This window comes from Rossellomorea vietnamensis, from assembly GCF_008180615.1.
Lineage (GTDB): Bacteria > Bacillota > Bacilli > Bacillales > Bacillaceae_B > Rossellomorea > Rossellomorea vietnamensis_D.
On sequence record NZ_VTEH01000004.1, the window covers coordinates 1 to 115,343 of the forward strand.

Annotated in this window: 88 protein-coding genes, 2 pseudogenes and 2 riboswitches (1 of these 92 running past the window's edge); of the genes and pseudogenes, 55 read left to right on the top strand and 35 right to left on the bottom strand. The window is 43.1% G+C overall.

Annotated features, from left to right (window positions below):
* From FZC79_RS23985 to FZC79_RS07290, 3 genes are all read left to right on the top strand, one after another.
* A partial coding sequence (locus tag FZC79_RS23985; protein WP_148946159.1) for an IS3 family transposase occupies positions 1-146 on the top strand: 146 nt, incomplete at its 5' end.
* A 590-nt stretch (positions 147-736) separates the two neighbouring features.
* Complete coding sequence (locus FZC79_RS07285; protein WP_148946160.1) at positions 737-6,310, top strand: pullulanase; 5,574 nt, start codon at positions 737-739, stop codon at positions 6,308-6,310.
* A gap of 286 nt (positions 6,311-6,596) precedes the next feature.
* Positions 6,597-7,697 carry an acyltransferase family protein gene (locus FZC79_RS07290; RefSeq protein WP_148946161.1) on the top strand — a complete coding sequence of 367 codons (1,101 nt, stop codon included), beginning with the start codon at positions 6,597-6,599 and terminating at the stop codon, positions 7,695-7,697.
* 232 nt (positions 7,698-7,929) lie between these two features.
* On the opposite strand, the gene FZC79_RS07300 is transcribed toward FZC79_RS07290, so the two are convergent.
* Positions 7,930-8,637 (bottom strand): hypothetical protein, encoded by a 708-nt coding sequence (locus FZC79_RS07300; RefSeq protein ID WP_148946162.1) that lies wholly within the window; start codon positions 8,635-8,637, stop codon positions 7,930-7,932.
* 275 nt (positions 8,638-8,912) lie between these two features.
* Between FZC79_RS07300 and FZC79_RS07305 the strand changes: the two genes are divergently transcribed.
* Positions 8,913-9,341 carry a hypothetical protein gene (locus FZC79_RS07305; protein ID WP_148946163.1) on the top strand — a complete coding sequence of 143 codons (429 nt, stop codon included), beginning with the start codon at positions 8,913-8,915 and terminating at the stop codon, positions 9,339-9,341.
* 601 nt (positions 9,342-9,942) lie between these two features.
* Here FZC79_RS07305 and FZC79_RS07310 read toward each other — a convergent pair.
* Positions 9,943-10,929, bottom strand: a complete 987-nt coding sequence (locus FZC79_RS07310) for an S-layer homology domain-containing protein (protein ID WP_187442679.1) — start codon at positions 10,927-10,929, stop codon at positions 9,943-9,945.
* A 304-nt stretch (positions 10,930-11,233) separates the two neighbouring features.
* Here FZC79_RS07310 and FZC79_RS07315 point away from each other — a divergent pair, with 304 nt between their 5' ends.
* Positions 11,234-11,452 carry an aspartyl-phosphate phosphatase Spo0E family protein gene (locus tag FZC79_RS07315; protein ID WP_148946165.1) on the top strand — a complete coding sequence of 73 codons (219 nt, stop codon included), beginning with the start codon at positions 11,234-11,236 and terminating at the stop codon, positions 11,450-11,452.
* A gap of 152 nt (positions 11,453-11,604) precedes the next feature.
* Here the strand turns inward: FZC79_RS07315 and FZC79_RS07320 are convergent, their stop codons facing one another.
* Positions 11,605-13,260, bottom strand: coding sequence for a M4 family metallopeptidase (locus FZC79_RS07320; RefSeq protein ID WP_148946166.1), 1,656 nt, complete (start codon positions 13,258-13,260; stop codon positions 11,605-11,607).
* A gap of 264 nt (positions 13,261-13,524) precedes the next feature.
* On the bottom strand, positions 13,525-15,678 hold the full coding sequence (locus FZC79_RS07325) for a choice-of-anchor J domain-containing protein (protein ID WP_148946167.1): 2,154 nt from the start codon (positions 15,676-15,678) through the stop codon (positions 13,525-13,527).
* A 425-nt stretch (positions 15,679-16,103) separates the two neighbouring features.
* On the opposite strand from FZC79_RS07325, the gene FZC79_RS07330 reads away from it, so the two are divergent.
* The 8 genes from FZC79_RS07330 (at position 16,104) to FZC79_RS07365 (ending at position 23,529) form a co-directional block, all read left to right on the top strand.
* Complete coding sequence (locus FZC79_RS07330; protein ID WP_148946168.1) at positions 16,104-16,862, top strand: transporter substrate-binding domain-containing protein; 759 nt, start codon at positions 16,104-16,106, stop codon at positions 16,860-16,862.
* A 28-nt stretch (positions 16,863-16,890) separates the two neighbouring features.
* Positions 16,891-17,550 carry an amino acid ABC transporter permease gene (locus tag FZC79_RS07335; RefSeq protein ID WP_148946169.1) on the top strand — a complete coding sequence of 220 codons (660 nt, stop codon included), beginning with the start codon at positions 16,891-16,893 and terminating at the stop codon, positions 17,548-17,550.
* On the top strand, positions 17,543-18,277 hold the full coding sequence (locus FZC79_RS07340; protein ID WP_286365358.1) for an amino acid ABC transporter ATP-binding protein: 735 nt from the start codon (positions 17,543-17,545) through the stop codon (positions 18,275-18,277). Before FZC79_RS07335 ends, FZC79_RS07340 begins: the two co-directional genes overlap by 8 nt.
* Before the next feature lie 83 nt (positions 18,278-18,360).
* Complete coding sequence (locus FZC79_RS07345; protein WP_148946170.1) at positions 18,361-19,563, top strand: M20 family metallopeptidase; 1,203 nt, start codon at positions 18,361-18,363, stop codon at positions 19,561-19,563.
* Between the two features lie 101 nt (positions 19,564-19,664).
* Positions 19,665-19,862 (top strand): hypothetical protein, encoded by a 198-nt coding sequence (locus FZC79_RS07350; RefSeq protein ID WP_148946171.1) that lies wholly within the window; start codon positions 19,665-19,667, stop codon positions 19,860-19,862.
* A gap of 889 nt (positions 19,863-20,751) precedes the next feature.
* Positions 20,752-22,362 carry a gamma-glutamyltransferase family protein gene (locus FZC79_RS07355; RefSeq protein ID WP_187442680.1) on the top strand — a complete coding sequence of 537 codons (1,611 nt, stop codon included), beginning with the start codon at positions 20,752-20,754 and terminating at the stop codon, positions 22,360-22,362.
* A gap of 88 nt (positions 22,363-22,450) precedes the next feature.
* Positions 22,451-23,002 (top strand): chromate transporter, encoded by a 552-nt coding sequence (locus FZC79_RS07360; protein WP_148946172.1) that lies wholly within the window; start codon positions 22,451-22,453, stop codon positions 23,000-23,002.
* Positions 22,999-23,529, top strand: a complete 531-nt coding sequence (locus FZC79_RS07365) for a chromate transporter (protein ID WP_148946173.1) — start codon at positions 22,999-23,001, stop codon at positions 23,527-23,529. The genes FZC79_RS07360 and FZC79_RS07365 overlap by 4 nt, the downstream gene beginning before the upstream one ends.
* Before the next feature lie 411 nt (positions 23,530-23,940).
* Positions 23,941-24,025, top strand: a riboswitch (cyclic di-GMP riboswitch).
* 81 nt (positions 24,026-24,106) lie between these two features.
* Here FZC79_RS07365 and FZC79_RS23820 read toward each other — a convergent pair.
* The 4 genes from FZC79_RS23820 to FZC79_RS07385 form a co-directional block, all read right to left on the bottom strand.
* The gene (locus tag FZC79_RS23820) at positions 24,107-25,291 is read right to left on the bottom strand and encodes an SEC-C metal-binding domain-containing protein (protein ID WP_286365359.1); all 1,185 of its coding nucleotides are present in this window, start codon (positions 25,289-25,291) and stop codon (positions 24,107-24,109) included.
* 7 nt (positions 25,292-25,298) lie between these two features.
* Complete coding sequence (hepT, locus tag FZC79_RS07375; protein WP_148946174.1) at positions 25,299-25,706, bottom strand: type VII toxin-antitoxin system HepT family RNase toxin; 408 nt, start codon at positions 25,704-25,706, stop codon at positions 25,299-25,301.
* Positions 25,696-26,094, bottom strand: coding sequence for a type VII toxin-antitoxin system MntA family adenylyltransferase antitoxin (gene mntA / locus FZC79_RS07380; protein WP_148946175.1), 399 nt, complete (start codon positions 26,092-26,094; stop codon positions 25,696-25,698). Before mntA ends, hepT begins: the two co-directional genes overlap by 11 nt.
* Before the next feature lie 105 nt (positions 26,095-26,199).
* Positions 26,200-26,436, bottom strand: coding sequence for a hypothetical protein (locus FZC79_RS07385; protein WP_252183278.1), 237 nt, complete (start codon positions 26,434-26,436; stop codon positions 26,200-26,202).
* A 241-nt stretch (positions 26,437-26,677) separates the two neighbouring features.
* On the opposite strand from FZC79_RS07385, the gene FZC79_RS07390 reads away from it, so the two are divergent.
* The 16 genes and pseudogenes from FZC79_RS07390 (at position 26,678) to pcp (ending at position 46,966) form a co-directional block, all read left to right on the top strand.
* Positions 26,678-28,171 (top strand): TIGR02677 family protein, encoded by a 1,494-nt coding sequence (locus tag FZC79_RS07390; RefSeq protein ID WP_148946176.1) that lies wholly within the window; start codon positions 26,678-26,680, stop codon positions 28,169-28,171.
* Positions 28,172-29,335: a TIGR02678 family protein gene (locus FZC79_RS07395; RefSeq protein WP_148946177.1), complete on the top strand. Its 1,164-nt coding sequence runs from the start codon at positions 28,172-28,174 to the stop codon at positions 29,333-29,335.
* Positions 29,332-33,433: pseudogene (locus FZC79_RS07400) on the top strand (TIGR02680 family protein). The gene FZC79_RS07395 and the pseudogene FZC79_RS07400 overlap by 4 nt, the downstream one beginning before the upstream one ends.
* Positions 33,430-34,704, top strand: a complete 1,275-nt coding sequence (locus FZC79_RS07405) for a TIGR02679 family protein (protein WP_148946178.1) — start codon at positions 33,430-33,432, stop codon at positions 34,702-34,704. Before FZC79_RS07400 ends, FZC79_RS07405 begins: the two are co-directional and overlap by 4 nt.
* Before the next feature lie 1,286 nt (positions 34,705-35,990).
* A complete protein-coding gene (locus tag FZC79_RS07410) occupies positions 35,991-36,398 on the top strand; it encodes a hypothetical protein (RefSeq protein ID WP_148946179.1) in 408 nt (135 codons plus the stop codon).
* Between the two features lie 72 nt (positions 36,399-36,470).
* Entirely contained in the window at positions 36,471-36,992 is a 522-nt protein-coding gene (locus tag FZC79_RS07415; protein WP_148946180.1) for a type 1 glutamine amidotransferase domain-containing protein, read from the top strand.
* Positions 36,993-37,548: 556 nt separating this feature from the next.
* Positions 37,549-38,010 (top strand): Lrp/AsnC family transcriptional regulator, encoded by a 462-nt coding sequence (locus FZC79_RS07420; protein WP_148946181.1) that lies wholly within the window; start codon positions 37,549-37,551, stop codon positions 38,008-38,010.
* Positions 38,011-38,245: 235 nt separating this feature from the next.
* Entirely contained in the window at positions 38,246-39,307 is a 1,062-nt protein-coding gene (locus tag FZC79_RS07425) for a M42 family metallopeptidase (protein ID WP_148946182.1), read from the top strand.
* 15 nt (positions 39,308-39,322) lie between these two features.
* Positions 39,323-40,171: a M55 family metallopeptidase gene (locus FZC79_RS07430; protein WP_148946183.1), complete on the top strand. Its 849-nt coding sequence runs from the start codon at positions 39,323-39,325 to the stop codon at positions 40,169-40,171.
* A gap of 26 nt (positions 40,172-40,197) precedes the next feature.
* Positions 40,198-41,124: an ABC transporter permease gene (locus FZC79_RS07435; RefSeq protein ID WP_148946184.1), complete on the top strand. Its 927-nt coding sequence runs from the start codon at positions 40,198-40,200 to the stop codon at positions 41,122-41,124.
* Between the two features lie 26 nt (positions 41,125-41,150).
* A complete protein-coding gene (locus FZC79_RS07440) occupies positions 41,151-42,071 on the top strand; it encodes an ABC transporter permease (protein WP_148946418.1) in 921 nt (306 codons plus the stop codon).
* A gap of 12 nt (positions 42,072-42,083) precedes the next feature.
* Positions 42,084-43,100, top strand: a complete 1,017-nt coding sequence (locus tag FZC79_RS07445; RefSeq protein ID WP_148946185.1) for an ABC transporter ATP-binding protein — start codon at positions 42,084-42,086, stop codon at positions 43,098-43,100.
* On the top strand, positions 43,100-44,059 hold the full coding sequence (locus tag FZC79_RS07450) for an ABC transporter ATP-binding protein (RefSeq protein WP_148946186.1): 960 nt from the start codon (positions 43,100-43,102) through the stop codon (positions 44,057-44,059). The genes FZC79_RS07445 and FZC79_RS07450 overlap by 1 nt, the downstream gene beginning before the upstream one ends.
* A gap of 17 nt (positions 44,060-44,076) precedes the next feature.
* Positions 44,077-45,687, top strand: coding sequence for a peptide ABC transporter substrate-binding protein (locus FZC79_RS07455; protein ID WP_148946187.1), 1,611 nt, complete (start codon positions 44,077-44,079; stop codon positions 45,685-45,687).
* An 85-nt stretch (positions 45,688-45,772) separates the two neighbouring features.
* Positions 45,773-46,141 carry a DUF3899 domain-containing protein gene (locus FZC79_RS07460; RefSeq protein WP_148946188.1) on the top strand — a complete coding sequence of 123 codons (369 nt, stop codon included), beginning with the start codon at positions 45,773-45,775 and terminating at the stop codon, positions 46,139-46,141.
* Between the two features lie 222 nt (positions 46,142-46,363).
* Complete coding sequence (gene pcp, locus FZC79_RS07465) at positions 46,364-46,966, top strand: pyroglutamyl-peptidase I (protein ID WP_148946189.1); 603 nt, start codon at positions 46,364-46,366, stop codon at positions 46,964-46,966.
* A gap of 360 nt (positions 46,967-47,326) precedes the next feature.
* Here pcp and FZC79_RS07470 read toward each other — a convergent pair whose 3' ends face one another.
* The gene (locus FZC79_RS07470) at positions 47,327-47,989 is read right to left on the bottom strand and encodes a hypothetical protein (protein ID WP_148946190.1); all 663 of its coding nucleotides are present in this window, start codon (positions 47,987-47,989) and stop codon (positions 47,327-47,329) included.
* A 154-nt stretch (positions 47,990-48,143) separates the two neighbouring features.
* Positions 48,144-48,578 (bottom strand): hypothetical protein, encoded by a 435-nt coding sequence (locus FZC79_RS07475; protein WP_148946191.1) that lies wholly within the window; start codon positions 48,576-48,578, stop codon positions 48,144-48,146.
* A 202-nt stretch (positions 48,579-48,780) separates the two neighbouring features.
* On the opposite strand from FZC79_RS07475, the gene FZC79_RS07480 reads away from it, so the two are divergent.
* Complete coding sequence (locus FZC79_RS07480) at positions 48,781-49,917, top strand: sensor histidine kinase (RefSeq protein ID WP_252183281.1); 1,137 nt, start codon at positions 48,781-48,783, stop codon at positions 49,915-49,917.
* Positions 49,918-50,026: 109 nt separating this feature from the next.
* Positions 50,027-50,449 (top strand): VanZ family protein, encoded by a 423-nt coding sequence (locus tag FZC79_RS07485; protein WP_187442682.1) that lies wholly within the window; start codon positions 50,027-50,029, stop codon positions 50,447-50,449.
* A gap of 100 nt (positions 50,450-50,549) precedes the next feature.
* On the opposite strand, the gene FZC79_RS07490 is transcribed toward FZC79_RS07485, so the two are convergent.
* The gene (locus FZC79_RS07490; protein WP_187442701.1) at positions 50,550-51,887 is read right to left on the bottom strand and encodes an FAD-linked oxidase C-terminal domain-containing protein; all 1,338 of its coding nucleotides are present in this window, start codon (positions 51,885-51,887) and stop codon (positions 50,550-50,552) included.
* Between the two features lie 994 nt (positions 51,888-52,881).
* Here FZC79_RS07490 and FZC79_RS07495 point away from each other — a divergent pair.
* The 5 genes from FZC79_RS07495 to FZC79_RS07515 all read left to right on the top strand — a co-directional run bounded on the left by FZC79_RS07495 (position 52,882) and on the right by FZC79_RS07515 (position 57,924).
* A complete protein-coding gene (locus tag FZC79_RS07495; protein WP_148946193.1) occupies positions 52,882-53,835 on the top strand; it encodes a glycerophosphoryl diester phosphodiesterase membrane domain-containing protein in 954 nt (317 codons plus the stop codon).
* A gap of 78 nt (positions 53,836-53,913) precedes the next feature.
* Entirely contained in the window at positions 53,914-54,555 is a 642-nt protein-coding gene (locus FZC79_RS07500; RefSeq protein ID WP_148946194.1) for a DUF4129 domain-containing protein, read from the top strand.
* A gap of 12 nt (positions 54,556-54,567) precedes the next feature.
* Entirely contained in the window at positions 54,568-55,692 is a 1,125-nt protein-coding gene (locus FZC79_RS07505; RefSeq protein WP_148946195.1) for a DUF4350 domain-containing protein, read from the top strand.
* The gene (locus FZC79_RS07510) at positions 55,689-56,618 is read left to right on the top strand and encodes an AAA family ATPase (RefSeq protein WP_148946196.1); all 930 of its coding nucleotides are present in this window, start codon (positions 55,689-55,691) and stop codon (positions 56,616-56,618) included. The genes FZC79_RS07505 and FZC79_RS07510 overlap by 4 nt, the downstream gene beginning before the upstream one ends.
* The gene (locus FZC79_RS07515) at positions 56,569-57,924 is read left to right on the top strand and encodes a DUF58 domain-containing protein (RefSeq protein WP_252183282.1); all 1,356 of its coding nucleotides are present in this window, start codon (positions 56,569-56,571) and stop codon (positions 57,922-57,924) included. The genes FZC79_RS07510 and FZC79_RS07515 overlap by 50 nt, the downstream gene beginning before the upstream one ends.
* Here FZC79_RS07515 and FZC79_RS07520 read toward each other — a convergent pair.
* Positions 57,902-58,879, bottom strand: a complete 978-nt coding sequence (locus tag FZC79_RS07520; RefSeq protein ID WP_148946197.1) for a stage II sporulation protein M — start codon at positions 58,877-58,879, stop codon at positions 57,902-57,904. The genes FZC79_RS07515 and FZC79_RS07520 overlap by 23 nt on opposite strands.
* Before the next feature lie 278 nt (positions 58,880-59,157).
* Between FZC79_RS07520 and FZC79_RS07525 the strand changes: the two genes are divergently transcribed.
* Positions 59,158-59,967 (top strand): RDD family protein, encoded by an 810-nt coding sequence (locus tag FZC79_RS07525; RefSeq protein ID WP_148946198.1) that lies wholly within the window; start codon positions 59,158-59,160, stop codon positions 59,965-59,967.
* 596 nt (positions 59,968-60,563) lie between these two features.
* Here FZC79_RS07525 and FZC79_RS07530 read toward each other — a convergent pair.
* From FZC79_RS07530 to FZC79_RS07545, 4 genes are all read right to left on the bottom strand, one after another.
* A complete protein-coding gene (locus FZC79_RS07530) occupies positions 60,564-61,526 on the bottom strand; it encodes a polysaccharide deacetylase family protein (protein WP_148946199.1) in 963 nt (320 codons plus the stop codon).
* The gene (locus FZC79_RS07535) at positions 61,523-62,872 is read right to left on the bottom strand and encodes a glycosyltransferase family 2 protein (RefSeq protein ID WP_148946200.1); all 1,350 of its coding nucleotides are present in this window, start codon (positions 62,870-62,872) and stop codon (positions 61,523-61,525) included. The genes FZC79_RS07530 and FZC79_RS07535 overlap by 4 nt, the downstream gene beginning before the upstream one ends.
* A 12-nt stretch (positions 62,873-62,884) precedes the next feature.
* The gene (locus tag FZC79_RS07540; protein ID WP_252183283.1) at positions 62,885-63,748 is read right to left on the bottom strand and encodes a glycoside hydrolase family 16 protein; all 864 of its coding nucleotides are present in this window, start codon (positions 63,746-63,748) and stop codon (positions 62,885-62,887) included.
* 452 nt (positions 63,749-64,200) lie between these two features.
* Positions 64,201-65,175, bottom strand: coding sequence for a rhodanese-related sulfurtransferase (locus tag FZC79_RS07545; protein ID WP_148946201.1), 975 nt, complete (start codon positions 65,173-65,175; stop codon positions 64,201-64,203).
* Positions 65,176-65,746: 571 nt separating this feature from the next.
* A riboswitch (cyclic di-GMP riboswitch) is annotated at positions 65,747-65,832 on the top strand.
* A 72-nt stretch (positions 65,833-65,904) separates the two neighbouring features.
* Between FZC79_RS07545 and FZC79_RS07550 the strand changes: the two genes are divergently transcribed.
* Positions 65,905-66,945 (top strand): GGDEF domain-containing protein, encoded by a 1,041-nt coding sequence (locus tag FZC79_RS07550; RefSeq protein ID WP_148946202.1) that lies wholly within the window; start codon positions 65,905-65,907, stop codon positions 66,943-66,945.
* Between the two features lie 213 nt (positions 66,946-67,158).
* On the opposite strand, the gene FZC79_RS07555 is transcribed toward FZC79_RS07550, so the two are convergent.
* Together FZC79_RS07555 and FZC79_RS07560 are read right to left on the bottom strand one after the other, a co-directional pair.
* Positions 67,159-67,359, bottom strand: coding sequence for a hypothetical protein (locus FZC79_RS07555; protein ID WP_148946203.1), 201 nt, complete (start codon positions 67,357-67,359; stop codon positions 67,159-67,161).
* Between the two features lie 91 nt (positions 67,360-67,450).
* A complete protein-coding gene (locus FZC79_RS07560) occupies positions 67,451-68,203 on the bottom strand; it encodes a plasmid pRiA4b ORF-3 family protein (protein WP_148946204.1) in 753 nt (250 codons plus the stop codon).
* Positions 68,204-68,299: 96 nt separating this feature from the next.
* On the opposite strand from FZC79_RS07560, the gene FZC79_RS07565 reads away from it, so the two are divergent.
* The gene (locus FZC79_RS07565; RefSeq protein ID WP_148946205.1) at positions 68,300-69,211 is read left to right on the top strand and encodes an acetamidase/formamidase family protein; all 912 of its coding nucleotides are present in this window, start codon (positions 68,300-68,302) and stop codon (positions 69,209-69,211) included.
* Positions 69,212-69,764: 553 nt separating this feature from the next.
* Here FZC79_RS07565 and FZC79_RS07570 read toward each other — a convergent pair.
* The 3 genes from FZC79_RS07570 to FZC79_RS23015 all read right to left on the bottom strand — a co-directional run bounded on the left by FZC79_RS07570 (position 69,765) and on the right by FZC79_RS23015 (position 73,077).
* Positions 69,765-71,441 (bottom strand): dihydroorotate dehydrogenase, encoded by a 1,677-nt coding sequence (locus FZC79_RS07570; RefSeq protein ID WP_435873931.1) that lies wholly within the window; start codon positions 71,439-71,441, stop codon positions 69,765-69,767.
* A 310-nt stretch (positions 71,442-71,751) separates the two neighbouring features.
* Positions 71,752-72,672, bottom strand: coding sequence for a UDP-N-acetylmuramate dehydrogenase (gene murB / locus FZC79_RS07575; protein ID WP_148946424.1), 921 nt, complete (start codon positions 72,670-72,672; stop codon positions 71,752-71,754).
* Between the two features lie 255 nt (positions 72,673-72,927).
* Positions 72,928-73,077, bottom strand: a complete 150-nt coding sequence (locus FZC79_RS23015) for a hypothetical protein (RefSeq protein ID WP_187442683.1) — start codon at positions 73,075-73,077, stop codon at positions 72,928-72,930.
* 525 nt (positions 73,078-73,602) lie between these two features.
* Between FZC79_RS23015 and FZC79_RS07580 the strand changes: the two genes are divergently transcribed.
* The 7 genes from FZC79_RS07580 to FZC79_RS07605 all read left to right on the top strand — a co-directional run bounded on the left by FZC79_RS07580 (position 73,603) and on the right by FZC79_RS07605 (position 81,488).
* Positions 73,603-75,990, top strand: coding sequence for an LPXTG cell wall anchor domain-containing protein (locus FZC79_RS07580; RefSeq protein ID WP_148946206.1), 2,388 nt, complete (start codon positions 73,603-73,605; stop codon positions 75,988-75,990).
* A 53-nt stretch (positions 75,991-76,043) separates the two neighbouring features.
* Positions 76,044-76,763: a class D sortase gene (locus tag FZC79_RS07585; protein WP_148946207.1), complete on the top strand. Its 720-nt coding sequence runs from the start codon at positions 76,044-76,046 to the stop codon at positions 76,761-76,763.
* Positions 76,764-76,973: 210 nt separating this feature from the next.
* On the top strand, positions 76,974-77,444 hold the full coding sequence (locus FZC79_RS07590) for a hypothetical protein (protein ID WP_148946208.1): 471 nt from the start codon (positions 76,974-76,976) through the stop codon (positions 77,442-77,444).
* Between the two features lie 98 nt (positions 77,445-77,542).
* Complete coding sequence (locus tag FZC79_RS23825) at positions 77,543-77,677, top strand: hypothetical protein (protein ID WP_262372182.1); 135 nt, start codon at positions 77,543-77,545, stop codon at positions 77,675-77,677.
* Between the two features lie 559 nt (positions 77,678-78,236).
* Complete coding sequence (locus tag FZC79_RS07595; RefSeq protein WP_252183284.1) at positions 78,237-79,478, top strand: ABC transporter substrate-binding protein; 1,242 nt, start codon at positions 78,237-78,239, stop codon at positions 79,476-79,478.
* 285 nt (positions 79,479-79,763) lie between these two features.
* The gene (locus FZC79_RS07600; RefSeq protein WP_187442684.1) at positions 79,764-80,645 is read left to right on the top strand and encodes a carbohydrate ABC transporter permease; all 882 of its coding nucleotides are present in this window, start codon (positions 79,764-79,766) and stop codon (positions 80,643-80,645) included.
* A 33-nt stretch (positions 80,646-80,678) separates the two neighbouring features.
* Positions 80,679-81,488 carry a carbohydrate ABC transporter permease gene (locus FZC79_RS07605; RefSeq protein WP_148946209.1) on the top strand — a complete coding sequence of 270 codons (810 nt, stop codon included), beginning with the start codon at positions 80,679-80,681 and terminating at the stop codon, positions 81,486-81,488.
* Positions 81,489-82,220: 732 nt separating this feature from the next.
* On the opposite strand, the gene FZC79_RS07615 is transcribed toward FZC79_RS07605, so the two are convergent.
* From FZC79_RS07615 to FZC79_RS07625, 3 genes are all read right to left on the bottom strand, one after another.
* Positions 82,221-82,481, bottom strand: coding sequence for a hypothetical protein (locus FZC79_RS07615; protein WP_148946211.1), 261 nt, complete (start codon positions 82,479-82,481; stop codon positions 82,221-82,223).
* Positions 82,482-82,674: 193 nt separating this feature from the next.
* Positions 82,675-83,841, bottom strand: coding sequence for an MFS transporter (locus tag FZC79_RS07620; protein WP_148946212.1), 1,167 nt, complete (start codon positions 83,839-83,841; stop codon positions 82,675-82,677).
* A 156-nt stretch (positions 83,842-83,997) separates the two neighbouring features.
* Positions 83,998-84,483, bottom strand: a complete 486-nt coding sequence (locus FZC79_RS07625; protein WP_148946213.1) for a sigma-70 family RNA polymerase sigma factor — start codon at positions 84,481-84,483, stop codon at positions 83,998-84,000.
* A 318-nt stretch (positions 84,484-84,801) separates the two neighbouring features.
* Here FZC79_RS07625 and rbsK point away from each other — a divergent pair, with 318 nt between their 5' ends.
* The gene (gene rbsK / locus FZC79_RS07630) at positions 84,802-85,665 is read left to right on the top strand and encodes a ribokinase (protein WP_148946214.1); all 864 of its coding nucleotides are present in this window, start codon (positions 84,802-84,804) and stop codon (positions 85,663-85,665) included.
* Between the two features lie 1,043 nt (positions 85,666-86,708).
* Here rbsK and FZC79_RS07635 read toward each other — a convergent pair.
* Positions 86,709-88,394, bottom strand: a complete 1,686-nt coding sequence (locus tag FZC79_RS07635) for a DUF2339 domain-containing protein (RefSeq protein ID WP_148946215.1) — start codon at positions 88,392-88,394, stop codon at positions 86,709-86,711.
* A 197-nt stretch (positions 88,395-88,591) separates the two neighbouring features.
* On the opposite strand from FZC79_RS07635, the gene FZC79_RS23020 reads away from it, so the two are divergent.
* Positions 88,592-88,747, top strand: coding sequence for a hypothetical protein (locus tag FZC79_RS23020; protein ID WP_187442685.1), 156 nt, complete (start codon positions 88,592-88,594; stop codon positions 88,745-88,747).
* 263 nt (positions 88,748-89,010) lie between these two features.
* On the opposite strand, the gene FZC79_RS07640 is transcribed toward FZC79_RS23020, so the two are convergent.
* Together FZC79_RS07640 and FZC79_RS07645 are read right to left on the bottom strand one after the other, a co-directional pair.
* Positions 89,011-90,060, bottom strand: a complete 1,050-nt coding sequence (locus tag FZC79_RS07640; protein ID WP_148946216.1) for a hypothetical protein — start codon at positions 90,058-90,060, stop codon at positions 89,011-89,013.
* Positions 90,061-90,071: 11 nt separating this feature from the next.
* Positions 90,072-91,517, bottom strand: coding sequence for an MBOAT family O-acyltransferase (locus tag FZC79_RS07645; protein ID WP_148946217.1), 1,446 nt, complete (start codon positions 91,515-91,517; stop codon positions 90,072-90,074).
* 166 nt (positions 91,518-91,683) lie between these two features.
* Here FZC79_RS07645 and FZC79_RS07650 point away from each other — a divergent pair, with 166 nt between their 5' ends.
* Positions 91,684-92,871 carry an acyltransferase gene (locus tag FZC79_RS07650; protein WP_148946218.1) on the top strand — a complete coding sequence of 396 codons (1,188 nt, stop codon included), beginning with the start codon at positions 91,684-91,686 and terminating at the stop codon, positions 92,869-92,871.
* A 972-nt stretch (positions 92,872-93,843) separates the two neighbouring features.
* On the opposite strand, the gene FZC79_RS07655 is transcribed toward FZC79_RS07650, so the two are convergent.
* The 7 genes from FZC79_RS07655 to FZC79_RS07685 all read right to left on the bottom strand — a co-directional run bounded on the left by FZC79_RS07655 (position 93,844) and on the right by FZC79_RS07685 (position 105,281).
* On the bottom strand, positions 93,844-94,884 hold the full coding sequence (locus FZC79_RS07655) for a glycosyltransferase family 4 protein (RefSeq protein WP_148946219.1): 1,041 nt from the start codon (positions 94,882-94,884) through the stop codon (positions 93,844-93,846).
* Positions 94,885-95,123: 239 nt separating this feature from the next.
* Positions 95,124-96,200: a polysaccharide pyruvyl transferase CsaB gene (csaB, locus tag FZC79_RS07660; RefSeq protein WP_148946220.1), complete on the bottom strand. Its 1,077-nt coding sequence runs from the start codon at positions 96,198-96,200 to the stop codon at positions 95,124-95,126.
* Complete coding sequence (locus FZC79_RS07665) at positions 96,200-98,221, bottom strand: DUF5693 family protein (protein WP_148946221.1); 2,022 nt, start codon at positions 98,219-98,221, stop codon at positions 96,200-96,202. Before FZC79_RS07665 ends, csaB begins: the two co-directional genes overlap by 1 nt.
* 30 nt (positions 98,222-98,251) lie before the next feature.
* On the bottom strand, positions 98,252-99,820 hold the full coding sequence (locus tag FZC79_RS07670; protein WP_148946222.1) for a putative polysaccharide biosynthesis protein: 1,569 nt from the start codon (positions 99,818-99,820) through the stop codon (positions 98,252-98,254).
* Positions 99,817-100,545, bottom strand: coding sequence for a WecB/TagA/CpsF family glycosyltransferase (locus tag FZC79_RS07675; RefSeq protein WP_148946223.1), 729 nt, complete (start codon positions 100,543-100,545; stop codon positions 99,817-99,819). The genes FZC79_RS07670 and FZC79_RS07675 overlap by 4 nt, the downstream gene beginning before the upstream one ends.
* 171 nt (positions 100,546-100,716) lie before the next feature.
* A complete protein-coding gene (locus tag FZC79_RS07680; RefSeq protein WP_148946224.1) occupies positions 100,717-102,660 on the bottom strand; it encodes an S-layer homology domain-containing protein in 1,944 nt (647 codons plus the stop codon).
* Positions 102,661-102,806: 146 nt separating this feature from the next.
* Entirely contained in the window at positions 102,807-105,281 is a 2,475-nt protein-coding gene (locus FZC79_RS07685; protein ID WP_148946225.1) for a stalk domain-containing protein, read from the bottom strand.
* A gap of 387 nt (positions 105,282-105,668) precedes the next feature.
* Between FZC79_RS07685 and FZC79_RS07690 the strand changes: the two genes are divergently transcribed.
* The 3 genes from FZC79_RS07690 (at position 105,669) to FZC79_RS07700 (ending at position 109,629) form a co-directional block, all read left to right on the top strand.
* A complete protein-coding gene (locus FZC79_RS07690; RefSeq protein ID WP_187442687.1) occupies positions 105,669-107,045 on the top strand; it encodes an N-acetylmuramoyl-L-alanine amidase in 1,377 nt (458 codons plus the stop codon).
* A gap of 83 nt (positions 107,046-107,128) precedes the next feature.
* Positions 107,129-108,787, top strand: coding sequence for a S8 family peptidase (locus tag FZC79_RS07695; protein WP_148946227.1), 1,659 nt, complete (start codon positions 107,129-107,131; stop codon positions 108,785-108,787).
* Between the two features lie 368 nt (positions 108,788-109,155).
* Entirely contained in the window at positions 109,156-109,629 is a 474-nt protein-coding gene (locus FZC79_RS07700) for a DUF4830 domain-containing protein (protein WP_187442688.1), read from the top strand.
* A gap of 210 nt (positions 109,630-109,839) precedes the next feature.
* On the opposite strand, the gene FZC79_RS07705 is transcribed toward FZC79_RS07700, so the two are convergent.
* Positions 109,840-110,859 (bottom strand): C40 family peptidase, encoded by a 1,020-nt coding sequence (locus FZC79_RS07705; RefSeq protein WP_148946229.1) that lies wholly within the window; start codon positions 110,857-110,859, stop codon positions 109,840-109,842.
* A 455-nt stretch (positions 110,860-111,314) separates the two neighbouring features.
* Here FZC79_RS07705 and FZC79_RS07710 point away from each other — a divergent pair, with 455 nt between their 5' ends.
* From FZC79_RS07710 to FZC79_RS07715, 3 genes and pseudogenes are all read left to right on the top strand, one after another.
* The gene (locus FZC79_RS07710) at positions 111,315-114,473 is read left to right on the top strand and encodes an S-layer homology domain-containing protein (RefSeq protein WP_148946230.1); all 3,159 of its coding nucleotides are present in this window, start codon (positions 111,315-111,317) and stop codon (positions 114,471-114,473) included.
* Positions 114,474-115,020: 547 nt separating this feature from the next.
* A pseudogene (locus tag FZC79_RS23590) lies at positions 115,021-115,187 on the top strand (IS5/IS1182 family transposase); the annotation flags it as partial.
* A 131-nt stretch (positions 115,188-115,318) separates the two neighbouring features.
* On the top strand, positions 115,319-115,343 hold the 5' portion of the coding sequence (locus FZC79_RS07715) for a hypothetical protein (protein ID WP_148946231.1). It continues 2,180 nt past the right edge of the window; the window shows 25 of its 2,205 coding nt (coding positions 1-25); the start codon lies at positions 115,319-115,321; the stop codon falls past the right edge of the window.

The window sequence follows — 115,343 nt, forward strand, 5'->3', positions numbered from 1 at the left end:
AGACAAGAGAACAGGCTGCCAAGGCCATTAATTTCTATATATCAGCTCGTTATAATGAGAAGCGAAAACATTCGACATTAGGCTATCTTTCGCCTAACAACTTTGAAAGAAAATACCAACTGGACTCTTTGAAAAATATCTCATAAATGTACCATTTGCCTGAGGAATGAATGATTCGATTTTGAATCACTCATTCCTCAGGCCCAGCAAACGAAGTGCGGTAGCAAAGTCAGTTACAAAATACCTTTTTAAATTGTCCATTTTCTTGACAGAAGTCCAAGATTGAGAGAATTAGGCCGAGATGTGTATGAAGTAAGCCGTACTTCGGTCAAGTGAGAGAGATTTCGGCGGAGATATGTATGAGATGAGCTCTACCTCGGTCAAGAATGAGAGATTTCGCCAAAGATATGTACAAAGCAGCCTCTTTATCCCTAGAAATCCTAGCAACCCTAGAAACAGGCAACTGCACCAAACCCCGACTTAAGTCCTGCCACAGCCCTATCTAATAAAAGACCCAAAGACCCATCTTTCCAAAAAAGATTGATTAGTGAAAAACTTCATAGTAACTTAATATATAAGTAGGATGATAGCGTTTGCATAGAGGGAGAAGTTTGTGTAGTTGCCATGGAATGAGGATGTTTGCGCCAATTTGTGCAAACGATTTCACAACTGCATTTGTTTTTATGCTTTTGTGAAAACGGTTTCACCGATAATAAAAGGTACAGGAGGAAAAGGGATGCGGAGAAATAAGTTTCAAAGAATGACAGCTATCTTTTTATCATTCATTCTTGTGATCTCGATGTTCGCAGGATACATACCGGGGGCCCATGCAGAGACGGGAGACCGTTCTGTCAGCTTGTCTTATGAGCGGGCCGATGGGGAGTATGAAGGCTGGAATCTGTGGGTTTGGGACACGGGTGTTCAGGATGACCAGATTGATTACACAGAAGTGAAGGATGGCAAGGCGATTTTCAATATCGCTGTCAGTCCTGATGTGGATGAAATTGGTTTTGTTTTAAGAAAGGGAACGGACTGGTCGGAAAAGGATGTCGACGGTGACCGTTTTATTACATTGAATAAAAAAGATTCAGTTACAAAGGTACATGTGAAGAGCGGAGAGATGGAGTTCCATAAGGTGCCGGATGGTTCCGGTCCAATAGTGGAAGATGGCCAGGCGACTTTCTTCTTCCGTGACAAGGAATTATACACGCAGGGCACAATGGATACTATTGAAAAAGTAGAGCTTGAGATTCTGGGAGAGCGCTATGAAATGGAGGCTCAGCCGGAGAACGAGCGGTGGAGTTATACCCTGCAGGACCTTCCTCAGGGAGAGCATCTCTACACGTACTTCGTAACGGTGAACGGTGAAACAACTCAGGTAACAGATCCTTATAATACGGTTGACGGACAGTCTATCGTCACTTATCAAGTGGCTGACTTCCAAGTTTCAGCGTCGGTTCAGCCGGAAGCGGTGAGCTACAACGAAAACGCGGTGGTTTCTGTTGATCTTGGAACAGACAATGAGGCTGAGATTCGAGAGATGTTCATTGATTTAACAACCATCGGCGGAGAAGAAAAAGTCAGCATCGATCCGCAGCTGAAGGAGCTGGCGGTTGCTGTTGACCAGAAGGTGACAGCAGGCGTGAAAACCCTGCCGATCACAGTGGTGGACGAATTTGGCAACACACACAAAGCAGAGGCTTCCCTTGAAGTGAAGGCACGGACCTTCACTGGTGAAGAAGCGGACTTTGATTGGGATGAGTCAGTCATTTACTTTATGCTGACGGACCGTTTTTTTGACGGAGACAGTTCTAACAATGATCCTTATGGAATCGGCTATGATACTTCCAAGAGTGGAACCTATCAAGGCGGTGATTTTAAAGGAGTAACGGAAAAATTAGATTATCTTGATGAACTGGGCATCAACACGATCTGGCTGAGCCCAATTGTCGATAATATTGACTATGATGTCAGAAGTGAGAATCCAGATACGCCTTATTATGCCTACCATGGATATTGGGCGGATAACTTCGGAGAGCTGAACCCTCATTTTGGTTCTATGGCAGATTTCCATCAATTGATTGATGAAGCACATAACCGCGGAATCAAAATCATGGTGGATGTGGTGCTGAACCACTCGGGTTACGGATTGAAGGAAAGTGATGCCGGAACGACAGGCATTCCTAACTTCCCGACAGACGAAGATCGTGCGCGCTTTGACGGCATGCTTCGTGACGGCGGCGATGACACGATCCGCGGTGAATTGTCAGGTCTGCCTGACTTCCTGACAGAGAACGCTGAGGTTCGTGACCAGATTGTTCAATGGCAGACAGACTGGATTGAAAAATCAACAACACCGAACGGCAATACGATTGATTATTTCCGTGTGGATACAGTCAAGCACGTAGAAGATACGACATGGATGAAATTTAAAAATGAGTTAACGAAAGTAAAGCCTGACCACAAGATGATCGGTGAGGTCTGGGGAGCGAACGTGGACGAAGATTCCGGTTACCTGAATTCCGGCATGATGGATTCACTGCTCGACTTTGATTTTAAAAACCTGGCGAGGGACTTTGCGAATGGCAGTCTGACTGCGGTTGAGTCTAAGCTGGAAAGCCGGAATGGTGAGCTTTCAAATGACGCAACACTTGGACAGTTCCTCGGCAGCCATGACGAAGATCGTTTCCTTGAAGCAGTGGAAGGCGACCTTGGCAAATATCAAGTGGGTGCGTCACTGCAGCTGACGGCTAAAGGACAGCCGGTCATCTATTATGGAGAAGAACTCGGCCTTCCTGGTAAAAATAATTATCCGGTCTATGACAATCGTCCGAATATGCCATGGGATGAAACGGACGGAAATAAGGTGCTGACGCATTATCAAAAGGTACTGGATTTCCGCAATGCGCATACCGATATTTTTGCAAAAGGCGAGCGCAGCCAAATCGCGGGCTCGGACAGTGAAAAATATCTTGTGTTCCAACGAAGCTATAATGAAGAAGAAGTGTTTGTCGGATTGAACACGGCATCCTCGGCCAAAGAAGCATCAGTGGACTTCAGGTTGGGAGATGCGGTCGTAACCGATCATTATTCTGACAAAACGTATACCACTTCCTCTGATGGAAAAGCGACGGTAACATTGCCGGCCATGGAAGACGGCGGTACGGCATTGTTCACAATTGAAGGCGGAGTTCCTGAGGAAGAGCCGGGAGATGCCGGTGAAATAGCAGAAGACACGCTTCGCATCCACTATCAAAGAACAGACAACAGCTACGAAAATCTCGGTCTATGGTTATGGGGAGACGTTGAAACTCCTACAGAGAACTGGCCATCAGGCGGAAAAGCGTTTGACGGAGTGACAGAGTACGGTGCGTACGTTGATGTGAAGATCAACAGCGACGCACAGGAAGTCGGGTTCCTCGTATTAAACAGAACCAACGGAGATAAAGATGGCGGAGATAAAATAGTTGAACTTTCTTCTCCTGAACTGAATGAAGTTTGGATAAAGCAAGGTTCTGACGAAGTCTTTCTATATGAACCGGCCCAACTTCCCGAAAACACGGTGAGGATCTACTATGACCGTGAAAAGAAAGACTACGAAGGCTGGGGCCTGTGGAACTGGGGCGATGTTGCCGCACCGTCTGAAGGCTGGCCGACTGGAGCAGCGGATGCAGCGGGAATTGGCAAGTTCGGTGCCTATTATGACATCGAATTGGCAGAGAATGCTTCACAAATCAATTTCCTGTTTGTGAACAAAACCACTGGTGCTCAGACAGGAGACATGTCGTTTGAAATGCTCGATCAGTACAGAACGCTGTTTGTAAAAGAAGGCGAAGACAAGGTGTATACGGATCCTTATGGAGCAGGCAAGGCTTCCCTTTTATCAGGAGAAGTGCTTTCCGAGGAATTGATTTCCCTTCGTTTTTCCAAGACAGAAGGATTGACGGCCGAAGAGTTGAAAGCGAACATTTCGGTTTCGGATAAAGATGGAAATGAAGTAACCATCTCTGAAGTGACAGTGGAAGGCGAAGAGAAGGTCCACCTTCACGGTACGTTTGATATCGAGAAGCTTTCATACACCGTTACCTACGGAGAACGTTCGGTAGAGGTGAAGTCAGGATGGAAGCTGATCGATGAGATGTACGGCTATGATGGACAATTGGGAGCCGAGCTTCATAAGAAAGGTACAGCCACATTGAAGGTCTGGTCTCCGAAGGCCGATAACGTTTCCGTTGTTCTTTACGATAAAAAAGACCAGAACAAAGTGGTGAAAACCGTTGAGATGGAAAAAGGCGAACGTGGTGTCTGGTCTGTGACTCTTACGAAAAAGAACACCGGCGTCTCGAATCACAAGGGCTATTACTACCACTACAAAGTCACTCATGGTGAGGAAACAAAACTGGCGCTTGATCCTTACGCGCAGTCCATGGCAGCCTGGAGCAGCGACTCGGGCGACCCTGTAGGGAAAGCAGCAATCGTCGATGTTTCAAAGGTTGGTCCGAAGCTTGATTTTGCTGATATACCAGGCTATGAAAAGCGTGAAGATACCATCATTTACGAAGCTCATGTACGTGACTTCACATCTGACCCGAATATCGCAGATGAACTGAAATCCGAATTTGGCACATTCTCCGCTTTCGTGGAAAAATTGGATTACATTGAAGACCTGGGAGTAACTCATATCCAGTTGCTGCCGGTGATGAGCTACTACTTCAGCAATGAGTTCGAAAAAGAGGAAAGAATGCTGGAATACGAATCAACCGACACGAACTACAACTGGGGATATGACCCGCAAAGCTACTTCTCTTTAACCGGCATGTATTCGGAAAAACCGGAAGATCCGGAAAAGAGAATCAAAGAGTTCAAGAAGCTGATTAAAGAGATTCATAAGCGCGACATGGGTGTGGTCCTTGATGTGGTCTACAACCATACGGCGCAGGTGTCAATCTTTGAAGATCTTGTACCGAATTACTATCACTTCATGGACGGTGATGGCACGCCAAGAACGAGCTTCGGCGGCGGACGCCTCGGCACAACGCATAAAATGTCCAGAAGAATTTTAGAAGACTCCATCATGCACTGGGTCAACGAGTACAAAGTCGATGGCTTCCGCTTTGATATGATGGGCGACCACGACGCGGAAAGTATCCAGAGAGCATTTGATCAAGCGAAAAAGGTGAACCCGAATCTTGTGATGATTGGGGAAGGCTGGAGAACGTTTGCAGGGGATGAAGGCGAGCCGGTTCAAGCTGCTGACCAGGATTGGATGCAGCACACAGAAGCGGTCGGAAGCTTCTCCGATGAGTTCCGAAATGAGTTGAAGTCCGGTTTCGGAAGCGAAGGCCAGCCAAGATTCCTGACGGGCGGCGCACGAAATATAGACCAGATTTTTGACAACATTAAAGCGCAGCCTCATAATTTTACAGCCGATCAGCCGGGAGATGTGGTGCAATATATCGCAGCTCACGATAACTTGACGCTGTATGACGTGATTGCGCAATCAATCAAAAAAGATCCGGATGTCCCGGAAAATAACGTGGAGATTCATAAGCGTGTTCGAATCGGAAATGCGATGGTCCTGACCTCTCAAGGAACAGCATTCATCCATGCCGGCCAGGAATTCGGCCGCACAAAACAATGGAGAGCGGAAGCAGAAACGGCTCCTTATAAGTCCACTTACATGACGGACGAAAACGGAACGCCGTTCAAGTATCCGTATTTCATCCATGATTCCTACGATTCATCTGACATCATCAACCGAATCGACTGGGAAAAAGCAACGAACGAAGAGCTGTACCCGGTGAATAACGTGACAAGAGAGTACACATCCGGATTGATCAAGCTGCGCCGCTCAACGGATGCCTTCCGTCTCGGTTCAAAAGAGCTGATCGATTCGAACGTCACATTGCTGGACGCCCCTGAAATCGGAGATCAGGATCTGCTGATCGCCTACCAGGCCAAAGCAACGAATGGCGATGTGTATCACGTATTCATTAACGCAGATTCTAAAGCCAGAACATTGACTTTAGAAGAAGACTTGACCGGTGCATCCGTACTTGTCGATGGTGACGAGGCTGGTGTTGAGGAAGTTTCCGAGAGAACCGGTTTTGACTTGAAGGAGGACAGCATTGCGCTGGATCCTTTGACGACGGTTGTTGTGAAAGTTGGAGATGGTGAGGAAGAGGAAGAGGAAGAGGAAGAAGTGGAGAAGCCGGGCAAAGGTGATGATAAGCACCGCTTCCCATTCAAGAATTTCCTTATATATTTATGGAACAAATACTTCTCGAATTACTTTCCTTTTCAGCCTTAAGTGTTAATTTGCAGCACCTTTGAAAGATAAGATTAAGCTGAAAGAGCATCTCTTTATGAGGTGCTCTTTTTTGTATTGGTGACAGTCACCACCCGAAATATGTCGAACCCGCTACGAGAAGTGAACAAAATTGAATGAACATTACCGATTATTCGACTTAAAACGGGTGGTGACTGTCACCAGCTAAATACACAAGACAAAATTCTTTATAAAGAACAAAATGTGTACTATAATGGAATTAACATAAACTAAAGGAAGTTTTGATTCTTTAAAGGAGTGAACAAAATTGAGAAAACGATTGGTTTTGATTCAACTGTCTAGGGCATTGGTGCCTATTATGGTAATGCTGTTTCACGTTTCGGTGAATATGGAGGGGTATTGGGATTATAATCTACTCGGGTTGTCTTCTCTTCCGATTTCCGGCGGGGTGAATTACTTCTTTGCTTTATCCGGTTTTATGCTTTTTTATATTTATCAGAAGAAATTAGGGCAGCCTAAACAGTTAAAAGGATTTCTGCAAAGCAGGTTTGTCCGGATTTATCCTGTTTATTTTGTTCTTACGCTGATTGCGATTCCGGTTCTGATTTTCTTTCCGTACTTAGGTGTCGGCCATGAGATCAATTATAATACGATTGTTCATTCCTTGCTGCTTATCCCTGAGGTGGATGGTGTGAAGCCGGTGCTGGATGTGGCTTGGTCCCTGGTTTATACAGTCTATTTTTATATGATTTTTTCAGTATTGTTTCTTTCCAAAAAGGTTTTCTCTACGATCTTTCTGACAACATGGACCATTATTTCCATTGGTTTTGCGACAAATATTTTGTGGGCTGAGCAATTTATCCCTTACTTCTTTTTCTATCAATATAACTTAATTTTCCTGGCAGGGATGCTTTGTGCCTATGCTGTGACAAGATTTCAGCCTTCGATGCTTGTTTCGGTTGGCTTGGTTATAATCGGACTGGCCGGTTTTCCGTTGACTTGGTTAAACTATCTTAACCCAATATTGGATAACAGTTATTATGACTTGTATACAGGGCTCTCCTCTGTCTTTATCATTTACGGGCTGGCTTCTATCGACATGAAGAAGGAAATTAGAATCCCAAGTGCGCTGAATTACTTGGGAAGTGCCTCGCTTTCCATCTACCTGGCACATAACCTGGTGCTGAATACCTTCTCTGAGATATTCAGCAGGACAGGAGTGTTTTATGCAGCAGGACCGATTGTAACGGGCATCAGCCTGCTGGTTATCATCACGTTCTTTGGCTGCCTGGTGCATTCGTTTATTGAGAAGCCGTTGACTGGCAAGCTTAAATCCCGCCTGGCAGGGGAAGCTGCTCCGATTGTAAAAGATAATTCTGGTAAAATACCGGCTGGACAAATAGTTTAGATAGGTAAAGCCCCTTCGCTGGAAGGGGCTTAATTATTGTTTAGGAAACTTTTTCTCTTTGGAACATTTACCTGTGGGGCTGATCAAGACGCTTGCGCTTTTGTTCCGTCCAGCTTCAGCGCCTAGCCCCTCGGGATCAAATAACCCCAAGAGAATAAAAGGGAAGACCGCCTTTTTTTCTCTTGGGAACATTTGCCTGTCAGGGCTGATCAAGACGCTTGCGCTTTTGTTCTTACCCCCAAGCTACATGAATGATCGAGTTCTTTTGAGAGATGGAATATCCCTTAGTATCGCTAAAGGAAACCGTCACCTCTGCGCCCGTTTCGTGTACGAGCTTAATATTTTCAATGATTCCCTGATATTCACTGTCCGCAAAGAAATCTAAGAGTATTCCTACCTGCTCTTTAGGAACACCGGCAGTGCCAGTTGACATAGAAAACAAAAGAGTGTCATCTTTCATTATTACGAATAAATCGGTGTTTTCGAGGGCGTACAGGATACCGCCGTGTTTTTTTGCAATCGCAGCAAGCTCCTGAAACTTTTCTATATCCATTATATTTGTGTATTCACTGCCATTTAGGATGATTGACTCATTTTGTTTAGCTGAATCGGTGGAGGTAATATTATTTTTGCTCGTGTTAGTTGGTGTATCCGTATTTTCTTCGTCTTCATTAGTGCTTCCAGAATCGCTCGCCTTATCTTCGGTTTCATCTGTTCCTGTAGGAGATGGTTTTTCTTCTGTAGAATTATTATCAGTATCTTTCTGATGAGGGGCGTTGTCTTTCTTGCTTTCTTCAATACTTTCAATCTTGGTTTCCGGGCTCTTCCCAGACTGATCTAGATTTGCGTTAGCTGTGCTTTGGGTACCCTGATAGTGAAATGCACCAGCGGCTATGAAGAATAGGACCATAAAGACGATTGCAGAAAATTTCTTTTTCATTTGAAACCTCCATGGTATTTGATTTAATTTGCTATATAACCTTTAGACGAGACGAATTATCTTTTTGTTTCAATTTTATTACATTTTTTAAAATAATTTTACAAACTCCTTTAAGAATGCCGGCATCTCATCGTAAGGAGAAAAGCAAATAAGGTTTTCACCACAAGAAGGTGATTTCTGTTTTTATAAGGAGGTTATTTACCCATAGAGTTTATTTTAAGCTGGGTAACGTGTAAGATTATTTTTAAGATAAAAAGTAAAGGGGGATACCCGGTATGAAACTTCTAAAAATATCTGCCGTAGTTTTGATAGTATTTGGAATTGCGGGCTTTGCGATTTACCACTTCGGCACCAATATGGCTACGGATAAGATAGGGGACTATGTTGAACAGGAATCAGCCAACCCAGGTCAAGTCGAGGAAGTGAAGAGGCAGGTCGCGGCAAATCCTGAGCTTCAACAGTTTTTAAAAGACGGTACTGAAAATGTGGATCCAAGCTCATTGGTTTACCAGACAAAAGAAGAAGCAATCAACGGTGTAATTAAGAAAGTGGGCATAAGCGAGTTGATGGATCTTCAGTCGATGGTATCGGATGGCGTCACTCCTGAAGAACAGTCGGAAATCCTGGCTTTGCTGGAAGAAAAAATGAGTGAAGAGGAAATCCTTGCTCTTAAAGTTTTGGTTAACGAAGAGCTGGGTTTATAAGAGGGAAACCGGCCTTTTTCGGTCGGCAGGTATGTGGATTTTTATATCCGGAATTCAGTGCATGGTATTTTGTATATTTCCTCACCACCAGTGTATAGGTAAGTGCTCTGGCAAATGTCAAAACAGCTCGGATAATGATTTTTCCTGATACCTGGAGGAATTCCCTATAAATTGAATTTTTTCGGTACTTCCTTCCTGCACCTATTTGCTATCGACATAAATCGACAAAATGTGATATAAATATATCAGGCGAGCTTTTGGTTGGTAATCCAACCTGGGCGAAAAAGACACCGACTCTGGAAAAGTCGGTGTCTTTTTTTATTTATAAATTTGCTGCACTATATAAACAACGGTACATTCGATGGCTGTCCAGTGACAGTCACGCCCCGCAATTTGTCGAATGACAGGGGGCTAACAGCCTTAAAGGATACAGGAAAATTTTTAACAGGATGATTTTATGTGAAATTTCCCCACTTACTCACGAAAAGGTGTAGCTTTTGTACATTTCCTTCTTGCGAATTTAAGCTGAATAACAAGCTAACCGGAAAGAGCGCATAAAAAAGGAAGGGCGTTCGATACGCCTTTCCTAAGAACTCACTGTTTATTTTGTTATGAAAATCTGAACCCAATAATGCCGATAGGGCCCTCCTTGTGCATAACCTGCTCCCATGTGAGTAAAGTTGGGATTCAGCATGTTGTCACGGTGACCGGGACTATTCATCCATGAAGATATAGCAGCAGAAGGTTCTGCTGAACCCGCAAACAGATTTTCTCCAGCAAGACTGTATGAAACTCCAAAGTCTCTTAGCATATCGAAAGGACTGCCGTAAGTAGGTGAAGTGTGTGAAAAATAAGCATTCTCGGCAAGATCTTTCGCTTTAAGCATGGCAACCGGCTCGGCTTCCCCAGACATTTTTAGCAAAGGAACTCCTATTTTCGAGCGCTCGACGTTAGTTAATCTCAAGATTTCATTTAATAAGTCATTCTCTTTGTTTAGCATCAATGTTCTTTCTATAAAAACAACCATCTGAGCCCTTGAAACAGAATCTCCCGGAGCATAATAGCCTTCACTTACTCCAGCAGTAATTCCTCTGCCCACAAGTGTGGAAACATAGGGATAGGCCCAATGAGCTGAAGGCATATCCTTGAATTGGTTAGGGCTCTTACCTTCCAGATTAAAGGCATTCACTAGAATTTTAGCCATTTCCGCTCTGGTCAAATACTTGGAAGGATTAAAAAATGAGACATTTTCGAAAACGCCTTCATCTGTTAAGGCCGCGATATATGGGTAGGCTTGATCATTTTTCTTAATATCCAGAAACTTTGGCTGGGGTCTGTTGGAAATATCAATTTGTAAAGCACGGCCGATAATAATGGCAGCATGCTCCCGAGTTACATTAGTGTTTGGCCTGAAAGTTCCATCTCCGAATCCATTAATGATCCCCAGGCTGCTAATATAGGCTATTTCCTTATTGGCCCAATGATTCTTGGTAACATCGCTGAACCCTTCAGCCGCTTTAGTTCCAGGTGAAAAGAGTGATAATGATAGACTCACAGTAGTTAAAATAACGAACAAAAGCTTTTTCAAACTGTATTTTCCCCTTTCGCTCACATAATCTTCTTAATCCTACTTAATAGAGAGTGCATTTAAAAGGGACAAATAACCCGGGTAATTTGATGTGTTTGTGATGGAAGGTAACATTGATAGCAGTGAATTTGAAATATATATTGATTGATAGATTAAAAGAGTGGTTGAATTCCCAGCTCTTAATGAGAAAATAATTGGTTTGCAGCTTTAGTTACCTAAGAAGATAAAAAGGTTAACATTTCCAGGAAAAATATATTCCATTTAAAGGGATTTTATACTAAAATAGTAAAAAAGGAGGAGTTCCATGGTAGGTGTTTCGCACGAAGAACAAGTTGAGTACAGCAGAAATAAAATGATCTTTGCCATCCGCAGCTATGGAATGACTTCTGCAGAGGCCATTAAAGCTAGTCAAGAATTAGACGAAGTTCTTAATAGTATTCAAGTGGTCCCTGCAAACGCGGATATAAGAGAAAAGGAAGAAAAAATAGTGACAGTCACCTCCCGAAATTTGTCGAACTTATAGGTGGAAAATATTCCTTCACTATACATATATAAAAATATTCCTAATTCAACAAGCAAACGGCTAACCAAATTAAGGTTAGCCGTTTTATTTATTGTTAAATGCTCCCGTATTGTATTAAGCTCCTCAATTCGACAAAACTCGGGGCGTGACTGTCACCAGATGCCCACAGAATCAAATCCGCCGGCAGCAGCTGCCACTTCAGGACTGCCTTCCCCATAAAGGTCGATGGCCGATTGAATGATCGATTCCCGGGCATGGCTGAAATCAGAGTCAGGTGTCAGGTAGACGGTAAGTGCGCGATAATAGATTTTTCCGAGCTTTTCTCGTCCGATGTCTTGGGCTGTCAGATAGGCGGCATGGTTGATGATGGAGGAGTTGATGTGCACTCCGCCGTTGTCCAAGTCACGCGGCAGGTCGTAATATTCATCCATATGGGACGGATACATGCCGTCGCCATTTCCGTATGGCACATAGGCAGCGCCGACCGGGAATCTGCTCGGGTCACTCAAACTTCTCAGTGCGTCCCTGCCGCCTTCTCTTGCTGCAGGAGCCATGATGTCTTCTCCCATTTCCCAGTCAGAGTCATCAATTAATGCTCCAAAAATATCAGAAAATGCTTCGTTCAACGCACCCGACTGGAAGCGGTAAACCAGGCCGGCCGAATTGGAGGTTACCCCGTGGGCCATCTCGTGGGCGGCTACATCAAGACCTGCTGATAGCGGCACCATGAATTCACCATCACCATCTCCATAGACCATAAAAGTTCCGTTCCAGAACGCATTATTATAGTCTTCGCCGTAATGGACGACAGACTGAATCGGCATGCCATTATCATCAAGTGAATTACGGTCATGTTCGTGCTTGTAGTATTCATACACTTGTTCTGAATTATAATGGGCATCCACTGCAGCTCTGTCAAAGTCATCCTTGAAAGATGCGTCTTTTCCATGGAACACTTCTAGATAGCCTTTCGAGTAATCATATGTAATGATCCCCTCTAATCCCTCATGGCTGTAGTCAGCAAGGTTAAATACAGTTCCTCCACGCTCGGGCTTGCTTCTGGAGATGTGTAATTGGCGGTGTTCTCCCCACACACCGATGCCGACTCCTTTTTGGGTTTTGATTTCATCGGCATGCATGATGGCGTTGTACTGATCGATGACTTTCCCTGTTTTGGCGTCGACAAACACATACCAGTTTCCGGGTTCCTCACCGAGGAAGCTGAGGTTCACTTTATGAGCAAGATGATTTTTTCCTTGAAACGGATAGATCACAAGGTCAGAAGATGGAAGCTGATCTAAGGTGGAAGGTGCGTCAACGGAAGCTTTTGCAGTCTCTAGAGCCGTTTTGACTGAGACATTCGGAGTAGTATCCAGATTGCTTTTTTCGAGTTGTTTATTTAGGGTACCGTTCACTGCGGTGATTTCATTTTTATCATTGTAGTGGACGAGCACCTCTGCTCCTTCAACAGGAACACCATTTTTTGTTTGGTTGTAGCGGAAGTGAGTCATGCCGAGTTCGTCTGTTTCTTTCTTCTTCAGCTTTAGGTTTCCTTGAGGGTTTTTCATGCTGAGTTTTGCTTTATTTTCATTGAGGAAGCTGAGGGCGTCTGCAGATGTTGCACCCGAACGTTTGGCTGCGTGTTTTTCCTTCACGAAAAGCGGGACATTGGCATTTTCGTTCCATTTCTTTGCAACAGCATTTTCTGCCTGTGTTTCAGGCTGCGCGGCCAGGACGTTACTGTAAGGAAGGGAAGCGGAAATCAAAGCGGTCGTAATCAGAATGGGGGCAAGAACTTTTTTCTTCAATAAAATTCCTCCTATAATCAAGTTAGTACAAGTATAGAAGAGTTAACAGGATATTACATGATTAGTTAGAATTATCTTACAATTATACAAAATAGTGACAATGGTACAAGCTTCGAGATCATTTCGAGGGTCGAAATAGATAGAAAGTCCTTTAGTCTATTAACGCGCTAAGAGGGACAGTCCCTCTTAATGCGTTAAAGTAATAAATTATCTAAGTAAAAAAAGCAGCCGGCTGATCCATTAGGACAACCGGCTGCATTTCTATTATTCTTTTTTTCCTTTACCTTTGCCCTTATTTTTCTTGTCTTTCTCTTTCTTATCCTTCGTAATAACCTCATATGAAAAGTCTACTGGATTTTTATCAGAAGGAGGAGCTGCATAAGTCGTGATCATGTAGTTGTTTCCGTCTTTGAACAACTGGCGAAGCTGCAAAGCATCCTCTTCGGTTACGTTGAACGGCTCAACATGATGGACTTTATATTTCGTTTTAGCACCTTTGCCTTTGCCGACAGTACGCTCATTGATGAACGTAACAGTGTATTCCACAAATTTTCCAAGAAGTTCATTCTGAGATAAGAACTCTTCTGCAGAGCTGCCGTCGTTAGCATAGCCGATTTCAGGGATTTCAATATTATCAATGAACCAGCCGCTGTTAGTAGTGCCCCAGTCTGTCAAATAACGGAATGAAATGTGCACCTTCTGGCCTGTGTATTCAGAAAGGTCGAAGCTTTCTTTCTGCCAGTCTTCGGATTGACCTGTGAATCCAGGAACATTCTCTTTTATTTTAGGGTAGCCTTCCTCTACAACATCCGAGCGGGTATTTTCATTTGCAAGACTTGTCCAGCTTTGTCCGCCGTCAGTAGAAACTTGAACAACCCCGAAATCCCACTGCTCTTCGATATCGATGAAGTTATCAAAATTAAGGGTAGCCTTGTCAACGCTTGAAAGATCTGCTTCAAAAATCAGTGCGTTATCAGCTTCGTCTCCTTTATTGCCCCATAGCACTTGGTTGTCGCTTCCGAGTGGATCTGCAACACTTTCCCAAGGGATAGGAAGGAAGTCCACGCCATCAAAGGTGATTTTGTCTACTTTTTCTTGGAAATCAAGTTCTTTAAAGTCACCGCCCCATGCAGGCACGCCTTCTTTTTCAAATGTTAATGCTTTATCATAATCCACAGTGAAGCCGCGTTTTGTTCCTTCGTTATCAACCTCTAAATCTCTTAAATCAATGCTGTCAAAATCATATTTGCCGCCGGTGCCGTCATCAAGGGCAAGAGCTGTAATAAATTGATTGTACAACTCTGTGAAATCCATATCAATTCCATTGTTAACAAGGGCAGCGTTTACGCCGTCCATTCCTGTTTCTTCACTCAGGGCAAGTTCACGAACGAATTCTTGTCCGAATTTGTCGTATAGGTACAACGTGAAGAGATACACCTGTCCATAATCTGCAATCGTTTCAGGACCTGTTTCCGTTACTCTGTGCTCGTCCCAGTTAACAAGAGAATTCTCCGGATGATCCAGGTAGAAGTTGATGGATCCTTCTCCATGTCCGTATCCGCCGAGGAATTCAGAGAACGTTGACATCCCTTCATTGATCCACGTTTCCTCAGCAGCATCATTATCAGCATGAATCAAGTGCTGAAGTTCGTGGATTGTCGTTGCATAAAAAGTGTCTTCCAAGCGGGTCTCCCAGCTGTTGGTATCAATGGTGATAATGTTTCTATCCATGTAGTTTTCAAGTGTCTGCCAGAAGAAACCGGCCACGAAGAATGGATAAGAAGGATCATAGTAGCCATCATCTTTAATATTGTCTACAAGCATGATGACCTTGTCGCTGCCTTCGTAATAGCCTTCAGGAAGGCCGACCATTCCTGGAAGCGGCGAGTTTGAGCCATCAAGTTCATCAGGGGTGCCGAAGAAATCTGTTGCAACAGGATACATATTACTGTCGAATTCGTCTTTTAGCTTATCAACCTGCTCTTGAGTCACCACGTGCGCAGGGCGGGTATCTCCTTCAGGGAAGGATAGGTCATTCGCCACCCAGATTTCCACGTTATCGCCAGCACTTCGCAGAGTAAACTCCTTAAAGGCTAAATCGCGATCGAGAAACAGCTTAGTGCCACCGTCATATGTAAAAGTAGAGTCTGCACTCTCTTCTTGAGCAGCTTCGGTTTTATCCTGGTTGATCTGGTCAGCCTGTTCTTTGATCTTTTGCTCAGCTTTTTTGATAAAGGAGTCACTTTCTGAAAGCTTATTCAATTGGCTGTCAATATCGATTCTGTCACCATAACGCTCTGTATTCCAATTCGGCGAAGCTGCAGCTTCAGCAGTGCTTGTCACCCCGACAGTTGGAATAGCAAGGGAAAGTGCAAGGGTGCTGGTAGTTAAGATGGATAATAGCTTTTTCTTTTTCAATGAACATTTCTCCTCTCAAACTAGTTTAATAAGATTTTCCCATTCTATTTAAGAAAAGAATGACTTATTCAGAATGTTGTATAATCCCGTATTAATATAATTCTGAATATAAGGAAAACTTTTCTTTATTACAACATAAAATAAAACAAATTTTATCGGAATTTGTAAAAAGGGGTAATTGGCTCTAGGGATTTATTAGTTTAAAGGAAGAAAGACCCATAATTCGGGTGGTGACAGTCACCACCCGAATTATCTTGTTTCACAGAAAAGAAGTTTAGAAGAATACCATCAGAACCACTACATAAATATACAAAGGGAGGTCCTTTAGACAAATAATTATAAAAATTATTGTATAATTATGAGAATGTGTTAAAATACATTTTATTGAATAAATATTAATTATAATTTTAGGGGGATCAAGCAATATGAAAAAACTTATGACAGGTTTAATGGCGGTAGTAATGGCCGGTTCGCTCGCGGCTTGCGGTACATCAGAGGAAACGAGCGGGGAGGGGAAAGAGAAAATTGTTATGGGGACATCGGCAGACTTCCCTCCATTTGAAACCCATGATACTGACGGAGAAATTGTCGGCTTCGACATTGACCTTGCCAAGCATATTACAGAAGAGCTTGGATATGAGCTGGAGATCAAGGATATGAACTTTGACGGATTGATCGGTGCGCTTCAGGCGGACACGGTGGATTTTGTGGCTTCCGGGATGTCCGCCACAGATAAACGAAAAGAGAATGTTGATTTTTCGGTTGAATACCATCGTTCAGGAGAAATGTTCATCACTTTGCCAGAGTCAGAGATTGAGAGCATGGATGATTTAGACGGCACGAAGATCGGCGTCCAGCTTGGAACGATCCAGGATGAAGCCGCGAAAAAATTAGCAGATACCATTGAGATTGAGGTAAAGGCCTTGGATAAGGTGCCGGCTTTGATTCAGGAGCTGAAATCGAAACGTATTGATGCGATTTACTTAGATAAAACGGTGGCTGAGGGGTACATTGAAGAGCTGGACCTCAAAGGCTTTGATGATGAAAGTTCCTTGTCTCCTGGAATGGCTATTGCTTTTCCGAAAGGAAGCGAACTGGCAGAAGATTTTTCTGAAGTGATTGAAGAAATGAAAGAGAACGGCGAGCTGGAGAAGCTCCAAGAGAAATGGCTGAAAGATGAATAAATATTAATAAGAAATGAGGTGGGCAGGCATGGATTTGGATTTTCTCCAGATCGTGCCTTCTATTCCTTTTATACTGAACGGAGTCTGGGTGACGTTACTTTTCGTTTTGGTGTCAGGAATCGTAGGCTTTATCATCGGAACAATACTATCATTATTCAAGATTGGCAGAATCAGAGTGTTAAGGTGGTTAGCGGATGCCTATACATCCGTTTTCAGGGGTACTCCGCTGATTTTACAGCTGATGCTGATTTATTTTGCCACTCCCCAGCTGACAGGCTATGACATTCCGCCATTCCTGGCAGGGATGCTTGCATTCGGGCTGAATTCAGGAGCGTATATCTCGGAAATCATACGTGCGGGGATACAGGCAGTGGATAAAGGGCAGAGGGAAGCTGCAGAAGCGTTGGCCATTCCATACCGGCCAATGATGAAGGATATCATTTTGCCGCAGGCGCTGAAAAATATTCTTCCGGCCCTGATGAATGAATATATTACTTTGACAAAAGAATCCGCGATTGTTTCGACAATCGGGTTTTTAGATATTATGAGAAGATCGCAAATCGTCAGTGCCAATACATACACAGCCTTTGAACCGCTGATTTTTGCCGGGTTCATTTACTATGTGCTTGTAATGGGCTTGACGCTGCTCGGAAGAAGATTGGAAAGGAGGCTGCGCCAGAGTGAGTAAGGAGTATATTAAAATAAAGAATCTTCATAAAACATATGGCAAGCTGGAGGTTTTAAAAGGAATTTCGACAACGATTGGCAAAGGAGAAGTCGTGGCGATCATTGGCCCGTCGGGTTCGGGGAAATCAACGATGCTGCGCTGTTTAAATCTTTTGGAAACTCCCAGTAGCGGTGAGGTCTGGATCGGTTCGGAAGAGATTACGAATCCGAAAACCGATATAATGAAAGTGCGGCAGAACGTTGGGATGGTATTTCAGCATTTCAACCTTTTTCCTCATAAAACGGTTCTTCAGAATGTCATGTATGGCCCGATGGTTGTGAAAGGTGAACCAGAGGCCGAAGCAGAGGAGAATGCAAGACGGCTTTTGAAGTCAGTAGGCTTGTCGGAAAAAGCAGATGACTATCCGAACCGGCTGTCCGGCGGGCAAAAGCAGCGTGTCGCCATAGCGCGGGCGCTTGCGATGTCACCGGATGTCATGCTGTTTGATGAGCCGACATCCGCATTGGATCCCGAGATGATCAAGGAAGTGCTGGATGTCGTCAAATCCCTGGCACATACAGGAATGACGATGGCCATTGTCACGCATGAAATGGGCTTTGCCAAAGAAGTCGCAGACAGGATTTTGTTCCTGGACGGCGGGGTACTTATGGAAGACGTCCATCCTGAGGAGTTTTTCCATAATCCAAAGAGCGAGCGGGCTAAAGAATTCTTGGAAAAGGTGCTTTAATGCTTTAAACCACTAAGAGGGACTGTCCCTGGTCGTGCTTTAAAGTGTTAAAGCGTCATACTTTTGTAAGGAGGTTGGTTGATATGAATCCATTAAAACAGCGAGTTGCGGAAGAGATTGATGGTCTGAAGACAACTTTCGAAAAAATCAGTATTTATATAGGAGAGAACCCGGAGCTGGGCCATGAGGAATTCAAGGCGAGCAAGGTTCTTTCCGAAACGCTGGAGAAGTTTGGTTTCGAGGTCGAGATGGGGACCTGCGATTTGCCGACTGCTTTTCGAGCTGTTTTTGACAGCGGGAAGGAAGGTCCGGTGATTGGCTTCATGGCTGAATACGATGCGCTGCCTGAAGTCGGACATGCATGCGGCCATAACCTCATTGGCACAATGGGCATCGCTGCCGGAATAGGCCTTAGCAAGGTCATCTCCGAAACAGGGGGAAAGGTGATTGTCTACGGAACCCCAGCAGAAGAAACCCGCGGAGGCAAAGTGACGATGGCTGAGGAAGGAGTATTTGATGAACTGGACGCGGCGATGATGGTTCACCCGCTCAATAGTTATGTGAAGAGTGGTTCTTCCCTGGCAATGGACGCCATTCAGTTTGAGTTTTTCGGCAAGCCGACTCATGCAGCCGCCAGCCCGCAGGATGGAATCAATGCACTGGATGCCGTCATTGGAACTTTCAACAGCATCAATGCCCTGCGTCAGCATATCCTGCCGTCCGCCCGTATCCACGGGATCATCACAGAGGGCGGCAAGGCTGCGAATGTCACACCGGATTATGCTGTGGTGCAATTTTATGTTCGCGGAAAAACACGTGATTATGTAAATGAATTGACAGAAAAAGTGAAGAAGTGCGCGGAGGGGGCAGCTCTGCAGACCGGGGCAGAAATGAAGCATTCCTTTTACGAATTCTCTTATGATGACATGATTACCAACTCTGGATTGTCCGACGCTTTTACAGAAGAGTTGGTTGCGTTGGGAGTTTCTCCTTCTGAAATCCAGGAACAGCGCGACGGCAGCGGTTCGCTCGATATGGGCAATGTCAGCCAGATCGTGCCGTCGATCCATCCTTATATCAAAATCACGGAAGGAGCCTTTGCCTGCCATACCCATGAATTCCGGGAAGCGGCCATGACGGACCAGGCGAGGGAAGCGATGATTCTTGGAGCGAAGGCGATGGCGTTGACTGGGGTGGAAGTATTGACGAACAAAGAGCTTTTGGAGCGGATAAAAAAAGAATTTCCTGGGCGTGACAGTCACGACCCGGAATTTGTCGAATATTGATTTTTTATTAAATCTAAGACTTTTCATCTTAATAAGAATAATGCCATAGTTAAAGAGAGACCCTATAAACTATCCTACTAGTAAAGAGGAGGGGAAGGGTCATGCAGGAAAAACGCCGCGGCAGAAGTCCTCAAGAACAACAGGAGCAAGTAGTACAGGCTCAGAACCAAGCAGGACAGTTTGGAAAAGGTGACACAGAGTTCTCCTTGGATGAAGATGTACAAAAAGCTGTTGCGAAAAGCCAGCAATACCAGGCAGAGCACCAGCAGCCTACTTATGAACCCAACAAGCCTTTCTAAAGGTGTACTAGAAAAGCCGGAAGCCTGAATAACCAGGCAGCCGGCTTTTTTTGTGCGTGAAAAATGCTGTTATTAATTAATGGCCCTGAAAACCCCTGGCTTTGCCGGAGGGTCCCTGAGAACTTATAACCTGATATAAAAAAATCTACCTCCATGTTAGGATAAGCGGGTTTCCCTATCAGTTCATTCCATTCTAGCAGGAGGTATGCCATATGAAGGACATGAATAATTCTCTAAAATAAGCGGAAATTTTCTGGTTACGCCCTCGAATAGAATTCAATTTGGAGTATATAAGCAGAATTTTTCCGCTTATTCACAGCAAAAAGAAATGTTTTCTGGTCTTTTAAAAAGGCTGTTTTCGCAAATATTGTTGCTTTCGGAAAAATCCTAAGAGCCGGATTTTTCCCCGAATACTAAGAGTTATTATCTAAGCGGGAAAGAGTAGCTCTTTTCTTTTCGTTAATACTAAATTATTCTTTCTTACGATGATTATTTTTTCGGAATTAGTATTAAATAGCAACAAAGTTTACGAAAACAGCCTTTAAAAAATAAGGGGGGGGAACTTCTCCGCTTATTTTAGCTATTTTTCGTGCTATTACTTATGTAAGAGAATTCTTCCTTTATTTCTCAATTTTTTTAGATAATAAATTGCTAGAGAAAATTATTCATTGGGCCTTATAGATCGAGCCCGGTAAGAGAGGCTTCCAGCCGCAGAGAAAACCACCAGATCACACTGGTGGTTTTGATTATTCGACAAAAAACGGGTGGTGACTGTCACCAATTAAAGAAATGTTATAATAGATAAATACCATACAACTCGGAGAGTTGCCAGAGTGTTAGACTTACGGTTACGTACATACATAATTAATTAGAGCTGGAGGTTGAAGAGATGAACATGGACTTTTTGTATCACCCATACCATTCTAAGAGGAATACGGTATTTTCAAAAAAAGGAATGGTGGCGACATCCCAGCCCTTGGCGGCACAAGCTGGTCTTGAAATTTTGCAGAAAGGCGGAAATGCCATTGATGCAGCTATTGCAACCGCCGCGGCTTTAACAGTTGTCGAGCCTACCTCTAATGGAATCGGCGGCGACGCTTTCGCACTAGTATGGGTGAAGGATGAGCTTCACGGTTTGAACGCCAGTGGACCTTCACCGAATTCGATTTCCATAGAAAAAGTAAAAGAACGCGGTTATGAAAAAATGCCGGTTCATGGTGTTATTCCCGTAACAGTTCCCGGAGTTCCTTCCGCGTGGGCGGAGCTGTCTGAGAGGTTTGGAAAGCTTTCATTAAAAGAGTCACTGACACCGGCTATCCGACTGGCGGAAGAAGGCTACCCGTTAACACCGATTCTCGGTAAGTATTGGTCACTTGCTTACAAAAAATTTAAAGAAATTTTAACCGATGAGGAATTCAAGCCTTGGTTTGAAACCTTCGCTCCTGATGGAAGGGCACCGAAGATCGGGGAAAGCTGGTCTTCGAAGGGCCATGCTTCGACACTGAAATCAATTGCCGAAACGAACGGAGAAAGTTTTTACCGAGGTGAACTTGCCGAAAAGATTGGAAGCTTTATGGAAGAGCATGGAGGATTTCTCTCGACTGCCGACCTGAAGGATTACCGAGCTGAATGGGTGAATCCAATCAAGACGGATTATCGTGGGTACGATGTATGGGAAATCCCGCCGAATGGCCAGGGACTAGTCGCGTTAATGGCGTTGAATATTGCAAAAGGATATAAATTCCATGAAAAAGATGCAGTCGATACATACCACAAACACATCGAATCTATGAAACTGGCATTTACAGATGGAAAAGCATTCATCACAGAGCAAAGCCATATGCCTCTTTCAGTCGATGAATTGTTATCCGAAAGCTATGCATCAGCGCGCCGTGATTTGATTGGCGACGAAGCCATCATGCCGGAAGCGTACGATATTCCAAAAGGGGGCACCGTATATTTAGCTGCAGCAGACGATGAGGGCAACATGATTTCATACATTCAGAGTAATTACATGGGCTTTGGCTCGGGCATTGTCATTCCGGAAACAGGAATCGCGCTGCAAAACCGCGGTCATGATTTTTCACTGAATCCAGATCACCCGAATGCCCTGAAGCCTGGCAAGAAAACTTATCATACGATTATCCCTGGATTTTTGACCAAGAACAATAAAGCCGTCGGTCCATTCGGAGTCATGGGTGGGTATATGCAGCCGCAAGGACACTTCCAGGTGATCAGCAATACGATCGATTTCCAATTGAATCCACAGTCAGCACTTGATGCACCGAGATGGCAGTGGCTTGAAGGGAAAAAGGTAGTGGTTGAGCCTCATTTTCCTAATCACATAGCGCAGGCACTCGCTAGAAAAGGGCATGAAATTCAGATTGCTGCGGATGAAGGAATGTTTGGCAGAGGCCAGATCATTTGGAAAGATGAAAATACAGGTGTGTTGATGGGGGGGACAGAGTCGAGAACAGATGGAAGCATTGCGGCTTGGTAAGCTGATATCCGGACATTAGACTTTGAAATGAGTCTGGTGCCGTCCATTCTGAACAGAGGAAAGATCCATTTAAAAGAGGGTGATAAACTTGAAGCAGCTACAATTATTTTCAGCCTTTTTCCGGGTGGGTATTTTAGGGTACGGAGGAGGTCCAGCCTCGATACCCCTAGTACATAAGGAAGTTGTGGAAAAATATAAATGGATGGATGACGATGATTTTGCTGACATCCTGGCTCTTGGTAATGCACTTCCAGGACCCATTGCTACCAAGATGGCTGGATATATCGGATGGAGAGTCGGCGGTTTCCTTGGTATGATCAATGCTGTCTTCGCGGTAGTCATCCCGACTGTTTTTTTGATGATTCTTTTGTTAACTGTGCTTAACGCCTATAAAGACCAGCCATGGGTGCAGGGCATGGCGAGTGCGGTGGTACCGGTCGTTGGTGTAATGCTGGGTGTCCTTACATGGGATTTCATTAAAAAATCTAAGGGACCACTGGGCTGGTCGGTCACCATAGGTCTGCTCATTGGAAGCTTGGTCATTATTGAATTCCTGAGCATTCATCCGGCAATTGTCATTGGGGCACTTCTTGCTTATGCTTTGCTTGGAAAACCAAAATCCGAGGTGAAGGCATCATGATCTACTGGGAGATTTTCTTGGCGTTTTTTATACCAGGCATTCTCGGTTATGGAGGAGGGCCGGCATCCATTCCTTTGGTAGAAAATGAAGTTGTTGACCGTTACGGCTGGCTGACAGTTAATGAATTCAGTGAAGTACTGGCACTGGCTAATGGACTGCCGGGACCGATTGCCACCAAAATGGCCGGATACATCGGTTACAGCCAAGGGGGAATCCTGGGAAGCATCGTCGGTGTGTTCGCGACAGTTGCTCCCTCGTTGATTCTGATGATTGTGCTGCTATCGATCCTGATGAAGTATAAAAGCTCACCCAAAGTAAAAAAAATGACCAATCTCGTTAAACCAACCATCGCCGTCCTGCTGGGTGTCATGACATGGGGGTTTCTCTCCAACTCATATGAAGGAATTGGAGCGTGGCAAACCATATTACTCGCAGCGGCAGCTTACCTGCTGCTCGAAAAAATGAAGGTGCATCCGGTTTATGTAATTGGCGGGGCATTGGTTTATGGAGCTGTGTTTTTGGCTTGATTCGTCGTTCGTGACAGTCACGCCCCGGTATTTGTCGAATATTCTTGAAAAAGAAGCACGCGGTTATCGCTGTGCTTCTTTTAGTTTGTTCTGACTAAGAGAGAAAATCTTGCTGCCAAATTTGAGGTTATTTTATTCTTTTCTTTTCCGCTTTGTCAGATTGTGTTGTCGATTCTTTTGTTTTAATAGTAATAGACTATTCAGTCATTAAGACATAAAATTATTATAGTAAGTATTTGTAAAACTTGTAAAAGGGAGGAATCTTCTTGCCGGGTTATTACATGAGAGAGATTAAGACTCCGCTGAAGCTTTTAGGCATTAAATTGTTTAAATGTGAGGAAAACAGGCTTTATATTAAAATTTTACAGAACCCTCGCAGGCGTCTTTTTAGATAATCTTTAATCATAATCCGTTCGAGAAAGGCAAACCCATCGAAAGGTGGTGACGCAAAACTATAGGGGCTTCAGTCAAACGACCATGCTCGCCAGCTGCCGAATATTTTTTTTTTTTGAGTGACAGTCACCCCCCGGTATTTGTCGAAAAAAAACCAAGCCCGTTTTGGCCTGGTTTCATCCTTCTATAAACAACACTTCTTATATTTCTTCCCGCTTCCGCAAGGACAAGGATCATTCCGTCCGACTTTCTCTTCTTTTACTATGGGAGCAACCGCCCCTTCAATACTTTTTTCTTTTGCAATCAGATTCATTTTCGTTTCCTGAAGCGCAGGATGAGCGATTTCATTCATTACCAGATTCGCGTAAAAGGAATGTTCCAAATCGGTCATGATCATGTCATAGCCCGCTGCGAGCTGTTTTTCCACAAGAGGAATGGCTTCAACCGATAATTGCTGACAAAGAGAGTCCAGGATGACTGTCCGAATCGTCATATCTTTTGTTCTATTCAACAGCCTTAGCAGAGCTTGTTCGGCTTGGGGTGACTTAATTTTTGCCAGCACGTCCACGCTATAGATGAAGGTATCCTCATTAAGCGCAATCTTTTCCACTTCTTCAACAACCTCAGTCGTGCCGATCTTGATGAGGGCAGAAGAGATTTCCTCCAGTGCTTCATCTCCGTCGTCCCTGACGAGTAAGCTTATCAAGTCTGGTATAGTGGACTCAGTCCGCAGCTCTCCCGCCATATATACTTGAAACAAACCGATAGAAGGCATAAATGAATACTCCAGAAGTTCCTTCATTGCGTTTTCCGGTTCCCAATCTTCTATCACTTCTCTATCAATTAACTCATTTACTATACGTTTGCCTAATTGTAGGTGAGAGTGGCCATCATCGCCATTATCCAGGTCTCCCGCAATGCCGGCGAGCTTTAAGAAGAGTCCCTCTTCATCCAGTTCCGGCAGCAGTTTCAATTCTTTCAGGAATGATGGATCCAGGTGTTTCTTTAATTCACTTTCATGCCGAAGAAGGACAGCTGTTTCCGCATTTTTCAGCAGGTTGACATACCACTCCTTATTGGATTCCTCTTTTTCCAGTCGGGAGATCAGCTCCACGACCCCTTCTTCATCCACAGGCAAAAAGCCTATATGAGGAAGGAGGGCGGATGGGAAAATGGTAGGAAGATTTCGGTCATAGGCTTCCAGAGCTGTAAAAAGTGTGCTTGGTACAGCAAGGTGGCTGTCTTGTAAAATGGTCACAGCATAGTGCTGGATAAATGGGTCTTCGCTTATTAAAGCGGATTCGATTTTATGTAAAAATGAAGACATTGAAACAGTCCTTTCGATAGAGAATTTATAAATGGCAGGCAATCCAACCTTACTCCTTCATTAGAATAAGCTTAGTAAACTGCTTGAAATCTTCCAAATGATCCTCCACTATTTTCTGGAGGATTTCAAGGTTGAGTTCCTGATAATCATGGACAGCGATATTTCGGAAACCTACCATAGCTTGCATTCTAGCTGAAATGGCAGTAGTGATGACTCCTTCTTTTTCCAAAAGAGTAAAGGCATCCCGGCTTGTCTGCGGAAGCCCAAGCTTTTTCTCTGCCACCACATGCATAGCTAAATCAATGCTCGCTTCACAGGTACGCTGTATATTCAGGATGATGGAATCTTGTTTAGTAAAATTATGGAGAGTTTGCGGGTTATGGTCATATTCTTCGTTGACTCTCTTGATGCAGCGTTCGATGATACTGATTTTATTAAGAATCACGTCACTTTTCATAAACGGCCCCGCTTTCCTTGATTTTTCTAAGTATGGGTTCACGTTCTTCATTAAGTTTGGCATACTTTTTAAAAGCCTTCATTTCGAACTCCATTTTTCTTCTAACATCCGTACAATAAATCACTTTTCCAGTGTGAACGACTTGGGCTTGAAAAACAGTGTTAGCATCATTGAGATCAATCAGGTCAACTTCCTTATTCAATTCTGAGGCGAGTCCTTGAGCTGTCATAAAAATTGTATACTTATCAAGAGCCTTGTCGCTTAAGTAGGCTATATCAATATCACTCTCAGCCATGGAATTCCCATTAACGGTTGAGCCGAAAATAATGATGAGATAGGGGGAGGCTGCTTCTTTCAAGTAACTTATAATCGTTTTTTCAAAGTCCATGCATATTGCCTCCCTTTTAAATAAGAATGTCCTTGTTCATTATTCTATTCTCATCCAGGGGGAATCGCAACTGCTGGTGGAGGGTGTGAAGTATGCCTCGACAAATTAGAACTCCTCTTCTTCCACTATCTCATCACATTCCGGACACGAAATAAAGGTATCATTAATATGGAATCCGACATATCCGTGGGTGAGTTCCTGAATCATAAAAATGTCTTCCCACTTCACTTCAAATTGATGATTACAGTGATTGCAATGAAATTCCCGAGCACCAAAATCCTCTGATTCTTCCTCTTTTTGTCTGCGTTTCTTTTTCCTGCCCAATCCTCTCTCTCTCTTCAATTATATAGTTACTTCTACTCTAGCAATACGTTCGGCGGTTCGACAAATTCCGGGTGGTGACTGTCACGCCCCGTTTTTTCTCGCCATGGGTATTCGACAAATTCCGGGGGGTGACTGTCACCAAGAAACACAAGAAACCCAAGAAATCCAAGAGACCCAATGAATACCGTCTCCAAATACAAGTACATTTCTAGTACAATAGGAGTAATAGAGCAGCTTGATAGAAGGTGGGGTGTCTGGGATGGATGTTACGTTGAAGAAGATTGTGGAGGCGAGTTATCTTACGGCTGATTCGGCTCCGCATTATCGGACGATTTTACGTTATTTTTACGGGCAGCATGAGCAGATGAGAGATTATATTGCGCCTGAAGAGATCTTGGAGTATATGAAGTCGGTTCCTTTTTTTCCGGATTACAGCGAGGAGCAGCTTCATCAGCAGCTTGCACAGCTGGTAAAGTGGAATAACTTGATTGCGCGTCAGGATATGACGAACGCCAAGACGGTTGAGGAGTATAAGAAGAAGCGGTTTCGTTATCAGTGTACCCCGTATACGGTGGAAATCGAGAGGATGCTGTCAGGCCTCGAGAAGATTGGTGATTCTTTTCAAGGTTCGCTTGAACGTTCGCAGTTTGACCGTCTGCTGCAATCACTCTCTATCCTGGAGAAGGAAGTGGATCAAAGCCTGTCCAAAACACCAGAAGAATACATGCGGATTTGGGAGGATGTTTTCCGCTACTTCCAAAGCATCCGTACGAGCACGGCCGACTACATAGCTTATATTAATAGTGAGCAGACAGATCAGCGGATGCAGACCGAGGCTTTTCTTGTTTATAAAAATCAGTTCACTACATATTTAAGAGACTTCATAGTTTCTCTTCAAAAAACGTCCTTGCAAATTCAGGAGCGATTGAACAGCTTGAGTGAGGACAAGCTGCAAGCATTTTTCCAAAAGCTGATTCTACACCGCCAATCGATTCCGCGCCTTGAGGATTTGTCTTCGTCAAAAGAGGACTGGCTGTCAGAATATGAAGGTTATTGGGACTCACTGTGCCGCTGGTTCCTGGGATCAGGCTCTCAGCGAAGCGAGTTGGAAGTATTGCAGTGGCAGACGAATGAAATGATCCGCAGGATGACGAGGTATGTCCAGAGAATCGGAGAGAGACAGCAGCATTTCAGGAGCAGGAAGCGTGATTATCTCCATTTGGCGAACTGGTTTAAGGAAAGCAGTGGGATCGATGAATCTCACCGGCTTTCCTCTGTTGTGTTCGGCTCCATGACCATCCAGCATCTGTCTCTTCAGGAAGGCACAACCGACAACCTTCATTCAGATACGTGGGATGAAGAGCCTGTACTTCGGACGGTCAAGCCCAGGACGATCCGTTACAGGGAAAAAACCAAGCCCGGCGGCTTCGATTCTAATGAAGAAAAGAAACAGAAACAGCGGCAGCAGTATTTAGAAGAACGAAAACATGAAAAACAGCTGATTGAAAAGTACATGAATAAAGGTGTCATAGAGTTGTCGTCGATTGGAACGGTTGAGCCTTTCATCCGCAAGATATTACTGAGCTGGATTGGAAAATCGATGGCTTCGAAAAACAGGAAAGTGAAGACGGATTACGGCTTGACAGTGGAGGTTAAGCTGGATAAGAACAAGATGATTACGTTACAAGCTGAGGACGGAAAGCTATCCATGCCGAACGCGGTTTTTTACTTGGAAAAAGAAGGGGTGAAATAAGTGGAGCAGACACAGGTTTTTGACGAAAAGGCCATCCAGGGCATGGATCTTCTTTTTCATCACTACTGGATCCTGAGGTCTGAGCAGCCGGAATGGTATCAGCTCATTAGGGAGCGGGAAAAAGTGCTGCGCCGGTATATCGGTGATAAATTCGGACTGCGGCTGATTGTGCACCAGCATTTTATCAAACTGGAGAAAATACCGGCGGAACCGGAGAGATGGATGGGCATCCAGGAATTTCAGGAACCGATGGACTATGCGATTTTTTGCTGTGCTCTATCCTTTTTAGAAGGAAAGGCAGTTGATGAGCAGTTTCTGCTGTCGGAGATCTGCCAGGAAATCCAAAGTGATTACCCCGGGGATTTCCCACTGGATTGGACGCTCTTTACCCACCGGAAATCCCTGATCAGAGCGGTGAAGGTGCTGATGGATTTTCAGCTCATCCGCACGATTGACGGTGATATCTCCCGCTTTGATCATAACGAAGAGCAGGAGGTTCTATATGAAGCAACCACCTACAGCCGGTACTTCATGAGGACCTATCCGGACGATTTTGCAGCCTATACGCATTGGGAAGAACTGCTGAAGGAAGATTGGAAGCTGAATCAGGAAGATGAACGGCGTAAGCGAGTGTATCGAAAGCTCTTTTTTTCCCCTGGCATCCACCGCCAGGACCAGCAGGATCCCGACTTTCTGTACATCCGCAATTTCCGGAACCGCCTCAGTGAAGACATTGACAAACACAGCGATTACCAGCTGCATGTTTATAAAAATACTGCGTTCCTATCCTCTGCCGTAAGCAGGCAGTACCATAATCTGTACCCTGATACGAAAGCGTCCTCTGACCTGCTTCTTCAGCTGTCAAAAGAGATCCACGGGCAGCGGGAGCGATACACTCCTGCTGAAAACGGGGAGATTATTTTTACAAAAAGTGAGTTTGAACAGGCCGTCGATGAGCTGAGGGAGGTCTATGGGCAAGGATGGTCGAAATTTTTTAGAGAAAAAAGCACCAGCGGCATTGCGGCGGAGTTAATGATATCCATGAAGGACTGGATGATGGCCGAAGAAGACGAGGAAACAGGCTTGATAAAAATAAAGCCGCTGCTTGGTGTCATAGCTGGAGAATATCCTGCAGATTTTGAAAAAGGAGGAGAGAGCGAATGACGGAAACGCAATGGATGATGAACAGAGCAGGGCTGCTGAACTTCTGGTATTACGATGAAGAGATCTTTCAATTCTCGGAAGGCAAACTTCTGCTTAGAGGCACGAACGGCTCCGGGAAATCGGTGACGATGCAAAGTTTTCTTCCGGTCCTGCTGGATGGAAAGAAATCGCCTGACAGACTGGATCCGTTTGGTTCTAAAGCGAGAAAGATGGAAGACTACCTGCTCGGCGAAAAGGAAGTCGTGAACCGTGATGAGCGGACAGGGTATTTATTCATAGAATACAAGAAGCGTGGAACAGATCAGTATATAACAACAGGGATCGGCATGCAGGCGAAGCGGAATAAAGGCATTAAGTCGTGGTACTTCCTCCTGACGGATAACCGCCGTATCGGGAAGGACTTTCATCTTTCGCAGATCCATCTAGGTGACAGGGTGCCTTTTTCAGCAAAAGAGTTGGAAAACCGCATAGGAGACGGGGGTTATGTTGTTCATACGCAGCGGGAATACATGGACTTGGTCAATAAGCATGTGTTCGGATTTCAATCAGTGGAAGCTTATGAGGATTTAATTAAGCTTCTGATTCAATTGCGGAGCCCGAAGCTCTCCAAGGACTTCAAGCCGACCGTCATTTACGAGATTCTCGAATCCGCTCTTCCTCCTTTGACAGACGATGAACTCCGGCACCTGTCCGATACGATCGAAAATATGGATCAGACACAGCAGCAATTGGAACAGTTAGAGCGGGAGTATGATTCGAGCCAAAAGCTGACCGCTCAATACCATCTGTACAATCAATATATCCTGGCAGAAAGAGCGAAGCAGTGGCAAGTGTCTCAAGAGCGCCATGCCAAGGGAGAGGAAAAGGCACAGGCGCTGGAAAAAGAAGAGGCTGATCTCAGAGTTGAAATCCTTCGTTTGGAAGAGAACCAAAAGCAAGCACTGCAGAAGCGGGACCTCGCCGAGTCTGAGAAAGGACGCCTGCAAAAGCATGAAGTATGGAAGCTCGAAGAAGATAAAGCGAGGATGAAGGACGAGGCTGTCAAGTGGAACAAGAATCTTCATGATCTGCAAGAGAAGTGGGACAGAAAGAAAGAGAAGCTCCATGCCGACTGGAAGCAGCGAGAAAGCGATGAAGCGGCATTAAGCAGGGAAGAGCGAATGGTCGGCGAATTGCTGGGAGAACTGGAGGTCGACGGAGAAGAGGCAGCCTTCAGCCAGCATACTGTCAATGCCGCTGATTTCCAAAGAAGAATTCGATTTTACCGTCTGGTCGAAAGAGGCCGGGCAGCATGAAAGTCTATTGTCATTCCTTGGAAAGCTGGCGGAAAAACTGGAGAGCTTGAATGTGGACCATGACCGTCTGCAAAAAGAATCTTCCGAAAAAAAGCAGGAAATCGATGGATTGCAAAAAGAACAGGATCATCTTAGGCAGTGGTTCACTGAACAGAAAGCCAGCCTCCAGCACGACGTGTTTTCATGGATTGGGCGCCATTCGGAAGTAAGCTATTCAGAAGAACAGCAGCAGGAAATCGCCCGTTCCTTGCAGGGGCTTTATGAAACGAACCGCTACGACGATATCAGGGAAATGCTCCTGTCAGGCATTAGTGATTATACAGCTGAAGTGAAAGCAGAGATGAGCCTGGCCCGTCAAAGGCAGACGGAAAAGAAGCAGGAGATAGAAGAGGCGGAGAACCAGCTTCACTCCTGGAAAAACTTAAAAATGCCAAACCCTGACCGCCATCCTGATACAGAGAAAGCCCGCAATGAATTGAGGGAAAAGGGCGTACCATTCCTCCCGTTTTACGCAGCAGTTGAGTTTGAAGACCATGTTACTGAAGAACAAAAAGAGCGGCTGGAGTCTGCCCTCATGCATGCTGGGCTGTTGGACAGCTTGATCACGGAAGAAAAAGCAAATCCTGTTCACGACCGTTTCATCCGAGCGGAACCGCTTGTTCTCGGCCACACGCTCGCCGATTATTTGTATCCAGATGTGGATGAAAGTGACGAGATATCAAAATCCCTTGTGGACGAGGTGTTAAGAAGCATTTCCCTCGACGAACAGGAAAACGGATTCCGTATCGATCTCGATGGATTCTACACGATTGGCTGCCTGGAAGGCCATGCACCAGAGGAAGGGCCCTCCAAATATATCGGCAGAACCTCACAGAAGAGATACAAGCAGCAGAAGATTTCAGAGTGGGAAGAGAACCTGGCCCTGCTGAAGGGAGAACTGCAGCAATGGGAACGAACGGTGATGGACTGTGAAGAAGCTCTACGAGAAGCAGAGGGTTGGAAAACAACCATTCCATCTGATAAGGAACTTAGTGAACTTCATCAAAGCATTGAAACCAATCAGCGAGCCATCTCCCAGGAAAAGCAGCACCTGCTGAAACTCGAGGGGCGCTGGAAAGAAGTTCTTCAAGAAATTAAGAGAACCAGGCTTGAATTGCATGGGCAAGGCAGCTCTCTGAACCTGAAGCTGGATGTGGAAGCACTTGCCGGAGCATTGGATGCATCAAGGAGTTACCGGACATATCTTCATAGATTGGAAAATGTATCGCAAAGATGCCTGTTTTTCTCCAACAAGATTCAGGACCTTTCCCTGCGGATGGAAGAAGCGGAGGAAGAGCTGGATGAGATTCGCGGCGAGCAAAATAGTGCAGAATCCAAGCTTTCTGCTTTAAAAGCCGAAATACAGTCGATTGAAGAGCAGATGAAACTGAAGGGAATCGACGATATCCGGAAGCGCATCAGCGAAGTTCTTGAAGAGCTGAGAACGGCAGGGAGCCAAATCAGTGATTTGTATGAAGTGCTTCCGCAGAAGAGAGCAGCACGAGATACGCTCTTAAAGGAATTGGAGTCGGCCAGGATAAATACGGCTTTTTGGCTGAACATGTCCATGGAGTGGAGCTCCATCGTGAAAAAAGAACTTAGCCGGGGCTTCATCGAAGGAGAAGAATCCGAGCCATCCACGATTCTCTCTAAGCTGGGCGCTGTTTTAGAAAAGCATGACAGAGCCAAGTTAAATGAGCAGCTTACCAAAACCTTTTTAAATGAGCAGCAGAATCTGATGGAGTACAGAATGTTTGAGTATTCTGAAGAGGAGGAACGTCCCGATTGGTTCAGCGAAGATTTCGGGGAGTATTATGAACCTTTTAAAAATGAATGGGAACAGCTCCGAAGCCGCCGCCTAGTGCAAATGGAATATCAGGGACAGCGGGTCAGCCCCTATTTTGTCCACTCTTCTTTGGAAAAAGAATTAGAATCCCAGCGCGGCTGGCTGGATGAGCAGGACCGCCAGCTTTACCAGGATATCATGGTCAACACAGTCGGTGTGATTCTCCGCAACCGGATTCAGCGGGCTCAGAAGTGGGTGAAAGAAATGAACGCGATCATGGAAAGCCGTGACAACTCATCAGGACTGATTTTCTCCGTGGCCTGGAAGCCTCTGACGGCAGAATCCGAGCAGGAACTCGACACAAGCGACCTGGTAAAACTTCTTCAGCGCAACAGCAAATTTTTAAACGAGGAAGACCTGAACCGCATCACCAAGCATTTTCAATCCAGAATCGAAAAGGCGAAAGAGCTGATTCAGCTTCGCAATGAAGGGTCGACGCTGCATCAGGTTCTCAAAGAGGTACTCGATTACCGCAAGTGGTTCACTTTCGTACTGTCCTTCAGGCGCGTCAACGAGCCGAAGAGAGAATTGACGAACAACGCATTCTTTAAGTTCAGTGGCGGGGAAAAAGCAATGGCAATGTATATCCCATTATTTACGGCCGCTTACTCACGCTACAAAGAGGCTGGTGAAATGGCACCATTTATCATCTCGCTGGATGAAGCGTTCGCCGGTGTTGATGAACAAAATATCCGCGACATGTTCGAAGTGGTGGAACAGCTCGGGTTCAACTACATTATGAACTCGCAAGCCTTATGGGGTGATTATGATACGATTTCCTCGCTCTCGATCAGCGAGCTCGTCCGCCCGAAAAATGCTGACTTTGTAACCGTCATACGTTATGAATGGGACGGAAACCAAAGGAATCTCATAATCGAGGAAGAGACAGAAGAGGATGAGGAAGTGCTGATCAATTGACGCCTTCATTAAAAATTTTTAAAGAGGAACCAGGCTTCCTGAAACTCTTCACTCTTTTCAAACAAAAATATCGTTCCCTTGGAAGAGTGTCCGGAACGGTGAAGCTGGATGAATTTTCTGATGAGGAACTATTATCGGTAGCAGGATTTATGGGGGTTTCCCCAGAGAACTTGAAAGATAAAAGGAAAGTAGCGCTTGCCGACTTTGAACGGGAGCTCGCCCGCACCCCGTTCAGGGAGTACAGCTTCGTTGAACTTCTGCAGGAAGTACTCGGGGAGATCATTTTAACAAAGAGAGAGGAAGAAGAGTTAACTCTAACAGAGGAAAAAAAATTTCTTTCCTCGCTGAGGGCTGAAGCTCCCGCAGCTGATTGGTGGTGGGATTGGCTGGCGGAGAAGCCCGCTGACTCCAGGTGGATTTGGGGTCTGTACAAGCAGGATCCGATTCGGTTGCAGGAAGTGTTGTTAATAGTTTCTTCTGCGGTGGGAAGCCTGCCTGAAAAAGGGGAGTTTACCCGTCTGCCTGTCTTCGCTCAAAAAATAACCGGCAATCCTCACTCTTTTGATCCCAAAGGGGTAACCGGAAAACTTCTTCTTTATGCTTTGTACGTGTTAAGTGTGAGCAGGGGGGAATGGGATGGAAGAACGCCTCAGAGTTCAGAGGAAATGAATGACCTATTAGGGTTTCATGGTCTTTTAAAGGATGATTTATGGAGCTTCGTGACTTGCCGGGGATTCCTGGCGGAGGATGAGAAGGGGCTTCACCCTGCCTGGGAAGGTTCGGTATCCCGCGGCTCTGTTATGAATGTCCCTGTCAGAGAGCTGCTTGGACTGGAGAGGGTATGGCCTGCTGCGGGAAATGAAGTATGGATCGTCGAGAACTCCAGTGTCGCATCAGCCTTAATGGATGAAGTGAAGGATGCTCCTGTCATTTGTACTCATGGGCAGCTCCGGACTGCCGGGTGGCTTCTTCTGGATTATCTCGTCGCAGAAGGGTGCAGGCTGAACTATTCAGGAGATCTCGATCCAGAAGGCCTGCTGATTGCGGACCGAATAGGGATGCGGTATCAAGACAGTGTTTCCTTTTGGCGGATGGGTGCCGATTCTTATCGTAAAAGCCTCTCCCAGGAAGATATCACCTCGCGGATCGGAAAACTGGATTCGCTGAAGTGCCCGGAGCTGGTTTCGGTTGCTTCTGCGCTGAAAGATGAGGGGAAGGCTGGATACCAGGAGGGCCTGATTGAAGATTTGATTCGGGATATGCGCGGGTAGACTTTGGAGGAATTTGAGCACCCAACTTGCAGGCTGCCGATTTTACTTTAGGTTGCAAACACTCAAAACATCTATGAAAACGCACTGTGAACTTTTTTTGAATTCGCAGTGCGTTTTTTTACTTATCAACCCTTGAGAGGATAGAATCTTTAATTTTAGTAACTTTAGCTGAGCCGAGCTGAGTAACATGCGTTGAGGAATTTGGTCGGAGATATGTATCCAGGCGTGAGGTGGATACATAAGTAGAGGGATTGAGAGGGAGATATGTATCCAGAAGTGTGAGGTGGATACATGAGTTGAGGGTTTGGGAGGGAGATATGTATCCAGAAGTGTGAGGTGGATACATGAGTTGAGGGTTTGAGAGGGAGATGTGTATCCAGAAGTGTGAGGTGGATACATGAGTTGAGGGTTTGGGAGGGAGATGTGTATCCAGAAGTGTGAGGTGGATACTTGAGTTGAGCATTTGTGTAGGAGATATGCATCCAGAAGTGTGAGGTGGATACATGAGTTGGGGGAATGAGAGGGAGATGTGTATCCAGAAGTGTGAGGTGGATACATGAGTTGGGGGAATGAGAGGGAGATGTGTACCCAGAAGCGTGAGGTAGGTACATGAGTTGAGCGAATGAGCCGGAGATATGTATCCAGAGGCGGGAGGTGGATACATGAGTTGGGGAATTGGGAGGGAGATATGTATCCAGAAGCGTGAGGTGGGTACATGAGTTGGGGGATAGGGGCTAAGATATGTATCCAGAGGCGTGAGGTGGGTACATAGTTGAGAGATTGTGCCGGAGATATGTATCCAGAGGCGTGAGGTGGGTACATGAGTTGAGGGTTTGGGAGGGAGATATGTATCCAGAGGCGGGAGGTGGATACATGAGTTGAGAGATTGTGCCGGAGATATGCATCCAGAGGCGTGAGGTGGATACATGAGTTGGGGAATTGGGAGGGAGATATGTATCCAGAAGCGAGAGGTGGGTACAAGAGTTGGGGATGGAGAGGGAGATATGTATCCAGAGGCGTGAGGTGGATACAACAGTTGAGGGATTGTGCAGAAGACATGTATCCAGAAGCAATGTCGACACCTAACTTGCAATTTTCTTAGAAACCGCTTTGTCGAATTTTCGCTAATGGTTTCTCCTTTTAGCTCCTGCTGGAAACAGATTATAATAGAATGATAAGGAGGTGTGCCTATCGATAGGAATCTTTGTTAACTCACTTCGCTTGCCACGCAATAAGCACCCACTCAGTGCCAACACAAAGTCTACTAAGGAAAGGAAGGAATCAATTTGCCAAAAGCTTACCTCGTCAATACGAACAAATCCCAAAATCCCCACAATGAAGCAGAGATGCTGGAAGAACAGAAGGTCGCTGCTTATTACTCTCCATGGAAATACCTCATCAATCACATCGAAGCCAATGACATGGTGTTTCTCTACAGCAATGGAAATGGAATCATCGCACGCGGAATCGGATCGGGAATCATTGAAAAAGCCGGGGAAGATGACTTGGAACACTACATGCCTCTTGTTCAATTTGAAAATCTGGAGGAGCCGCTGCCGCCTTCAGCGATTGTGCAGCTTGCCCAAGGGATGACGGATGAAAATTACAAAATCAAATGGAACCAGACGATGATCCATATTCAAGGATTCATTGGTGAAGAAATCTGGCGCTATATTACAAAGAATAATATGTAGCTGTCCGGGAAATTTGCAATTCTATTTCTCCTGTCAGAAAATAAGGAGAGAAATGTAAAGGAGGACTGTCCATTGAAACTGAAAGATAAGAAAGTACTGCAGCTGGTCAGTGACGATTTCGAGGATCTGGAACTGTGGTATCCTGTCCTGCGTTTGAGAGAAGAAGGAGCAGAGGTTCATCTGGCGGGTGAAGAAAAGGGCCATTCCTATAAAGGGAAGTACGGTGTGCCTGCTGTTTCGGATGTTTCTTTTAAAGATGTGAATCCTGACGATTACGATGCGCTGCTTGTACCAGGCGGATGGTCGCCGGATAAGCTGAGAAGATATGAAGAAATCCTTTCGATTGTGAGAAAAATGAACGAGCAGAACAAGCCGATCGGCCAAATTTGCCATGCAGGCTGGGTGCTGATTTCAGCCAAAATCCTTGAGGGTAAAAAAGTGACAAGCACACCTGGTATCAAAGATGATATGGAAAATGCGGGTGCCACTTGGGTGGACGAGCCTTCCATCATAGATGGTAACCTCGTGTCCAGCAGAAGGCCGCCTGACTTGCCGGATTATTTAAGAGATTTCATCTCAGTAATGGAGAAATAAAATAGCTGTAAGAAAAGACAAATCCAGTAACCAGGATTTGTCTTTTCTTTTAGGGTTTTATCAAATTTCACAGGAAATGAGAATTAGAGCATTCAATGAAATACCCGGGATTTCAAATCGTGATGAACAACTCGTTTTAAAGCTGGGGGATAGTTTATGTAATTTCCAGCGGGAGCTCAGTCCTGTGCTAATCTACCCATGATAAGCTGACATTCTACTTATAGTACAGCAGTTTTTATCTTTTCGCTCCTTTTAGTCGTGTTTATCAAGCCAGAAAGCGACAATTTTTTTGCTATTTATTTTTAGCATGACAACTCCTGCTCCTGTAAGGATGGTTGCGGTTTCAATGAGTTTGAAAATTCTAACTTCTGTAGAAGATTTTACAAAAACTCCCGGAAAACTGTTGCAAAAAAATGACTGAATATTTATACTGTTTGTTAATTACCTTTTACAATAGTAATTGGGTAAATTAATGGTGTAAACAGGACATAAAAAAGTTGTTATTACCGAAATATAATACTATTTTCTTATTATTCTTCCGAAAGGGGTAATGTTGATGAACGTTTCTTTTCCGAAAGATATTATTGATGATCTTGATAAAGGAATTATCAAATTTCTATCTAAAAACGGCCGAATGTCATTTGCAGAGATAGCTGCAAGTTTAGAAGTTACCGAGAAAACGGTTCGAAACCGTTATAATAATTTGATCGATAACAACATCATTGAAGTAGTGGGGGTTGTGAATCCAATTACTCTTGGAATCAAGGTTGGGGCGATTATTCAGTTGAAAGTCGTGCCCCAACAGATAGAGCAGGTGGTTGAACAGCTGCAGCAGGTGCCGGTTGTCCGTTACATTACCACTACTTCCGGAGACTACCAGTTACTGGCCCAGGTAAACGTAAGAGACTACGATGAATTAAATGAAACGGTAAGGACGATCCACCGGATTCCGGATATTTCCTCGACGAACGTCCTTATCCAGATGGATGTCTACAAAAACACTTTTGAATATCTTTAAAAGTTTGTTTCAAATTCTAATGATTTCCGGAGAAAATCTGCAAAAATTTTCCGGAAATCTTCTGTAAACAACAATGAAAGCAGCTTTCGTGTTTTACAAAAAAGCACTTAGCAGCCAGGGGAAATCCGGATCCCAGGTTAGCCGCAGCTTATAATACCAAATCAGCCTTTTAAAAAAGGAGTAACACTTTTTTAAAAATAGATGTCTGAATATTCTAATAAATAGGAGTGGTACGATGCTGAAAGTTATTAGGGATTTAACCGATTTATCCGGTCCTAGTGGTTTTGAACAGCCCATAACCTCATACATAAAAGAAAAAGTACAGTCCTTAAGTGATCAGGTGAAGGTGGATGGGATAGGCAATGTCATAGCTAGTTTGAAGGGAAATAAACCCGGGCCAAAGATTCTAGTAACCGCCCATATGGATGAAGTGGGTTTTATCGTAAAAAAGATCGAAAAGAATGGTTTGCTGCGATTTGAAAAAATCGGCGGCCATGATGACCGGATCCTTCTTGCCCAAAAAGTGACAATAAGGAGTAAAAGCGGTCCGAGGCTCGGTATAATCGGAACCATTTCTGCTCATTATCAGAAATTTGATACTCCCGGAAAAATCAGGGATTACCGCCAGCTTTATATTGATGTAGGGGCGTCATCGCCTGAAGAAGTGGCTGAGCTCGGTATCGGGGTCTCTGACCCGGTCACTTGGACAAGCTCTGTGGAGCATCTTGGTTCAGAACAAACTGGAAAAATTGTCGGAAAAGCATTTGATGATCGGGCAGGGTGTGCCGTGGTAATTAAAACGCTCGAAGATTTACAGAACCGGGAGTTTAGAGGTGAAGTAGTAGCCCTCTTCGCCGTGCAGGAAGAGGTCGGCCTGAGGGGCGCAAAAGTAGCGATTGCCAATATTGATTTCGACACAGCGATAGCCATCGATGCCGCAGTTGTCAGCGATACACCGGAAGATGTAATGGACGACAGTCTTCGTCTCGGGGATGGCGCAGGAATTAAGGTGATGGACGGAAGCTTGATTACACATCCAGCTATAAGGGATAAACTCATCGGGCTGTCAAGGGAGAAAGAAATACCATACCAGCTTGAGATTTTCACAGGAATTGGCACGGATGCAGGAGCTGTTACATTGGCGAATAAAGATGTGCCTTCAGGTGTACTATCCATTCCGTCTAGAAATGCCCATTCACCGGTGGAAGTCATTGATCTTAAAGATCTGGCAGCAGTTCAGGAACTGCTTGTGGAATTCGTGAAAAATTGTGATGTCAAAATAACTTTTACTGAGTAAAGGAGAGGAATTACAATGAAGATTTTTGTATCCGCAGATATAGAGGGAATTTCAGGTGTAGCCACCAATGTTCAGTTGAAAAAAAATGATGAATATCAGCGCTTTCGTAAATTGATGACAAAAGAAGTAAATGCAGTGATCGAAGGTGCCTTTAGAGGAGGAGCTACAGAAGTTGTAGTAGCGGATGGACATGGAAATATGTCAAATATCTTTATAGAGGATCTGGATGAGAGAGCTCGGCTGGTATCGGGAAACAACCGGGTGATGTGCCAGTTAGAGGGGCTTGACGAATCCTTTGACGCCATTATGTTTGTCGGCCACCACGGAAGAGAAGCTGGCTCTGAGAGAACAACCATCAGCCATACGCTCGCAGGAATCTGTGTCGGGGAAATGAAAATCAACGGTAAAATTGTTGGGGAAACGGAGATGAACGCTGGTGCAGCGGGTCATTTTGGCATACCAGCCATCTTTATTTCCGGTGATGATGCCTATGTGGAGGAAGTGAAAGAAACACTTCCTGATGTCGAAGCTGCTGTTGTGAAGTATGGCATCGACCGTTTCGCTGCAGAGTTGATTCCACCGGCTCGTGCCCGTAAGTTAATTGAACAAAAAGCGGAAGCGGCGGTTAGGCGTATCAATGATATCAAACCTTATAAAGTAGACGGGCCGATCACATTTGAAATTGAATTCAAAGGTTCCCAGCAGGCACTGATGACAACAACGATTCCATCTGTGGAAATGATCGGGCCAAAAACGATCCGTTTTACCTGTGAGGATTACATTACGGCTTATAAGCATATGTGGGGTGTCGTCATTATCGGTATGGCTGCCACGAATGGTGTGCTTGGGCATGCAAATGCTTAACCTGCTTAACAAGGAGGGAGAATGAATTGTATATTATCAAACGCATTTTCACAATGCTGGTCACACTGTGGGTCATCACTACGTTAACCTTCCTCATAATGAACTCGATTCCGGGTGACCCATTTGCTTCGGATGCGGATGTTCTGCCGGAGGAAGTAGTACAGAATATGAGAGCAAAGTTTAATTTAGACGAACCTTTGCCAGTACAGTATGCCCTCTATATGAAAAATATAATGATGCTTGATTTAGGACCCTCTATTCAATCAAAGACCAGGGATGTAAATACGCTAATAGCGGATGGCTTCCCTGCGTCAGCGTTACTAGGCTTGCAATCCCTGGTGATAGCGCTTGTTTTCGGACTGTTCTTGGGCACTGTTGCAGCCCTGAATCGTAATGGTTTCATTGATTATGCTGCCATGGGGTTCGCCATAATCGGGATTTCAATTCCAAGCTTCATTCTTGCTCCATTACTGATTAAATACTTTGCAGTAGAGTGGGGACTGCTGCCTGTCGCCTCTTGGGGAACCTGGATGCATACCGTATTGCCATCCATCGCACTAGCTACTGCCCCTCTTGCTATCATTGCCCGGTTTATGAGATCCAGCATGCTGGAGGTTATGAATCAAAATTACATTAAGACGGCAGATGCAAAAGGGCTCTCGACAACAGGTATTGTAGTCAGGCATGGACTGCGCAATGCGCTTATCCCGGTTATTTCCTTTATCGGTCCGCTGATTGCCTTCCTTTTGACAGGCACCTTTGTAATTGAAAAGATTTTTTCCATCCCTGGTATAGGGAAGTATTTTGTGGATAGTATTTTCAATCGTGATTACCCCGTTATTTTAGGAACGACCATCTTTTTTAGTACCATCTTGATCATTACATTGTTTCTTGTCGATATCTCTTACCGTATCGTCGACCCAAGAATCAAACTATCGAGCAGGGGGGATTAAGCGTGATACAACAACGAAATGATGATATGCTATTCCGCCCCATTGATCGGACCCAGTTTACTCAAAATGAGATAGTGCGGCCCAGCTTAAGCCAATGGAAGGAAACCGTAATTAAAATACTTAAAAATAAATTAGCGATAGTAGGGCTCATCCTTTTAATTGTGATAACTTTGCTGGCTGTTTTTGGCCCCTACATGGTTCCATACAGTTACTCAGATCAGAATCTGGAAGCCAAGAATCTGGCTCCCAGCAGTGAACACTGGTTTGGAACGGATTCCCTTGGAAGGGACATGTGGGCAAGAACATGGTATGGAGCAAGAATATCGCTGACAATCGGAGTGGCTGCTGCCGTAATCGATTTAATCATGGGCCTGATAGTCGGGGGGATTTCCGGTTACATGGCAGGAAGAGGAAAGCTGGGAGATCGGGTCGACAGTTTTTTAATGAGAATTGTTGAAATTCTGTACGGCATTCCTTATCTCTTGGTCGTGATTCTGCTGCTGGTTGTAATGGAACCAGGGCTATGGACGATCATACTCGCGCTTTCGATCACCGGCTGGGTAGGAATGGCGCGGATCGTCAGGGGGCAGATTCTGCAGCTGAAAGAACAAGAATATGTAGCTGCTGCGCAAAAACTGGGCACACCGCACGGAAAGATCATATGGCGCCATCTGTTTCCTAACATGATCGGAATAATTATTGTCAATCTTACCTTTACTATTCCGCAGGCCATTTTCGCTGAATCGTTCTTGAGTTTTATCGGTCTTGGGGTCCAGGCTCCTATCGCAAGCTGGGGGACGATGGCAAATGACGCACTTGGTGTCATTTTGTCCGGACAGTGGTGGAGACTATTTTTCCCAGGATTCCTAATCTCACTTACGATGTTTGCCTTTAACGTTTTTGGTGACGGATTACAAGATGCGCTTGATCCGCAGTCAAGGGATTAAGGAGGAATAAACATGACACGTCTATTAGATGTAAAAGACTTACGAGTCTCATTTAAAACATACGGTGGAGAAGTAAAAGCAGTACGCGGTGTTGATTTTCATATAAAGCAGGGGGAAGTTCTTGCGATTGTCGGAGAAAGCGGCTGCGGGAAAAGTGTAACTGCACAAACGATCATGGGTCTCCTTCCTAAAAGAGTCAGCATGATAAAAGGAGGAAATGTCTCATTCGAGGGAAAGGAAATCCTCGGTTTGTCTAAAAAAGAGATGCAAAAGATAAAGGGTTCAAAAATCGGCCTGATTTCCCAGGACCCCATGACATCTCTGAATCCAACAATGAAAATCGGGAAACAAATCGCAGAAACCATCAAGAAGCATACAGATCTGCCTAAGCACAAAGTTAACAACCGGGTCACCGAGCTGCTCAGTCTTGTAGGAATTCCTAATCCGGAAAAGCGTTTCAGCCAATATCCTCATGAATTAAGCGGAGGAATGAGACAACGGGTTTTGATTGCAATGGCCCTCTCTTGTGAACCCAGGCTGATTATTGCCGATGAACCGACAACAGCATTGGATGTAACAATCCAAGCACAGATACTGGATCTTTTAAAAGACTTACAGCAAAGACTGGGCACATCCATACTGATCATTACTCATGACCTTGGCGTAGTTGCAGAGATTGCTCAAAGGGTTTCTGTTATGTATGCAGGAGTGGTAATCGAGAATGGAACGGTTGAAGAAATCTTTGAAAATCCCAAACACCCTTACACATGGGGATTGCTTAATTCGATACCGAAGTATAGCAGTGGTGAGAAGGAACGGCTTATACCAATTGAAGGATCTCCCCCCGATTTATTCGCCCCTCCTAAAGGATGTCCATTTGCTCCGCGATGCGAATATGCAATGGAGATATGTGTTCAGGAGATGCCAGATGCACTGGAAGTGTCCAGCAGCCACCATGCCCGATGCTGGCTAAATGATCCGAGGGCACCAGAGGTTGAAGGCTTAGTTGCAGCAGGGAGGAATGATTAGTGTCAAATTCACTTTTAGAAGTCTTGGAAATTAAAAAGTATTTTAATGTTGGTGCCAATCAATCTCTTAAAGCTGTCGATAACATTTCTTTTTCGATTAAGAAAGGAGAGACACTTGGACTCGTCGGAGAAAGCGGAAGCGGGAAGTCGACACTTGGACGAACGGTAGTCGGCCTCCACGGGGCAACAGAGGGGAAAATCATTTTTAATGGAAAAGATACATCCAAGTTAAAAGGAAAAGAAGCAAAGGAATTCAACCGGACCATGCAGATGATCTTTCAGGATCCCCATGCCTCCCTGAATCCCAGGATGCGCATTATGGATATTATCGCAGAGGGAATTGATGCACACGGCCTCTTGAAAGGAAGTGAGAGGAAGGAAAGGGTGTTTCAATTGCTGGAGAAGGTGGGCCTCCGCCCTGAACATGCGAAGCGTTATCCACATGAATTCAGCGGAGGGCAGCGGCAAAGAATCGGAATCGCCAGAGCACTTGCTGTTGAACCAGAATTCATTGTAGCCGATGAGCCAATCTCAGCTTTGGATGTGTCAGTCCAAGCACAAATCGTTAATTTGATGGAAGATCTGAAAAAGGATGAGGGGCTTACTTATCTCTTTATTGCTCACGATCTTGGGATGGTAAAACATATTAGTGACAGGATAGGGGTCATGTATCTAGGAAACATGATGGAAATGGCCGAAAGTGATGAATTGTTTCAGGAGCCGTTACACCCATACACACAAGCATTGCTATCAGCGATTCCGATTCCTGATCCCAAAGAGGTTGGAAAGCGGGAAAGAATTGTGTTGCAGGGGGATCCCCCAAGCCCGATCACCCCGCCATCGGGCTGCAGATTCCGTACCCGATGCCCCCATGCCATGGAGGTGTGTGCAGAGGTTGTTCCAGAATGGCGGGAGGCAAGAGATAACCATTGGGTGGCATGTCATTTATATAATACTTAAAATCTAGGAGGATGATTATGAAAAAAAGTCTGTTAAAAGGCATATTGATGTTGTTAGTAACTGCACCATTCATCTCAGCATGCAGCGGAGGCGAAGATGCAGCAGGAAGCGGAGAAGTTTCTCAAGAAATCACTGTAAATGCAAGTAGTGAACCCCCATCCCTTGATCCGGCACTGGCCACGGATACCACATCAGGATGGATAATAGAGCACACATTTGAAGGGCTGTACACTAATGATGAAAATGGAGAAGTTGTGCCTGCTCTTGCGGAGGATGTGGAGATTTCCGAGGACAAAAAGACGTACACTTTTACATTGCGTGATGCTAAATGGTCAAATGGTGATCCTATTACAGCCAATGACTTTGAATATTCCTGGAAACGTACATTAAATCCCGAAACCGGAAGTTCTTTTGCCTTTTACCTTTATTACTTAAAAGGAGCAGAGGAATATAATAAAGATGATGGGTCCGCAGAGGATGTAGGTGTCAAAGCGCTGGACGAAAAAACATTGCAGGTTGAACTGAAGTCACCAACTGGTTTCTTTGAAAAACTATTGGCTTTCTGGTCCTATTATCCTGTAAATCAATCAGTGGTTGAGGAAAATGAAAATTGGGCTGCTGAAGCGGATACTCTTGTAAGTAACGGACCTTACACGCTGACAACTTGGCAGCATGACAGCGAATTGGTGGCTGAGAAGAACCAAGAATACTGGAACAAAGATGATATTTCAATGGAAAAGATCACATGGGAAATGATTAGTGATGCCACAACCTATTATCAAATGTATAAATCAGGAGAATTAGATCTTATCAATACTCTTCCAACTGATGTTATTGCTCAGGAAGAAGGAAACGAAGATTTTAAAATCACACCTTATTTCGGAACGTATATGTTCATGTTCAACGTGGAAAAAGAGCCATTTACAAATCAGAAAGTGCGCAAAGCATTCAACATGGCAATCGATCGAGAATCTATAACAGAGAACATTTCCCAATCGGGTGAAACACCAGCGCATGCGTTTGTTCCTTATGGAGTAGAGACACCTGATGGAGATTTCCGTGAACAGAAAGAGAAATATTTTGAAGAAAATGTTGAAGAAGCAAAAAGACTTATTGAAGAAGCGAAACAGGAAGAAGGTTGGGACGAACTTCCTGAAGTGGAGTTAATCTATAATACATCTGAAAATCATAAGAAAATTGCAGAAGGCGTACAGGAAATGTTAAAACAAAATCTGGGTATCGAAGTGACACTGAACAACCAGGAGTGGAAGACGTATCTTGACACAACAGACCAAGGGAACTTCCAGATGGCCCGTATGGGATGGATCGGAATCTATGTTGATCCCACTCCAATTCTGGACTATTACCTCGGGGACAGCCCTAACAACCGTACCAACTGGGTGAATGAAAAATATGATTCTCTTATTTCGGAATCAAAAGGGATTCAGGATGAAGCAGAGCGTATGAAGGTGCTTCATGAGGCAGAAAGTGTACTAATGGAAGATCTTCCATTCATGCCGGTTTACTTTTATTCCCAAAACTATCTGACATCTACTGATTATGAAGGAGTAGTTTATCCAGTAAACCGCTACCCTAATCTGCGCTGGGCAGAGAAGGTATCAAACTAGTTTAAAAGTTATAGAGGATAGGGTGACTTACTGGGGGTTACTCTGGGGAGTCACCCTTTTCTTCTGCTAAGAAAGGAAGGGTTCAATGCGGAATTATATCCTGACGACTTTTATTGCCTTCATTACATTGGCTGCAAGCCAACTTCTAATGAATATAGAGCCGGTTACCATGGTAAATAAGCTGTTTTACTGGGGGCTTATTAGTTTGCTGTTCGGAGCAGGTTTCTACATCTTCCAGACGGGCTTCCTGAATCTCTTTTTCGGAGGTTTTAAAAGACTGACAACAGTGGTTGTCCCGAGATCCCGTTCATTGGAAAGAACTGACCGTCAATTGAAAGAAGATGTGAAATTAAATGAATGGAAGGAAGCTGTTTGTACTAAAAGCAAACAACTTTTTCTTGGCATAGGTTCAGGTATGGCACTCTTTTCAGTATTTGGACTGTTATTTATATAAGTCTTTTTTCGTAAACTTTGTCGCTATTAGATAACAATTCCGAAAAAAATCACCCTGATTCACCGGGATATCCTGATCATAATGAGAAGTACAGAGCTGCTCTCCCAAATAGAGAGGAAAACCCTTTGTATCAGGGGATATCTGAAAGCAGCAATAATGTAAAACAGCCTTATATTAAGATGAGAATTGAACTGGACTATATTCGTGAAGGGAGAGAATCTATTGAAAACATTACTACTGACAGGTTTTGAACCATTTTTAGAACACTCCCATAATCCGACAGAAGCTATTGTAAAAGAACTTGACGGGAAGATAATAGGCAAGTATTTGATTAAAGGGAGGATTCTCCCTGTTGTATTCGGCCAATCCGCTGATAAGTTATTACGGTATGTAGAAGAGTTGAGTCCGGAAGCAGTGATTTCACTTGGTCTTGCTGCCGGAAGAAATAAAGTTACCCCTGAAAGGATAGCTATAAATGTTAACGATGGGGTTCGGGATAACTCCAATCATGTCCCTGTTGATGAACTCATTAAAGAGGATGGAAGTGATGCTTACTTTACAACGCTTCCCATTCGGGATATAGTTAACAACCTCGTGGAAAATGGGATACCTGCAGAGATCTCAAATACAGCAGGCACTTATTTATGTAACAATGTCATGTATTCTTTACTGCATGATTCGAAACAAAAGGGTGTTGACCTGCCTTCAGGATTCATACACATTCCAGCTTCTTTTGAATTAGGCTTAACAAACGGGAAATTGCCGGCATGGCCTTTATCCAGTTTAAAGGCCGCAGTGGAAGTAGCCATCAAAACACTGAACTAAATAAATGGTTTATTGGATGTCGATGAAAGCACCCTGCACTTAAACTTAGGAAACCGTATTGAATGAAGTGGATGGCCACTGGAGAATGCCTGACTTTGCTGGATTAGTAGAGGTTTATCTCAGTAACAGAAATATAACTAGAAAAAAGACGAATCCATAACCAGTGGGATTCGTCTTTTTTAAAAGATAAGAAAGTATATAATTTTTAGATCGAAATTAGGCAGCGTTTCTGAATCCAGCTCCAGCGCCCAGCCCCTCGGGATCAAATGTTCCCCGGAGAATAAAAGGAAAGAACGCCTTTTTTTCTCCGGGGAACATTTGCCTGACGGGGCTAAAAGGGGCGCTTGCGCTTTTTTTACGTTATTTTTTGAGTTTCTGAATGTCCGTCTCTGCGTTGAATAACCTTCTATTCAACACCTCTGTCTTGGAATCTATTTTCGTATGAAAGGTTCTCAGCGAAGCGATGACATCCTTGTTCTGACGGGTCTCAATGCGTTTGGCGATTTCCTTGATTTCATCCTGGCCGGTTTCCAGATTGGACAATCGTTTGTAGATGGCCTCTGACTTATTTTCCTGTCTTGCGAACGCCTTGTCATGCTTATGAAGGCTGGCACTGAATTTCTGATCCTGCTGATCCAGGCGGGTATTGAGCTTACCTTCTAGTTTATCAAGGCGTGCACCTGATTTTTGGTCTTGCTGGTCCAGCCGTGTATTGACCTTACCTTCTAGTTCATCAAGGCGGACACTGAATTTCTGGTCTTGCTGATCCAGGCGGGTATTGACCTTACCTTCTAGTCCATCAAGGCGTGCATCAAATTTTTCGTCTTGCTGATCCAGGCGGGTATTGAATTTACCTTCGAGTTCATCAAAGCGGTCTCCGAATTTTTTGTCTTGTTGGTCCAAGCGGGCGTTGAATTTCTGATCTTGTTCATCGAACCGGGCATTGATACTTTTCTCCTGCTCTTCAAATCTGTCATCTATTTTTTCGAGCTTACCTAATATCTCTTTTAATGTTTCTTCCATTTTCTTCACCTCTTTTAAAGATTTTTTCGATATGTGGTTGTCTTGGACAAGGGCCATGTTTTGCCTGGATACCAGGGAGAACTCTTTGAACAGAGAGCGCTCCTTAGTTACCAAGATGGTTGGTTTTTTGGGAATTTTCACTGAGCAGAACTCTTTAAAAAGAGTAATCTTTTCCTGCATTGGTTCCGAATTCGAAAATTTTGTAGGCGGTAAGAGTGAAGCATTCAACTTCTGCTTCATTAAATAGTCTGCCGGCATCATCGGTCATAGCATCAAGCCTGGCCTTGACTCCTTCTGAAATTTCTTCCCGCAGGTATTCGTCGAGAAGATTGGCCTTGGAATAAAGGGAGAAGAGAAAGCCATCGAAGAAGAGATTCATTCCGTGAAATTCAATGAATCGGTAATGGAAAGGAGACTCGAATAGGGGTTCCAGCCGGCGGATTTCTTTTTCAAAATAGGCAGTGTCGTAGAGTACTTCCAGTATATCGGGAATAGATTCACTGTAAAAGAGCAGAACATCTTCTTTTATCTTTTCCCGATTTTTGGATAAATGATCAGATAGCAGTTGATTTTTAGTAGAAGATTTCAATGAGGACCTCCAGAGTGTAGTTTTAGGGGAATACAGGGGTTGTAATCAGAGCGGCAGGTTCAGTTGTGAAATGTTTCCATTTGTCACCTCCTTATCGTTATTTTAACACTAATTTAATCTTAATAGAGGAAAATTTTCCGAAAAGTCACTCTATAATTTGGTATGATTAGATATAAGAATGATTGGTAAGGGTGTGGCTCATGTGACAAGAACAGCTGAGATGCTTGCGTTATTTCTTGAAGAAAACTTTCAAGAATTCTTACAGACATGGCGGGAAAAAGTTGTGATTTCGGATAGTGATAAGTTCAAGGAAGAAGTCGTCAATAATGGAGTGAGGATGTACGGGCTTGTGAAGCGTGCTATCAGCAGTCCATTGAGTGAAGAAGAGATTAAGCTGCTTGCACGTAAGGTTGCCAGCGAGCGTGTGCAATCCGGTGTGAACATCAGTGAATTTGTTTACAATGTCAATGTGGGCAGAAGTGAAATCATTAAATGGGTAAGCACCTCGGGAATAAAGATAGAGGAGCTTCACCCCTATTTCGAGGAGATCAACAGGGTCTTTGATCGTTTCTCATATCTTGCCGTGAAGTTTTATTCAGAAATCAAGGACGAGCAGTTGAAGGAAAAAGAGGTATATATCGACCAGACGCATAAAGAAAGATTGACGATCCTCGGGCAGATGAGTTCGAGCTTCGTCCATGAATTCAGAAACCCTTTAACCTCTATAATCGGGTTTACTAAATTACTGAAAAGTGACTATCCGGAGCTTCCGTATTTGGACGTGATGAGTCATGAGTTGGATCAATTGAACTACAGAATCTCTCAATTTCTTCATGTTTCAAGGAAAGAAATCATTGAGAGCAAGAAAGAAAAGTTTCTTGTATTCACGATGTTAAGCGAGCTGATTGAATTTCTGTATCCGAGCCTGGTGGATGGTGATGTACAGGTAAAATCACATCTTGATTCCCAGGTCTATATTCAAGGAAATAAAGAGGAACTGAGGCAGGTGTTCCTGAACCTGATCATGAACTCGATTGATGCCCTTCAGCAGGTGAAAAGTGACAGAAGAATTACCATCAGCTGTACGTTTGAGAACGAGGAAATTAAAATTACGGTCGCCAACAATGGGCCTGAAATCAGTGAAGCAGCGCTGGAAGCCATTTTTGAACCTTTTTATACAACAAAAGATCTGGGGACGGGGATCGGCCTATATATCTGCCGAAAGCTCGTGGAAAAACATGAAGGCCGTATCAGCTGTACCTCTGACCCATACGAGACAGCCTTCACTGTTAACATCCCTGCAGCTAAAGAGGAGCTGGGAGTGAACTTGCTGCTTTAGGGCTTTAAAGCGCGAAGAGGGACAGTCCCTTTTCTCGCTTTAAAGGGGTGAAGCGGAAAGCATAGAGCCGCCGATGATTGGCAAGAATGATGACCGGGAGGGATTCATTTTGCGGTTATTGGTGGTTTTTTTGTATTTAGGTTTGCTGTTTGTTTTGACTTGTTCATATAGCTTCCGTGAGGTGATGGTATCTCAAAGAGTGAGTTTCATTTTCAACAGCCAGCCCGATTTGCTGAGTTTTTTTGAATATAAATTCAACTACAATAATCCTTCTTATGCCTTTCAGAAAGCTGGACATGTCATAAGCTTTTTCGTTTTGGCAGCTCTTTTGATGATATGGCGCAATAAGGTTGCAGTTGTGTTACTAGTTTCAATTCTTTTTGCTGTATTCACTGAGGTGGCTCAATTATTTTTCCATAGAACAGGATGTCTGGTGGACGTGTTATTTGATTTAACTGGAACTGCAGCCTTCTTGCTAATCTATAGTTGGAGTAGAGTTGGACAAAAAGAAGTTGAAAGTAGTATTGACTGACTGGTAGAGTTTTTCTTTATTGGAATATACCTTTTATCGCATTAAAGCACGAAAAGGGACAGTCCCTTTTCGTGCTTTAGTGTGTTAATGTAACTACTCTTCAAAAAATCTTCCCAGGATTCAACCGGTTATCAGGGTCAAGCAGTTTTTTGATAGATTTCATAACTGATAGTGCAGCACCGTGTTCAAGTTCCTGGTATTTCATCTTTCCAAGGCCGACTCCGTGCTCTCCGGTGCAGGTGCCTCCGACATCGATCGCTTTCCGGGCAACAAGGTCGTTGATCCGTTCGGCCGCGGCTGTTTGCCGGGAATCACTGGAGTCATAGACGACCAGAGTATGAAAGTTTCCGTCGCCGATATGGCCGAATACTCCGCCAAGCAGTCCGCTTTCATCTATAAGTGCGCGGGCAAAGACCACCATTTCGGCAACCTGGGAGATGGGAACGCAGACATCTCCGCCTGACTGCGACATCCCGGGGATATGGCGGAAAGAGTAGGACAATTCATGGCGTGCCCTCCAAAGCTCATTGCTTTCAGACGTGGTATTTGCTCTTTCCCAATTTTCCGCACCATGCTCCAGGACGATTTCCCTCGTCAACGCAGCATCCTCTTCTGCAGAAGCTTTGGTACCCGCAAATTCAAAAAAGAGAGAGTGTGCTTCCGGAAAAGAGTGCCCGCCTGCTAAGTTCACCTGTCTAATGCTATCCTCATCCACAAGCTCCATCCGCAGAACTTGTATCCCGCTCATTAAAACTGTCTGGGCAGCCTCGGCGCATTCTTTGGGAGTTCCGAAAGTACACCGAGCAGTTACGGTATGTTCTGGAATGCCGTGCAGCTTCAAAGTGACTTCAGTAACGATTCCAAGCGTGCCTTCCGAGCCAACAAGAAGTCCATTGAGGTTATAGCCGCTCGATGATTTTTTAGCACGGCTTCCTGTGGTGACCACCGTTCCATCTGCCATAACAACTTCCAAGCTCAACACCTGATCCCGCATTGAACCATAACGGACCGCCGTCGTTCCGCTGGCATTCGTAGCGACCATGCCGCCAATGCTGGCATCAGCACCTGGATCGACAGGAAACTGCAGCCCATGGAGGTTGATGGCTTTATTCAATTGTTTTCGCTTGATTCCCGGCTGCACGGTGACAGTCAAATCTTCCGAGTTAAAAGAAACGATTCTATTCATTCTTTCAAAATTAACGGAAATTCCTTTATGGATAGGAATCGCATGTCCGTCCAAGCCGGAACCTGTTCCAAACGGAATCACAGGAAGGTTGTTTCTTTTCGCAATATCCAATACAGAAATGATATCATCCTTATTTTTAGGAAAAACAACGACATCAGGCTCGACAGGAAGGTGGGAAGATTCATCCCGGCTGTGCCGGTACACTTGTACTGCATTTTCCTCACCCAGCAAAACCCTCAACTTTTGGATCATATCCTGCTTCACCTTCACGGGATCACCTCCTTTTTTCTTAATATTCATACAACTATATTAAAATATACTATCATAAAATTTACTGAATTTGTTTAGTGGTGCTTTAGCAGGATCCCGCGTTAAACCACTGAAAATTAGCGTGGTGATTCAATAAAGCCACAAAGTGAGAATCTACCCATTACTTTTAAAACAGCAGCAATTCTTGAGGAAAACTTCATTGATGTCATCACCGCCCTCATCTAACATAAAAAAGGCTATTACAATAATCCTCATACTATAAGTACGATTCAAAGTGGATAAGCTAATTGTTTTCCCAAGCCTAAATATGCCTTTTTCATACAAACAACCATTTAATTAGAGGGAAAAATTCCCCTTATTTAGTAAACAGCCTAGAAAACAGCCTGAAATAGAGGGAGAAATTCCCCTTATTTGACCAAAGATACTAAAAAATAGGTTTTTTTCTTTATATAAGGGGAAAAATTCCCGCTATTCACCTGCAAAATGGGTTCAAATCTGCAAATAAGGGGAAAATCTCCCCTTATTTTTCCCTTTAGATACTCAATTTCAAGGAAGTATCATGAAGGAGTGCTCATTTTTGAGGTTAGAACCCCATTTAAATTCACCGCAGGGAACCGGTTTTAGTCAAATGACTCTCCTTAAGTTGGGGAAGCTCGCTTGATTTCTTAAGTCTCTTATCTAAGTCAACATCAACTCACTACGTTCGTTGTATTTCCTATCTCTCAAACGAGAGCCCTCAAAACTTTACGCCGCTGAACGTCCGCTTCCGCTATTTAATTCACCGACTGCCCCGCGGAGTCGTCCGTTTGGAGTGGAAATCACCTTACGAAGACACCCTTCAGACTTCTGAATGAAATAAATAAAGTCATAGAAAAGAGCCGTTAATTACAGTTATTGGTCGTATTATTCTATAAAAATGATAAAATAGTCATTATATTGAAACTTTTTGCATTTTAACTTTTGGGAGGTCTACAGAATGAATTCACAGCTTAATAGGCCAAAGGGATTTGGCGAGATCTTGGATCAGACGTTCCGTTTGAGCAAGAACAAATTTCTTGATTTTTTCTTGATTTTACTTATTTTATTAGGACCAATTTACCTCCTGCAGGCTTTATTTGAGCTATTAGCAGGAACAAGCTTTTTCAGGCAGGTTGGCGCAGGGGATGATTGGTTCAGCCAGATGACGGCGGCGTTTGAGGGAACCGAACCGGATTTTGCTGCTCAGAATACAAATGTATTTCTCGAACTTGGCATCTTCCTTCTGGGTCTTATCAGTACAGCGTTATCACTGGTGGCTTCAGCCGCCATTATCCATGTCGTCAACCATATTCGCAAGGATGAAGAATATACAGTGGGAGGCGTCATAAAAAAAGGATTCTCCCGCTTCTGGCCATTAGTGGGGAGCAGTATCGTCTTTGGGCTTATCGTGTTCGGCTTGATTGTGCTGCCTTTGATGATTATCGGATTAAGTGGATTATTTATGTTTGGGTTTTCGGAAACTTTTACAGCAGATTCACTTGCCGGTTCCATTATGACGGTAATCTTCATGCTGCTGATTTTCCTGGCAGTGGCGGTCGGTATCGGCTATCTTCTGACTCGCTGGTACTTTTACCTGGGGATTGTTGCCACTGAGAGAGGCACGGCGCCGGGGATCGGCACGAGCTGGAACCTTACAAAGGGGCAGGGATGGAAGCTCCTTGGGGTGTTCATTGTTCTGTTCTTGATTACAGGAGTTGTTTCGGCGGCGCTTGAATTCACACTGGGTGCATTTTTAGGAAACAGCGTTCTGTTCAACCTCCTGTATAATGTGATCACACTTATTACCACTATTTTTATTTCCGTCGGTTTTGCCGTGATGTTCTTTGACCTGAAAATCAGGAACGGTGCAGAAGACCTGCAGGATATGATTCAGGATTATAAACAAGTATAGTAGCAATATTTTTCGAAACTAATAAAGTTAGCAGCAAAGTTCAAGAAAAGAGCTTCTATGAAAGTCAGGTGAGTCAGTTTGCTCAACGAAAATAATGCCAGAGATGAGTTGCAGGACATCCTTGATGACCGGGAGTATACCCAGTACCAAAGTGAAAACCAGGGGTTTCTTCAAAACTTATGGGAATCGATCAAGGAAACCTTCATGGAATGGCTCAATAATCTGTTCCCCGCCTATCAAGCCTCGCAAGGCGGAGGGACAATGATCACGCTTGTTCTGGTCATCGCGGGACTGGCCGCCCTTCTCATCGTGCTTTTCCTCGTTTCGCGGAGAGTGTACAACAACCGGAAGATGGCCGGGCAGAAACCTTTGCAGAACCTTGCTCAAAAAGACTGGTCCTACAGTGAGCACCTGGCAGAATCGGAACACCAGGAAGAGGCAGAAAATTATTCCCTTGCCGTCCGCCATCTGTTCCTTGCCCTGCTGCTGTTCTTTCATGAAAAAGAATGGCTTGTGGCTAGGAAGTGGAAGACGAATTGGGAGTATTACGAAGAGCTGAAAAAGGTAAATAAAGAATGGGCGGAACAGTTTTATTCCCTGGCGCTGAAATTCGATGAAGCCGCCTATGGCGAGAGGGAAATTACTCGCGGGGAATACATTCCGTACAAAGAAACAGCAATGAAATGGCTGCAGGACAACCAGCAGGAAAAGGAAGCGTAAGGAGGAGAAATCATGGCCAAAAATAAATCCAAACTCATCGTATTAGCCGTCATTCTCCTCGTATTCGCTGTTCTGAGTTATTTCATCGGATCGCGGGAGCCGAAAGTGTATCCCAATTATCTTTCAGAATCACCTGCACCGATGGGGACTAAAGCTGTTTTTACATACCTGCAGAACGAAATCGGCGAGACCGAAAGATGGAACTCTTCTCCGAATCTATTGGAAAAAGAAGAAGGTCAGCTGCTGATCATGATAGAGCCATTTTTTATTCCGGAGAGCGAAGAAACCAGGCAGTACCGGGAGTTCATGGAAGCAGGGAACACAATTCTTCTTTTTAAAACCAATCCACAGGGCATGTTTGATTTAAAAACAGTTCAGGGTGGGATGGATGCTGAAGAAATAATCACCTTAAATGACAATCAGGATGAGAAAAAGAATGCACTTCTCCCGGCACCGATCCGGCTGGATGCTGCCGATGAAGATGAGGTGCTCATTTCAGATGAAGCTGGTCCGGTTGCATTGGAGCGTCCGGTCGGAGAAGGAAGCCTGATTGTGGCGACGGCTCCACAGTGGATGACGAACGATCTTATTTTAGAAGAAGATCATCTTCCGCTGGTTCTGTCACTCATTAACGAAAGCAGTCCGAGAACCATTCTGTTCGACGAATACATACACGGAGGAGAAAATGACGCTTCCGTGGTCACGCTGTACCCTAAATGGTTCCTCTTGCTGATGGTCCAGGGCATGCTCCTCGCCATCCTATGGCTATGGTATCAAGGGAAACGTTTCGGTCCAGTGATGCAGGTCCGTGAAGAACACGTCCGCTTCAGTGATGAACGGATCAAAGCCCTGGCCGCCTGGCATTTAAGAGGAAAGAGATTCACAGATTCATTGAACATCCAGGCTGATTACGTGAAACTGCTGCTTCAGGAAAAATGGGGCATCCCGTATTCCAGGGAGTGGACGGACAGCACCGGAGGACTTTCGCGAAAATGGACGTCGGCCGATGAACAGGAAATCAACCGGTTTGCAGAGGGATTGTCAGCTGCTTTGGAAAAAGAAACATTGAGCAAGCAGGAATACTTATTATGGTCCAAAAAATTGGATCGACTCAGGAAAGAGGTGGAGGAAGGATGAAGCCAGAATTAGCATCCTTACTAGAAAAATATGAAAGCCGGATCTTAGGGCAGGGAACCAACCTGCGCCTGCTTCTATCAGCGATATTGGCAGGAGGACACGTCTTAATTGAAGGGGTGCCGGGGACCGGGAAAACACAAATGGTCCGAACGCTGGCAAGCCTTCTTGGCGGAAAATTCAGCCGCATCCAGTTCACACCGGATCTGCTGCCGAGTGATATCACAGGAAGCACGATTTACAACATGAAAGACAGTTCATTCCAAACACTGAAAGGACCAATTTTCACTAACATCCTTTTAGCGGACGAAATCAACCGGACGCCGGCCAAAACACAGGCCGCTCTTTTAGAAGCTATGGAAGAAAAACAAGTGACAATCCAGGGCGAAACGTACGCCCTTCCCGAAGTCTTCTTCGTGGTCGCGACCCAGAATCCAATTGAATTCGAAGGAACCTATCCTCTGCCAGAGGCTCAGCAGGACCGCTTTCTGTTCAAGTTGAACATTGAATTCCCTGAGCTTGAAGAAGAAAAACGAGTACTGAGATCCGTGATTGAAGGAGTTTTCGGCGGAGGTTCAGTAGAGCCGGCATTGAGCACGGAAGACTTTGCAAGCATCCGAAGAGAAGTTCAAGAAGTCACGATCAGCGAAAGTGTGCTGGATTATATCATGAAAATTGTCCGAAAGACGAGGGACACGGAATCCATCCGTTTCGGTGCTTCCACAAGGGCGGCGATTTCCATTGGAAAAGCAGCGCAGGCCTGGGCGTACATGGCGGGCCGGGATTATGTCACTCCTGACGATATCAAAATCACCGCACGTCCGGCTTTAAGACACAGAATCCAAATCTCGCCGCACATGGAATTGGAGGGAGCAACGGTTGATACAATCATTGAAGAACTTGTGGGGGCGGTTCCTGTTCCGCGATAAAGGAATCCTGCCCACGGGAAGATTAATCGCTTCATGGGCCTTGTTTTCCGCCCTCTTGCTTCTGGGAGCCTTTTTCGGCATCACATGGACGCTGATTTTCACGCTAAATGGGCTGTTTCTTCTGCTAAGCTTGAGTGATCTGCTGTTTTCTCCCCGGAAAAATGAGATCTCGGTCACAAGGGAAACTCCTGGAGAAATGGAGCGTGGACTGAAGTATGATGTCTCGGTTCGAATAACAAGCGGTTCGGAAAATCGTTTTTCTTTTAAAATGACAGACGGCTTGCCTCAGTCATTCCAAACCAGCTTTCCTTTAAGAGGAACTGCCGGGGAAGGGACTTCTCCGTTTCTCTATAAAACAAGCGCGCCGGTCAGAGGGAGGTACGATATAGAAAAGCTTTACCTGCGCTACCGTAGCAAGCTGGGTTTATGGGAAAAACAAAAAACGTTCACAATAGAAGAAAGCGTGAAAGTCATTCCAGATTTGACCGATACGAAACGGTTTTTGGAAAATGCGCAGCAATTCCTCCTTTATGAGGGCTTGAAAATCCGCAAAATGAAAAGCGGAGCCGGGGAATTTTCAAAGATCAGAAATTATGCGGTCGGAGATGATCCGCGGAAAATCAACTGGCGCCAAACGGCCAAGCTACAGGAAGTCATGACGAATGAGTATGAGCCGGAGCATGGAAAATATATTACCGTATTGATCGACTGCGGCCGGATGATGGGAGCAGAACTTACGAAAGGAAACCGCCTGGAAAGAGCATTGGAAGCGGCCATGACAGTGAGTGCGGCCGCTTTGCAAAAAGGCGATTACGTTTCGGTCCTCGCGTTTTCGAAGGATGTCAAAGTCTTCGTTCCGCCGGCAAAAGGAATGGCTCACCTGCAGACGATTCTTCAAAGCATTTATAACCTGGAAGTGGATTCAGCAGAATCAAATTACGCCGCTGTGCTCAGCTACCTGCAAACTGTCCAGAAAAAACGCAGTCTGCTGCTTTTGTTCAGTGATGTCGGATCCTTCCTTCACGAAGGAGGCGCCTTGACTTATCTGCAGCGCCTGCGTCAGCGCCATCTATTTTTGATGCTCGGTATCGAAGACCGGACACTTTTAGATCGAGCGGGAGAGGACCCTCAGTCTGTTAAAAATACAATGGTCAAAAGCATGGCACAGCAGCAGCTTCTGATTAAGAAGCGGGAAAAGGTGAAATGGGAAAAAAGAGGCCTCCAAATGGCGGAGGCCCGGGAAGAGAAACTCGCGGCAAGCGCGGTTTCCCACTATATCGATATCATGAACCGGGGACTGCTGTAGGTTTTCTCTTCAGCAGCATCGTCCCGATCAGGACATAAAGAATCAAACCAATGACAGTCAAACCGGCAATCAGATACTTTGCCTCCAGGGACAGAGTCGAAGGTGTGATGAAGCCCTCGATGATCCCGGCTATCACAAACAGCGGTATGGTTCCCAGAAGCAGCAGGACAGATCGTTTTGCCTGCTGCTTTAATACATATCCGCGTGAATAAGCACCGGGAACAAAAAGCTTATAGCCCATGAGAAGCCCGGCACCTCCGGCAATGAAAATCGCGGTCAGCTCGATCATGCCGTGGGGAACGATGTAGGCCCAGAATTCATAGCTTTTTCCGTAGTGCCAGAATAGTGCGGCAATCGCACCGACAATGATTCCGTTATATATCAGCACATAGACGGTCAACAGGCCGAATGTGATTCCGCCGGCAAACGCGAGGAAAGCCACTTGAATATTGTTCGTCATAATGGTGGCCGACATCATCGGCGAATCGACCTCGCCTTCATTTTCGCCGAGCCTGTCAGGATCAAAGCTTTGCGCAATATTTTCCGGAAGGACAGAATAAACATGCAGCGGGTCATCGGCTACTGCAAAAAAGCTCCCCAATCCGCCGATGGTAAACAGGATCATAGCAACGGCAATCATCTTCCACTGCTGAAGGAACAGCCCGATGAACGTGACACCGAAGAAATGCCGGATCTGCTTCAGACTGGAAACTTGGTCACGGTAAAGAAGATTATGAGATTTAGAGACGAGTTCGTTCAAGTAAGGTGTGACTTCTTCCTGGGGATAATAGGTCTGGCTGTATGAGAGATTCTGTGCGGCTTTCTGATAAAGCCGGCTGAAGCGGTTGATGTCGGCTCCTTTTATCTTGCTCTTTCGCTTATGCATTGTGGCTATCAGATCCTCCAGCTCTTTCCAATCCTGGCGGTGATGCTGGATGAATTGCCTTGAGTTCATTAAAACACCTGCTTTTAGTAGTTTTCTAGTATAAAGGGATTTAAGATAATCCATCATTATCCAAACAATTCAACTAAGTTATCCACGGCCAGCGTCCAGCCCCTAGGGGTCAAATAACCCTCATAGAATAAAAGGAATAGCGCCTTTTTTTCTATGAGGAACATTTGCCTGTCGGAGCTAACCAGGGCGCTTGCGCTTTTGTTCTAGGAATTAGACAATTATTGGATGGTTCCGTCATCCCTATTATAGTACAAATTTAAGGAAATGAGGAATCAGAAATGCAAGAAGAACAGGTTGATATAAAAACCCCCGAATATGTATCCCTTCAATTCCAAGCGGCAGGGCTCGGAAGCAGGGCCGCTGCCTTCCTAATCGATCAGCTGCTCCTTGCCATCATCAATTTTGCCGTGATCATCGGCCTTGTATTGTTTATGGATTTGCAGAGCAGTTATATCTATTTCTTCGAAGAATCGCCGATCAGCTCAGGAGCGATTGCCATCACAGTAATCGTGTTGTTTGTGATCAACTGGGGGTACTTTTTCGCTTATGAATTTTTTTCAGGAGGAAAGACACTGGGGAAATCGATTATCGGAATCCGGGTGATCCAGGATAACGGCCAAAGCATCACCCTTTTATCGAGCTTCATCCGAAATCTTTTGCGAATCATTGATATGCTGCCGTTCTATTATATTGTCGGCATGCTGATGATTTTCTTTCATGGAAAGCACAAGCGCCTGGGAGATTTGACTGCCGGGACCGTTGTGGTTCATGAAAGAAAGAAAAAATCGAAGAGAAAGACCGGTATCGAAAAAGTAATAGCTTCAAGAGGGTTGAGCCGAAACAGCGTCACATTCGAGGAAGGATCATTAAAGCCGCTGCAGGCAAAAGAGTGGAAACTCCTCAAAACCTATACCCAGCGCTTTACCGGAGTCGAACAGAATCAAAGGCTGGTCCTCACGAAGCAAGTCGCAGAAATCATCCTGCCGAAAATCGGGATGGAAATCGAAAGACAAACAGAAGAAGAGCTCGAAAATATCCTCCTCGTCATCTACCTTAACATGAAAGATGAGTGGGAATTTGAACTTTGATCGTTTATCGCATTAAGCCCAAAGAGGGAGTGATCCTCGTTGGGCTTTGACTTTTTATAATAGTAACAGGGACAGACGGAAAGCCCTCTCTGGTGACCGACGCAGCTCCAACTTCGTACATATCTCAGCAAAAATCTATCGCTCCCGACCGAAACAGGCCCAACATCTTACATATCTCAGTGAAAATCCATCGCTCCCGACCGATGTGACCCCAACCTCATACATATCTCAATAATAAAGGACCCCTCCCGACCGAAGCAGTCCCAACATCGTACATATCTCAACAAAAATCTATCGCTCCCGACCGAAGCAGGCCCAACATCGTACATATCTCAGTGAAAATCCGCCGCTCCCGGCCGAAGCAGGCCAAACATCGTACATATCTCAGTGAAAATTCGCCGCTCCCGACCGAAGCAGGCCCAACATCGTACATATCTCAGCACAAATCCACCGCTCCCGACCGAAGCGGCACCAAAATTATATACATCCACAACAAAACTCCCCACGCCTGCCCGAAGTAACAGTAATTAAAAGAGCAGAAAAGGGAAAGACCTTCCCTTTTCTGCTCTTTAAACCATTTGCCAGTCAGCTTTATGCTATTGCTCCACATAGTATTTAAACGTTTCAAGGTCGACATCATGATAAATCTGGTACCTTGGAATCTCGTAAAGATGGTGGTCTCTTGTCGCAGCTTCATCTACAACGGTAAACGCCATCTTGAAACCGAGCTCTTTCAGAACGCTGATGGTGTCTGGGGAATATTCGCCGTAGGGATAAGCGAAAGCAAGGTTTTCTCCGTTGAGGTTATGGATACTGGTTTTAAGGTCGTTATAGATATCATCTTGAGATTTTGCCACCAGGTAGGAAGGATGATTTCCCCACTCATCCACCGGTTTGTTTTCGTCCCTTTTATGGTAGTTGTAAGTGTGGCTTTGATAATCGAACACATCGCAGCTCTTCTCCATTTCTTTCTTGCTGAGGTATTGCGAAAGTTTAGGAGAGAAGGAGTATCTCTTATTCGTGATTGCTCCCGTTACGATGAAATTCGCGGCCTTGAACCCATACTTTTTCATAATCGGGTAGGCTTCCTCGTAGTTGTCTTTGAAACCATCGTCAAAAGTGAGGACCACACTCTTATCAGGAACATCAATCTCTCCATTTAAAAAAGCGTAAAGCTCTTTAAGAGTGAGCGTCTCATAGCCATTATCATGCAGGTACTTCATATGTTTCGCAAATTCCTCCGTAAACACAATCATCGAGTTCACTTCTCCATCGATATAGTGGGCTTTTTCCATGTCCTCCTGGCTCAGGATGCGGTGATAGGTAAGGATGGGGATGGAGTCCGCTTCATCTCCATCGAATGCAAATTCCCGCACCTCCATCTCAGAGCCTCTCACGCACGCTTCCATTTCCGCCTTCTCTACAGCAGGAAAGACACCGTCGTGTTCTTCCGCCAGCAGGGAATATTCTTCGATCGTTAGGCTGAATCCGACCGCAATGATGCTCAATAAGGTGAAAAAACCGACGGCAAATGCTGTTTTTCCAAAGGTGTTTTTCATGCTCTTTCGACTCCTTTCCAAGCGACTTTTCCGGATCTTTCAAGCTTATCCCAGGCGTGTGGGCTGTGAAAGTAGGCCAAGGTTCCATACACAACGAACGATAAGTTGATCAGCATTCGAAACACGATGATATCAACCGGCAGGAAGAGTATAAATCTCAGCAGATCCTTCTTTGAAAATCGCAATCCATGCAGGTAGCTGACAAACATGGTCGTCAAGCTTTGATAGATGAACAGAAGGAAGGCGCCTGACATCAGCATTAGCAGCAACGTGAGCTGGCCGCCGTTCATATAAAGCATCAGGGGAGTTAGCAATACCGGAAACGCGCTGAGTGTACCGATCATAAACTGATCAACCAAGAAGAACACCGAAAACGTTTTAGGCAGCTTCCGGAAAAAATCCTTCCGATAATAAATCAGGCAGTCAATGAAAGCTTTCTGCCAGCGGACTCTCTGTTTGAACATGTTTTTCAGTGTGCTCGGGCATTCCGTGTAGCAGAGAGCAGTGGGAACAAAAATGATGCTCTCCTTGCTGCCGCGTTCTTTGATCCATTTATGAAGCTTGAGAGTGATATCCATGTCTTCTCCGACCGTCTTCCGGAATCCTTTTATACCAAAAAGAGTTTCTCGCCTGAACGCCCCGAAGGCTCCGGCAATGACGGTGATTGAATTCATTGCTGCCTGTGCTCTTTTATGTAAGTAAAAAGAAGACAAGTACTGCAGGAACTGAAATTTAATGACATTGTTGACTTTAAGGGTGGGTTTCAGATTTTCCAGAGAGCCGTTGAACGCTTGTGAAATCAACACATTTCCTCCGCAGGCCACGACGCCCTTTCTCTGGAAGGCGGAATTCATTTCGTTCAGCGAGTTTTTTTCTAAAATACTGTCGGCATCAAGAGTAATGACAACTTCTTTTTCGCTGAAATTAATGCCCGCATTCAGGGAGTCCGCTTTTCCTCCATTTTTCTTGTTGATGACAAAGATGGAGGGATACTTCTGCGATTGATAAAAAGCGGTGACTCTTTCATGCTTCAGCCGGGTGTCGACCATACGGGTCGCGGGTTTCAGCAGGAGAGCCTCATTTAAAACTTCCAGCGTCCGGTCCTTCGAGCCGTCATTAACGATAAGAAGCTCAGCGTCCTCATAGGCAACCCGGTTGAATCCCCCGATGCAGTTCTCAATGACCTTTTCCTCATTATAAGCAGGGACAATGACAGAAAAACTGTGCATCTTCGTGATCTTGTTCTTATGTTTATTTTCATCCTTGAACAGGGGGATCAGGACATATAGAGTTTGAAATAGGACAAAAGATAAAAACACGGCAAACGTGATATAAAGCAAAGTCATTGTTTTTCCTCCTTACTGCTTCTGAAAAACCTGCTGCTGGTAAACACGGACATGGTCTATGAGCATTTCTTTAGGAAACTCTTCATTCGGATCGGGATCTCCAGGCCAGTCCCCGCCGATCGCTGTATTCAAATAGAGATACATCGGTACGTCTGGAGAGTGCTCTTCAGATTGAAACACGACATTCCCGTCCAGGGTCCAGGTTAATTTTCCCGGTTCCCAAATCAGTCCGTAATCATGAAATTCCTTAGTGAAATCAAGCTGTTCACTGATATAGTGGGAATAATCTCTCTGCCGTTCTCCCTTATCATCTTCCCAATGAACGACTTGGAAGTATTCGTTCGGCTTCTGCCCTAAAAAGTCCATGATATTGATTTCCGGCAGCCAATCTTCTTCGCTTGGGACCATCCAGAAAGCGGGGAACAATCCTTGGCCTTCTGGGAGCTTGGCTCTGATTTCAACCATTCCATACCGGAATTGAAATTTATTTTCTGTTGTGACGGCACCGGATGTGTAATCGCGGCCTCTGTAGGTTTCTTTCTTGCTTTCAATTTTCAGATGGCCATCCATCACTTCCACATTGGAAGGGGAATAGTATTGTAACTCTTCATTTTTCTCTGACGGCCAATCCTGCGCATTCCAGTTGGCAAGAGAGTCAGCGTCAGAAAACTCATCATGCCAGACAAGCGTCCAGCCATCGATTTTCGTCTCTTTTTCCTCCCACTCTTCCTTGAGGTTCTTCGGTTGAGGCTTTTCCACACCCTCCGCTTTAGCAGTAGGCTGTGAGTTTTTGGTAAGATCCTTGAAAAACTCCTTTTGAGTACTGCAGCCGGAGAGCAGAATGGCTATGGCTAGTATCACACTTAGGCTTCGCATCTTCGTATTACCTCCCAGAGTATATTCTTTATTAAGAACGGTGATTTCAAAAAAATAGGTTAGTAAATAAGTGGGTGTTTTGGTTCTATATTAAGAACGAGAGAGCCGAAAAAATATCCCTTCCAGTTAAAAAGGGGAGTTTGTTCTTTAATGAGAACACTATATGACGAGTTTAGCAGACAGTATACTCTCTGTCTACAAATATACTCATGAAGTCTCAAAAAAATTCTATGTATCCTGAAGTATTTGTTTCATTATGTCGGAGGAATAACACGAGTTGGAAAAAAGAGTGTTCGTTATAATGGAATTACCCGGCTGGAGAGCTCCTAAACCTAAAGGGTAAAAAAAGCTCTTTATCGCTTTAAAGCACGAAGAGGGACAGTCCCTTTTAGTGCGTTAATGCATTAAAAAAGCTTGAGAGCCGGGGCCCTCAAGCTTTGTCGTATAGGAGATTATGCATTCACCGCATGATCTTCTTCTTCAATTCGTTTCAATCTTTCTGCTACTTCTTCTTGAGAGAGGTTGTGCTCCATCACGTAGCGGTTCTCTTCATGAGTACGGCATTCGTGAGAACAGCTTCTCATATATTTATGCTCGTTTTCTTCAGAGCAAAGAATTTTCTTGTTACATGGAGGGTATGCACAGTTCACATAGCGCTCACAAGGCTCACCTGTATAGTAATCTTTACCGACAACCACGTGCTCTTTGCGGTTTACCGGCACAGCAATCCGCTCATCAAATACATACAACTGTCCGTCCCACAGGTCACCTTGAACCTCAGGGTCATAGCCGTATGTCACGATTCCGCCGTGCAGCTGGGCAACATCCTCGAAGCCTTCACGCTTCAGCCAGCCTGAGAATTTTTCGCAGCGGATACCGCCTGTGCAGTAAGTGATGACTTTTTTGCCTTCGAGCATTTCTTTATTATCACGGACCCAGTCAGGAAGATCACGGAAGTTCTCGATATCCGGTCTGATCGCACCTCTGAAGTGCCCCAAGTCATATTCATAATCATTTCTTGCATCTAGCAAGATAGTATCTTCACGCTGAATCTGCTCATAGAAATCTTTCGGGCTCAAGTATTCACCAGTGATTTCATGAGGGTTGACATCGTCTTCAAGACGAAGCGTCACCAATTCTTGGCGATATTTCACTTTTAATTTCTTAAAAGCATGTTCTTCCACTTCATCAATCTTAAAAACTGTATCATGGAAGCGGTGATCATTCTTCATCATTTCCATATATTGATCTGTAGCTTCCACCGTACCGGAAACCGTTCCGTTGATTCCTTCAGAAGCAATCAGGATGCGGCCTTTAAGCCCCATTTCTTCACAACGTTTCTTGTGGTACTTCGTGTAAGCCTCAGGATCCTCAATTGTTACATAGTTGTAGTACAGAAGGACTCTGTAAGGTTTTGTTTCGCTCATATTCAATTCCACCTATCGATTTATATTTGCAAGATATAAATGCAATATGCCATTTCTCTTACGATTGTCTATTATAGCAAAAAAACGCAAAAAATATTAGTGTAATTTTTAACATTGTATGTACAAGTAAAAAAACGATGGTTCTGAAACATCATTGCGAGTGGATTACGGCCCGGACCTGGGACTCATCGGGGCTGGCAGCAATCCAGTTCCAGAGGCCGGTGATTTTGTTTCCTCAATTTCCCCAGCAAAATGAGTTTGCCCTGCAATTAACGGAAAAAACTTCCCTTATTTTTCTGCTCCAAGTTCCTCAATTCAAGACGTGACTTAAAATTACACTCTTTTAGAACGTGCCTAGCGCAGAACACCTATTTTGTACCAATTAACGCTCCGAGGGCTCCAAGATAAATCGACAAAATTCGGGGTGTGACTGTCACCAAAGGAAAAATGCGAACTTCCTTCATTAAAGCACCAAAAGAAACTGCATTTCTAAAATGTGCTGAAAACCAAGTCTGCGGCTTGTGTTCCCAAAACGACAAGTGTAAAATATAGGTAATAAGAACTAGCAGAGATGAATAATGGGCAAATCAGTCGAAAGGCTGGGACGCAAAACTACAGGGGCTATAATCCGCAGGGATATGCCAGCCAGTTGCACAAACATGTACAGCGCGCCCTTTTGAGTGCGTTTTTAATTTGCCTTAGACCAGATGAGTTAGGGAGAGAAGAGTTATGACAAACGCAATGCCGTTGTCACTTCAGAAATTGAAATATCGATTCTATGCCGTTTTGCTGCCGGTTTTTCTTTTGGTGGCTTCCATGGGCTGGTATGAGGAGTTTAAGAAGGCAGACAAGGATCCTGCTAACATGATCATCATGCCAACCCTGATTGTGCTTTATTTAATTTCCATCTTCGTTCTTTTTTTCAAAAAGGATTGGAGCGAAGCCGTCGAAAAGTTTATGATAATAGCTGTCTGTCTGGTAAGCGCCGTTAAATTCACATACGTGGTCACCCATGAACTGGAACAAACAATGTCCCTCGGCCCCTTTACTTTCTGGATGCCGATGTTTTATATGTTCCTGTTCTTTCTCCTGAACATCAGGTGGGCCCTCATCGTGACAGCAGCCACCTATGTCTGGTTCCTAGGTGTAGGAATTTACAAACTTCCCGACCTGATGGGAACGCCAGCCTCATTCCTGCTCATTCACTATTTTTTCGCTAATCTTGTTTTTCTTGTCACTCTGTTTTTCCTTCACACTGTGAAGCAAAGCTACATCAAAGCTGAGGTGCTCGAGGAAATGGCCAACACAGACTACTTAACCGGCCTTCCTAATAGAAGGAAGATCGATATGGAACTTATGAAAGGGTTGGAAACCCAACAGAAGCTCTCAATTATCTACTTGGATATCGATCACTTTAAACAAATTAATGACTCATACGGACATACCGCAGGGGATATGGTTTTGAAGGAATTCACCAACAAGACCCTGGAAATACTGGATAAGGAAGATCTGCTTGGCCGCTGGGGCGGAGAAGAATTCATGCTGCTGTTGAAAAATAGAGATATCGGGAAAGCCAAGCTTCTGGCTGAAAAAATCAGAAAGCATATCTCACAGCACGATTATGAAACCATCAATAGTCTGACCGCCAGCTTCGGAGTGGCTGAGCTGCAGGGGGGAGACACATTGGACAGCCTCTTAAACAGGGCAGACAAAGCCTTATATGAAGCAAAAAATAACGGCAGGAATCAGGTGGCCGTGAACGAACAATAATAAAAAAGCAGCCCGGTTTCGTTAGCCGGACTGCTTTTCTTATAGATAAGAAAGTATAAAATTTTTAGATTGAAAATTTGGCAGCGTTTTTGAATCCAGCTCCAGCGCCCAGCCCCTCGGGATCAAATAACCCCAAGAGAATAAAAGGAAAGGTCGTCTTTTTTTCTCAGGGGAACATTTGCCTGTGGGGGCTAAAAGGGACGCTTGCGCTTTTTATTCCTGATGCTCTTTAACAGCTACGTGCGTTACCTTATCCAATACGATTCGATACAGCACATTATCTTCCTTAAAATCAAAAAAATTCGAGTTGTTGCCGAAAACCTTATGAAGCACCGTTGCTTCCGTTCTTTCTTCTATAAAAAAGGTAACCGTGTTCTCATTATCAAAATGGAAGTCCACGCGGAAATTTTTCAAAGTCGTTATCTCCTTTCAAAATCGGATAGTCAATCATTACATTCCCGCTGAAAAAAGGATTAAACGTTAAGAGAGGAGATCACCGCTGGAATTACAAGGAAAACCGCTTAGAGTCCAGACTCTTCCTCAGCTCTTCGTTGGTTTCCTCAAGGTCAAAGTGCCCGGGGTCCTGTCCTTGGAGCAAGTCTCTGTAAAATTCAACCTTCTCCCCTTGGGCAGCCGGGTCATCCAAAAGCTTCAAGACATGCATATAGTTATGCACACCACCAACTGCTTCTGGAGGAGTTGCTCGCCGCCCTTTTAGACAGATGGGCTCAGCAGCTTCTTTGTCCTCAATTTTTTCCAAAAGAATTGTGTGTTCCCAATTGTTCGAGAAGTCATAGGTGTATTCCAGCTTTTGGCCCTCTTTCACTAGTACGTTTCCTATTAATGCTTCCTTGGATTCGTGAATTTTCCTGAAATTTGACGAGCTCTGCTCAACTTCTTCCTCCATCTCCTCAAAGTAGACATCACCATATTGAAAATCATAAAGATGAAAATTCGTCCACCCCATAGCAGCTTGAATGACTTCATGCAGCTGGTGAAGAGTAAGGATATCGGATACTAGCAGCCTTCTCCAAATAGGAGGTTTTGCTCCCTTTAGGGAAACTTTTAATTGAAGAGCTTTTCCATTTGTCTGTGCCGAATAATCGACAGCAGGAACATCTCCCCCTGATATTAAACTGAGAAGATCTGGATTCACCATTTGTTCAAAACGCTGCTGCTCCTCTTTATCCAGCTGTTTATATTCTTCTGATTTCTTAATGCGCTCTGCCACTTCATTAAGAATGTGTTTAAGATCCATTCGGGAAACCTCCTTTTCTACCTATTAAAACTTATTATAGGCAATTTTAAAAGAATTATAGTAAAGTAAAAGAAAATTCAGAAAGAAGGGATTTCATTGACCACTATCCAAAAAGAAAATTTCTTTTATTCTTTCAGCAAGGAAAATAAGATTAGCAAAAAAGTATCATCAGGCACAACTCTTATAATCGAAACCTATGACTGCTTTAAAGATCAAATCACTTCGGAAGAAACAGAACTGAAGAAACTGGACTGGAATCAGGTGAATCCGGCAACGGGCGCTGTCTATGTAGAAGGAGCAGAGCCTGGTGATATTTTAAAAGTGACAATCGATAATATTGAGCTCGCTGACAATGGGGTAATGATGGTCGAGCCCGGACTTGGCGTCATGGGCCACAGGATAGAAGAGTCTGAAGTGAAGATGATACCTATTGAAGGGAAAGAGGCGGTTTTTAACGATGAAATAAGAATTCCTCTTAATCCGATGATCGGTGTAATAGGAGTAGCGCCTGAAGAAGGGGAAATTTCCAATGGTACACCGGGAGCGCATGGAGGAAACATGGATACGAAATTGATAGCAGAAGGAAGCACGCTCTATCTGCCTGTTTTTCAAGAAGGGGCTTTGTTTGGTCTGGGTGATCTTCACGCCGCAATGGGAGATGGAGAAATTAGTGTATCCGGAATTGAAATAGCCGGGAAAGTGACCGTGTCTCTGGAGTTGGTGAAAGGCAGTTCCATACCTTATCCATTTGTTCAGAATGATGAAGGATTAGCTGTGATTGTCTCCAAGGAAACGGTGGATGAAGCAGCCAAGAGTGGAGTCGAAATCATGATCGATACTCTTTTACCGCAAACAGACCTCACTCTTAGTGAGTTGACAATGCTGTTCAGCGCAGCCGGACAATCGCAGATCTCTCAAATTGTAGATCCCCTTATGACAGCAAGGTATTTTGTTCCCAATTATTTATTGGAGAAAATAGGAAAGCCTGGTTTTCTGGTAGAAAGATAAATTGGAAAGCATAACTAGGCCGGCCGTTGACTATAGAAATAGAAGGTGTTCCCTCAGGCACTTTGCTTTAACATTGAGCGCTGGCTTATCGCTTTCAAAATGAACATTTTATCCTGTGCCGTAAGCATTCTCCAGCTTTTCACTTTAATCTTCATAAGAACCGCTCCTTTACTTTTAATGGTATTTATGGATTTCTTGATGAAGAACTGTATTTCATTTGGCCTAGTTTTTGGTTTATACGTTAATTACCCGTGATGAAAGACTGTATAAACAACAAAAATTCCTACAATTTCCGGGGAAATATGTCGAGAGAGGGGGGCTGCGGCGGGAATTAGAAGACTTGGTCGTATTATGAGTATCAGCGGCGGTTTTTTAAGGCGAAATATGCATTCTATTGTGGGATGATAGCAAACCACTCAATCTAAAGATAAACCATATTTATTTTCATAACAAAAAAGGGATGAAATCATGTAGGTTCATCCCCTCATAATTAGTGCTTCAGGTTTTCTACAGATTCGCCAGACTCATATGGCGTGAGCTCAAAGCATGACCATTACATATCCTCCACCTTATGAAAAAAACGATAAGTCGTCACAAGCCCGCCAAGATACAACCCTATTGCAAAATATGCAGGCAGTAAGTGGATGAAGCTCGTATAGCCAATCGCAAAGTGAACATAAAGTCCTGCAATGAACGCAGGCAGTCCGCCAAAAAGGAAGGTGTGCCAAATCCATTTCTTACCCTGTTGAAAGCCCCATAAAGCGAGCAGAAGAACGAGCAGACCGACACTTAACAAGGCACTTCCGAACCCGGCCCGGTCATGAGCGATAACCGGAATCAGCTTGCTGTTGAAATCCTCCAGCTGATTTGGTGTCATACATAAATAGAGAAGGTCAGTCGGAACGAAAACAGATGTTACTCCAAAAGAAGAAATAACAATTCCTCCTAGAACAAATGAAAACCCCAGCACCACAAATAAAAACTGTCCTATGAGTGATGCCTTCCAAATTGAATGATTCCGTCGGTTGCTGGAAGAAGGCGTCCCGGATATTCCTTTGGTTTTAATATAGCCATACATATAAAAGGGCAGCAGGACCAGCCAAAAAATTAAATGAAGCCAATCGAAGTAACCAAAACCGATAAACAGAAAGATCCCCAGAAAACCAAGGATAGCAGGGGCATCAATGGCCTGTTTTGCCCACTTTAACTGTTGTTTCACTCCATGCTTTGCCAGATTCATATAAACAATCCCGCCGGAAATCATCGTCCCTGCAAGCGTCATCCTGTCGTGGGCCATGAATAACATGATCCGCTCATTGTACGCCCAAATGTCTTCCCGGTTCATACCCAGAAACAGCTCGTCATAAGGCAATAAAATCGAGGTAAGACTGAATAACAGAGCTAGTAATCCTCCTAGAAAAATAAATAAACCGAAAAGCCAATAGGCAAACCAGCCTTGTGGCGGCGGGAGAGGCTGTTCTCTAGAAACGAGTGCTTCCTTAATCCGCTTTGTAAGCCCGGGACCTGAAAAGACATACCCCCCACTTAACATCACCAAGTCAGCGCCGGCATCCAACAGCTCCAAAGCATCTTGAGGTTCCAGTACCGAGCCTGAGGTGATAATTGTGTTGGAGAATCCTCTTTCCCGCAAATGTCTCACCTTCAGACTGCTTTCCTTGCTGTACTTTTCATGGAGCTCCAAGACGATGCCAGAATAGTGCTCCAAACTCTTAAAGTCTGCACTGCCAAAATCAGAGATAGAGAGATAAATTGGTTTCTCGGTGTTCAGATCAAAATGGGAATCCTCCACAACAAATCCATCAGCACTGTCCGCCAGCTGATCAATCATGTTTTGGACTTCTGGGGAGCTTCCAGCCAGCCTGATAAATAGGGGCTGCTTTCTCCTGACATTTCTTATTTTCTGTTTCACAAAATCCAGCCCAGCTGATCCTTCTACAGGAAAACGGATATAGTGGTTATCGCTGTCCACAACAGGAGAGCTGAGCGGATCCGAACGTAGTAGCGACACGGGCCCAACCTCGAGAAAGCCAAAACCTAAATTGGTAAAAGCTTTGGTTCCGGAAAGCTCTGGGTCCACCTTCCCGGAGAGTCCAACCGGGTTTGAAAAGGAGAGGCCGTCTATATTTCGGGACAGCGACGGAGCACTTTCTTCCCTGCCTAAAAAGTTAATGATATGAGAGCCAAACGGGAGAGTCGCAATGCGGTTCATCCCCCTATGTATAAATTTCCGTGAAGACACGGGTGAGACTTTATTTAAAATAGGTTTGAAAATAACATGGTAAGACCAATCGGGCATCATAAATACCTCGCAATCTAAGAAGCTTCCTCAATAGTTTACCATTTTTAGGGTTGGTATACGGAAGGGATTTTAAGGGCTAGGTAGTGAAAAAAACATACTCCCAGGCAGGTAACCAAGGGTTCAAGACAGCTTGAAAAAAGGGAGGCGGTGCGTTTCCCTAATTTTTTTTATAAGTTCCACAAAAAAACTGCGCATCTCTTGGATGCGCAGTTTCTCTATTTTAATCCAAATCCTCACCAATAATCCTTACTTCACGCTCAAGCTCCACATCGAACTTTTCTTTCACAGTCTTCTGGACATGCTCAATCAATGAGATATAATCCCTTGCAGTAGCATTGTCTTTATTGACGATAAAACCTGCATGCTTGGTGGAAACCTCTGCACCGCCAATGTTCGTGCCCTGCAGCTGGCTGTCCTGAATCAGCTTTCCGGCAAAGTAGCCGGGAGGACGCTTGAACACAGATCCACAGGAAGGAAACTCAAGCGGCTGTTTGGACTCGCGCTTATAAGTAAGGTCATCCATCACGGCCTTGATTTCCTGATACTCGGCAGGCTTCAGTTTAAAAGTAGCTTCCAATACAATATCGCCGTTATCCGGGATATTGCTTGTTCTGTAATCGAGGTCAAGCTCGGACGCTAAACGCTTCACAAGGTTTCCCTCTTTATCCACGACATAGGCATAATCAAGGACATCCTTGATCTCACCGCCATAGGCACCCGCGTTCATGTAAAGGGCGCCGCCGACTGTACCCGGAATTCCGCAGGCAAACTCCAAACCGGACAAGCTTTCAGCCAATGCCCTGCGGGAAGCATCAATTATACGCGCGCCGCTTTGCGCAACAAGTGTTTCCCCGTCAGTTGAGATGTCATCAAGGTGCTTCAGGTTAATGACGATTCCGCGGATTCCGCCGTCCTTGATGATCAGGTTGGATCCATTTCCAAGCAGGGTAAAAGGAATATTTTCTTCATTCGACAGCTTCACGACATTTTGAATCTCTTCATAAGTTGTCGGAGTGATGAAGAAATCCGCTTTTCCGCCAAGCTTGGTATAAAGGTGGTCTCTCAGCATTTCATCCACTTTTATATTTTCGGTCTTCACAACTTCCAATAATTTATCATGTATTTTCTTGTTATCGATCATAGATATCATTCCCATTTCAAGTTTTATTTCCCCTGTAGGTATATGACTTGCTACTCTCATTATATGCCTAATACCGCCTAAAGTTAAACGTTTTGAGGCAGGAAATTTTCCACAAGGTGCAGCTTGTTCCATCTTAATACATCCAGGGAAGATTTCAAATGGATATTTGTTCTTATGTATGTTTACATGCACATCACCGCTTTAAAGCACGAAGAGGGACTGTCCCTCTTCGTGCTTTAAAGCGGTAAAGGATTTCTAATCTCCTATGACTTTCAGCCGGTGATATTCAATCTTATTTTTTATTTTTGCTTTTAGTTCCTCGTCCATGCAGCCTTCCAAAATTGTCTTATTGTAGCCCAGCAGGAAGTTATGCCAGAAAGAGCGGAATTTGGTCAGGGTTTTCACTTTGAAAAACCTCCCTGTGCTGTTTTTTCTTTATTTTCACTCTTAGACAGCAGGTTAAACCAACTGTGTCATAAAGGTATTAAATTTTCGATCTTAGGAGAGGTCCATACTAAAGTAGGAGAGTTTTATTTGTTGTAGTAGGAAAAGACCGTTAAATTGGAGGTTCGTGCTTAATAAAGAAGAATTTTCACCTTTTTTAAGGACTTTTGGTTTATCCCCCTTTATGCCGGGTAATTCCTCTAGTGTAAGTTGCTTACTTCACTGGATAAATTAGTTAATTGCATACTCGTACATAACTATCTGAGATTGACGGAACATGAGTGTTATAACTATAAGACTAGTTTGCAGCTTGCGGAAATTACCAGAAAGGGAGGTTAATAGACTTAAAGAATTTCGATTTTATAATTGGATTATGAAATGCTCAAGAAAATGTTCTATGTGCAAAATCACCTTCATTTAAGCAAGCAAATCGACTTATGAAATTGAATATTATTATTACTTTTTTAGAGAAAAGAGGATGACTAGATGAAGAATAAATCAAAGATTGTACCGATTACACTCAGCACCTCCTTGGTGATGTTTAGTTTTGGAGCCATGCCAGCGGGCGCTGCTTATAATGGAGATGCAGCAAAAGAGAAAATTGAAGAAGCAGTGGATCAGGTGCTTGAAAACGAACAAGCTGAAGAAACAGCTTCAGATTCTGCAAGCCAGGAGGAATCTCAAGGAGGAGAGACTGAAGAAGCGCCAGTTGAATCTTCTCCAGAAGAGGAAGAAGCAGCAGTGGAAGAAACTGCACCTGAATCCTCTGAAAGTGAAGAGGCATCCTCTGAAACGGAAGAGAATGGAACAGAAGAAGAACAGGCTGAATCTGAAAATGAAGCTGAATTAGATGAAGAAACATCAGTTGAGGAAAATCCTGCGGATGAAACTGGCACCAATGAAGAAACGGAAAGCACAAAGCCGGAAACCGTTGACCTTGACACAAATTTTTCTTTTATAAAAGCTCTATTCAAAGGTCAGATCGAAGCAATGGCCCTTGTGAAGTCCGATGGAACAACTATAAATTTAGAATATAAAGCTGGGTATTGGTGTAACTTTGACTATACCGAATTACCTGCTATTAATGGGATTGAAATCACGGTAGAAGGTGTTACACACACTCTTTTATTTTCAGACTATCTAGAAGAAGTAAAAGCGTATATTTACAGCTGGATGGATAGTAATGTATCGTTTGAGGACAACACTTCAAACCTTCTGACGGATATCAACGTCGATCTTCAAGCTGATTTTGAAGTTGATGCGGCGAAATTGAAGCTTAGTGACGGTTCTTTTGTCGAATTAGATCCCCATTCCAACTTTGAAATTTTAGGTGAAACGGCAGTAGAAGCAGAGAGCGTAGTTGCTTTATGGCTGGTAATTGGCGGTAAAGAGTACCTTATCGATCTAAATGGCGAACAAGCCGTGAATGGCGTTCTGGAGATAGTGGTAGATGAAGAGGCTCTTGGAATTATGTCCAATGTAGTTACTAAGATTGACCTGAGCATTCCAGATGGTCTCGACCTGCAAGGATTGAAGTTGATTCTTGTTGATGGTTCAGAAGTAGAGCTTGAATCTCACGAAGAATTATATGTTTTGTTGAGTGAAGGCAACATTGAAGTCGAGCATCTTAAATCACTTTGGTTGTTGATCAATGGAAAAGAATGCACGATTGATCTGGAAGATACTACTCTTCTAAATGGTGTACTTACTATAAACATTGATGAAGATGACTTAGAGTTTCATAAAGTAACAGATCTTACTTTAACATTGCCTGAGGAGATAGAGATTGAAGAGGCAAAATTGGTTTTGGAAGATGAAACTACCATTGACTTAGACATCTCTGAAGGATTAAGTTTTGTATTGGAAGATATTTACCTTTCTGATATTTCAGCTTTATGGCTCAAGGTAGATGGTGAAGTGTTTACAGTGGATATCACTGAAGGTGATGAAGTGGAAGGTGTGCTGGAGTTCAACCTTGGAATGGATATCTTCTTTGACACTGTAACAGAGCTGGATTTAAACCTTCCTGAAGGGCTTGATGTTGAAGAAGCGAAACTCGTACTGGCAGACGGTACTCATGTTGACCTTGATTTAACTAAAGGATGGGCATTCTTATTTGAAGATAAAGAGTTTTATCTGCAAAATGTTTCTGCCCTATGGCTGATGATAGATGGCAAAAAGTGTCTTATCAATCTGGAAGACTGGAACTATGAACTTACAGATGAAGGTTATCTTTCTGTAACAATTACGGAAGAACTAATTGATTTGAATGAAACTCCTGAAGAAGAAACTGATATTGAGTTTCTTACTTGGATTAACATCAATCTTCTGGGCTTTACTGGAACAATCGACAGCGCCTTCCTGGTTTGTGGAGATCACGAACGCCTGGAGCTGGAAATCGTTGATGGCATGCTGATACTGGACCTGGAAGATTTAGAGCTTACCATGGAAGAACTTCTTCATCTAGAAATAGTCATTGATGGAGAAACCTATACAATCGAGTTCGATGAAGAAGAACTCAGCATTGTGGATGGAGAAGTAACAATCGACACAGACATCGAAGTTGTTACAGATAAAGATGTGGACACGGATACAGATACAGACAAAGACACCGACACAGACGTCGACACTGATGTGGATGTAGATACAGATACAGATACAGATACAGATACAGATGTAGACGCCGACACCGACACAGATACAGATACAGATGAAACACTGACAGGAAATACTGATTCCGATGACACGACCAAGAAGAGCGGTGTGCTTCCTTACACCGGTGAAAACAGTAATATGCTGTTCTATTTAATCGGCTTGTTCATTACTTCTCTAGGTGTATTCTCGTTAAAAAAGAAAAAATTGACTGAAGAATAAGTTAGGTAACAGGAGGGGGCTTTTCCTCTCCTGTTCTATTCATGAGGTGAACTATGAAAAAAGTAATTGCGTTCTTATTGATCTTTATCGGGCTTGGTGTCATGGTATATCCGAAAGCAGTCGATCTATATAGTGCCCAGAAACAAAACAATCTGATAGAGGACTGGGAAAATCAAGAGTATATCTCAGAAAGCACTCAGGCTAACTCGAACAGCTCCAATGAAGATACAGCCAAAAACAGCTATATCAATCTCGATTCAATATTCAATCCTGCTGCAGGAACAGCGGAAGCTGCTGAACCTGATTCTATAGAAGAAAGCCGGCAAAATACTGAAGAGGTTGAAGAGACAGAATCGGCCGAAGAAGAGAGCAAGCCTTTAAGTGACAGCATGCTCGGCATCATCACAATAGATAAAATCAATGTAAAACTTCCTATACTTAGAAGTGCGTCGCAATACCACTTAAAGTACGGGGCAGGCCACTTGTCAGGAACTGTGCTGCCTGGTCAGAAAGGCAACAGCGCAATCGCGGCCCACAGAAGCCGTGAATATGGAAAAATGTTCAACAGGCTGAATGAAGTTAGTGTGGGAGATGCGATTACCGTAAATACCAGAGATGGCAGCTATACTTACAAGGTGACAGATACTAAAATCGTAAAGCCTGAAGACTTGTCAGTGCTCAATAATACCACCGGAGAAACGCTGACACTCATCACCTGTGATACCCCGGAAAACCCGGTGAACAGACTTATAATAAAAGCACAATTGAAATAGAGAGCAGCTTCTAATCCGGAAGCTGCTCTTTTTTTTGTTCTACTGTTCGACAAAACCCGGGGCGTGACAGTCACGCCCCGGGTTTTCTTTGTCTCCAAGCCAGTCGCACACGATGAGTATTCGACAAATTCCGGGGCGTGACAGTCACCAATCATATCTTTGTGGGGGTTGTCATAAAAATAAACCAAGGCACTCATCAAGGAGGCTGTCATGCGGAGAAGAAGAAGCCCTTCATTGCCATTAATGGCCGGACTCGTGCTTTTAGTTTTGATCATGCTTCTTTTTCTGCGGTCTTGTACGGGTGGAACAGCGTCAGCAGGTTCTCCTGAGGATGCAATCAAAGAATTTTATGAATCCGAACAAGAGGCCGATTTCGGAAAGGCATGGAACTTATTTCATTCAGAAATGAAGAAGCGGTTTAAAAAGTCTGCTTATATCCAGACGAAAAACCACGTTTTCCTCGGCCATATGGGAGTGGAAACGTTCGAAGTGGATATCGGTGAAATGGAAAAACTGAAAGAATGGCAAATGTCCAAAGACGGTCCTGTATTTAAAGATGTCACGGCTGCTGAAGTCACCATGACCTACAACAGCCAATTTGGTGTATTGGAGATCGCGCAAAACTGCTACGCCGTCTTGGAGAAAGGGGAATGGAAGGTGCTTTGGGATTACGATTATTAATCAAACGTTTGATTAATAAAAAAATATCAGAAATAGGGTTTTAAAACTGTGTGTCCGGGTAACTAGAAACTAACTTTTTTATAGGAGGGTGAGAAACTGTGACAATGTTATTTATGAAAGCGCGTGAAATGTTTGAACAAGACGCCAAGCGAACGGAAAAGACTGGTGATGATTTATCAGCCAATCGTGTATATCGCAGCAAACCTTCACCCATGGGCTTTAAAAAGAAATAACCTATAACTTTACAAAGAATAACCAGCCCAAAAACAGGTCTGGTTCTTTTTTTGTTTATTTTTAGATAATGCTAAGTGTAAAAAGACTTTTACTTTGGTATCTTATATTACCTTTTTGTCCTTTTATAAAGAAGAACTTGGCGGAAAATCACTAACTTTTAAACTTACAAAAATCTTCGCGAAAGCAATCTAAAAGCATCGCCCATTGTGCAATTTTTAAAAATTAGTCGTATTATAGAGGAAAAATTGTCATAAATTTAATTTTTTTGAAAATTCATGTTTTGGAGAAGGGATAGCAGGGTAATGAAATAATTAAGAACCGGCAAGGTATGAGAGGATTGCTTTTTATGAAGGGTACGATACATAGGGAGATATACATAGAAAAGGTCTGGAAATCTTGTCGGAAAAAAGGAAAAAGGGGGATTTGGACAATTTTACCGACTGAATGCTCAGTCATTTTTACCTCATGATACATACTTCTCAGAATCCATTTTTAATGCAAATCTATTTAGTTTATTAGTACCCACATTAAACAAACATAAACAAAGGGGATGTCAAAATGAAAAAGCCATTATCATTGGTACTGATGTTCATTCTGCTGGTATCCAGCTTTCTTGCGGGATGCTCTTCTTCTGAAAGCGGATCGGCAGACGGTGCAAAGGAAATCAGCTTTATTCACTGGCGGGGGGAAGATTCTGAAGCTTTTAAGGAATTGATCAGCCGCTTTGAAGAAGAAAATCCGGATATCAGCGTCGGAATGACTGTATATCCTTCTGAAAAATATCAATCTACTGCCCAGACACTGCTTCGTGACGGATCGACTGGTGACGTATTCACCGCCTTTCCTGGATCTCAATTTGAAATCATTCAAAAGGCCGGTCTGTTCGAAGACTTAACGGGAGAAGAGCTGGTAGGCAACTTTAACGAAAACTTGATTGATGCAGGCCAATCGGATGGAAAGCAATTGGCGCTGCCGCTTCAGCTGGTCTACAACCAGCCTGTCTATAACAAGACGCTTTTTGATGAGCTTGGCCTTGAGCCGGCGGATGACTGGGAAGGCTTCCTCGAGCTTTGCCAGACGCTGAAAGATGAAGGCTATACGCCTATCGCATTCCCGGGAGCAGATATCGGCCCTGGGCAAATGATGAATCCTATGATGATGAACAATGCGCCTGAGGGTGTCTTCGGTGACATGATGAACGGCGAAACAGAACTGACGGATGAGTGGTGGGTCGATACACTGGCTCAATTCCAGGAACTCATGGATAAAGGATATATCGGCGAGGATGCGCTTGGCATGAAGCATGAAGGAGCTATCGCTCAGGTTGCCCAGGAAGAAGCAGCAATGCTCGCAACAGGTTCTTATGCCATGGCGAACATCAAGGACTTGAACCCTGACCTTGAGCTGGGCTTATTAGCACCTATCACGGTTCCTGCCGATGAAGCGGAATTTGAAGGAATCCACACAACTACTTTCATGCTTGCCGTCAACAGCATGTCAGAAAATAAAGAGGAAGCCAAAATGTTCATCGACTTCCTGTCACAGCCGGAAAATGCCGAATATTACGCCAATGAGACAGGACAAGCCCTAACGATTCCTGATGTGAATTATGAATCTGAATCACTGAAGGCAACAGAAGAATGGATGGACAAAAACACCCGCTTCCAGCCTCGTTACCTGATTCCTGATGCAGACGTAGAGAAAGCGGTCATTGCTTCCATTCAAAATGTATTGAGCGGCGCAGACCCGGAAGCCGCTGCCCAGGAAGCTCAGGAAATCGTTAACCAAAAGATACAATAATATCTGATTGGGGAGAGAGGGAGACTCTCTCTCTTCCTGTTACTTAGGAAATGATTTGGAACATTTGCCTGTCGGGGCTGATCAAGGCGCTTACGCTTTTGTTCCGTAGGGCTTCAGCGCCTGAGGGTCCGTACCCACTGGAACGGACTTAGCCCCTCGGGGTCAAATAACCCTCAGAGAAATAAAAGGAAAGTTTTATTCTCTGAGGAACATTTGCCTGTCGGGGCTGGACAAGGCGCTTACGCTTTTGATACATAATGTTTTGAGTTTGAAGGAGTGGGTTCAATGGATCTCAAGAAAAATAAAGCCCTGTTTCTGTTTGTGCTGCCGGGCCTCATATTATATTCCATCTTTTTTATTTACCCGACATTTTCAGCGCTGTTCTATTCGTTTACCGATTGGGACGGATTGACGCCTGATTATAACTTTGTCGGAGTGGAGAACTACATAAATATCGTTACGAATGATTCGATTTTTGCGAAAGCACTTGGAAACAACGTAAAGTTCATGTTGTTTGTTGTTGTTTTTCAAACCTTATTCTCACTTGTCTTCGCCCTATATCTCGTGAAAAATACAAAGACGAATGTCTTCTTGAGAGCACTATATTTCTTCCCGACCATTCTCTCATCCGTGTCGGTAGCGTTCATCTGGTCATTCGTGTATGACCCGAACTTAGGAATCTTAAATACCTTGCTGGAGAGAGCCAACTTGGATTTTCTGACACATAACTGGCTGGGAGACCAGGACATTGCGATTTTCTCGATTGCAGTGGTACAAGTCTGGATGCATACCGGGCAGATGTTGATTATTTTTGTCGCTGGACTTCAGAATATTCCGAATGACCTCTACGAAGTAGCTAAAATTGAGGGAGCTTCCAAGTGGCAGCGGTTCCGTTTTGTCACCTGGCCGCTGGTCGCACCAGCCGCAACCATCGTCGTTGCCTATACAACAATTCAGTCCTTCAAGGCGTTCGACCTGATTTTTGCCATGACTCGCGGAGGTCCAAACTACTCTACGGAAATCCTGGCAACCTTAATTTATTCAACAGCATTCCGAAGCTTTAAATTCGGTTATGCTTCAGCGGAATCCGTCATTTTCATGATTGTGATCGCCGTCATTACCATCATTCAGTTCAAAGTGCTGCGTTCAGACAGAGCAGTAAGCTAATAATTGATTTTTTGAAAAAAGGAGGGGAAATCCATGAAAGTAACAAAAGGTTTCCTTAACGTAATTTATGCCTTGCTGATAATTATTCCAGTCATCGCCATCTTCTTCGCGACCTTCAAGTCAAACGCGGAGATGTATCAGGATGTACTCGGACTTCCGGAAAGCTTCAATTTTGGGAACTATGTCTCGATGTTTTCTGAGGAATCAATGGATGTTTACTTTTGGAACAGTGTCATCGTAACCTTAATTGGAGTAAGTCTGACATTATTTTTCTCAAGTTTGATCGCCTTTGCCATCACCCGGATGTCGGGCTGGCCGGGGAGAATCCTTTTCGGCTTGTTCACATTGGGAATGATGGTTCCAGCGCAAGTGAACATGATTCCGCTCTATCAACTAGTCTTTGATTTAGGGCTGACCAACAGTCTGACAGGGTTGATCCTGGTCAACATCGCAGTCACCTTGCCAGTGGCAGTCTTCATCCTGACCGGCTTCATGAAATCACTCCCAAGCTCGCTGTTTGAAGCCAGCCGGATCGACGGTGCTTCCAACTGGCAGATGTACGCAAAGGTGGCCATTCCGTTGTCACTACCATCCCTCTCGGCTACGGCCATATTCCTGTTCGTGATGATGTGGAATGACCTTCTGTATCCATTGCTGTTCATCACAGACAAGGATTATAAAACCTTGCCGCTTGCTCTGCTGGAATTTCAGGGCGAGTACATGACCAACTATCCAATGCTCTTCACTGGAGTTATTATCGCATCAGCTCCAATGGTCATCGCCTATATCTTCCTGCAGCGTTACTTCGTTGCCGGTATGATGGCAGGTTCATTAAAAGGGTAAAAGTCTGAGGTTTCCTCGGGCTTTTTTTTCTGTCTTATGGGGCGGTCCCTTCGTAATTTGCCGGAGTGCAGCACCTTAATAGGTTCGTTGATAGATTGTCTCTAATCGTTGATAGAATCTAATTTTCGTTGATAGACTTTCAGAAATCGTTCATAGAATCCTTCTTTTCGTTGATAGTGCGGCTAATTTCGTCGATAGAAAGCAGAAAAACCAAGGCAAGCTTCCGCTAAATGGCGAGGCAAGAGCAGTTTGGTTGATAGAAGGGGAAAAGTGGTTGATAGAATGATGAAGATGGTTGATAGAAACCTCACACCCGTTCCAAAAGAACTTGTAACCTGTCACTTTGAACAACCCCATAGACTAATCTCAGCCCCAAGATTAGAACAGCAGCAGCACTGCCCAGAGAATAAGCTCAAGAAAAAAACGATCACTCTTTAGAGTAATCGCCTTCATGTAAATCTTACTTCTTCTTTAAGCTGTACCCTATTAGGCCCAATCCTATTAAGCAGGAAATGATGGATATAGTTACTGGAATGGCGCCTACCTCTATAAGAGCAGTTCCGAAAACGCCATACCTGCTATCCCATCCCTGACCTCCATCTCCTGACAAAACCTGCGAGTAAACAGAGGCTGCTATAATGGCAGCTCCGTACAAAATGGCGCTCGATATAAGTAACATTATTCCGATCTGGGTATTTTTAATAGTGACTCCTCCGTAATAGTTAAAATGAATCAACTCATGCGTTTCTGCCAAAAGAAATAAGAAATCGAAAAAGTGCTGACGGCCAAGCATAAAAGAGCGATTCCTACTATTAAGGGAATGTAGGTCCAAGCACGGGTTAATTCGTCCGAGACCATCCACACATCCTCATTGCCCACCCTGGAAAGACTGGATGCGATTCGGCCGCCAAAGCCGGACAGGATAACAAACAGAAAACCAAACAAAAAACTCCAGGTCGGGACGCCAAAGGTTTTGAAAGCAAGATTTTTCAAGATGATTTCTCCTTTTACTAAGATGAAACTATTATAACTCTTTTATTGAAGCAAGAGAATTACTTTTTTGAAAATTATAACAATTTTATTTATGCCTTAAGATCTCTTTTTTCTTAAGGTTTAACTAATTCTCATAAGGGGAAAAGAAAAAGAGCACTGAACCGTATAACCAGTTCAATGCTCCTACATCAATCTAACCTAAAGCCTTGCGCACAACAAAGGCTTTTTCATATTTAGCATACATATACCCGCCAAGCACAATCGCCGGGATGACAACGACAGCCATTCCCAGGAAGGCATAGCCCGGTGCGTAGTCATACAGGAATCCGCCAACGAAGGTCAGAACAGCGGTGCTTAATCCTGTACCCAGTGCTGTGTACACACCCTGTGCGGCCGGAACATCCTTGCTTTCCAGCTCTTCGTAAATCAGTCTCATAAAGGCGTAGTGTGTAAGCCCAAAAGTGAAGGCGTGAAGTAGCTGTGTCGCAATAAACACGGACACGCTCGGGAATAAGAACAGCATCGTCCATCTTAAGACAGCTGCCGAGCCGGCAACCATGAACATAATGGAAATGGATCGGCCTTTTAAAAACTTATCAGATAGGGTAAAGAAAAGGATTTCAGCGATAATCGCTACATTGAGCAGCACCCCGATATAAAGGTTGCTGACGCCCAATTCCTTCAGGTACAACACGCCATAATTGTAGTAGGCAGCGTGAGTTCCCATTAAGAAAACGACGATTCCCATTGCCAGTACGAACTTTTTGGACTTGAATAAATTGCGGTATGACATCCGTTCCTGTCCACGAGGCGCACTCATGGATTCCGGAAGCTTTTGCAAAGAAGAGATCAGGATAATGACAATCCCCGCGAACATCATATAGATGACGGCACCTTCACTGAAAATCGAGGTAACTACACCTGCCAGAAGCAGTGCAACGGTGTATCCGATCGATCCCCACGATCTGCTTTTTCCGTAATCAATTTTATCTTTTTTCATCATGACCGCCGCCATGCTTTCAACAAGCGGCATTACCATAGGATAGACCAGGCTGAAAATCACCATGCAGGCCAGCATCCCGATATATGAACTTAATGGAAAGAATAATAATAGTGACAGGCCTGACCCGATGACAATGATGCGGGCGAGTTTTCCAAGCGGAAATCTCTGGCTCAAGGTTGGAAATAGATAGAAGCTTGAAAACGAACGGGCAATCATGCCGGCAGCAATCAGTGAAGACGCCGTGGCAATGGAAAAGCCTTTGCTTTCAACAAGCCATGCAGTCCAGTAAGGTACGAAAATGCCCCAGGTGAAAAAGATTGCAAAGAATTGAATGGACAGCCAGTTTTGTTTCTTCATAAAAAGAAGAAATCCCCCTTATGTATTGGTTGAGTGAATGGTTACTTGTATAATCAAGAATTCATTATACGCCTGGCTAAAAGCGGATACAAGGGGGTATCTGGGAAAATAGTGGGTGGTCGCGCTTACATTCCCGGCGCATCAACACGGAAAAAATTAATACAAATTTTGCAGGTCTTTTCTGATCTTTTCTTTAGCTCCGGACCGCCATTTTTTTACGGCAGAAGGAGACACGTTTTCCACCTGGGCAATCTCTTTTAAGGTAAGACCGTCCAGGCAAGTATAAACCACCCATTTGGTTTGATTATCGTTTAACTCATGACAGTAAGACAGCAGCAGCTCAGCTTCCAAAGGCACATCCCCATTGGGATCCTCGATATATTCCCAATACACTTCCTTAGGTGTGCTGTGACGTTCTTTATTTAGAATGCTTCTCTTCATTTCATCGAGAAATCGTCCCCTAATGTAAGAGTAGGCATAGCTCGAAAAGTGGCCTTTTTCTTCGTTGAATCGCGTTGCTGCCTCCCAAAGGGCAATCAATCCAATTTGGTAAAATTCATCTTCGTTTTTATAAACGTGGAGAGTGTTCATCACTTTGTAAATCATTGGCTCATATTGAACTGCGATCTCCTCAAAATTCATAGTTCTTTCCCTTTCAGGAAAGCGCGCTTTCACTAGAGTATTCCCGGGTGTGTTCATCATACGTTTCTGGAAGTAGTCTGACGAATCGCTAAAAATCCGTTTTCACCCTAAGAAAACGGCTTTTTATTGACCCGAAAAGTGCTTTTCCAGCAGAAAAAAGGGCAGAAAAAGTCATTATCTCTTATAATCAAAAAACTTTACCACTTTAAAGCGCGAAGAGGGACAGTCCCTCTTCGTGCTTTAAAGTGGTAAAGCATCTCAGGATTTACTTCAATTTTTCTTTAAGAGATAATGAAAGAGGAAAGAGGGTGGAACTGAATGATAACGGTTATTGAAAGTATCAATATGGATTTGGTGACCATCACGGGGAAGGATCCCACGTGGGGAGAGACAGTCATCGGTGACCGGTTTCATACCAGTTTTGGCGGAAAGGGTGCCAACCAGGCCGTGGCTGCTGCACGATTAGGAGCCCAAGTTCAAATGATCGGAGCAGTCGGGGACGATTTTTATGGAAAAGAATATATGAAGCATCTGGAAAAAGAGGGTATCCGCACAGAATTCATCAAAGTGATAAACGGAGAACAAACAGGAATCGCCGCCATCACCGTTCACGATAGCGAAAATAAAATCATTGTAGTACCGGGAGCCAACTCCCATATAACTCCACAGGTAGTGGAAGAATATAAGGAAACAATCTGTAAAAGTAAGTGGCTGCTTCTTCAACTGGAACTTCCCTTGGAAAGTGTAAAAAAGGCCATAGACATAGCTCATTCCAATGGAGTGAAAATAATCCTTAACCCTGCGCCCTACAGCAGCATTCCTTGGCAGTGGATAGATAAAGTAAATTACCTTACACCTAATGAAATAGAAGCAGTCCAATTACTGCAAGAAAACGCTGCCCACTCTGATCAGCTATATCAAAAACTCATTATTACAAAGGGCAAGGATGGGGTTCTGCTTCATCCGGACGGAAAGAAAGTAGAGATACCTGCAAAAAAAGTGAGCGCTGTTGATACAACTGGTGCCGGTGACACCTTTAATGGAGCACTGGCTGCCGAGCTGGATGAAGGATCAAGTCTTAAGGACGCCTGCATCGTCGCATGTAAAGCGGCCACAAAATCGGTGATGATATTGGGTGCCCAAGAAGGAATGCCGACTAGGGAAGACCTTTTGAAACAATGATGGACTGGAAACCTTAAATACACCTAAATATTTTTAACAGTTAAAACCCAGAGCTAATGACCCTGGGTTTTAATTTTATATTCTCTTCTTAATCCGTTTCTAGAATGCCCCTAGACACCACCTCAACTGAATTTCCCTGAGGTACTGGTCTCTACAATGCCCCTGACACCACTTCAACTGGTTTTCCCTGAGGTACTGGTCTCAAGAAAGCTTTTAGACACCACTTCAACTGGTTTTCCCTGAGGTACTGGTTTCTAGAAAGCTTTTAGACACCGCCTCAAACTGAATTGCCCTGAGGTACTGGTCTCTAAAAAGCTCCTAGACACCACTTCAACTGTAATTTCCTGAAGTACTGGTCTCTAAAAAGCTCTTAGACACCACTTCAACTGGTTTTCCCTGCAGTACTGGTCTCTAGAATGCTGCTAGACACCACTTCAGCTGAATTTCCCTGAGGTACTGGCCTCTAAAAAACTCCCAGACACCACTTCAACTGTAATCCCCTGAAGTACTGGTCTCTAAAATGCTCTTAGACACCACTTCAACTGAATTTCCCTGAGGTACTGGTCTCTAGAAAACTCCCAGACACCACTTCAACTGAAATTCCCTGAGGTACTGGTCTCTAGAATGCTCCTAGACACCACTTCAATTAAATTTCCCTGCGGWACTGGTCTCTAGAATGCTCCTAGACACCACTTCAACTGAATTCCCCTGCAGTACTGGTTTCTAAAAAGCTCTTAGACACCACCTCAACTGAATTTCCCTGCAGTACTGGTTTCTAAAAAGCTCTTAGACACCACCTCAACTGAATTTCCCTGCAGTACTGGTTTCTAGAATGCTCTTAGACACCACTTCAACTGGTTTTCCCTGCAGTACTGGTTTCTAGAAAGCTCTTAGACACCACTTCAATTAAATATCCCTGCAGTACTGGTCTCTAGAATGCCGAAAAAAGCAGGACTAATTCATATGAGAATTAGCCTGCTTTTTGTAATATTCTATCCCAATACGAAACCACCTTACCAGCAGGCTAATGTTTATAATTAAACCTACTCCGACTTCTTATAATAAAAACGTGAAAGGGCAATCCCCACACCCCCCAGAGCGATGAATAACACAGCGCGAACTAGTATGGAAATATACGCGATATCGATAAAAATAACTTTTACGAGTGTTAGGAAAATCAGGACAATCCCCAGCAAGCGGATCTTTTTATCTTCTCTTGTCACCCCGATAATCACACCAATGATGGAGTAGAGTGCCCAGAGACCAGAAATGATCAAGCTTTGAATATCAGAAGAATACCCTTCTGTGGCTGCGAGCCCTAGTTGTGTAATAAAGGCCAAAATAAGAACCGCCACTGCTCCAAATAGTATCCGCATTGTCGTTTTGTAATCCAAGAAGCTTTCATAAAAAGCCTGGTTTCTTTCTAAGGTGAATTTCAACCCCCAGCCGGATAGAATCAAAATGAGCCAAGCGGCTGTTTGATAAGAAAAAACATCATATATGTGGTCGGTGATAGTAGCGGTTAATCCGATAAAATAAAGAAATAAAGCCAGCATGGACTGGATTTTCCCTTTTGTCGCTGATCCCGCATACAAGGCGATAACCCCCTGAATCACCAATAGAGCTCCCACTTTTTCGTAGTTCAACAAGTCAGCCAGAAGCAAAGCAAGGGAGTAGGTGGCGACCGGAAGAAGCGTGTGCAGTTTATCCGCTCCTCTTTGCCAATAAGATAAAGAGAGATAAACAGCAGCTGATACTACAAGGAATAAGGTATAGTCGGAATCATCCAGCCACATGACCACCCATCCTTGAGTTAATACAAAGCTCGTAAACAAGGTGGCTCTTTGATAAACAGGAAAAATTTCTTTCGTGACAAACATCCCTAACAGACAAACATGCTGAATAATGATTCCAAGGGCTATTATCTCAACGTCTCCTCCTTGGGTAACGGCATAGACAAACAACGCCGGGTGAAGCAGGATGAAACTGGATAGATACAGCCATTTATATTTTTTATACATAGCGTAGAAGAGCAGGACAATAAAAAACAGCACTTCATAGCCTGTAAACAGCAGTATGTTTGTTGAGGTTCCCTCGATTAAAAAAGGAACAAGGAAGCCGGTAATCGACGAAAGAACTGCAATCGGCTGGGAATTGTGCCTGTCAGATAAGTAAATCCCCAGTATCACCCAGATCACGTTCAATATAAAAGCCAGAAATCCTGGAATAATTCCATAAAGAACATTACCTGCAAATGTACTCAAGATCAGAATGGGGATCGAACCCCCTATGAGGATCTGTCCAAGGGCGTTCCTGCCTTTCTTGACTTGCCTTTCACCCAGCAAAACGAAAAAGCCGGCTAGTGCATACCCGAGCAGGATTCTTATGGGCTCAGTGATCAAGCCGATATCCACCATTGCTTTATAGCCCCATAAAACACCAAGAATAAGCACCAGAATGAATACCCTCGGCAGCCAGACCTGGCCAATCAGTTTTTCATAATCCACGGTAGTGTCTTCATTCTTGGAGACAACAGGATCTGAAGCCTTTTTTTCAAACTGTATGAAGGGTTTCTGATCTTGTTTCTCTATCTTCTGTTTAGGCTCTGTACGGTTAAAGGGGTTACCAGCTGCTGAATGGGAAGAAGTCTTTAATTTCAAAACGTCAATTTGCCTCTCCAACTCTATAACTCTTGTTTCCAATTCTTCTACCTTTTTTTCTAAAGTCATATTGCACCAGCTTTCATTCGAACTCTATCATATTATATCCTAAAGAAAGGGAAAACGGGAGAGGGATTTCCAATTGGCTCGTCAATGATGAATAATGTTTAGATTAAAACTCAGAAAGCTATGAAAACAGCCTGGATCAAATGAGTCTTGAAAAGAGAAACGACTGGTAAAATCTATTTTATTCAGGAGGTGTTTTCATGAATACTCTTATTAAAGTCCTTATGAGTGTATTAATAGTAATCCCTGTCTATGCATTAATTGATTATTATTTCACAGGATTGAATAAATATATACTCTGGGGGATAACAGTGGCAGCAGTATTAGCAGCTAACAAAAAGAACACTGCAACCTGAGGTCTCCCGAGGGAAAAAATGCAACAGCTTCCAGCTCTGCAAAAAGGGATACATAGTGTGAAACCAGGCAATTAATTTCTGAGCGCCGAACTTAAAGCGAAAAAGAGAATTCCTTTTCTGTTTTCTTTTAAACAAAGCAGGCTATGTTACAAAGGAAGATACACGGGTGAAGACCGAAGCAGGGCTGATATCATTGTTATATAACTCCACCATGATAATCAGCCACAAGAGCTGCCTCCCATGTGTTTAAAATGCTAGACCTGTCAATTATTACTAACGGTCCGGTCTCGAACCATATCAAGATGCTTAACGAAGTTATCATCCGTAATATAGACACCAAAATCATCCGGAACCTTTGAAGAATTAGAGTCAGAAAGCTTGTAGGCTATCAGGTCACCCACAGAGGGATAAAAATGATGGCCATCAAAGTAATTTTCAATCTTGTCCGTTACAGAATTGGGATACATGAAATTGTGCACTCCTCCAAAAACTGAGATGGTTTCGCTCAGCCAATACTGATAATCATCAAAGCGGCCCTCCTCAACTAAGGCCGTAAATAATTCGGAAGAGATAGGTGTTGTGAAGATAATGAACTCTGTTTCAGGATTTTCCTTTTTCAGTTGTTGAAGAACTTCCTTAAACTCGGGATTATATTCATAAGTCTTACCGTAAAACACCTTTCTGAATTTCTCAATCTTTTCTTTAGTTTCTTTCTTCTTCGCTTCAAGTTCCAACTCTTTAGCATATGCTACATTTTCACGATTGTAATTCCTTAATTCGACAATTTTATCCTCTTTTGATAAGCGGAAGTTCTTCTTCGCATAGTCGAAGACGTCCTGTGAAAGCAGATTTTTAAATCGATAGAAGGGCTCATTCTGGACTGTAATATACTTTTCCAGAGAAAGTTCCTCACTGCTTTGGTCGACACTGCTTTTGAAAAAGTCGATCCCAATGATGATGCGGTCGAGTGCCTTCCCTCTTTCCTGCTTCGCATAATTGATAAAGCTGGGATATTCCTTAAAGGATAAGTCACTTGCTGAAAAATTATAAACATCCATATTGCCAAACTGATGCTGATCAATATAGGTTGTTCGGCTGCTGCCGATGAGCAATGTATCATAATCAAAATCAGAATAGTGGATGCTGTTTATCTTCTGCTGCCTCTCGTCTATGACAGTTTGAACATTGTTGTAAGTGTGCGAGTGGCTGAATGTCCATAAAGGGTCAATAAGGTAGTTAAAGGAAGCGAAAGAGCCTAATACAGCAATAGTTAATAATAGAAAGGTAAAAATAAAGACTTTATAGTTGTTCATTCGATTTCACCCTAGAAATTAAAATATAAAAACTCTGAAACCTTCTGCAATTGAAAAGCTGAATAGATAAAGAGGATGGAAGCATAAACAGCTGCAGCAGGATTTGGCTTAAGTGATTGAGTCAGTTGAATTGAATTTTTCGACCAAACTGAGATAAACAGCGCAGCCATAGCAAATATAATTGGTTTCCAGGTTTCCTCAGCCAATGAAAAGGTATATATATAGGATGGATCCAGCTTCAATTGCAAAGCTCCAGCAACTGCTTCAGGGACTTTTATGCCATGAAGGCCTGCCATTGATTTTAGAACTTCCACAGCGGTTTGGAAATCCGGCGCTCTGAATAAGACCCATGTCGCGTTAACAAATTGAAAGGTAAGAAACCAGGCGGCTAATTGGTTGAGTCTGAATCCAGCTCTGTTCCAAGCCCTGCTGATCACGCTCGCCAGTCCATGCAGGAGTCCCCAAACAACAAAAGTCCAGCCAGCGCCGTGCCAAATACCACTAATGAAGAAAATGATTATTATATTTGTATACGTTTTAAGATGTGTGCCCCGGCTTCCGCCAAGAGGAATATAGATATACCTTGTTAAGAAGTGAGACAAGGTAATATGCCACCTTCGCCAAAAGTCTTGAATAGTAAGAGCTTTATAGGGGGAGTTAAAGTTCATTGGCAATGAAATATTAAAAAGCAAAGCAGCCCCTATTGCCATATCTGAATACCCGCTGAAATCAAAATAAAGTTGAAATGTATAGGACAGGGATGTGATCCAGCCGTCAAAAAAAGTTAAAGAGTCTGCAGAAGAGAACCCATTATTTGCCCAAATTGAGAACGTGTCTGCAATGGCAACTTTTTTGAATAAGCCGATAGAGAAAATGAAAATACCCATAGCTATATTTTTCCCATTTGGGTTTCTATTTAGGGCATTTTGAAATTGTGACATGACTTGAGAATGGTGCACAATAGGTCCCGCAATCAATTGAGGGAAAAAAGTAACAAATAAAGAATAATTCAAGAAGTTATATTCCTTTGTTTCACTTCTATAAGAATCGACTAAATAAGCAATCTGCTGAAAGGTATAAAAGCTGATAGCCAGAGGGAGCAGCAGATGCAGAAGGTTAAAATTAGCGTTAAACACAAGGTTTAGATTCTGAATAAAGAAGTCGTAATATTTGAAGAAGCCCAGTAAACTAACATTGAAAACAATACCACTTGTGAGCAGGATTTTTTTTCTTTTTAGACTGAATTCTTTTCCCAGGAAAGAGCCAATAAAAAAATTAACGGCCAGCGATGACAGAATAAGCGGAAGATAAGCGGGATTCCACCAGCTGTAAAAAAAAATAGAACTTAGCAGCAGCCAAATCTTCGCCAATGTAAAGTTGACCTTATTCAGGAAGAAATAAAAGATTAAGACGAATGGAAGAAAAACAAAAATAAACTCAAATGAGTTGAATATCATAAAAAGTTCCTCCTAAAAGCATCTAAAAGCATCGTATCAAAGAATGCCCAGATAATCATACTATACACTTTCCGGGTGTACAATAACCATTCAAATTAGCAGATGAGACTGTCAAAATAATTATTGAAATTATAAGGATATGACATAAATCTATGAAAATGTTAAAATGGACAGGTTAAAAAAACAGGAAGTGGGTGACATAATGTCGCAGATAAGAAAAAAAAGAGGCCTGGATGAAATCCAACTGGCAAGAGCTTTTGCTATTCTGGCAGTATTAATAGTACACTCAACATCCACTGGAGTAACCACAACTCCTACTGACTCTGTGCTATTTCCATTATATAACTTTTTTAATATAGCAGGAAAACTTGGAACACCTACATTTATTATGTTGAGCAGTTTTGTATTGTTCTATAATTATTATCCTCGAGAAACAAATAGGAATTTAATAATAAACTTCTACAGTAAGAGACTTAAGTTTATTCTTATTCCATATGTGGTTTTCTCTGTCCTCTATTTTGGTGTAAAATGGTTTGTTTATTATGATTATCCAAGTATTGAGTTTGCCCTGAATAAATTGGGATATCAACTAGCTTTGGGAACAGCGCACCCGCATTTATATTTTGTTTTTATTAGTGTTCAACTTTATCTCATATTTCCTTTGTTATTACTGATGTTTAAAAAATCGAATTTTTTGAGAAAAAATGCATGGTGGATTGGGATTTTGATACAGTGGGTATGGGTTATCTTAAATAAAAATTATTTCCATATCACTATTAAAGGGTCTATATCACTTTCCTATATGTCTTTCTATTTTATCGGTGCTTATCTGGGCATATACTATAATGATATAAAGAGCAAGATGAAAGATCCTTTATACAGAGATAAAGTCCTTATTCCATTATTTATCGGCTATGGGGCTATGGTTGTACTTTATACCGGTTTCAGATACTTGGTTCGGGTAGAAGCATACCCTGTGTTCCAAGGCAATCTGCCTGAGTTAGTTAGGGCTTATATCTATGAATTTACTTGGGCGAATCATGCCCTACTTGCAGGATTGGTTTTATTTTATCTTGCCCATATTGCTAATAAAAAGTTCAGCGAGCGAACGAAATTACTTTTTCTTGAAATTGGAGCGACTTCATTTGGAATTTACCTGATTCATCCACTCTTGCTTATGGTCTTCAGGCAACTTGTGTCAACTGGCAGCCCTTTAATATTCCATGGTTGGCAGCTTGTCACATTTGTTCTCATAAGTCTGCTGAGTTGGGCAATTGTGAGATTCACTTTTCGATTTATTCCGTATTATTGGATTATATTTGGAAAGCTTCCTGAGCGGCAGAAGCAGACTTGAATTAAGGAAGAGAAGACTGATAATGAGTGAAAGTACTCTTAGAGCAAAACATTCTTAATTATGCCAAGTCGAGGGTAATTGGTCTCTGAATAATTTTAAAGGCTCTATTCGTAAACTTTGTTGCTAGTTTAATTTAAATCTCGAAAACTAACGCCATAACAGAGCGAAATATCCTTGAAAGCAAAAAAAAAAGAACAACTCCGATTCCAGGGAGAAAAACCGGCACTTGGGATTTTTTCAAAAGCAACAATTTATGAGAGAACAGTCATTATATAAAACCAGCAGCTTTAATGGCTGCTGGTTTTATATTTATTTAAAAAATATAAATGTACACTTTTATATACAAATAGATAGCGCAAATGAAAGGAATACTATAAGTCACTATCTTACTTCTGAGAGTAATCTTCTTATCGTTTTTAAAAAGAAGTAACAGTTTTTGTAACAGAAAAGTGAAAATCAGCAGAAATACTAATAGAGAAAGAGGTAACAATCCCTGATAGATGATTTTTTGAGTAATAGTAATATCTCCTGGATAACTGGAAGCTGCATAACTTCTATTAAATTCCACAAACATGTAACTGGCTAATGACCAATAATATGTAATTATGGAAGCGAGAAAGATCTGGATGATAGTAAACACATACATATACTCACCCCGGTTTGTACATTTTTTTAGTGAAAAATTCTGCTCTGAATTCTATGTTTACTACTTTAAGTGTTATAGATTTAATAGACAATAGTAAAGAATACTTCTATTGATAAGGTAGAAATAATCTTGATTAATATCTTAGAGGCTGATAACTGCATTGACATCAGTAAAATAGTAATACTGGGGTGATTTTGACATTGGGTATGTGTGTGAACTGGTGACGGCCGGTACAGTCTTCTATCCTTGTAATTTCAATCGTGATAACAGTTATTACACATCCGAATAGAAAAACGGCCTGGAGAGGTATCCAGGCCGTTTTTCTATTATCTTCTTCCACGCATCAAGTTTAAAATCGGACGATAGTTCGAACCTATTAATCCAATGACTTCTACAAACAATTCAATGGCCAGTAACATGATGGCCAGGACGAGGATAGCACCCCATTGAGTAGACATTGAGAATATTAAGGCTGTCATACCGAACAAAGCGGCAATAAGATAGATGACAAGTACCGTCTGTTTATGAGAGAGCCCAAACCGTAATAGGCAATGATGTAAGTGAGACTTATCTGGTGCAGACAATGGCTGTTTGTTATAGAGTCTTCTAATTATCGCAAAGAATGTATCAGAAATTGGCACGCCAAGTATGATAATAGGGATAATGAGTGAGACCACTGTAATATTCTTGAATCCCAAAAGAGCTAATATAGAAATGATAAAACCCAGGAACAGAGCTCCGGTATCTCCCATGAAAATTTTAGCCGGGTGGAAGTTATAAATTAAGAATCCAAGAGTACTAGCTAAGACAATGGCTCCCATAGTGGCAACAAACATATCGCCCATAACAATGGCCATGCCTGAAATTGATATAAGGGCAATGGAAGAAACCCCGGCAGCAAGACCGTCTAGGCCGTCAATCAAATTGATTGCATTGGTAACACCAACGATCCAGAGGATGGTTAAAGGAATGCTCAAGTATCCAAACTCTATCATTCCGCCAAATGGCAGATTGATAAATTCTACTTTTGCTCCGCCCCATAGAACAACCGTCAGAGCTGCAGCAAGCTGGCCCAGCAATTTGGTTTTAGCAGATAGTTCAAACTTATCGTCGAAAACCCCGGTAATAATGATGATAAGGGCACCAACCAGTATAGGAAGGGCATATTCTTCTGTAGGCATCCAAAGGAGGTAGCCGACTAGGAAACTAAGAAATATAGCTAAACCGCCCAATCGCGGCATGATTTTTTGATGGACTTTTCTGTGGTTTGGTTTGTCAGTAGCGCCAATCGCTATTGCGAACTTTTTAACAAGAGGAGTCAGGACGATTGAACTGATAAAACTTGCAATCAAAATAATGTATAACATTTGGATCCTCCTTGGGATGAACGTTCCCTGTTTGGTTTTGTGAATTGTATAACATCTTTCAGGATTATATCACAATAAGTGAAAATTTGTCATGTGTGATTTTGATAATCCTTTATTAAGTTATCAAACAAGGAACCTGCTAGTCTACAATTTTCGCAAAAAATAAATAAATAGTAGGGTAAATGGTGGATAATCCCGAGAAAAAAAGAAAACCCAGGACATCTGTCCCGGGTTTATCTCTAGGATGAAAACACCTCTATTGCCATTTGAGCAGTGTTTCTTGCTGCCTGCTGCTGCGGATGGACAAGTTCTTTTAATTTTTGGCGGGAAGTATTCTCATCCTCCAAAAGTTGTTTGGCTGCGTTTACGATGTGGTCCTCGTTCCAATTGTTTTCATCTACATGGCCTGCCACCGGCTGATCACATATAGAGGCAAATGAATCAATTTTTGGATCATATGATATAGCGACAAAAGGTACATAATTAATCGCAGAGAATATTAAAGAGTGAAGCCGCATTCCTACAAGCAAGCGAGACTGGCCTATGATAGCAATCTTTTCTTGTATGGAAGCATCATAAGGGGCAATGAAGCTCTCTGCACTCATTAACTGTGATACTTCTTGTGAAGCTGCTTCATCATGTTCTCCATGCATAGGGAGGAAAACAATTGAATTTCCTTCTTGTGATATCTGGTCCAGAGCCTTTGCGACTTTTTCTTGAAAAGGTACTTCTGTTGGCCAATCCCGGACACTAACGGAGATAAAGGATTTCAGATCACTTCTACTCTGAAGCCACTCACTTCTGTATGTGGAGGCCTCCAATCCCATGACGGGATCAGGTACAAGGGAGATAGTCTTCCTAACGCCAATTCTATCTAATAAGCCTTTGGAATCCTCGTCCCTGACAGTAATTTGAGAGGCTTTGTTGAGACTCCTTTTTACAAGCCATTTACTCAGGCTGTGATTAATTGGCCCCATGCCTTGTGCATAAATAAAAACGGGTGTCTTATGCCAGTAGGCAATTCTCATAATCCCAGTGTAATAAGGTATGGATTTCATACCGGTTTTATCCTGCAACAGACTGCCGCCTCCGCTTATCAATCCGTCAGCAGACTTGATTACTTGTGAAACTTCTTTCATTTTCCACCGATTAACGGCATTAACGTTATAAGTGTCTGAAGTATGCTGTGGATCATTTGTTAAAACACTAATTTTTATTTCCGGCTGACTTTCCCTTAAAGCAGTAATGATGGAGAAAAGGATTGCTTCATCTCCTACATTGTCAAACCCATAATAACCTGATAATACTACATGCATTAGGTCCACCTCTTAGCTGTGCTGTATATAAGTTTTACAATTCGTTTTAAAAGGCTCAAAATAAATCTTAGGATTGGCTTGCGCTTTTTGTATAGATATATCAGGAAAAGCCCGATAAGATAGCCAAGAATGATGCTGTAAACTGTTCGCAAAGTTGAAATATACAAAGGAATGTGAAAATGATTGAATGTATTCATTATTGACAAGAAGCCAATCGTTCCAGGTATCAGAAGAATGATTCCCCACGTCTTCTTAGCCCCAATCAGATACAGGCCGAGTATATAAAGAGGGAAACCAATTAAAAATTCCTTGGTGCGCGGTCTTACGAACAGCAATTCTTCAAGCTTCTGTCTAATGCTTATTTCTAACGTACTAGCCGTGCCGGAGTTCCCCGATCGGTCCAGATAATAATCTCCCACTAAAGCAACGATTACCAGAATACCTATGAATATTACAAAGAATAATAGGTGGCCGTAGAGAACAGGTTTATCTAAAGAAATTGAGAATTTTATTTCTTTAGGAAGCTTAGAATCTTTTATGACTTTTACTAAAATATATAAGGTAATAACAGCAATCGGGATTATATACACAAGTATTACTGCACGGAACATTTCCAATCCAAGAATGAATTCACTACCATTAAGCAGACCGACTACCAATAAAATTCCTATTATACTGATTCCAATTGATTTCAAGTAAGTCAGTGTTAGTTTTCCAATCTTATCAGTAGAATTCTTTTCCGGAGCCAATACGGCGAAGATTGGTGTAAGAACCGCAATCAATAATGCCGCAGCTTGAAGTAGTATCAACCTGTTAGTGAAAATATATAGTAATGCCAATACTGCTATTACAGCTAATGCGGTGATTGAGATTTTCACATTGGCGAAACTTCTTACAGCCAGGAAAGCAAAGGCTGCAGAACCAAGTAACACACAAACCGTCAGCCAGAGTGGGGGACTGAAATACTCAAAAGGTTCCGGAGGACCATATGAGTATAAATCCGGCATTTGAGCTCTAACGTCAGTAATGAAATCTGTTGCCTCCTTTAAGCTCTCTGCTGGTTCTACAAACTTTCCATTTGGTTCTTGAGGATCTGTGTTGGCCATATTATAGAAAATTACTTTATGGTTACGTTCTTTTACTGCTCTAATAGCCTGGCTAACTATCTCATCTTCATCTTTACTAGTCTTGTTAACGTTAATACTATGAAGACGAATCACATCATAATCTAAATGAGAGGAAAGTTCATCAAATCCGTCTTGTTGATAGCCCTCTATAAATAGGGAATTGATGTCGTTATCAGCCAAACGTTGAGAGTAATTCACTAACTCGGTGGTATCTTCAGAATCCTCGGAATGGCCAATTGTCTGCTTCCCATCGAACAGAACAAGGGGGCGATCTTTATCATATACTTGTAAAAATTCATTGAAAGTAACTTCATTAATATTTGGCTCAGAATTTTTCAAGCGCAAGATATAGTTTAAATCATGATTTTTTACCTGCTCAATGGCACTTTGATTAAATCCTAACGGAGCATATCTAACCGAACCCTCATCTTTGTCTTGATGTACAAAAATAAGGTTCCTCTCTCCTATCGCTATGTCAACTGTATCAAAAATCTCTTGAATTTTAGCGATGTAAAAGGGATCTTCAGGAACTGAAATATAAATCCCTTCATCTTCAAATAGAAGATCTTCGTCCAAGTTATTGAAGAATATCAGCTCTTCTATCTGTCTCTTAGTATATACATTGAAAAATCCTTGTTCTTCCCATTTGTCTATGGAACCAGGCTCCATACTGACGGTTGCCAGCCCTGAGGATTTCAAGGAAGATAAAACCTCATCTATGCTATACGTGTCTTCCTCTCCATGTTGAGTCAGTTCCATAATTTGATGATAGGGAATGATAATTTCATAATTATCATTGGAAACCTCTGTATTCCATCGCTCATATGTCCAGGGGATGGAAATAATGACTGCTAAAAGTGTAATAATCCAAAACCAACGGGGGTTTATCTTCAAGATTTAACATCCTTTCTTGCTGATTATATTTTAGGAAGAAGCCTTTTTAAGCATCTTTCCTATAATGGGAAGGTTAAGTAGCTCTTTTTTACTTATTGCTTTATAAAGAATTAATTGAAGGGCATACAGTACTCCGCCTGCAATAATAGCTGCCAAAACATATACCAAGGCTATCATTCTTGTCCAGTTCTCAATTTCAAATAGCAGAGTTGGCAGTCCAATAACCAATCCCATCACAACAGAGGAAATGATGATTTTGACAGTGTTACTATTCCCAAAACTGAACTTTATCTTTCTGTTGATGAAGTAGGAGTTCAGAATGAATAACAGCATATACACGAGCAGAGTCGATAGGGCTGCACCCTCCAGCCCCCAGATGTTTATAAGAAAAATATTAGAGAATATTTTAATTGTAACTCCGGCAACAATCAGTATGGCAGCCTGGCCAGCAAGATTCATTCCTTGAAGTATTCCGGTTCCCAGTACTGTAAGAGAAGTGAACACTGAACTGAAGCCGATGATGGCCAGCATTAAGCTGCCCTCCAAGTCAGTGAAAAGTGCTAAATTCAGAGGCAGGGTTAGGGCTAGTAGTCCAAATGCCGCCGGCCATGATACTAAGTGTGTGATTCTGTGTGTTCTCTCTATAATTTCTGTTGTTTTAGTATAATCTTTTTCTGCGAGCTTCTTAGTAATTAGAGGAATTAAAGGCAGAACGATCGATGTAGCGAACACCGTTGCAATCTGAACTAATGCCAGCCCTCGTCCATAGATACCATATAAATAATTGATATTTCCCTGATCTGCCCCAGCTGTTCTAAGCCCAACCGGAATGGTAAGGGAATCAACAAAATTGAGCAGCGCCATAGTAATGGCACCGACACATATTGGGATGGAAATTTTAAGGATGACCTTGCTCCATTTAGAGAATGCCGGATATGAGTACTTCTTTTTTGAAACAGGTTTCAAACCAGACTTATTAAAGATAACTCTTAAGTATAATAAGGAAAAAACTGCTCCAACTATAGAGCCGGCCATTACTCCTCCAGACACAATTTGGTCAGAATAGTTTTGAGAAACAAGATAATAGGCTATTGCCAGAATCAATCCCACTCTTATGAACTGTTCTAATACTTGTGAAAGTGCCGTCGGGCGCATATCTTCGTATCCTTGGAAGAAGCCCCGGTAAACAGCCATATAAGGAGCCACTAAGAGAGTTGCCGAGACAACTATAAGTGACAACCGTGTGCTGGGCCCTCCTAATGCCGCAGCGATAGGGGATGAGAAGCTATAAATGAGAATAAAGCTTAAAATTCCAAAGAGCAGCCCTAAAATACCTGCGGTAATATATATTTCCTTGATATCATCCTCGTTATTTTTGATTCTTGCCTCAGCTATCAATTTTGATATCGCAATGGGAATACCCGCAACGGAAAGAATCAAAGCGACCATGTAGACCGGATAGACCAAGCTGAAGATTCCTAATACCTCATCGCCTGCAATGTTCTGCAGGGGGATTCTGAAAATACTTCCTAATACCTTTGAGACCAGAGTCGCAGCAGATAGTATTAGTGTACTCTTAATAAAGGAAGACTTACTCATTGCTTTTTAGCCTTCATTTTCAGGACTTTGACAGCAAACCGCGGAAGAGCAAGCATCCGTTTCCATCTGCTTGGCTGCTTTACTAGACGGTAAAACCACTCCAAATTCATCTTTTGCCATATTTCCGGTGCCCGCGGAACTGTGCCGGCAACCACATCAAAACTGCCGCCTACTCCGATAAAGACTCCATGGCTGAATTCTGCGAAGTTCTGAGAAATCCATTCTTCCTGTCTTGGTACGCCCAATGCTACAAAAATGATGTCGGGCTGCAGGGATTGAATCTCACTGGCAATAGTGTCGGTATTCCAATCGAAGAACCCATTATGGGAGCCTTTAATCACTAGATTGGGGTACTTTTCCTTAATATTGCTTTGAGCTTTTTGCAGTGTTTCTTCTTGAGCACCAAGTAGATAAATGCTGTAATTTTTTTGGTTGGAGAGTGACAAGAGTTCCACCATCGTATCATATCCTGTTACTCTTTCCGGAAGTGGATTGTTTAAAAGTTGTGCCGCTTTGATTACGCCAATTCCATCTGCTGTAACGTATGTTGCCTTCTGAATGATTTCCATCAGTTCGGGTTCCTCATTTGCTTTCATCACAATTTCAGGGTTGGCGGTTACAACAAAAGTTTTATCCTGCTTCTGAATTCTTTCATCGAGCAGTCGTATAAAACCTTTTTGATCTGTATGTAAAAAAGGGACGCCCATTATATCGACAAATTTCATTAATAAATCTTACTCCTTTAAATAACAGTATGGGTGATACAGTAAGCTATGGGTTACTATCAGTCGAGAAGGTTAGACAGTAATAAGGCTGTTTTCGACAATATTTCAATACCTAATATAACATAAAAAGGGAAGCAACAAATAGTTGTTACTTCCCGGTAAATTGTTCATTTATTTTGCGAGAGGCAGTGCATCAAAACTTCTGCCATATGGCTCATGGCCATGACTGTAGGCATAAGCTTTTGCGTAGTTTTTACCCATAATGTTCTTAGGAGCGATTTCATACCAGATACCCGTTGCGAAAACCTTATCCAGGAATTGAACGGTAGTTCCGTTCTGAGGAATATGATAAAGCTGGTTAGTACTATTGACGACAGCACTTGAGCGGACATTAACAGGAATGTCTGCAACAGAAACTCCAAGATTATACTTGCCGTTTTCTGGAGTGAGGCTGTATTTTTTGCTCAGAAACTTATCTGCCTGGTACATATAGCCTGTTATTTTTTGGCCCCAGTAAGGATCAGATGCGTATCTGACATTCATGCCAGTACTTTTGTTCCCCAGGTGTTCTCCTTCAAAACGAGAGTCACGCTCGTTAAAGTATCCTGTGACGACAGTATCTTCCGCAACTTCTAAAATGCCGGATTCGTAGCTGTCATATGAACGGGCACATTCATATGGGCAGCTGTCGATAGCACCTACTCCAAATAGGTTGTTTTTATCACGTGCAATCTTGCTCTCGCCCCATCTGCTTTCATGAATCGCATGAGCCAGGAAGTAAAGGGCATTGGTGCCGATTTCCTGCTCAGCTTTTTTAAATGCTGAACCTGTTCCAATTAGCGGACTGCCTGGTCTCGCTTGTTTTAGGAAGTCATCCAGCTGTGCGGCTGTATATTGCGTTTTTGCGTAAAGAGGCATACGGTTGAAGTATTGATAGGCATTTCCAACCAAGGCCCCATTTGAATTGTAGAACGTATTTCCATTCCAGCTGTAATACTTATTTCCGGAAGATAGGAAGCTTGGAGCCATTCCATAAATATAACTGCCCCAGCTTTCGGTAATTGGGTTGTAGATCTTGTGAACCAGGTCCCCATTGCTTACTGCATAGTATGATCTGTCCTTGATTAAATGATCTGGAGTCAAGTTGACAGTATCTTTCTTAAGGTAACCAACATAGTCTGCAAGCTGTACTTTCACCCAATTTTCTCCTGAATCGAGGTATTTCATTTCAATACCAGAAGTAGTATAGGAAATATGAGAGCCGAAGCTTTGGTTTGTATAAAGTATGGTGAATTTATTCGATACTGCCATACCTGAATCAATCCAAGCGATCGTATTCCCTTTCAGTACCACTTGATTATTTACAGCTTTGCTTTTCGCTTCTTCCAATGTTTCATACTTACGATGAATAACAGGGTCTTTTCCTTCTTCCAATGTAGCAACCTTGTAATCCAGCGCTTTTGGCGGATAAATGATTTTCAGTGCTCTGTTGATAACAGCAGCTGTTTCTCCTCTAGTCGTATCGTCCTGAGGAGCGAAAAAAACTTTTCCGTTAAGCTGTTTACCCAGCATAACTTCAAGTGAGAGCAAGCGCTGGACTGATTCCACCGCGTAGCTTTGGATTTTATCAGCATCACTAAATCCATCCAGCGGGGCTTCCTCGGTCAATACTCCTTTGGAATTGATGGCATTCATAATCATAACGGCCATTTCTTGGCGTGAAATCTTCTTGTCTGGCTTGTAGGAGCCATCAGGATAGCCGTTTACGATTTTCAGCTCACTGGCGGCTTTGATTGAACTATAGTACCAATCTCCCGCTTCCACATCGGTAAAAAATGTTCCTTCTGAAAGCTGAGCTACAGAAAAATCAGCCTTTGCAAGCTGTTCTATTTCCAGTGCCTTTACTATTAAAACAGCAAACTCAGCGCGTGTAATCGAATCGTCAGGGAGATATTTACCGTTTGCGTAGCCGGTCAGGATTCCTTTCTCAATGAGAGATCTCATATCCTTTTCGAAACGATGGTCAGTGATATCGTCGGCAGCTAAGGCGTTTGAGGGGACAATAAGTGACAAAACCAAGGCAATAAGGACAAATAACATGGGAATTTTTTTCATAATATGCGAAATCCTCCTATATTTTGTGCTATCTATAAATCTAGCAAAATATTGTAAAAAATAATAGAGTTTTTTTATTAAGGAATTTTTTTCCGGTTTTGTGCAATGAAAAAGCAGACCAAACGAGGTCTGCTTTTTTTAAAAAGTTATTCTGTTGCTGTGGTAGTTTCTTCTGGTTGAAGAGTACTCTCTGAGTTAAGATCATCTTGCTTGGTCTCTGTGGCCTGACCACTAATTTCACCAGTTTCAGTGGAAGGGGAGACTTGCTCGCTGCTCGTGTCAGCTTCTTCTGTAACGGTTTGTTCTGTATTGTTTTCTTTTGTACTGTTTTCACTTGGAACCGCACTTTCAGCAGGGTCGCCAGTCACACTTTCTTCCGGCTGATCTTCAGTTGAAGACTCTTCAGCCGCAGTGTTATTTTCTTGTGGACTAGTAGTAATGGCTACTCCTTTTGCAGCAGCATCCCATTCCCATTCCCAGTCAAATAGGTCGATAATGAACACCAGTGGAATCATGGTGCTTCCATCTATCGTAATAACTTCGGTGCCGAGTTTCACTTCTTCGCCGTTCAAGAGAGCGATATCACTTCCGCTTTCTATATGGACGACTTGTCCGTCGACTTTGACTTGGATTTTGCCGCTGTCCCAAGCGAATTCTGGTTGGTATCCATCCAGAATATCGCGTAAAGGAACGATTGTGGTTCCTTCTTTGATAAAGGGCTGCGGGCTGTAATCCTTTTGCTGGCCGTCTATGCTGATTGAAACTCTTTCTTCCGGCTGATCTTTAGTTGAAGGTTCATCATCAGTATTGATATCTTCTTGTGAATCAGTAGTAATGGCTGCTTCTTTTGCGGCAGCATCCCATTCCAACTCCCAGTCAAATAGGTCGATAATAAATACCAGTGAAATCATAGTATTTCCATCTATGGTAATAACTTCAGTGCCGAGCTTCACTTCTTCGCCATTTAAGAGAGCGATATCACTTCCGCTTTCTATATGGACGACTTTGCCGGCGGCATTGACTTTTATTTTGCCGCTTTCCCAAGTGAATTCTGGTTCATATCCATCCAGAATATCGCGTAAAGGAACGATGGTGGTTCCTTCTTTGATAAAGGGCTGCGGGGTGTACTCCTTTTGCTGGGCGTCTATGCTGATAGAAACTTCTGTCTTAGACTTCGGATCGTCTTTTGGTTCTGCTTCTGTCTCTTCCTCATAGATGATGATAACGGTTTGGGAACTTCCATCCCACTTAACTTCCGCCCCGATGGCTTCTATGATGAAACGAAGTGGAATCATGGTTCGGGATTCTAAAAGAATCGGTGCAGTGTCCAAGGTGACAGGTGAACCATTAATATAACCTGTCTTGCTGCCAACTGTGACAGCTACGTTGGTGGTCCCTTTTCTCACGGTAACTGTTTTGGTGGAATTATCATAGCCAATGGAAGCGCCCAGTTCTTCAAAGACACCTCTGATTGGTACTAGTGTTCTGCTATTCTTAATAATAGCGGAAGGAGACAGGTTCACTTTCTTGCCATTAATGACGAGATCAGCCTCTTTAAGCTTTTCCTCCGCTGGCGGTTCCGGTTTGCGTGATTCGTATAGTCTGTGGCCTTCTCTTGCGGCAAACAAACCAACTAATCTATTTTCACTCCAAGTTTGATTGAACTCGCTAATGGGCAAGTTGGTTTCCCCTGGATAACGTCCTATTTCCGGAGTGAAGCCGGGGCGGTTAAATTCAATGACGAACCAATCCGACAGCCCGCCGCCTGAAGGGTTGGCAGTCGGTTTAACCAATGGATAATTGGTCATTCCATAAATATCAAGTGCATACGAAAGGTCTCGGGTGTATATGGGTCCCTCCTGGTGGAAGTACCAATATAAGATCTTCCCGGCACTATGATACGTATAGGCCATTTCTGGATCGATCTGATAAATGAACTTGACGACCGCTTTGGTTTCACTGGCAGTTTCAGGAGCGGTACCTTTATAGTTCATGTATCCCGGTCTTGGAGCAACATTGGTAATGTTTGCCCAGTCTGCATCATACTGCCGGTTTAAATCAACACCTTTTGCATTGGCTTTCCAGCGTTTGAAGTTTGTGCTCCCGCCGTTCAGCTGTATCAACTTGGCATGGTCTGCTTTTGGGAATGCCTTCACTCCTGACTGTTGAAGCGTCACTCCATCAGGATTGACCATTGGCACAAACCAAATCGTCGTTTTGTTTAGTTCCTCTCTGACATCATATTTATCGAGGTTATAATTCCTCTGATAAAAATGGGCATATACATTGATCATGCGCATGTTTAGATTGGTCGTAAGCCATTCCCTGCCGTGATGGGAACCATCTATGTATACGGTTGCTTCCCCTTTCCCTAATCCGACAGCGTATATGTCTTTTCCATATTCACTTTTTCCAATGACCTTATATTGAACAATTCCAGGATAGGCTGCAGCCAGCTTCTTGATATCCCTTACCATTTCCTCATAGGTATAGGTTTGTACAGGGTCTACAATGTCATACCCTGATGCTTTCGCCGAATGATTGTCCGCGAGATGAAAACCAAAGGCGATCAAGACCGCCAAACCTAACAACCTTGTAAACTTGTTCCTCGATAATTCCAAAACTTCTCCTCCTTCTGATTCAATACGGTTAATATTTTATACTAAAATCTGCCACAATCCCACCGCATGAAAAAATTAGTAGAAATGTTATATAAATGAATAACTTTTTTAAGATAGTAGAGTTGCAGAAATAATAGTAGAAAATAGCATCAAAACTCATAAAATATACATGTAAACGGTATTTAGCCACTAAAAATTTGGAAGAATTACCAATTGTGTAAATTTTACGTTATATGATATAGTTTCTATGTTTGTTAGAAATTGGTTTATAAATTTTAAACCTGGTAAATAAATCCACTATTAAAGTAATTGACTATGAAGTCGATACAAAAGGAAAGGGTCACTCCCATCTTTCCAATAATTCTACATAAAGGAGAAACTGTTAAAATGTTAAAAAAGAAAGTCTGTCTTTTGTTGTCGATTGTATTGCTGCTGGCGATTTCGGGATTTTCATTAAAAGAGGTATCCGCCTCATCACTTAAGGACGTCCCACAGAAATATAGCAAAGAGATCTCCTTCCTGGTTGAAAATGAAATCATATTCGGTTATCCCGGTTCTGTCTTTTATCCGGATCGTCCTGTAACTAGAGCAGAAGCTGCTGCAATGATCGGCCGTTCTGTTAATTTAGAGGGAGCGAAAAGAAAAACTTCTTTTGATGATGTCAGTTCCTCATCATATGCCTCAGGGTTTATCCAATCCGCTTATGAAAAAGGAATTATCAGCGGCTATAAGGATGGAAGTTATAAACCTGACCGTCATATTACCAGGGGAGAAATGGCCATTCTTATTTCAAGAGCTTTTAAGCTATCTTCAGTAAGCGGAATTTATTATAATGATCTTCCTTCAAGCGGTACAATCTATCAGGCTGTTAACTTAGTTTCCACTGCCGGAATTGCCGCAGGGTATCCGGATGGAACCTATCAGCCGAATAAATCAATTACAAGGGCAGAGTTTGCACTTTTGATTGCAAGAAGCATCAACCCGGATTTCAAAGTGGTCTCAAAACCTCAGCCTATTGGAGAGAGGGTAGTGTCGACGACTGTCCTAAACGTTCGTAACGGCCCGGGAACAGAGTTTGGAAAAGTAGGGCAGCTACTTAATGGAAGCAAAATTACTATTTATCAAGTGATCGGTGACTGGGTATTCATGTCCTATGGCAAAATGGAAGGTTTCGTGCACAGCCATTACATTAGTGAAGCGGGCTTGAAGGTTGTTGCGATTGATCCCGGGCATGGAGGGACGGATCCCGGTGCCTCGGGAAATGGAGTTGTGGAAAAGGAACTGAACCTGGATGTATCTCTCAGAACCAAGAAGTACCTTGAAAGAGAAGGGATACAAGTGGTAATGACGAGAGAGACGGACAAGTACGTTACTCTTTCCGGCAGAGTTGATTATGCAGTCGATAAAGGTGCGGACACATTTGTGAGCATTCATGGAAATAGTTATGGTACATCATTAGCCAGGGGCACAGAGACCTTTTATTCTTCTGCAGGTTTAAATCCACGTGCAGAAGCAAGCAGACAGCTTTCGATTTTCATTCAAAAGAGACTTGTGGCTGCCATGGGCACAACGGATAGAGGAGTTCGGGATGGTGTGTTCCAGGTAATCAAATCCAATCCTCTTCCATCCTCTTTGGTTGAATTAGGCTTCATTTCCAACTCGGGTGATGCAGCTAAACTACGTTCGGATCAGTATAGGGAAGCGGCAGCCAAAGCAATTGCATTAGGAATCAAAGATTACTATAATTGGTTAGAAAGCAAGTGAACATTAGCATAACAACTATATAATAGAACAAACACAAAAAAACAGGCAGTTTTGTCTGTTTTTTTTCTAAGGAGAGGACCTGGTTGAAGAAATTCATTCTTATCTCTGCAGCGCTTATCGGCATGCTTCTTCCTTCAATAGCTTCAGCTTCTGCAGTCAGTGGGGAAACGTCTTTAGAAGAGACCCAAAGGATTATCCTTGGTTTTCAAAAAGAGACTGACCTTTCTCTATTAGAGGGCGTTGAATATTCCCTTCACTACATATATGAAGAAATTAACGCCATCTCTATTACTGTTCCAGTAACAGAAGTTTCACGGTTAAAGAAGAGTGATGCAGTGAAATGGGTTGAACCTGACATTGTTGTCCAGACGAATGGACAGGTGGTCGATTGGGGGCATGAAGCAACCAATCGGCCAGCAGGAAAAGATCTGGGGCTTACCGGAGAAGGTGTAAAGGTCGCGGTCCTGGATTCTGGGATAAGCAAAAGCCACCCCGATCTAAAGGTTGCGGGGGGAGTCAGCTTTGTAGAAGGTATCAACAGCTATCATGATGACAATGGCCATGGCACACATGTGGCAGGTATTATTGCGGCCCAGGACAACGGCTTTGGAACGGTGGGAGTCGCTCCAGGAGTGGAACTATATGCGGTCAAAGCTCTTGACGAAGAAGGATTTGGGTTACAATCAGATGTTGTAGCCGGAATCAATTGGGCGATTAAAAATGAGATGGACATCATCAACCTCAGCATTACAAGTCCTATCTCCTCTATAAGTCTAAAGGAAGTCATAAAAAAAACAACGGATGAAGGAATTTTGGTCACCGCAGCCTCCGGGAATGACGAGACAGGCACTGGCCAGATCGGTAATGATATTATGTTTCCTGCCCGCTATCCAGGTGTAATAGGCGTGGGGGCGATAAATGAAAAGCTGAAACACTCAGCTTTTTCCTACACAGGAGCGTCACTTATGTTCTCTGCACCGGGCGATAGAGTGTACAGCACGACTGTTTTAGAGGGCGGAAAGGTTGATGGATATACCTATATGAGCGGAACTTCCATGGCGACTCCGTATATGGCTGGCGTTCTGGCGTTGTATAAAGAAATTTATCCTTCTCTTACTTTTAATCAAATCGAACAGATCCTTTCCGGCAATGTAATCGACTTGGGTGCAAAAGGGAGAGATCCGCTGTACGGCTATGGACTGATTCAAGCACCAATTTCACTTTTTTGGGATGTTAGAACAGGGATCTGGTATACCGATTCGATTACGTATCTTTCTCGTGAAAAATTTATAAGCGGGTATAAAGATGGAAGCTTCCGGCCTGACAATTTTATTACACGAGAAGAAGCTGTGGCAATGATAGGGAGGGCCGTAAATTTGGATGGTGCCCAAAGGACCACGACCTATCCTGATGTATTGAAAGAGTATTTCGGCTCAGGTTATATTGCATCTGCCACAGCCAGCCATATTATAGCTGGTTATCCGGACCAAACCTTTAAACCCAAACAGTCAATCACCAGGGGAGACGTCGCTGTCATCATTCAAAATGCGTTTGAATTGCCTCTCATGGAGGGGGCTTCTTTCGATGATGTGAAAGGGAAAAAATATTATTCGGATGAAATCAATACACTGAAAGCCCATACCATTTTAACGGGGTATCCGGATAACACCTTTAAGCCGGATCAACACATTACAAGAGCAGAGTTTTCTATTATTCTTTCTAAAGTGGTGAAGGAACCGTAAGTGTCGTTTATAAGGAATCCTCCATCCTTAATTTAAGCAGCACTGTTTCGGTAGATAAATAGAAAAAAGAAAAGTAATTAAGAGACCAAATCGATTGTATAGGATTTGGTCTCTTGTTTTTGGCAACTAACAAGGAATCAGTGATTAATCCTTTACTGACTATGTGAAAGAGAAGCCGTAATTGAAGGTAGTGGAGCCAATCAGTACATTATGAACGGGCGTTTTAAAAGATTGCCTTAATAACCAAGAGATGAGTTGTAAATTTATGATAACCTGTATGCAAGGACAGTGAAGGATTTGTTCTTGAACCGGGCTGGGTAGTACAGGGAATTAGTCTATTGATGTTGAATCTGAAGGAGGTTATTTCTTTGAAGTATATTTTTGCATCTGCTTTATTAGTAGTAATCCTACCTTTACTTATTTGGCAATCATTAAATTCCAGCGGTGTGGACAAGCAATTAAGTGATGGAGAGTGTAATAAGATAAGTAAGACAATCTCTGACAGCCATAAAGAATATTTATTACAGTACGGATGGCATATTAAATCCACATGCTGCACTTCTATAGCAGAAATCAATTACTACCCGGAGCGTATGAGCATGTTGCAAAGCGCCGGCATAAATTTAGAAACCTACAATAAGAGGGGAAAAGAAGCTGTAATTACTACGAATACTTTAGTTGGAAAACAACCAAACGGAGATAGTTTGTCAGCAACGATTTATGAGATAGATGGAGAGCTAGTGGGAGGATATGGAGTATTTGAAAATAAAGTGCCGGGGATTTTTTCTGTGGATGAAAGAGAGCGATTGATTGAACATGGAGAAATGCAGAGTGACACATAATTATATATGAACTTCTTTTAAAGGCCGCCTTAATTAGATCTTACCATAAGCAAACCGCTTGGACTATTACTGTCCAAGCGGTTTGCTGTTTGTACTGTTATTTATGAAATTATAATGTTTGCAATATATGTTATGCATTTTATTGTTCTACCAGCCTCAAAATGTCGCTGATTATTCGAACTGTTTAGTAAGGACAAAAAGATGTATCTCTTACTTAGTATGGATGGCTCTGTATAAGAAGACCGCAAACTCGCTTCTTGATGCTTCTCTATTCGGCTGAAAGGAACTGTCTTTATATCCGAAAGCGATGGAGCTGGCGGTTAAAGTGTGAATATCACCGTATGCCCAGTGGTTTTCATCCAGATCGATGAACTGCTGAGCACTTTCTTTGCCTGTAAGATTGAACGCTTTGGTAAAAAGGGTTGCAATCTCACCGCGTGAAATGGGCTCATCCGGCTTGAAGGTACCGTTGCCGTATCCAACGAAAAAGCCTTGGTCTGCAACTGCGTTAATATATTTCATTGCCCAGTGGTTATTGCTTACATCGGAAAATCTATTTGCAGTAGAAGGAGTCAAGTTAAACGTATCGCTCATCATCTTTGCGACTTCCGCTCTGCTTACGTTCTGCTCAGGCTTGAATTGGCTGATATCGTACCCGCTGATTATACCTTGCTGGCCAAGAAAGCTAATCTGGTCAAAGGCCCAAAAACCTTTAGGAACATCGTAGTACTGTCCTGCTGGGAGCGGTTTAACAACTTCGGCTTCCTTAACGATTTCTTCTTTGACCACTCTCCTGGCACCTGCATATTTTGGTCCCCAATAATATGGGTCATTGATAGAGTCGATTTGCACGCCACCGTTGGCTGCAGAAATGAAATTGTTATTTCCTATATATATTCCAGTATGTGAAATTCCTTTTTTATATGTATTCTGAAAAAACACCAAGTCACCAGCTTTTAAGTCAGCCTTAGCAACCTTATCCCCTGAACCGAATTGATCAGCGGATGTACGAGGAAGGCTGATGCTGAACTTCTTATATATGAAGAGTATAAATCCGGAGCAGTCAAATCCCGCAGGAGAGGATCCTCCAAAAACATAAGGTGTTCCGAGGTAGCTCTTGGCGGATTCTGCCACCTTATCCCCAGCAGTAGATGATGCAGAGGTCATTGACGAGAGTAGCAGTGAGATGATGGTACTAATAATAAGCAATGATAAGATTTTTTTCCTCAACCGAAACAACTCCTTGTGTATATTAACCTATCTATTTACCCAAAATCTTACCACAAAGGTGTTCTAACAATTTTTACAGTTATGTAACAAAAAGTTTAAGTTTAGAATGCGTTTTTTATAAGAAAAAAGGAAATACTGATTATTTTTGGATTATATTAGAAAAAAATGTAGGATTGTAGTATAATTAGTATATTGGTACAAATTGGATTGTCAATTTATGTTGAAATAATTGAAAAAATAAGTAGAATTAAGTTTAAGGTAATAAACTCCATAACATAAAAAATAAACCATTTTTGCAGGAAAAATGGTTGACTAGTATAAATGTGTAAAATATACTAGTAGAGTGTTATGAATATTACTTTTTAGTCTGCTAATCTTTGAAATGCTTATACATATGTATGTTTATTAGTTTCTTGGATTAGTTAATTTAAATTATTTTAGGGGGAAAACAAAACATGGCTTACCAACCAAAGTCTCGCCGTAAGTTTTTAGCAACATCTCTAACTGCTGCAATGGTAGCATCTGCAGTAGCACCAACAGCTGGTTTCGCAGCTGGGTTCCCGGACGTATCTGAAGACCACATCTACTATAATGTTATCAACGATCTTGTAGCAGCAGATGTAGTTGCAGGAATGCCTGATGGAACATTTGATCTTGGCGGAAAAGTAACTCGTGCTCAAGCAGCTTTAATGGTTTCAAAGATTCTAGGACTTGGAACTGATGCTCCGGCAACGCCTTTCAGTGATGTGAAAGAAGGAGTTTGGTATACAGATGCAATTAATGCGCTATATGCTGAAGGATACATCAAAGGTGTAGATGAAAATTCTTTTGCTCCTAACCAAGAAATCACTCGTGCTCAGTTCGCTCAACTGATTGTAGAAGCTTATGGAATTGCGTCAGAAGATGTGGACCTACCTTTCTCTGACCTTAAAGAAGGGGCTTGGTATGAAGAAGCCATCAAAACTCTTTACGCAACTGGCCTTATCACTGGTAAAACTCCAACAACATTTGCTCCAAACGAATCAATCAAACGTGGTGACTTCGCTTGGCTATTAGCAAACACTGACTATAAATTTGGAGATACTCTTCCAAAACCAGTTCTAGATGTAACGGAGCAATATACTCTAGAATTAACTACTAATGTTGAAGATGACACTATTCTTGCAAATGGTGCCGACAATATGGTGATCAAAGCTCAAATCATCGATGAGGAAACTGGATTGGTCGATACAAATGCTGATGATATCGTTATTGCATTCAGTTCTACTTATGGTAACTTGGCTAACACTCGTGTAACTGTTCAAGACGGTGAAGCGACTGTAACGCTTACTTCTGAGTTCAGCCAGCAAGCAATCGAATCAAAAGTCGATGCTCAGATTATCGAAGCGGGCGATGACTATAAAGAGTTAATTGGTAAAGTTGTAGGATCTAAAAAGGTCCAGTTCGTTCCAACTTTAGAGGAAATTAACCCTGAGATCAAAGCGGCCCTAACAAATGCAGAGTCAAACCAGGCTGACCGTGTAACACTTTACTTCAACAAAGCTGTTACTCTTGATGAGTTTGTTGAAGTTAAGGACGGTAAGCTTCAAGTAGATGCTGCTGGCAATGCTGTATTGAAAGAAGACAATATCATTGAAGTCGTTCAAGATGGTGACACAAAAGCAATCCGTGGTTTTAAAGCGGTTGCTGGAAATCCTAATGCTCTTGAAGTTATCCTTGAGAAATCTAATGTGCTAGATGACAACAAAAAAGTTGATGTTACTATGAACATGCCTTCAAACGTTGGTACTCAAACTACGAAGGACAGCTTCATTCTAACAGATGCTCGTAAACCAGAAGCAACTTCTGCTGAAGCAACTAGCCTAAGAAATGTAGTTGTTGAATTCTCGGAATCAATTTCAAAAGCAAACTTCAAACTTGATGGTGGATTACTAGGGATTGAAGCTTATGCATTTGGTGAATTCGACCAAGTAACTGGAGTAGATAACCGTAACAAAGTAACAATCAAAACTAAGGATTACATGACTGCTGGAACTCATTCGGTTCAACTTTCTTCAATCTATGACTTTGCTGGACTAACTGATTCAAAAAATATCTCAACTACGCAAACATTGGACTTTAATGTAGCTGAAGATAAAACAGTTCCTACAGCAGCTGTATCTGTTGAATCACCTGAACAGTTCCGTCTTCAATTCAATAAATCAGTTGAAGATTTCGATCTTTCTGATCTTGCACTTCAAAAGTTTGTAAAAGGCACAAATGGTGTAGCTGATCAGTGGGTTAATGTAAGTGACTCTTCCCTTAACTCATACTACCCAGGCGGAGCTCCAACTCTATCTCTAGATAAAGTTAATGGATCTGAATATGTGGTTGAACTTACTTCTGACTGGACAGAAATTTACAATACTTCTGTTTCTAAGAAGAACTACTATAACGACCAGTACCGTCTAGTCTTAGCTAAAGATGCAGTTACTAACCTGGACAACGGTCTGAAAAATGCTAAATTAGAGCTTAACCTAAATTATGATGGTTCAGTTCTAAACACGGCTGACACTAAGAGCCCTAAAATTGATGATTTCGGAACAACTACTAAAGCGGATCACTACAATGTATTCATGAGTGAGCCAGTTAAGCTGCCTGGTAAAGATGCCAAAGATACAGCTTCCCAAATTCAAGGTGAAGAGATTCCTAACCCAATCATCGAGTTCCTTGGTAAAGATAAAAATGGAGATGCCATTACAGTTAAAGGTAAAGTAGTTGGCTATGCAGAGACTGATGGTTCAGATGATACGTTTGAAGTTGCACCAGCTGTTGGTACTGACAGCTTGCAAGCACTTGTAGATGCTGGAGCTTCTCAAGATTGGACTCTAGTAGTTCGTTCAATTTCTGATGATATCGGAAATACAGCTGCTTCTTTAACACATGACTTTAAGATTAAACCTTCAGTAGTCACAACTCCTGAAGAGGTATTCTATGTGAAGAAGGGCAACTACAATGGAGTTAGCGGTTACACTAACTTCGGTGATGAAGATACAATCGTATTAGACTTCACAAGCGCAGTTCAATTTACTGGTTCAGTAGCAAATGCTGTCAATGTAGCAAATTATACGTTAGATGGTGAAAATCTTCCTAAAGGAACTTCCATCGAGCTAGCAGATAGCGATAGCAACGCTAAGAATGGATACGACGTAGTAGTAATCAATCTTCCAGACGGAACGCTTACTGAAGATGAAGGTAAGACTAATGTAATAAACATCTCTAAGAGCTTGTTGTCTGCAAACGATGTAGCACTTACTGGTGAGCATGAGATCCAATTCACACCTGTAGAGGGTGACATGCCTGTAATTGGTACGCCGGTTGTGGATTATGTTACAAATCTTGTTGGAACTAAAGCACCATTCTCAGGTACTTACCTGTATGGTGTAACAGGAGATGTTAAATCTGGAGTTGCTTCAATTACAGTTACAATTGGTACAAAGTCTTTTGATGCAACAATCTCTGGCGGAAAATTCACTCTAGAAAAAGCTGCTGATGACAATGTTACATCCGCAACAGTAGTTGCTAAAGATGCAGCAGGTATGACAATCGACACTGATACTGTAAGCTTTAACTAATATAAAATAAGAGGCTAGGACCTAATTAGCCAAATAATGATAAGAGGGCTTCAATCATCATTTTCGATGATTGAAGCCCTTTTTCCTGGCTCTAGTGTTTCGTGTGTTAGGTTGCCTTCCTGGCAGTGAATTTTCTCAAGTTTACCGTCATGAGCAAGAAGTGCCTTGCCTTTTGCACGCGTTTCTTGCCCTTAACATAAAATCTTATGAAACCTAAAAACCCCTTGGAGTTCCAAAAACCGGATATAAATCAGTTTTAAACCGTCCATAAATTTCACCTGTTTTCTTTTCTGAAAGCAGAGTTTTATTTCATCCTTTTGTCATTCCCTTTTTCATTGAGTAAGAGTTTCCTGTGATGTCCGTCTTTGGCATTAGTATACTTGGTACAGAAGGGACAGCCGTTACAACTTTGGCACTCATACACTATACACGTTAAACCCCCGGGCAAAGCGGTTTCGATCAGTCTTGTGAGGCAGGTAGCGGAATGTGGCGAATCAATTTCATAACTCAGTCTTTTAGAGTCCAAAAGGTTCTGAAAGGAGCATTCTATCTCTACGATAGTTTTTATTCCAAATACGGACATTACAATACACTCGTACCAAACAGTGTACAGACTGACCTTTAGATTATGAAGTTCTCTGTCAAATAGTGTACAAAGTTAAAGTCACGACAGATTTAAAAAAATACACAGCGCCAGCACGCGGGTCAAAAGCTTGAAAACAATATATTTTAAAAAATTTAGGAATAAATATATATTTGTATAGTAATAAAACTAGGAATATAGTAAGATTAAATTGGTTTTTTATTACAAAGGAGGTAAAAGGATGAGAATAGGAGGTAAAAGGATGAGAAAGGTACTGGTGACATTTT

Excerpts from the sequence above, each read along its gene's own strand:
- FZC79_RS07535 (WP_148946200.1), bottom strand. The coding sequence starts at position 62,872 with ATGACTTTGCTTTATATCACGTTTGCCGTGTTTTTATCTTTTGTCCTA.
- FZC79_RS07330 (WP_148946168.1), top strand. The coding sequence starts at position 16,104 with ATGAAAAAACTTATGACAGGTTTAATGGCGGTAGTAATGGCCGGTTCG.
- FZC79_RS07445 (WP_148946185.1), top strand. The coding sequence starts at position 42,084 with ATGACACGTCTATTAGATGTAAAAGACTTACGAGTCTCATTTAAAACA.
- FZC79_RS07490 (WP_187442701.1), bottom strand. The coding sequence starts at position 51,887 with ATGATCCAAAAGTTGAGGGTTTTGCTGGGTGAGGAAAATGCAGTACAA.
- csaB (WP_148946220.1), bottom strand. The coding sequence starts at position 96,200 with ATGCATGTAGTATTATCAGGTTATTATGGGTTTGACAATGTAGGAGAT.
- FZC79_RS07470 (WP_148946190.1), bottom strand. The coding sequence starts at position 47,989 with ATGGAAGAAACATTAAAAGAGATATTAGGTAAGCTCGAAAAAATAGAT.
- hepT (WP_148946174.1), bottom strand. The coding sequence starts at position 25,706 with ATGAAAAGTGACGTGATTCTTAATAAAATCAGTATCATCGAACGCTGC.
- FZC79_RS07635 (WP_148946215.1), bottom strand. The coding sequence starts at position 88,394 with ATGACTTTAGAAAAAAAGGTAGAAGAATTGGAAACAAGAGTTATAGAG.
- FZC79_RS07675 (WP_148946223.1), bottom strand. The coding sequence starts at position 100,545 with ATGAAATTTGTCGATATAATGGGCGTCCCTTTTTTACATACAGATCAA.
- FZC79_RS07595 (WP_252183284.1), top strand. The coding sequence starts at position 78,237 with ATGAAAAAGCCATTATCATTGGTACTGATGTTCATTCTGCTGGTATCC.
- FZC79_RS07620 (WP_148946212.1), bottom strand. The coding sequence starts at position 83,841 with ATGAAGAAACAAAACTGGCTGTCCATTCAATTCTTTGCAATCTTTTTC.
- FZC79_RS23020 (WP_187442685.1), top strand. The coding sequence starts at position 88,592 with ATGAATACTCTTATTAAAGTCCTTATGAGTGTATTAATAGTAATCCCT.
- FZC79_RS07355 (WP_187442680.1), top strand. The coding sequence starts at position 20,752 with ATGAACATGGACTTTTTGTATCACCCATACCATTCTAAGAGGAATACG.
- FZC79_RS07390 (WP_148946176.1), top strand. The coding sequence starts at position 26,678 with ATGGATGTTACGTTGAAGAAGATTGTGGAGGCGAGTTATCTTACGGCT.
- FZC79_RS07550 (WP_148946202.1), top strand. The coding sequence starts at position 65,905 with ATGACAAACGCAATGCCGTTGTCACTTCAGAAATTGAAATATCGATTC.
- FZC79_RS07560 (WP_148946204.1), bottom strand. The coding sequence starts at position 68,203 with ATGGATCTTAAACACATTCTTAATGAAGTGGCAGAGCGCATTAAGAAA.
- FZC79_RS07645 (WP_148946217.1), bottom strand. The coding sequence starts at position 91,517 with ATGATATTCAACTCATTTGAGTTTATTTTTGTTTTTCTTCCATTCGTC.
- FZC79_RS07455 (WP_148946187.1), top strand. The coding sequence starts at position 44,077 with ATGAAAAAAAGTCTGTTAAAAGGCATATTGATGTTGTTAGTAACTGCA.
- FZC79_RS07710 (WP_148946230.1), top strand. The coding sequence starts at position 111,315 with ATGGCTTACCAACCAAAGTCTCGCCGTAAGTTTTTAGCAACATCTCTA.
- FZC79_RS07440 (WP_148946418.1), top strand. The coding sequence starts at position 41,151 with ATGCTATTCCGCCCCATTGATCGGACCCAGTTTACTCAAAATGAGATA.
- FZC79_RS07350 (WP_148946171.1), top strand. The coding sequence starts at position 19,665 with ATGCAGGAAAAACGCCGCGGCAGAAGTCCTCAAGAACAACAGGAGCAA.
- FZC79_RS07525 (WP_148946198.1), top strand. The coding sequence starts at position 59,158 with ATGCAAGAAGAACAGGTTGATATAAAAACCCCCGAATATGTATCCCTT.
- FZC79_RS07655 (WP_148946219.1), bottom strand. The coding sequence starts at position 94,884 with ATGTTATACATTATTTTGATTGCAAGTTTTATCAGTTCAATCGTCCTG.
- FZC79_RS07460 (WP_148946188.1), top strand. The coding sequence starts at position 45,773 with ATGCGGAATTATATCCTGACGACTTTTATTGCCTTCATTACATTGGCT.
- FZC79_RS07570 (WP_435873931.1), bottom strand. The coding sequence starts at position 71,441 with ATGAACCGCATTGCGACTCTCCCGTTTGGCTCTCATATCATTAACTTT.
- FZC79_RS07650 (WP_148946218.1), top strand. The coding sequence starts at position 91,684 with ATGGACAGGTTAAAAAAACAGGAAGTGGGTGACATAATGTCGCAGATA.
- FZC79_RS07335 (WP_148946169.1), top strand. The coding sequence starts at position 16,891 with ATGGATTTGGATTTTCTCCAGATCGTGCCTTCTATTCCTTTTATACTG.
- FZC79_RS07625 (WP_148946213.1), bottom strand. The coding sequence starts at position 84,483 with ATGAATTTTGAGGAGATCGCAGTTCAATATGAGCCAATGATTTACAAA.
- FZC79_RS07300 (WP_148946162.1), bottom strand. The coding sequence starts at position 8,637 with ATGAAAAAGAAATTTTCTGCAATCGTCTTTATGGTCCTATTCTTCATA.
- FZC79_RS07680 (WP_148946224.1), bottom strand. The coding sequence starts at position 102,660 with ATGAAAAAAATTCCCATGTTATTTGTCCTTATTGCCTTGGTTTTGTCA.
- FZC79_RS07580 (WP_148946206.1), top strand. The coding sequence starts at position 73,603 with ATGAAGAATAAATCAAAGATTGTACCGATTACACTCAGCACCTCCTTG.
- mntA (WP_148946175.1), bottom strand. The coding sequence starts at position 26,094 with ATGGACTTTGAAAAAACGATTATAAGTTACTTGAAAGAAGCAGCCTCC.
- FZC79_RS07585 (WP_148946207.1), top strand. The coding sequence starts at position 76,044 with ATGAAAAAAGTAATTGCGTTCTTATTGATCTTTATCGGGCTTGGTGTC.
- FZC79_RS07495 (WP_148946193.1), top strand. The coding sequence starts at position 52,882 with ATGAATTCACAGCTTAATAGGCCAAAGGGATTTGGCGAGATCTTGGAT.
- FZC79_RS07640 (WP_148946216.1), bottom strand. The coding sequence starts at position 90,060 with ATGAACAACTATAAAGTCTTTATTTTTACCTTTCTATTATTAACTATT.
- FZC79_RS07425 (WP_148946182.1), top strand. The coding sequence starts at position 38,246 with ATGCTGAAAGTTATTAGGGATTTAACCGATTTATCCGGTCCTAGTGGT.
- FZC79_RS07505 (WP_148946195.1), top strand. The coding sequence starts at position 54,568 with ATGGCCAAAAATAAATCCAAACTCATCGTATTAGCCGTCATTCTCCTC.
- FZC79_RS07545 (WP_148946201.1), bottom strand. The coding sequence starts at position 65,175 with ATGAGCGAAACAAAACCTTACAGAGTCCTTCTGTACTACAACTATGTA.
- FZC79_RS07540 (WP_252183283.1), bottom strand. The coding sequence starts at position 63,748 with ATGCGAAGCCTAAGTGTGATACTAGCCATAGCCATTCTGCTCTCCGGC.
- FZC79_RS07510 (WP_148946196.1), top strand. The coding sequence starts at position 55,689 with ATGAAGCCAGAATTAGCATCCTTACTAGAAAAATATGAAAGCCGGATC.
- FZC79_RS07315 (WP_148946165.1), top strand. The coding sequence starts at position 11,234 with ATGGTAGGTGTTTCGCACGAAGAACAAGTTGAGTACAGCAGAAATAAA.
- FZC79_RS07530 (WP_148946199.1), bottom strand. The coding sequence starts at position 61,526 with ATGAAAAACACCTTTGGAAAAACAGCATTTGCCGTCGGTTTTTTCACC.
- FZC79_RS07430 (WP_148946183.1), top strand. The coding sequence starts at position 39,323 with ATGAAGATTTTTGTATCCGCAGATATAGAGGGAATTTCAGGTGTAGCC.
- FZC79_RS07420 (WP_148946181.1), top strand. The coding sequence starts at position 37,549 with ATGAACGTTTCTTTTCCGAAAGATATTATTGATGATCTTGATAAAGGA.
- FZC79_RS07305 (WP_148946163.1), top strand. The coding sequence starts at position 8,913 with ATGAAACTTCTAAAAATATCTGCCGTAGTTTTGATAGTATTTGGAATT.
- rbsK (WP_148946214.1), top strand. The coding sequence starts at position 84,802 with ATGATAACGGTTATTGAAAGTATCAATATGGATTTGGTGACCATCACG.
- FZC79_RS07520 (WP_148946197.1), bottom strand. The coding sequence starts at position 58,879 with ATGAACTCAAGGCAATTCATCCAGCATCACCGCCAGGATTGGAAAGAG.
- FZC79_RS07590 (WP_148946208.1), top strand. The coding sequence starts at position 76,974 with ATGCGGAGAAGAAGAAGCCCTTCATTGCCATTAATGGCCGGACTCGTG.
- FZC79_RS07285 (WP_148946160.1), top strand. The coding sequence starts at position 737 with ATGCGGAGAAATAAGTTTCAAAGAATGACAGCTATCTTTTTATCATTC.
- FZC79_RS07690 (WP_187442687.1), top strand. The coding sequence starts at position 105,669 with ATGTTAAAAAAGAAAGTCTGTCTTTTGTTGTCGATTGTATTGCTGCTG.
- FZC79_RS07365 (WP_148946173.1), top strand. The coding sequence starts at position 22,999 with ATGATCTACTGGGAGATTTTCTTGGCGTTTTTTATACCAGGCATTCTC.
- FZC79_RS07345 (WP_148946170.1), top strand. The coding sequence starts at position 18,361 with ATGAATCCATTAAAACAGCGAGTTGCGGAAGAGATTGATGGTCTGAAG.
- FZC79_RS07605 (WP_148946209.1), top strand. The coding sequence starts at position 80,679 with ATGAAAGTAACAAAAGGTTTCCTTAACGTAATTTATGCCTTGCTGATA.
- FZC79_RS07670 (WP_148946222.1), bottom strand. The coding sequence starts at position 99,820 with ATGAGTAAGTCTTCCTTTATTAAGAGTACACTAATACTATCTGCTGCG.
- murB (WP_148946424.1), bottom strand. The coding sequence starts at position 72,672 with ATGATCGATAACAAGAAAATACATGATAAATTATTGGAAGTTGTGAAG.
- FZC79_RS07600 (WP_187442684.1), top strand. The coding sequence starts at position 79,764 with ATGGATCTCAAGAAAAATAAAGCCCTGTTTCTGTTTGTGCTGCCGGGC.